At 63.3% G+C, this 113382-nt stretch carries 104 protein-coding genes and 2 tRNA genes; 44 read left to right on the top strand and 62 right to left on the bottom strand.

Annotation, left to right across the window (positions count from 1 at the left end; all coding sequences use genetic code 11):
- Window positions 1-143: 143 nt before the first annotated feature.
- The 7 genes from D3227_RS14525 to D3227_RS14550 form a co-directional block, all read right to left on the bottom strand.
- The gene (locus D3227_RS14525) at window positions 144-386 is read right to left on the bottom strand and encodes a DUF680 domain-containing protein (protein ID WP_120014803.1); all 243 of its coding nucleotides are present in this window, start codon (window positions 384-386) and stop codon (window positions 144-146) included.
- Window positions 387-458: 72 nt separating this feature from the next.
- Window positions 459-638 (bottom strand): hypothetical protein, encoded by a 180-nt coding sequence (locus tag D3227_RS41100; protein ID WP_147377602.1) that lies wholly within the window; start codon window positions 636-638, stop codon window positions 459-461.
- A 45-nt stretch (window positions 639-683) separates the two neighbouring features.
- On the bottom strand, window positions 684-1328 hold the full coding sequence (locus D3227_RS14530) for a TetR/AcrR family transcriptional regulator (RefSeq protein WP_120014804.1): 645 nt from the start codon (window positions 1326-1328) through the stop codon (window positions 684-686).
- A 91-nt stretch (window positions 1329-1419) separates the two neighbouring features.
- Window positions 1420-2196 carry an SDR family NAD(P)-dependent oxidoreductase gene (locus tag D3227_RS14535; RefSeq protein WP_120014805.1) on the bottom strand — a complete coding sequence of 259 codons (777 nt, stop codon included), beginning with the start codon at window positions 2194-2196 and terminating at the stop codon, window positions 1420-1422.
- Between the two features lie 19 nt (window positions 2197-2215).
- Window positions 2216-3256 carry a phosphotransferase family protein gene (locus D3227_RS14540; protein ID WP_120014806.1) on the bottom strand — a complete coding sequence of 347 codons (1041 nt, stop codon included), beginning with the start codon at window positions 3254-3256 and terminating at the stop codon, window positions 2216-2218.
- Entirely contained in the window at window positions 3253-3780 is a 528-nt protein-coding gene (locus D3227_RS14545; protein WP_281034908.1) for a MaoC family dehydratase, read from the bottom strand. Before D3227_RS14545 ends, D3227_RS14540 begins: the two co-directional genes overlap by 4 nt.
- Entirely contained in the window at window positions 3777-4592 is an 816-nt protein-coding gene (locus D3227_RS14550; protein WP_120014807.1) for an SDR family oxidoreductase, read from the bottom strand. The genes D3227_RS14545 and D3227_RS14550 overlap by 4 nt, the downstream gene beginning before the upstream one ends.
- A 129-nt stretch (window positions 4593-4721) precedes the next feature.
- Here D3227_RS14550 and D3227_RS14555 point away from each other — a divergent pair, with 129 nt between their 5' ends.
- Together D3227_RS14555 and D3227_RS14560 are read left to right on the top strand one after the other, a co-directional pair.
- The gene (locus D3227_RS14555) at window positions 4722-5963 is read left to right on the top strand and encodes an acyl-CoA dehydrogenase family protein (protein ID WP_120014808.1); all 1242 of its coding nucleotides are present in this window, start codon (window positions 4722-4724) and stop codon (window positions 5961-5963) included.
- Window positions 5964-6011: 48 nt separating this feature from the next.
- Window positions 6012-7049, top strand: coding sequence for a zinc-binding dehydrogenase (locus D3227_RS14560; RefSeq protein WP_120014809.1), 1038 nt, complete (start codon window positions 6012-6014; stop codon window positions 7047-7049).
- Window positions 7050-7181: 132 nt separating this feature from the next.
- On the opposite strand, the gene D3227_RS14565 is transcribed toward D3227_RS14560, so the two are convergent.
- The 3 genes from D3227_RS14565 to D3227_RS14575 form a co-directional block, all read right to left on the bottom strand.
- A complete protein-coding gene (locus tag D3227_RS14565; RefSeq protein WP_120014810.1) occupies window positions 7182-10313 on the bottom strand; it encodes an efflux RND transporter permease subunit in 3132 nt (1043 codons plus the stop codon).
- Window positions 10310-11473, bottom strand: coding sequence for an efflux RND transporter periplasmic adaptor subunit (locus D3227_RS14570; RefSeq protein ID WP_120014811.1), 1164 nt, complete (start codon window positions 11471-11473; stop codon window positions 10310-10312). The genes D3227_RS14565 and D3227_RS14570 overlap by 4 nt, the downstream gene beginning before the upstream one ends.
- Before the next feature lie 170 nt (window positions 11474-11643).
- Complete coding sequence (locus tag D3227_RS14575) at window positions 11644-12471, bottom strand: MurR/RpiR family transcriptional regulator (protein ID WP_120014961.1); 828 nt, start codon at window positions 12469-12471, stop codon at window positions 11644-11646.
- Between the two features lie 147 nt (window positions 12472-12618).
- On the opposite strand from D3227_RS14575, the gene D3227_RS14580 reads away from it, so the two are divergent.
- The 9 genes from D3227_RS14580 (at window position 12619) to D3227_RS14620 (ending at window position 23424) form a co-directional block, all read left to right on the top strand.
- Window positions 12619-13437 (top strand): N-formylglutamate amidohydrolase, encoded by an 819-nt coding sequence (locus D3227_RS14580; RefSeq protein WP_120014812.1) that lies wholly within the window; start codon window positions 12619-12621, stop codon window positions 13435-13437.
- A gap of 22 nt (window positions 13438-13459) precedes the next feature.
- Complete coding sequence (locus tag D3227_RS14585) at window positions 13460-15016, top strand: amino acid permease (protein WP_120014813.1); 1557 nt, start codon at window positions 13460-13462, stop codon at window positions 15014-15016.
- Window positions 15017-15103: 87 nt separating this feature from the next.
- Window positions 15104-16474, top strand: coding sequence for a glutamine synthetase family protein (locus D3227_RS14590; protein WP_120014814.1), 1371 nt, complete (start codon window positions 15104-15106; stop codon window positions 16472-16474).
- Between the two features lie 180 nt (window positions 16475-16654).
- Window positions 16655-18043: an aldehyde dehydrogenase family protein gene (locus D3227_RS14595; RefSeq protein WP_120014815.1), complete on the top strand. Its 1389-nt coding sequence runs from the start codon at window positions 16655-16657 to the stop codon at window positions 18041-18043.
- 16 nt (window positions 18044-18059) lie between these two features.
- A complete protein-coding gene (locus D3227_RS14600) occupies window positions 18060-19232 on the top strand; it encodes an iron-containing alcohol dehydrogenase (protein ID WP_120014816.1) in 1173 nt (390 codons plus the stop codon).
- A gap of 242 nt (window positions 19233-19474) precedes the next feature.
- On the top strand, window positions 19475-20581 hold the full coding sequence (locus D3227_RS14605; RefSeq protein WP_120014817.1) for an ABC transporter substrate-binding protein: 1107 nt from the start codon (window positions 19475-19477) through the stop codon (window positions 20579-20581).
- A 64-nt stretch (window positions 20582-20645) separates the two neighbouring features.
- A complete protein-coding gene (locus D3227_RS14610) occupies window positions 20646-21560 on the top strand; it encodes an ABC transporter permease (protein ID WP_120014818.1) in 915 nt (304 codons plus the stop codon).
- Window positions 21557-22348, top strand: coding sequence for an ABC transporter permease (locus D3227_RS14615; RefSeq protein WP_120014819.1), 792 nt, complete (start codon window positions 21557-21559; stop codon window positions 22346-22348). The genes D3227_RS14610 and D3227_RS14615 overlap by 4 nt, the downstream gene beginning before the upstream one ends.
- 11 nt (window positions 22349-22359) lie before the next feature.
- Window positions 22360-23424, top strand: coding sequence for an ABC transporter ATP-binding protein (locus tag D3227_RS14620; protein ID WP_120014820.1), 1065 nt, complete (start codon window positions 22360-22362; stop codon window positions 23422-23424).
- A 12-nt stretch (window positions 23425-23436) separates the two neighbouring features.
- Here the strand turns inward: D3227_RS14620 and D3227_RS14625 are convergent, their stop codons facing one another.
- Window positions 23437-24063, bottom strand: coding sequence for a glutathione S-transferase family protein (locus D3227_RS14625; RefSeq protein ID WP_120014962.1), 627 nt, complete (start codon window positions 24061-24063; stop codon window positions 23437-23439).
- 125 nt (window positions 24064-24188) lie between these two features.
- Between D3227_RS14625 and D3227_RS14630 the strand changes: the two genes are divergently transcribed.
- The 3 genes from D3227_RS14630 to D3227_RS14640 all read left to right on the top strand — a co-directional run bounded on the left by D3227_RS14630 (window position 24189) and on the right by D3227_RS14640 (window position 27620).
- Complete coding sequence (locus D3227_RS14630) at window positions 24189-25739, top strand: cation:proton antiporter (RefSeq protein WP_120014821.1); 1551 nt, start codon at window positions 24189-24191, stop codon at window positions 25737-25739.
- Window positions 25740-25849: 110 nt separating this feature from the next.
- On the top strand, window positions 25850-26767 hold the full coding sequence (locus D3227_RS14635; RefSeq protein WP_120014822.1) for an endonuclease/exonuclease/phosphatase family protein: 918 nt from the start codon (window positions 25850-25852) through the stop codon (window positions 26765-26767).
- 7 nt (window positions 26768-26774) lie between these two features.
- On the top strand, window positions 26775-27620 hold the full coding sequence (locus D3227_RS14640; protein WP_120014823.1) for an EamA family transporter: 846 nt from the start codon (window positions 26775-26777) through the stop codon (window positions 27618-27620).
- Here the strand turns inward: D3227_RS14640 and D3227_RS14645 are convergent.
- The 14 genes from D3227_RS14645 to D3227_RS14710 all read right to left on the bottom strand — a co-directional run bounded on the left by D3227_RS14645 (window position 27617) and on the right by D3227_RS14710 (window position 43829).
- A complete protein-coding gene (locus D3227_RS14645; protein ID WP_167480695.1) occupies window positions 27617-28834 on the bottom strand; it encodes an MFS transporter in 1218 nt (405 codons plus the stop codon). The two genes, D3227_RS14640 and D3227_RS14645, sit on opposite strands and share 4 nt — an antisense overlap.
- 188 nt (window positions 28835-29022) lie before the next feature.
- The gene (locus D3227_RS14650) at window positions 29023-29331 is read right to left on the bottom strand and encodes a Dabb family protein (protein WP_120014825.1); all 309 of its coding nucleotides are present in this window, start codon (window positions 29329-29331) and stop codon (window positions 29023-29025) included.
- Between the two features lie 8 nt (window positions 29332-29339).
- Window positions 29340-30968 carry a GMC family oxidoreductase gene (locus D3227_RS14655; RefSeq protein WP_120014826.1) on the bottom strand — a complete coding sequence of 543 codons (1629 nt, stop codon included), beginning with the start codon at window positions 30966-30968 and terminating at the stop codon, window positions 29340-29342.
- Window positions 30969-30980: 12 nt separating this feature from the next.
- Entirely contained in the window at window positions 30981-31742 is a 762-nt protein-coding gene (locus tag D3227_RS14660) for a 3-ketoacyl-ACP reductase (protein WP_120014827.1), read from the bottom strand.
- Between the two features lie 157 nt (window positions 31743-31899).
- On the bottom strand, window positions 31900-33408 hold the full coding sequence (locus tag D3227_RS14665) for a GMC oxidoreductase (protein WP_120014828.1): 1509 nt from the start codon (window positions 33406-33408) through the stop codon (window positions 31900-31902).
- A gap of 5 nt (window positions 33409-33413) precedes the next feature.
- Window positions 33414-34529 carry an ABC transporter ATP-binding protein gene (locus D3227_RS14670; protein ID WP_120014829.1) on the bottom strand — a complete coding sequence of 372 codons (1116 nt, stop codon included), beginning with the start codon at window positions 34527-34529 and terminating at the stop codon, window positions 33414-33416.
- 4 nt (window positions 34530-34533) lie between these two features.
- Window positions 34534-35478: a carbohydrate ABC transporter permease gene (locus D3227_RS14675; protein WP_120014830.1), complete on the bottom strand. Its 945-nt coding sequence runs from the start codon at window positions 35476-35478 to the stop codon at window positions 34534-34536.
- Window positions 35475-36434, bottom strand: a complete 960-nt coding sequence (locus D3227_RS14680; RefSeq protein ID WP_120014963.1) for a carbohydrate ABC transporter permease — start codon at window positions 36432-36434, stop codon at window positions 35475-35477. Before D3227_RS14680 ends, D3227_RS14675 begins: the two co-directional genes overlap by 4 nt.
- Before the next feature lie 130 nt (window positions 36435-36564).
- Complete coding sequence (locus D3227_RS14685) at window positions 36565-37818, bottom strand: ABC transporter substrate-binding protein (protein WP_120014831.1); 1254 nt, start codon at window positions 37816-37818, stop codon at window positions 36565-36567.
- Between the two features lie 58 nt (window positions 37819-37876).
- A complete protein-coding gene (locus D3227_RS14690; protein ID WP_120014832.1) occupies window positions 37877-39388 on the bottom strand; it encodes an aldehyde dehydrogenase family protein in 1512 nt (503 codons plus the stop codon).
- 17 nt (window positions 39389-39405) lie between these two features.
- On the bottom strand, window positions 39406-40182 hold the full coding sequence (locus D3227_RS14695; RefSeq protein ID WP_120014964.1) for an enoyl-CoA hydratase/isomerase family protein: 777 nt from the start codon (window positions 40180-40182) through the stop codon (window positions 39406-39408).
- Window positions 40175-41776, bottom strand: coding sequence for an acyl CoA:acetate/3-ketoacid CoA transferase (locus D3227_RS14700; RefSeq protein WP_120014833.1), 1602 nt, complete (start codon window positions 41774-41776; stop codon window positions 40175-40177). The genes D3227_RS14695 and D3227_RS14700 overlap by 8 nt, the downstream gene beginning before the upstream one ends.
- Window positions 41773-42789 (bottom strand): Gfo/Idh/MocA family protein, encoded by a 1017-nt coding sequence (locus D3227_RS14705; RefSeq protein WP_120014834.1) that lies wholly within the window; start codon window positions 42787-42789, stop codon window positions 41773-41775. Before D3227_RS14705 ends, D3227_RS14700 begins: the two co-directional genes overlap by 4 nt.
- The gene (locus tag D3227_RS14710; RefSeq protein WP_120014835.1) at window positions 42786-43829 is read right to left on the bottom strand and encodes a LacI family DNA-binding transcriptional regulator; all 1044 of its coding nucleotides are present in this window, start codon (window positions 43827-43829) and stop codon (window positions 42786-42788) included. The genes D3227_RS14705 and D3227_RS14710 overlap by 4 nt, the downstream gene beginning before the upstream one ends.
- 240 nt (window positions 43830-44069) lie before the next feature.
- Here D3227_RS14710 and D3227_RS14715 point away from each other — a divergent pair, with 240 nt between their 5' ends.
- The 4 genes from D3227_RS14715 (at window position 44070) to D3227_RS14730 (ending at window position 47657) form a co-directional block, all read left to right on the top strand.
- Window positions 44070-45224, top strand: a complete 1155-nt coding sequence (locus D3227_RS14715; protein ID WP_120014836.1) for a dihydrodipicolinate synthase family protein — start codon at window positions 44070-44072, stop codon at window positions 45222-45224.
- An 89-nt stretch (window positions 45225-45313) separates the two neighbouring features.
- Window positions 45314-46384, top strand: a complete 1071-nt coding sequence (gene gmd / locus D3227_RS14720) for a GDP-mannose 4,6-dehydratase (RefSeq protein ID WP_120014837.1) — start codon at window positions 45314-45316, stop codon at window positions 46382-46384.
- Between the two features lie 9 nt (window positions 46385-46393).
- Complete coding sequence (gene fcl, locus D3227_RS14725; protein ID WP_120014838.1) at window positions 46394-47356, top strand: GDP-L-fucose synthase; 963 nt, start codon at window positions 46394-46396, stop codon at window positions 47354-47356.
- A gap of 40 nt (window positions 47357-47396) precedes the next feature.
- Entirely contained in the window at window positions 47397-47657 is a 261-nt protein-coding gene (locus tag D3227_RS14730) for a hypothetical protein (RefSeq protein WP_120014839.1), read from the top strand.
- On the opposite strand, the gene D3227_RS41570 is transcribed toward D3227_RS14730, so the two are convergent.
- A complete protein-coding gene (locus D3227_RS41570) occupies window positions 47654-48358 on the bottom strand; it encodes an alginate lyase family protein (protein WP_245451758.1) in 705 nt (234 codons plus the stop codon). The two genes, D3227_RS14730 and D3227_RS41570, sit on opposite strands and share 4 nt — an antisense overlap.
- Window positions 48267-49682, bottom strand: coding sequence for an alginate lyase family protein (locus D3227_RS41575; protein WP_167480697.1), 1416 nt, complete (start codon window positions 49680-49682; stop codon window positions 48267-48269). The genes D3227_RS41570 and D3227_RS41575 overlap by 92 nt, the downstream gene beginning before the upstream one ends.
- A gap of 514 nt (window positions 49683-50196) precedes the next feature.
- Between D3227_RS41575 and D3227_RS14740 the strand changes: the two genes are divergently transcribed.
- Window positions 50197-50400: a hypothetical protein gene (locus D3227_RS14740; protein WP_120014840.1), complete on the top strand. Its 204-nt coding sequence runs from the start codon at window positions 50197-50199 to the stop codon at window positions 50398-50400.
- Window positions 50401-50512: 112 nt separating this feature from the next.
- On the opposite strand, the gene D3227_RS14745 is transcribed toward D3227_RS14740, so the two are convergent.
- Together D3227_RS14745 and cpdR are read right to left on the bottom strand one after the other, a co-directional pair.
- A tRNA-Val gene (locus tag D3227_RS14745) sits at window positions 50513-50587 on the bottom strand.
- A gap of 115 nt (window positions 50588-50702) precedes the next feature.
- On the bottom strand, window positions 50703-51065 hold the full coding sequence (cpdR, locus tag D3227_RS14750; protein WP_006199474.1) for a cell cycle two-component system response regulator CpdR: 363 nt from the start codon (window positions 51063-51065) through the stop codon (window positions 50703-50705).
- Window positions 51066-51229: 164 nt separating this feature from the next.
- On the opposite strand from cpdR, the gene D3227_RS14755 reads away from it, so the two are divergent.
- The 3 genes from D3227_RS14755 (at window position 51230) to D3227_RS14765 (ending at window position 54016) form a co-directional block, all read left to right on the top strand.
- Window positions 51230-52171 (top strand): N-formylglutamate amidohydrolase, encoded by a 942-nt coding sequence (locus D3227_RS14755; protein ID WP_120014841.1) that lies wholly within the window; start codon window positions 51230-51232, stop codon window positions 52169-52171.
- Between the two features lie 330 nt (window positions 52172-52501).
- Window positions 52502-53275, top strand: a complete 774-nt coding sequence (gene hisN, locus D3227_RS14760; RefSeq protein ID WP_120014842.1) for a histidinol-phosphatase — start codon at window positions 52502-52504, stop codon at window positions 53273-53275.
- Between the two features lie 228 nt (window positions 53276-53503).
- Window positions 53504-54016 (top strand): DUF1579 family protein, encoded by a 513-nt coding sequence (locus D3227_RS14765; RefSeq protein WP_120014843.1) that lies wholly within the window; start codon window positions 53504-53506, stop codon window positions 54014-54016.
- Between the two features lie 34 nt (window positions 54017-54050).
- Here D3227_RS14765 and D3227_RS14770 read toward each other — a convergent pair whose 3' ends face one another.
- On the bottom strand, window positions 54051-55007 hold the full coding sequence (locus D3227_RS14770; RefSeq protein ID WP_120014844.1) for an alpha/beta fold hydrolase: 957 nt from the start codon (window positions 55005-55007) through the stop codon (window positions 54051-54053).
- Window positions 55008-55478: 471 nt separating this feature from the next.
- On the opposite strand from D3227_RS14770, the gene D3227_RS14775 reads away from it, so the two are divergent.
- Window positions 55479-55946, top strand: a complete 468-nt coding sequence (locus D3227_RS14775; RefSeq protein ID WP_120014965.1) for an Hsp20 family protein — start codon at window positions 55479-55481, stop codon at window positions 55944-55946.
- Between the two features lie 163 nt (window positions 55947-56109).
- Entirely contained in the window at window positions 56110-56862 is a 753-nt protein-coding gene (locus D3227_RS14780) for a sulfite exporter TauE/SafE family protein (RefSeq protein WP_120014845.1), read from the top strand.
- An 8-nt stretch (window positions 56863-56870) separates the two neighbouring features.
- On the opposite strand, the gene D3227_RS14785 is transcribed toward D3227_RS14780, so the two are convergent.
- The gene (locus D3227_RS14785; protein ID WP_120014846.1) at window positions 56871-57923 is read right to left on the bottom strand and encodes a threonine aldolase family protein; all 1053 of its coding nucleotides are present in this window, start codon (window positions 57921-57923) and stop codon (window positions 56871-56873) included.
- 481 nt (window positions 57924-58404) lie between these two features.
- On the opposite strand from D3227_RS14785, the gene gltB reads away from it, so the two are divergent.
- Together gltB and D3227_RS14795 are read left to right on the top strand one after the other, a co-directional pair.
- A complete protein-coding gene (gene gltB / locus D3227_RS14790; RefSeq protein WP_120014966.1) occupies window positions 58405-63141 on the top strand; it encodes a glutamate synthase large subunit in 4737 nt (1578 codons plus the stop codon).
- A gap of 141 nt (window positions 63142-63282) precedes the next feature.
- Entirely contained in the window at window positions 63283-64737 is a 1455-nt protein-coding gene (locus D3227_RS14795; protein WP_120014847.1) for a glutamate synthase subunit beta, read from the top strand.
- 28 nt (window positions 64738-64765) lie between these two features.
- On the opposite strand, the gene D3227_RS14800 is transcribed toward D3227_RS14795, so the two are convergent.
- Together D3227_RS14800 and D3227_RS14805 are read right to left on the bottom strand one after the other, a co-directional pair.
- Entirely contained in the window at window positions 64766-65992 is a 1227-nt protein-coding gene (locus D3227_RS14800; RefSeq protein ID WP_120014848.1) for an SGNH/GDSL hydrolase family protein, read from the bottom strand.
- A gap of 26 nt (window positions 65993-66018) precedes the next feature.
- Window positions 66019-67242: a lytic murein transglycosylase gene (locus D3227_RS14805; protein WP_120014967.1), complete on the bottom strand. Its 1224-nt coding sequence runs from the start codon at window positions 67240-67242 to the stop codon at window positions 66019-66021.
- A 209-nt stretch (window positions 67243-67451) separates the two neighbouring features.
- Between D3227_RS14805 and galU the strand changes: the two genes are divergently transcribed.
- Complete coding sequence (gene galU, locus D3227_RS14810; RefSeq protein ID WP_120014849.1) at window positions 67452-68357, top strand: UTP--glucose-1-phosphate uridylyltransferase GalU; 906 nt, start codon at window positions 67452-67454, stop codon at window positions 68355-68357.
- Between the two features lie 164 nt (window positions 68358-68521).
- Here the strand turns inward: galU and D3227_RS14815 are convergent, their stop codons facing one another.
- Entirely contained in the window at window positions 68522-70303 is a 1782-nt protein-coding gene (locus tag D3227_RS14815; RefSeq protein WP_167480698.1) for an outer membrane beta-barrel protein, read from the bottom strand.
- Between the two features lie 195 nt (window positions 70304-70498).
- Here D3227_RS14815 and D3227_RS14820 point away from each other — a divergent pair, with 195 nt between their 5' ends.
- Window positions 70499-71500, top strand: a complete 1002-nt coding sequence (locus D3227_RS14820) for a KpsF/GutQ family sugar-phosphate isomerase (RefSeq protein WP_120014850.1) — start codon at window positions 70499-70501, stop codon at window positions 71498-71500.
- A gap of 66 nt (window positions 71501-71566) precedes the next feature.
- Here D3227_RS14820 and D3227_RS14825 read toward each other — a convergent pair whose 3' ends face one another.
- From D3227_RS14825 to D3227_RS14880, 12 genes are all read right to left on the bottom strand, one after another.
- A complete protein-coding gene (locus D3227_RS14825; RefSeq protein WP_120014851.1) occupies window positions 71567-72031 on the bottom strand; it encodes an NfeD family protein in 465 nt (154 codons plus the stop codon).
- 20 nt (window positions 72032-72051) lie between these two features.
- Window positions 72052-73002 (bottom strand): SPFH domain-containing protein, encoded by a 951-nt coding sequence (locus D3227_RS14830; protein ID WP_120014852.1) that lies wholly within the window; start codon window positions 73000-73002, stop codon window positions 72052-72054.
- 131 nt (window positions 73003-73133) lie between these two features.
- Window positions 73134-74192, bottom strand: a complete 1059-nt coding sequence (hemH, locus tag D3227_RS14835; protein ID WP_120014853.1) for a ferrochelatase — start codon at window positions 74190-74192, stop codon at window positions 73134-73136.
- A 157-nt stretch (window positions 74193-74349) separates the two neighbouring features.
- Window positions 74350-76413 carry a bifunctional metallophosphatase/5'-nucleotidase gene (locus D3227_RS14840; protein ID WP_120014969.1) on the bottom strand — a complete coding sequence of 688 codons (2064 nt, stop codon included), beginning with the start codon at window positions 76411-76413 and terminating at the stop codon, window positions 74350-74352.
- Window positions 76414-76658: 245 nt separating this feature from the next.
- Window positions 76659-77036 carry an outer membrane lipoprotein Omp10 gene (gene omp10, locus D3227_RS14845; RefSeq protein ID WP_120014854.1) on the bottom strand — a complete coding sequence of 126 codons (378 nt, stop codon included), beginning with the start codon at window positions 77034-77036 and terminating at the stop codon, window positions 76659-76661.
- 186 nt (window positions 77037-77222) lie between these two features.
- Window positions 77223-78668 (bottom strand): homospermidine synthase, encoded by a 1446-nt coding sequence (locus tag D3227_RS14850; RefSeq protein ID WP_120014855.1) that lies wholly within the window; start codon window positions 78666-78668, stop codon window positions 77223-77225.
- A gap of 155 nt (window positions 78669-78823) precedes the next feature.
- Window positions 78824-79759 carry a heme-dependent oxidative N-demethylase family protein gene (locus D3227_RS14855; RefSeq protein WP_120014856.1) on the bottom strand — a complete coding sequence of 312 codons (936 nt, stop codon included), beginning with the start codon at window positions 79757-79759 and terminating at the stop codon, window positions 78824-78826.
- Window positions 79756-80043, bottom strand: a complete 288-nt coding sequence (locus D3227_RS14860) for a YciI family protein (RefSeq protein WP_120014857.1) — start codon at window positions 80041-80043, stop codon at window positions 79756-79758. Before D3227_RS14860 ends, D3227_RS14855 begins: the two co-directional genes overlap by 4 nt.
- 18 nt (window positions 80044-80061) lie before the next feature.
- Window positions 80062-80724 (bottom strand): aminotransferase class IV family protein, encoded by a 663-nt coding sequence (locus tag D3227_RS14865; protein WP_120014858.1) that lies wholly within the window; start codon window positions 80722-80724, stop codon window positions 80062-80064.
- Complete coding sequence (locus D3227_RS14870) at window positions 80673-81818, bottom strand: aminodeoxychorismate synthase component I (protein WP_120014859.1); 1146 nt, start codon at window positions 81816-81818, stop codon at window positions 80673-80675. Before D3227_RS14870 ends, D3227_RS14865 begins: the two co-directional genes overlap by 52 nt.
- Before the next feature lie 168 nt (window positions 81819-81986).
- Complete coding sequence (locus tag D3227_RS14875; protein ID WP_120014860.1) at window positions 81987-82703, bottom strand: proton-conducting membrane transporter; 717 nt, start codon at window positions 82701-82703, stop codon at window positions 81987-81989.
- Window positions 82704-83071: 368 nt separating this feature from the next.
- The gene (locus tag D3227_RS14880) at window positions 83072-84910 is read right to left on the bottom strand and encodes a M3 family oligoendopeptidase (RefSeq protein ID WP_167480699.1); all 1839 of its coding nucleotides are present in this window, start codon (window positions 84908-84910) and stop codon (window positions 83072-83074) included.
- Between the two features lie 144 nt (window positions 84911-85054).
- Here D3227_RS14880 and D3227_RS14885 point away from each other — a divergent pair, with 144 nt between their 5' ends.
- The 4 genes from D3227_RS14885 to D3227_RS41580 all read left to right on the top strand — a co-directional run bounded on the left by D3227_RS14885 (window position 85055) and on the right by D3227_RS41580 (window position 89480).
- Complete coding sequence (locus D3227_RS14885; RefSeq protein WP_120014861.1) at window positions 85055-86599, top strand: sigma-54-dependent transcriptional regulator; 1545 nt, start codon at window positions 85055-85057, stop codon at window positions 86597-86599.
- A gap of 392 nt (window positions 86600-86991) precedes the next feature.
- Complete coding sequence (gene mepK / locus D3227_RS14890; protein ID WP_120014971.1) at window positions 86992-88857, top strand: peptidoglycan L,D-endopeptidase MepK; 1866 nt, start codon at window positions 86992-86994, stop codon at window positions 88855-88857.
- Window positions 88858-89000: 143 nt separating this feature from the next.
- A tRNA-Gln gene (locus D3227_RS14895) sits at window positions 89001-89074 on the top strand.
- 229 nt (window positions 89075-89303) lie between these two features.
- Window positions 89304-89480 carry a hypothetical protein gene (locus D3227_RS41580; RefSeq protein WP_167480700.1) on the top strand — a complete coding sequence of 59 codons (177 nt, stop codon included), beginning with the start codon at window positions 89304-89306 and terminating at the stop codon, window positions 89478-89480.
- A 75-nt stretch (window positions 89481-89555) separates the two neighbouring features.
- Here D3227_RS41580 and D3227_RS14900 read toward each other — a convergent pair whose 3' ends face one another.
- Entirely contained in the window at window positions 89556-90194 is a 639-nt protein-coding gene (locus tag D3227_RS14900) for a 2-dehydro-3-deoxy-phosphogluconate aldolase (protein WP_120014862.1), read from the bottom strand.
- Window positions 90195-90364: 170 nt separating this feature from the next.
- On the opposite strand from D3227_RS14900, the gene trhO reads away from it, so the two are divergent.
- The gene (gene trhO / locus D3227_RS14905) at window positions 90365-91294 is read left to right on the top strand and encodes an oxygen-dependent tRNA uridine(34) hydroxylase TrhO (protein ID WP_120014863.1); all 930 of its coding nucleotides are present in this window, start codon (window positions 90365-90367) and stop codon (window positions 91292-91294) included.
- A gap of 35 nt (window positions 91295-91329) precedes the next feature.
- Here trhO and D3227_RS14910 read toward each other — a convergent pair whose 3' ends face one another.
- Window positions 91330-91692, bottom strand: a complete 363-nt coding sequence (locus tag D3227_RS14910) for a YybH family protein (protein WP_120014864.1) — start codon at window positions 91690-91692, stop codon at window positions 91330-91332.
- A 194-nt stretch (window positions 91693-91886) separates the two neighbouring features.
- Here D3227_RS14910 and D3227_RS14915 point away from each other — a divergent pair, with 194 nt between their 5' ends.
- Both D3227_RS14915 and D3227_RS14920 read left to right on the top strand, forming a co-directional pair.
- Complete coding sequence (locus tag D3227_RS14915) at window positions 91887-92627, top strand: tellurite resistance TerB family protein (RefSeq protein WP_120014865.1); 741 nt, start codon at window positions 91887-91889, stop codon at window positions 92625-92627.
- Window positions 92628-92859: 232 nt separating this feature from the next.
- Window positions 92860-93621, top strand: a complete 762-nt coding sequence (locus D3227_RS14920; RefSeq protein WP_167480701.1) for an SDR family oxidoreductase — start codon at window positions 92860-92862, stop codon at window positions 93619-93621.
- 104 nt (window positions 93622-93725) lie between these two features.
- Here the strand turns inward: D3227_RS14920 and D3227_RS14925 are convergent, their stop codons facing one another.
- Window positions 93726-94910 carry a pyridoxal phosphate-dependent aminotransferase gene (locus tag D3227_RS14925; RefSeq protein WP_120014866.1) on the bottom strand — a complete coding sequence of 395 codons (1185 nt, stop codon included), beginning with the start codon at window positions 94908-94910 and terminating at the stop codon, window positions 93726-93728.
- An 83-nt stretch (window positions 94911-94993) separates the two neighbouring features.
- Between D3227_RS14925 and D3227_RS14930 the strand changes: the two genes are divergently transcribed.
- Genes D3227_RS14930 through denD form a run of 4 tightly spaced genes read left to right on the top strand, consistent with a single transcriptional unit; the run spans window position 94994 to window position 97930 of the window.
- Window positions 94994-95680 carry a GNAT family N-acetyltransferase gene (locus D3227_RS14930; protein WP_120014867.1) on the top strand — a complete coding sequence of 229 codons (687 nt, stop codon included), beginning with the start codon at window positions 94994-94996 and terminating at the stop codon, window positions 95678-95680.
- Between the two features lie 13 nt (window positions 95681-95693).
- The gene (locus D3227_RS14935) at window positions 95694-96689 is read left to right on the top strand and encodes a cation diffusion facilitator family transporter (protein ID WP_120014868.1); all 996 of its coding nucleotides are present in this window, start codon (window positions 95694-95696) and stop codon (window positions 96687-96689) included.
- Between the two features lie 54 nt (window positions 96690-96743).
- Window positions 96744-96950, top strand: coding sequence for a hypothetical protein (locus tag D3227_RS14940; RefSeq protein ID WP_120014869.1), 207 nt, complete (start codon window positions 96744-96746; stop codon window positions 96948-96950).
- 2 nt (window positions 96951-96952) lie between these two features.
- Entirely contained in the window at window positions 96953-97930 is a 978-nt protein-coding gene (gene denD / locus D3227_RS14945; RefSeq protein WP_120014870.1) for a D-erythronate dehydrogenase, read from the top strand.
- 14 nt (window positions 97931-97944) lie between these two features.
- Here denD and D3227_RS14950 read toward each other — a convergent pair whose 3' ends face one another.
- The 4 genes from D3227_RS14950 to D3227_RS14965 all read right to left on the bottom strand — a co-directional run bounded on the left by D3227_RS14950 (window position 97945) and on the right by D3227_RS14965 (window position 102085).
- Entirely contained in the window at window positions 97945-99138 is a 1194-nt protein-coding gene (locus D3227_RS14950) for a nickel/cobalt transporter (RefSeq protein WP_425374506.1), read from the bottom strand.
- An 8-nt stretch (window positions 99139-99146) separates the two neighbouring features.
- Window positions 99147-99815, bottom strand: coding sequence for a DUF1007 family protein (locus D3227_RS14955; RefSeq protein WP_120014872.1), 669 nt, complete (start codon window positions 99813-99815; stop codon window positions 99147-99149).
- A gap of 167 nt (window positions 99816-99982) precedes the next feature.
- A complete protein-coding gene (locus tag D3227_RS14960) occupies window positions 99983-100882 on the bottom strand; it encodes a LysR family transcriptional regulator (protein ID WP_120014873.1) in 900 nt (299 codons plus the stop codon).
- Between the two features lie 3 nt (window positions 100883-100885).
- Complete coding sequence (locus D3227_RS14965) at window positions 100886-102085, bottom strand: amidase (RefSeq protein ID WP_120014874.1); 1200 nt, start codon at window positions 102083-102085, stop codon at window positions 100886-100888.
- Window positions 102086-102626: 541 nt separating this feature from the next.
- On the opposite strand from D3227_RS14965, the gene odc2 reads away from it, so the two are divergent.
- From odc2 to D3227_RS14980, 3 genes are all read left to right on the top strand, one after another.
- Complete coding sequence (odc2, locus tag D3227_RS14970; RefSeq protein ID WP_120014875.1) at window positions 102627-103760, top strand: ornithine/lysine decarboxylase; 1134 nt, start codon at window positions 102627-102629, stop codon at window positions 103758-103760.
- 97 nt (window positions 103761-103857) lie between these two features.
- Window positions 103858-104427, top strand: a complete 570-nt coding sequence (locus D3227_RS14975) for a GNAT family N-acetyltransferase (RefSeq protein ID WP_120014876.1) — start codon at window positions 103858-103860, stop codon at window positions 104425-104427.
- A gap of 92 nt (window positions 104428-104519) precedes the next feature.
- Window positions 104520-104843, top strand: coding sequence for a nucleoside hydrolase (locus D3227_RS14980; RefSeq protein WP_281034909.1), 324 nt, complete (start codon window positions 104520-104522; stop codon window positions 104841-104843).
- A 58-nt stretch (window positions 104844-104901) separates the two neighbouring features.
- Here the strand turns inward: D3227_RS14980 and D3227_RS14985 are convergent, their stop codons facing one another.
- On the bottom strand, window positions 104902-105126 hold the full coding sequence (locus D3227_RS14985) for a class I SAM-dependent methyltransferase (RefSeq protein WP_245451760.1): 225 nt from the start codon (window positions 105124-105126) through the stop codon (window positions 104902-104904).
- Window positions 105127-105410: 284 nt separating this feature from the next.
- On the opposite strand from D3227_RS14985, the gene D3227_RS14990 reads away from it, so the two are divergent.
- Both D3227_RS14990 and D3227_RS15005 read left to right on the top strand, forming a co-directional pair.
- Complete coding sequence (locus D3227_RS14990) at window positions 105411-106298, top strand: coiled-coil domain-containing protein (RefSeq protein WP_147377603.1); 888 nt, start codon at window positions 105411-105413, stop codon at window positions 106296-106298.
- Window positions 106299-107833: 1535 nt separating this feature from the next.
- Complete coding sequence (locus tag D3227_RS15005) at window positions 107834-108124, top strand: hypothetical protein (protein ID WP_120014879.1); 291 nt, start codon at window positions 107834-107836, stop codon at window positions 108122-108124.
- A 409-nt stretch (window positions 108125-108533) separates the two neighbouring features.
- On the opposite strand, the gene D3227_RS41585 is transcribed toward D3227_RS15005, so the two are convergent.
- The 8 genes from D3227_RS41585 to D3227_RS15050 form a co-directional block, all read right to left on the bottom strand.
- Window positions 108534-108698 carry a hypothetical protein gene (locus D3227_RS41585; RefSeq protein WP_167480702.1) on the bottom strand — a complete coding sequence of 55 codons (165 nt, stop codon included), beginning with the start codon at window positions 108696-108698 and terminating at the stop codon, window positions 108534-108536.
- Between the two features lie 676 nt (window positions 108699-109374).
- Window positions 109375-109659: an SCP2 sterol-binding domain-containing protein gene (locus D3227_RS15020; RefSeq protein ID WP_120014974.1), complete on the bottom strand. Its 285-nt coding sequence runs from the start codon at window positions 109657-109659 to the stop codon at window positions 109375-109377.
- 167 nt (window positions 109660-109826) lie between these two features.
- A complete protein-coding gene (locus D3227_RS15025) occupies window positions 109827-110348 on the bottom strand; it encodes a hypothetical protein (protein WP_120014882.1) in 522 nt (173 codons plus the stop codon).
- A gap of 34 nt (window positions 110349-110382) precedes the next feature.
- Window positions 110383-110805 carry a hypothetical protein gene (locus tag D3227_RS15030; protein ID WP_120014883.1) on the bottom strand — a complete coding sequence of 141 codons (423 nt, stop codon included), beginning with the start codon at window positions 110803-110805 and terminating at the stop codon, window positions 110383-110385.
- A gap of 8 nt (window positions 110806-110813) precedes the next feature.
- Window positions 110814-111383, bottom strand: a complete 570-nt coding sequence (locus D3227_RS15035) for a rod-binding protein (protein ID WP_208646373.1) — start codon at window positions 111381-111383, stop codon at window positions 110814-110816.
- 85 nt (window positions 111384-111468) lie between these two features.
- A complete protein-coding gene (locus D3227_RS15040) occupies window positions 111469-112059 on the bottom strand; it encodes a DUF924 family protein (protein ID WP_245451765.1) in 591 nt (196 codons plus the stop codon).
- A 2-nt stretch (window positions 112060-112061) separates the two neighbouring features.
- The gene (locus D3227_RS15045) at window positions 112062-112973 is read right to left on the bottom strand and encodes an SDR family oxidoreductase (protein WP_120014885.1); all 912 of its coding nucleotides are present in this window, start codon (window positions 112971-112973) and stop codon (window positions 112062-112064) included.
- Window positions 112974-113065: 92 nt separating this feature from the next.
- The gene (locus D3227_RS15050; protein ID WP_120014886.1) at window positions 113066-113335 is read right to left on the bottom strand and encodes a DUF680 domain-containing protein; all 270 of its coding nucleotides are present in this window, start codon (window positions 113333-113335) and stop codon (window positions 113066-113068) included.
- Between the last annotated feature and the right edge of the window lie 47 nt (window positions 113336-113382).

Consider the following 113382-nt stretch of genomic DNA (forward strand, 5'->3'; position numbering starts at 1 on the left):
GGCTCAACTCGGCCATCTCATTGCTCCTGTTCTCAAGATTGCGCTTCAACAGCCGCAATCCTTCAAAACAGAAGCCTCACACGCAAACCGACCCACAAAATGCCGCGTCAGCGGCTTCGTTCAATCCTGAATCTCAACAAGCCTTAGAACGTGCTGGGCACGATCCAGGGGTTGATCTCGATGCCGAGACGCGGGCCCTTGGCGGCGTCGGTCTTGGTCGCGCCGGTCTTGTCGACCGAGCCGGTCGTGCTGCAATCGAGCTTCACATTGGCGCTGGTATGGACGCAGGCCGTAGCCGGCGCTTGCTTGGTCGGCTGGGTGGAGCCGGCGAAGGCCGCACCTGAAAACGCCAGCACCGCTGCGAGGGTGAGGATTGTCTTTTTCATGGTTTGTCTCCGGTTCAATTTTCTTCGTACATGTACGATACGACGTACATATACGTGTCGGAGATCGGGACTTCAAGTCAGAAATCGTACACGTACGAACAAATTTTCTTCAAATGCCAAAATGCCGCAAGGCATGGCAAGAACCTGCTCCATCCCGATGAAATCGCGATGGGCTCTATCTCTTTGTTTGAGCGGGATGTTTTCCAAACCGAAGGTCGGCGCAGCAAAAGCCGGATCCCGGTTCGGGATCATGTTCCAGACGCCGGCTGGATCAAACGATGTGGGACTGCAGGCCTATCAGCAGTTGACCGGCGTATCGGTCAGCGGCGGCACGTCCTGCGTCGAGAGCGTGGCAAGCGTGAAATCGCACATCCGCTTCACGAAGGCCTGCGGGTCACCGAAGGGGTAGAACGGAAAGGTGATCAGCAGCGAGATTGTGCCGTGGCCCACTGCCCACAGCATGGTGGCGATGGCGCGCGGATCGCCCTTGAGCTTGCCGGCGGCAACGCAGGCCTCGACTCTGCTAATCAGCGCTTTCATCGCCGGGTTGCTCTCTTCCATCTCCGCGTAGGTCCTGCCTTCCGGCGGCTTGGTCTTTTCGGTCATGAAGACGGTGCGATATTCATTGGGATTGCCGAGGCCGAAGGCGGCGTATTCGGTCATGACCGCCTGCAATGCCTCGATCGGATCGTCGGACGGATGCTCCTCGATGCGGCGGGCAAGTGTCTCGAACGCATCCTCGGCCAATGCGAAGAGGATGTCCTGCTTGTCGGCGAAATAGGAATAGACTGACATCGGTGCATAGCCGACGCGCTTGGCCAGCTTGCGGATGGTCAGGCCTTCATAGCCTTCTTCCTGCACAAGCTTGTGCGCCGCCTCGACCAATTCGGAGCGCAGTTCGGCCTTCTGTCTTTCGCGGCGGTTCTGGACGCTAAGCGGCAATTCCTGCCTGCCTTTGTTGTTGGTTGCCTCACTAAATTATATACGCTGTACGAAAACGGACAAGGGTGGGGTAAGTTCCCCCGGCGTCACATCAGATCGCGCCAATGCCGCCATCGACGGCGAGCGTATGGCCGGTCATGAAGGAATTGGTCGGATCGGCAGCGAACAGGATGGCGGTGATGACCTCGTCCACTTCGGCGACCCGTTTCATAGGCACGCCCCGCGTCAGCTCGGCCAGCGCCTCGGCCTCCGGTGCGCCGCTGCCGCGAACAAAACCGTCGACCATCGCCGTGCGTGTATGCGCCGGGCAGACGGCGTTTATACGTATCCCCTTGGTGGCGTATTCGGCGGCCGCCGATTTCGTCAGCCCGACGACGCCATGCTTGGCGGCGGCATAGACCGACAGTTTCGGTGCGCCGCCAAGTCCGGCGACCGAGGCGATGTTGACGATCGTGCCGCCCTTGCCGGTCTCCTTGAATTGCCGCTCCATCAGCGGGATCTGGTGCTTCATCGCAAAGAAGACGCCCAGAAGGTCGACCTCGAGCACCCGGCGCGCTTCGTCGGATGCCACCTGCGGCAGGCGGACGAAGGCGTGGACGATGCCGGCATTGTTGACAGCGACGTCGAGCCGGCCGAACCGTTCCGTCGCCAGTGTGACCAGGTCTTCCGACAGTTTCTCGTCGGCGATGTTGCCGGCAAGGATCGCCGTCTCGGCTTCCAGCGTTTCGGCAAAGGCGGCCAATGCTTTTCCGTCCAGATCCGAAAGAACCAGCCGCGCACCCTCGGCGGCAAAGCCCTTGGCCGCGCCGCGGCCGAGGCCGCCGGCAGCGCCCGTTATCAGCACCGTCGCTCCGTCGAAACGATCCATCGCCCAGCTCTCCCAATTTTCAAGTCTTCTTGTCGACCAGTTTCACCGCCAGGCCGGCCAGCAGCCTGACCGCTTCGCCATAGGTTTTCGCCTTTTCCGGATTGGAGGCGTTGCCGTCCAGCGCGCGCCGGTAGACTCCCTGGCAGATCGCCGCCAGCCGGAAGAAGGAGAAAGCGAGGAAGAAGGTCCAGTTGCCGATGCCGGCAAGCCCGCGCCGGCTGCAATAGGCGTCGACATAGGCTTCTTCCGAGGGCAAGCCGAGCGTCGCGCGGTCGATGCCGCCGAGGCCACGAAAGCCCGACGCATGCGGCAGGCGCCATTGCATGCACTGATAGGCGATGTCGGCGAAGGGGTGGCCGAGCGTCGACAATTCCCAGTCAAGCACCGCCAGCACCCTGGGTTCGCCGGTTGCGAAGATCATGTTGTCCAGACGGTAGTCGCCATGCACCAGCGAGACACGGCCGTCATCGGCCGGCATATGTGTCTCCAGCCAGGTAATCAGCCGGTCCATGTCGGCCACCTCGCCGGTTTCGGAAGCGCGGTACTGGCTGGTCCAGCGCGCGAACTGGCGCTCGAAATAGCTGCCGGGCTTGCCGAAGTCGCCGAGACCCACGGCCTCCACGTCGACGTCATGCAGGGCGGCGAGTGTTGCATTCATGGCGTCGTAGATCGCAGTGCGTTCGTCGTTGCCCGATGCTTCCGGCAAGGACGGATCCCAGAAGATGCGACCGTCGAGGAAGTCCATGACATAGAACATGCGGCCGATAGGCGAGTCCTCACCGGACAAATGCAGCATGGCGGGCACCGGCACAGCTGTTCCGGCAAGCGCCTGCATCACCCTGAATTCGCGGTCGACCTGATGCGCGGATTTCAGCAACTGTCCCGGTGGCTTGGCGCGCAATACATAGCGGCCGCTTGCCGCCGTCAAAAGATAGGTCGGGTTCGATTGCCCGGATTTGAATTTTTCGATCGCGCTAAGTCCGGCAAAACCCGGAATATGCGCTTCGAGATAGGGCGCAAGCGCTTTCTGATCGAGCGTGTTCGGATCGTTATCGCTCATGCCGTCTCTGGCTGGCGTTCGATCAGCGTCAGGGTCAGCCAGCGGGCGGTCAGCGCCGGCTTCTTCGAGCCCTCGATCTCGATGGCCACATCATGCGCCGTCTGCACCCAGCCCGAGGGCCGGACCTTGACGTCGGCCAGCACGAAACGGGTTCGGATGCGCGCGCCGGTCTTCACCGGCGCCAGGAAGCGTAGAGAATCGAAGCCGTGGTTGACGCCCATCTTGCTGTTTTCGAGCGGCGGCATGGTCTCGAAGGTCATCGCCGAAAGCAGCGACAGCGACAGGAAGCCATGTGCGATGGTGCCGCCAAAAGGCGTCTCCAGCCTGGCGCGTTCGGGATCGCAATGGATGAACTGGTGGTCGTCGGTGGCGTCGGCGAATTGGTCGATCATGCGCTGAGTGACGACGCGCCATGGCGATACGCCGACTTCCTTGCCGACGCTGGCCAGAAGCACATCGAGACTGATCGGTTCCACGCTGATGTCCTCCACTTCGCCCGCCGGCTTCTCCGGCCGACATGTCATTCCTTGAACAATTTCAGCCCGTGCTGCACCGACTGCCCGCCGTCGATCGGCAGGATGGCGCCGGTAACATAGCTGCCGGCACGGCTGCACAAATAAAGTGTTGCGCCGGCAATGTCATCTGGGGTGCCGATGCGGCCGATCGGAACATGGTTGCCGACATGTTTCGCCTGTTCCTCGGTTCCGGTGGCGAAAGCGGTCATGCGGCTCTGGAACGGGCCGGGGGCAAAAGCATTGACGGTGATGCGGCGGCCGGCGAACTCGATCGACAGCGTGCGCGTCAGATGGTGAACCGCGGCTTTGGAAGCGGTGTAGGAATAGGCGTCGTCGGCCAGTGGCTGGGTGCCCATGACCGAGCCCAGATTGATCACCCGGGCCGGATCCTCGTCGCTGGCGGCGGCATCGAGCAGCGGCAAGAGCTCGCGCGTCAGGTGGAAGACGGCGGTGACGTTGACGCCGAACACCTTGGCCCAGGCCGAATAAGGAAAGCTCTCCAGCGGCGCGCCCCAGGAAACGCCGGCATTGTTGACCAGTATGTGCAGTTTTTCGGTGCGCGTCTTCACTTCGGCGACTAAAGCCGCAATGCCAGCCTCGCTGGAGACATCGCCGGCAAAGCCCTCCGCGCGGCCGGAGGCGCCGAGACCGTTCAGTTCAGCGGCGACCTTGACGCAGTCCTCGCCCTTGCGCGAGGCGATCATGACGCTGGTGCCGGCCCTGACCAGGGCTGTCGCCGCCATACGGCCGATGCCGGTCGCGGCCCCGGTGACCAGCGCGGTCTTGCCGGCGACCGAAAACAGCTCGTCCAGGTAACTCATCGCATTTCCTCCGCCTTGCCCTTTGTCTCGCGGTCGGGCGAAAGGGCTCGCGTTGACAAGGCTACCCGAAGTACGGTCATCCTTGCCACGGGTAAAGGGCCTGGATGCGCGTTGGAGGGCCGGAGATCGATGTCGGACATGAATCTGGGCATGACCGAGCGGCTTAAGCCGATCCACGCGCGCGTCGCGGCGATGGTGCGCGACGAGATCATGCCGCTCGGCGAGGAATTTTTGGCCGAGATCGGCAAGGGCGGCGACCGCTGGGTCTACACCGACCGCCAGACGGAAATCCTCGAAGGGCCGAAGAAAACGGCAAAAGAGCGCGGCCTGTGGAATTTCTGGCTGACCGGTTCGGAACGCGGCTACGGGCTTTCCACCGTCGAATATGCCTATCTCGCCGAAGAGATGGGCAAGACGCATCTGGGCGCCGAGACCTTCAACTGCTCGGCGCCCGACACCGGCAACATGGAGGTGCTGGAGCGCTACGGTTCGGCCGAACACAAGCAGCAATGGCTGGAACCGCTGCTCGACGGCAAGATCCGCTCGGCCTATCTGATGACCGAGCCCGATGTGGCGTCCTCCGACGCCACCAATATTTCGATGCGCTGCGAGCGGCACGGCGCCGACTATGTGCTGAACGGCGAGAAATGGTGGGCATCGGGTGCCGGCGATCCGCGCTGCGCCATCTATATCGTCATGGTCAGGACCGGCGGCGAGGATGAGCCGCAGCACCGCCGGCATTCGATGATTCTGGTGCCGTCGGACACGAAAGGCGTGACCAAGGTGCGGGCCATGCAGGTCTATGGTGACGATGATGCGCCGCATGGCCACATGCATCTCAGGTTCGATAATGTGCGGGTACCGGCGTCAAACCTCATCCTCGGCGAGGGCAGGGGGTTCGAGATCGCGCAGGGGCGGCTCGGGCCGGGCCGCATCCATCACTGCATGCGCGCCATCGGTCAGGCCGAGATGGCGCTGGAGATGCTGTGCCAGCGCTCGGTGCGGCGCGAGGCCTTCGGCCAGACCCTGGCCAAGCTCGGCGCCAATTTCGATATCATCGCCGAATGCCGCATGGAGATCGAGATGGCCAGGCTGCTTTGCCTCAAGGCGGCGTGGATGATCGACCAGGGCGATGCGCGTGCGGCCGCGCCCTGGATCAGCCAGATCAAGGTCATCGCGCCGCGGGTTGCGCTCAAGGTCACCGACGAGGCGGTGCAGATGTTCGGCGCGCAAGGCATCAGCCAGGATACGCCGCTGGCGCGCTCATGGACGCATCTCAGGACGCTGCGGCTGGCCGATGGGCCGGACGCCGTGCATCGCCGGCAGGTGGCGCGTACGGAATTGAAGAAGTACACGCAGGAAAAGGTCTGAGCAGCGGCTTGGCCAACCACCACTGCGCGACAAGCAAGGAGTTCCCCGATGGCCATCCCGTCCGAGATGAAGGCGCTGCTGCTCGTTGGCGACGGCTATACGAGAACGCCGTCTGCTAGCGCGCTGGAGGCGATGGAGCCGTATCTAGAGCAGGGCACAATCGCCGTGCCGACGCCTGGACCGACGCAGGTGCTGATCAAGGTCAGCCTCGCCTCGATCAATCCATCGGATGTTGCCTTCATCAAGGGCCAGTACGGCCAGCCGCGTGCCAAGGGCCAGCCTGCCGGCTTCGAGGGAGTGGGCACGGTCGTAGCCAGCGGTGACGAGCCTTACCCAAAAAACCTGGTCGGCAAGCGCGTCGCCTTCGCCACCGGCGTCACCAATTGGGGCTCCTGGGCGGAATATGCCGTCGCCGAGGCCGTCGTCTGCATCCCGCTGCTCGACACGGTGCGCGACGAGGACGGTGCGGCGATGATCGTCAACCCGCTCACCGCGCTCGCCATGTTCGACATCGTCAAGCAGGAAGGCGAAAAAGCCTTCATCATGACCGCCGGCGCCAGCCAGCTCTGCAAGCTGATTTCTGGGCTTGCCAAGGAGGAAGGCTACAGGCCGATCGTCACCGTGCGCCGCGACGAGCAGGTAGCGTTGCTGAAGGAGATCGGCGCGGTCCATGTGCTCAACGAGAAGGCGGCGGATTTCAAGACTGCCTTGCGCGACGTGATCAAGGCCGAGCAACCGCGCATCTTCCTCGACGCGGTGACCGGGCCGCTGGCCTCGACCATCTTCGACGCCATGCCGAAGCGCTCGCGCTGGATCATCTACGGACGGCTCGATGGCGAGACGACGGTGATCCGCGAGCCCGGCCAACTGATCTTCCAGCACAAGCACATCGAGGGTTTTTGGCTGAGCGAATGGATGCGCCAGTTCCGCGACAAGCGCGGCCCGGCGATCATGGAGGCACAGAAGCGCTTTTCAGATGGGCGCTGGTCGACAGATGTGACGGCGGTGGTGCCGCTGGCGCAGGCGATGGCGAAGGTTCCGGCGGAACTCGCCAAGCCGAATGGGAAGGTATTCATCAAGCCGTAGGCGCAGCCTTCCCTTCGCCCCGTTTACGGTGAGAAGGTGGCCCGAAGGGCAGCGCCCACCTTGGTGAAGTTTGCACCTGCCCCTCACCTACCTGCCGGTCTCCTCTCCCCGTAAACGGGCGAGGAACGCTAATCATTCCGCCGGCTCGACATTTGTGTAGGCGGCTTCCTCGAGCTCGCGCTTCAGCCGTGCTTCCTCGTGCGTCTTGGGCGTCACGAAGCGGCCGAGCAGGAGATAGGCGACCGGGGTCAGGAACAGGGTGGAGACGGTGGCGAGGCCGAGTCCGCCGACGATCACCCAGCCGAGCGCGATGCGCGCCTCGGCACCCGCGCCGGCGGCCAGCACCAGGGGCACGCCGCCGAGCACGGTGCAGATCATCGTCATCATCACCGGGCGCAGGCGGATGATCGAGGCCTGCTCGATCGCCTCGCGCACGCCGAAACCACGGTCGCGCAGCTGGTTGGCGAACTCGACGATCAGGATGCCGTTCTTGGCCATGACACCGACCAGAAGCACCAGCCCGATCTGGCTGTAGGCGTTGAGGCTGGTGCCTGAGAGCAGAAGCGCGAAGATCGCGCAGGCAAGGCCGAGCGGCACCGTCGCCATGATGATGATGGCGCTGACGAAGCTTTCGAACTGGGCGGCCAGCACCAAAAGGATGATGACCAGCGCGAAGCCGAAGATGGTGATCATGGCGCTGTTGGTCTCGCCCAGGGTTGCTGCTTCGGCGAGCGGCAGGATGCGGCTGCCGGGCGGCAGCAGCGGCGTGGCGATCGCCTCGGCGCGGCTGAGCGCGTCGCCGAGCGCGAAATTGCCTGACAGGTTCGAGGTGATAGCCACCGACGGCTGCTGCTGTTCGCGCGTCAGCGATGGTGGCACGGCACGTTCGGTCAGCGTTGCGATGGTCGACATCGGCACGAAGCGACCGTCGGCCGTCTTGAGGAAGATGTTTTCCAGATCGGTCGGGTCGTTGATCGGATTGGTCGTCGAGACCAGCTTCACGCCGTAGCTGCGGTCGGCGATGTAGACGTCGACGACGTCATTGCCGTCGAGCATCGCCTGCAAGGTGTTGGCCAGCCCGGTGATGTCGATGCCGAGGTCAGAGGCGCGCGCGCGGTCGATGGCGACTGCAAGCTGCGGTTGCGTCGGGTCGACGGAGAGCCGCGGCGACTGGAAGCCCGGATCCTTGCGCATTTCGTCAACGACCTTGACCGCCGCTTCGCCCAGCGCCTTGCGGTCATTGCCGACCAGCGCGAATTGCAGACCGTTGCCGGCGCCACGGATGCCCAGGCTGTTGGGCTGCACCGGGAAGACGCGCACGCTCGGCACCTGCCGGGTCAGCTGGCTGATCTCGGTCATGATCTCGCGCTGGCTGCGCGTGCGCTCGTTCCACGGCGCCAGCGTCATCACCATGAAGCCGTTGTTGTAGGCGCCGTTCTGGCCGGCATTCTCGAAGGTGGCGCGGATCTCGCCGGAATCGCGCAGCGGCTGGATCAGTTTCTCGATCTTCTGCATCTGCTGCGTCGTATAATCGAGGCTGACGCCTTGCGGCGCGCTGATGCGCAACAGCACGACGGCGCGATCCTCACTCGGCGTCAGCTCCTGGCGGATGGTGCCGAACAGGCTGAAGGCAGTGGCGGCGAACAGCAACGCCACCAGGACAACGATCCACGGCGCGCCGAGGCAGGCATGCAGGCAGCGCCGGTAAGCCGCGTTCAGCGCGCCGCCGATGCGGGCGCCGATGCCGTTGCTGCCTTCATGGTGGAGCGATGCGCTGGACAGCATGCGCGAAGCGAGCATCGGGCAAAGCGTCAGCGCCACCACGCAGGACAAAAGCACCGACATTGCAAGCACGAAGCCGAATTCGCGAAACAGGCCGCCGGTCTGGCCGGGCAGGAATGAGATCGGAACGAAGACGGCAACCAGCGTCAGCGTGGTGGCGATGACGGCGAAGAAAACTTCCTGCGCGCCGAGCACGGCGGCGGCGCGCGGGCCCATGCCTTCGTTGCGCCGGCGCACGATGTTTTCGAGCACGACGATGGCGTCGTCGACGACAAGGCCGGTGGCCAGCACCAGGGCGAGCAAGGTCAGGATGTTGACCGAGAAGCCGGCGAGATAGATCGCGGCGATGGTGCCGATCATGGCGACCGGCATCGACAGGCCCGGAATGAGCGTCGCGCGCCAGTCGAGCAGGAAGGCATAGATGACGATCAGCACGATCGAGACCGACAGGGCAAGCGCGATCTCGACTTCATGCACGGCGCCGTTGACGAAGACGGCGTCGTCGCTGGTGACCTTGATCGCCATGCCCTGAGGCAGGTTTTCCTGCAGCTTGGCGACGGCGGCCCTGACGCCGGTCGAGATGTCCAGCGTGTTCGATTCCGCCTGGCGGATGATGCCGAGGCCGATGCCGGTCTTGCCGTCCGAACGCAATGTGGTCTGGCCGATGTCGGGGCCTAGCGTGACAGTGGCGACGTCGCGAATGCGCGTCTTGCCGCCGATGATGATGCTTTCGAACTCGTCGGGCGTGGTCACGTCCGCTGTCGTGCGCACGATCAGGTCCTGGTTGGTGGTGGTAATCGAGCCGGCCGGCGAATCGAAGGCGACCGAGGCCAAAGCCGCCCTGAGGTCGGCGACGGTGAAGCCGTGACTGGCCAGCTTGTTCTGGTCGACGTCGATGCGGAAGATCTTGTCGCGATCACCGGAGACCTGGACATCGGCGACGCCGGGCACCGCGGCAAGCTCATCCTCGATCTGGTCCTGGACAATCACCGTCATGTCCTGCACCGACATGGTGTCGGAGGTGACCGCCAGCCGCATCACCGGTTCGGAATTGGCGTCGGCCTTGACGATGCGCGGCGGGTCCGCGGTTTCCGGCATCTGGTTGGCGACACGGCCGACGGCATCGCGCACATCGGAGGCGGCGACATTGAGGTCGACGCCGTCGTTGAATTCGATGGTGACGCGGCTCGAGCCGAAGGACGAGGTCGACGAGATCGACTTGACGCCGGAGACGCGGGCGACCGCGCCTTCGATCGTATCGGTCAGCTCGCGGTCGACGGTTTCGGCGGCCGCACCCTCGAAGACCGTGCTGACGGTGATGACAGGGCGGTCGACATCCGGCAATTCGCGGATCTCGACGCCGTAGAAGGCGGCAAGGCCGGCGACCGCGATCAGCGTGTTCAGCACCAGGGCCATGACAGGCCGGCGGATGAACAGCGCGGTGAAGCCTGTCTCGCTGGCGGTGTTGGCGGCGCCGGTCATGAGCCGTCAGCGTCGGCGGCGCGCTGTTCCTCGCCGGCGATGCGGACCTCGCCGCCTTCGCTGACGCTCTGGGTGCCCTCGGTCACCACCATGTCGCCGCTGACGATCGGCGCGTCGATCAGCACGGTCTCGGTGTTGCGCTGGATGATGCGCACGGCGACGCGTTTCGCCTTGCCGTCCTGTACCGCCCAGACATAGGCTCCATCGGAGCCCCACTGGATGGCTAAAGGGCTGACGGCCGGGTAGGAATCGCCGGGGAACTTCATGCTGATCTGGAAGGACATGCCGGCGCGCAGCGAGTCGGCCGGATTGGCGATCGTTGCCTTGACCAGCAGCGTGCGGCTGTTCTCGTCGATGTGGTTGTCGATGGCGGATACCGTTCCGGTATAGGCCTGGGCCGGGTTGGCGATCGGTGTTGCCGACAATTGCGTGCCGACCTTGACGGCGGCAGCGAAGCGCTCCGGCACAAGGAAGTCGACCAGAATGCTGGAGCGATCGTCAAGGGTGGCGATGGCCGACTGGTTGGTCACATAGTTGCCGGCTGATATCGGCAGGATGCCGACGGTGCCGGCGATCGGCGCGACGATCGAGCGGCGCTGCAGGGCAAGTTCGGCATCGCGAAGTACCAGTTTGGCGACCGCCAGCACCACTTCGGCATCGGCGACGGCGACCGGTGTCGCGGCGTTGGAAGCGCGCAGCGATATCACCCTGTCGAGTTTGTTCTGCGAGTCCTGTAAAACGAGCTTGGCGCGGTCCTGCGCGATCACCTCGGTGTCGGAATCGAGCGTGGCGATGACCTGGCCCTTGTCGACGTGGGTTCCCGAGGCGACCAGAAATTCGGCGAGACGCCCGGAACTGTAGGGATTGACCGTCACCGAGGCGTTGGCGCGGCCGGTGCCGATCGCCTGCAGACGGTCGTTGATGGTGGCTGTGCCCGCCGGCAAGGCGACGACGGTGGCGCGCTGGCCGGCGCCGTTGCTACCGGTTGCCTGCCTTGTCGTGTCGACCGCACCTGTCGTCACATTGGGCGCCGCGGCATAGGCCCAGTCGATGCCCCAACGCGCCAGCACCTCCGGCGCTCCCGGAAAGAACCGAACCCAGGCGGCAGCCGCGGCGACCAGGACCACAAGCGCAAAAACGATCTGTTTCCAGGCGGCCATCGGCACTCCGGTTGGCAAACGTCTACCGGTTTCCCCAAGCATAAAACGCAGCAACGCACCCGGTTTGTGCGAAGCCACGAAAATATCATGGCTTTATGGCAATTCTGCCGCTGCCATGCACATTAAATCTGCATAACGTTGGCGGGCTCACCGCCAGGAAAGCCGTGGGGTCAGCGCAGGCTTTCCAACTCGCGGATGCGCTTGGCGCCATCGGTCTCGAGTTGCCTCGTGACGGCGCCGATCAGCGTTTCGGCGACGACGAAAAGTGCTGCCGAGGAATCCCAGGCCGAGGGCACGGCGGTGCGGCCGGCAATCACATGGCGGGCAAAGCGGGCGATCGGCGACAGCCACTGGTCGGTGAACAGCACGATGTGCACGCCGCGCTGATGCGCGGTTTCGGCGAAACGCACCAGGCTGTCCTGGTAGCGCCGGATGTCGAAGATCACCAGCACGTCACGCTTGCCCATGTCGATCAGCCGGTCGCGCCAGATGCCTTCCTGGCCGGCGAGGTGGTAGACGTCGGGCTGGACGATGGCGAGGTGGGCGGCCATGTAGCGCGCCAGCGGATCGGTGAAGCGGCCGCCGATCAGGAAAGTCTTGCCGCGGCGATGGGCAAGTGTCGCGGCAATGTCGGCAAGCTGCCTGTCGGACAGGTGCCTGAAGGTCTCGCGCATGTTGTCGAGCGTCGCCTCCAGCATCGGCGACACCGCGCCGCCGCCCGATGAGGCCGGGTTGAGCGTCCTCGTAGCCGGCGACTGCAATTGTGCCGCCAGTTCGTCCTGCAGTGCCGACTGGAATTCGGGATAGTTCTGGAAGCCCAGCCGGGCGACGAAACGCAGGATCGTCGGCGAGGACACACCTGCTGCGGCAGAGAATTCGGCCACCGTCTTCAGGCCGATCAGCGGATAGTTTGCGATCAGCGTCTGTGCGGCGCGACGCTCGCTGGCCGGCATCGTGCCAATGCGGTCCGAAATCAGTTCGGCAATGCTGGAAATCATGTTTTCCCCCACTCTTTGTCCGCACCTAGCTCCGCCGTCGAAATCGCGTTTGACAAAGCCGGACAAACTGTATGAAATCATCCACAGGGACGCAATGAGACAAAATACGTAACATACGATACAGCGCTCCCCTGGGGACGGCAGACTATGGAGACAGCACGGCCCGCCAGCCTTGCATCGCCTGAAACCGTAAGGGTAACCAACCCCGGCGGATCGAGCCCGTTCGTATTCACCTGCGACCACGCCTCCAATTTCCTGCCGGCCGAATTCGGCACGCTCGGCCTGCCGGCCGAGGAGCTTTCGCGCCACATCGCCTGGGATCCCGGCGCGCTGCCGGTCGCCCGGCGCATGGCCGAGGCGCTCGACGCGACACTGGTCGAAACCGGCATCTCGCGCCTCGTCATCGACTGCAACCGCCCACTCGACGCACCCGACCTGGTGCCGCCGGTCAGCGAGACAACGCTCATTCCCGGCAATGCCGGCCTGTCGGACAAACAGCGCGCGGAGCGTGTCGCTTTGTCGTGGCGGCCCTTCCATGACGCGATCGCAGAGATTGTCGACAAAAGGCTGGCGCGGGGACAGGAGACGCGACTGGTCTCGGTGCATTCCTTCACGCCCGTCTACAAGGGCAAGAATCGACCTTGGCATATCGGCATCATCCATGACGAGGATCGCCGGCTGGCGGCCCCGCTGATCGCTGCATTGCAGCGGCTTTCCGGCGTCACCGTCGGTGTTAACGAACCCTATTCGCCGGCCGACCGCGTCTATTTCACGTTGGAACGCCACGCGCGCTCGCGCGGCCTTGCCTGCGCGATGATCGAAATCCGCAATGACGAGATTTCCGGCGAGGCCGGGCAGCGTAAATGGGCGGATATGCTCACCGGGATTTTTCTGGATCTGGAGCCCGAGGAGGCCAAGGGCTCCCGACAGCGTGCAGTGGGAAAGTCAGTTCAATCGGCCAGCTAAGAACTTAAAAAGGGGACTTCAAATGGCAGCACCGGGTTATACCGAAGTTGATAAGGCGGAGGACGTAAAACACCTCCACAGCATGGGCTATGCCCAGGAACTGGAGCGGCGGCTCAGCCGCTTTTCGAACTTCGCGGTTTCCTTCTCGATCATCTGCATCCTGTCGGGCGGCATCAATTCGCTGGCGCAGGCAACCTCCGGCGCCGGCGGCATCGGCATCGGCATCGGCTGGCTGGTCGGCTGCTTCGTCTCGCTGACCTTCGCGGTCGCCATGTCGCAGATCAGTTCGGCCTATCCGACGGCCGGCGGCCTCTATCACTGGGGTTCGATCCTCGGCAATCGCGGCACCGGCTGGGTGACGGCCTGGCTCAACCTGCTTGGCCTGATCACTGTGCTCGGCGCCATCAATGTCGGCACCTGGACGTTCTTCCTCGGCGCCTTCGGTCCGACGCTCGGCATCGAGGGCACGCTGACCAACCAGATGATCTTCCTGATCATCATCACCGGCGCCCAGGCGCTGATCAACCATCTCGGCATCAAGCTGACGGCGAAGCTGACCGACTTTTCGGGCTACCTGATCTTCTTCGGCTCGATCCTGATCGCTATCGTCTGCCTCGCTGCGGCCGAGACCTGGGATTTCAGCCGCCTGTTCACCTTCCACAACTACTCGGGCGATGCCGGCGCCGGCGTCTGGCCGTCCGTGTCCAACGCCTGGGTGTTCGCGCTCGGGCTGTTGCTGCCGATCTATACCATCACCGGCTACGACGCCTCGGCGCACACCTCCGAAGAGACCATCAAGGCAGCCTCCTCGGTGCCGCGCGCGATGGTCATGTCGGTGATCTGGTCGGCGGTCTTCGGCTACCTGTTCCTGGCAGCCTTCATCCTGATGATCCCGAACATGGACGACGCCGCCAAGCAGGGCTGGAACGTGTTCTTCTGGGCCTTCGACCAGCGCGTCAGCCCCGGCCTCAAGGAGTTCGTCTACCTCGTCGTGTTCATCGCGCAGCTGCTGTGCGGCCTGGCAACCGTCACCTCGGCTTCGCGCATGATCTTCGCCTTCTCGCGTGACGGCGGCCTGCCGGGCTCGTCGGCACTGGCCAAGGTCAGCCCGACCTACCGCACGCCGGTGGCGGCGATCTGGACGGCCTCGATCCTTTCGGTGCTGTTCGTCTGGGGTTCGTCGGTGGTTTCGGTCGCCGGCACCTCGGCCTACACCATCGTCGTGTCGTGCACCGTCATCTTCCTGTTCCTGTCCTTCACCGTGCCGATCGTGCTCGGCATGATGGCCTGGGGCACGCCGAAGTGGGACAAGATGGGACCGTGGAATATGGGACGCGGCATCTTCATGTTGTTTGCCGTGCTCTCGATCCTGTCGATGATCCTGATCTTCGTCATCGGCATCCAGCCGCCGAACGACTGGGCGCTCTACATCACCGTCGGCTTCTTCATCCTGACGGCGATCGTGTGGTTCGCCTTCGAGCGCAACCGCTTCCAGGGGCCGCCGCTCGGCGACATCATTGCGGCGCGCCAGGCCGCGATCAAGGCAGCGGAACAGGCGGTCGGCGAGACCGGCCACTAACGTCGTCATCTCAACCATGGCCGGCATCGGTGCCGGCCATGGCTTCGTTTATCCGTTTTAATCGACAAGCGCTGGAGTGCCACAAGAATGCCCGGAAATTTCTCGTTCGATCAGTTGAAGAAGGCGGTCTCCAGCGGCGAGATCGATACGGTGCTGGCCTGCATCGTCGATCTGCAGGGCCGGCTCGCGGGCAAACGTTTCCTGGCGCAGTATTTCGTCGATTCCGCCCATGACGAGACGCATGGCTGCAACTATCTGCTGGCCGCCGACATCGATATGGAGCCGGTGCCCGGCTACAAGGCGGCAAGCTGGTCGAAGGGCTATGGCGACTTCGTCATGAAGCCGGACCTGGCGACGCTGCGGCGCATTCCCTGGCTGGAGAAGACGGCGCTGGTGATCTGCGACGTGCTCGACCACCACACGCATGACGACCTGCCGCATTCGCCGCGCGCCATCCTGAGAAAGCAGGTCAAGCGGCTGAAGGAGCGCGGCTATATCGGCTATTTCGCTTCCGAGCTCGAATTCTACCTGTTCAACGAGACCTACGATTCCGCCCGCAAGAAGCACTGGCAGGGCCTCGACACCGCATCGCCCTATATCGGCGACTACCAGATCGGCATCACCACCAAGGAAGAAGGCGTCATGCGCCGGCTTCGCAACGAGATGGATGCGGCCGGCATCCCGATCGAGAACTCCAAGGGCGAGTGGGGGCCGGGCCAGGAAGAGATCAATGTGCGCTATGCCGAGGCGCTTGAGATGGCCGACCGCCACGTCATCCTGAAGAACGGCGCCAAGGAGATCGCCGAGTCGGAAGGCAAGGCAATCTCGTTCATGTCCAAGTACAATTACGGGCTGGCCGGCAATTCCAGCCACATCCACAATTCGCTGTGGAGCGCCGACGGCAAGACGCCGCTGTTCTTCGACAAGAAGGCCGACTGGACGCTGTCGACGCTCGGCCAGCAATGGGCGGCGGGCCAGCTTAAATACGCCAAGGAGTTCACCTGGTTCCTGGCGCCCTACATCAATTCCTACAAGCGCTTCCAGGCCGGCACCTTCGCGCCGACCAAGATCATGTGGAGCGAGGACAACCGCACCGCGGGCTTCCGTCTGTGCGGCGAGGGCACCAAGGGCATTCGCATGGAATGCCGCATCGGCGGCGCCGACCTCAACCCCTATCTCGCCTTTGCGGCGCTCATCGCCGCCGGCCTTGCCGGCATCGACGAAAAGCTGGAGCTGCAGAAGCCGTTCGTCGGCGACGCCTATCAGGCCTCGCGCCTGCCGGAGATCCCGAAGACGCTGCGCGATGCAACCGAGACGCTGGCCAAGTCGAAGATGCTGAAGCAGGCGCTCGGCGACGACGTGCTCGAACACTATGTCCACACCGCGAAGTGGGAGCAGTTCGAATACGACCGCCGGATCACGGATTGGGAACTGCACAGAGGGTTCGAGCGGTACTAAGGTAGTCGGGAACGCCGGCGCCGCTCCCCACCCTTATCCCGTGAACAACGGGCGGACGGCGTCTGCGCCGGAGCTTCTTCCTTCTCCCGTCACTATACGGGGAGAAGGTGCCGGCAGGCGGATGAGGGGCACACCAAGCCATAAGATTTTCGATTGTTAGAACGTGCGAGGACTTAGAAAATGACCGAAACGGTCAAACTCAAATCACCCGTCGATGGTTCGATCTATGCCGAGCGTCCAATCGCCACGGACCAGGCCATCAACGCTGCGGTCGGACGCGCCAGGGCAGCGCAGGAAAAATGGGCGGAGACGCCGATCGTCGAGCGCGGCAAGTACATGCTTGCCATGCTGGAAGCGCTGGTCGCAATGAGCGACGAGATCGTGCCGGAGATCGCCTGGCAGATGGGGCGTCCGGTTCGCTATGGCGGCGAGTTCGGCGGTGTCAAGGATCGCACCAATTACATGGTCGAGATTGCCGAAGCGGCGCTGAAGCCGGTCATGGCCTCCAACCCGAAAGACGGCTTCCGCCGCTATGTGAAGAAGGTGCCGCTCGGCGTCGTCATGGTGATCGCGCCGTGGAACTATCCCTATCTCACTGCCGTCAACACCATCGTGCCGGCACTGATGGCCGGAAGTGCGGTCATCCTCAAGCACGCGGCGCAGACGCTGCTGGTCGGCGAACGCTTCCAGCAGGCCTTCGACAAGGCCGGCCTGCCCAAGGGTCTGTTCCAGAACCTCGTTCTGAACCATGCCCAGACCGAGAAGCTGCTCGGCTCCGGCAAGATCGACCATGTCAACTTCACCGGCTCGGTCGGTGGCGGCCGCGCCATCGAGAAGGCGGCGGCCGGCACCTTCATGAGCCTCGGCCTCGAGCTAGGCGGCAAGGACCCGGCCTATGTGCTGCCGGATGCCAGGATGGAGCATGCGGTGGCCAACCTGGTCGACGGCGCCTTCTACAATTCCGGCCAGTGCTGCTGCGGCATCGAGCGCGTCTATGTGCATGAAAAGGTCTATGACGAATTCGTCGAAGGCTTCATCGCAGAGACAAGGAACTATGTCGTCGGCAATCCGCTGGAACAGGCGACGACGATGGGACCGATGGCGCAGGCGCGCTTCGCCGACCTGATCCGCGAGCAGAAGGCCGAAGCGCTGCGCAAGGGCGCCACCGCGCACATCAACATGAAGGTGGCCAACGACAAGGCAGGCTCGCCCTATCTGGCGCCGGAAGTGCTGACCGGGGTCGACCACCAGATGAGCGTCATGCGCGAGGAAAGTTTTGGTCCGATCGTCGGCATCATGAAGGTGCGCAACGACGAGGAGGCGATCGCGCTCATGAACGACAGCCCTTATGGGCTGACCGCCTCGATCTGGACCGGCGACATCGAGCACGCGGTAGCGATTGGCGACCGCGTCGAGACCGGCACCGTGTTCATGAACCGCTGCGACTATCTCGATCCGGCGCTGGTGTGGACCGGCGTCAAGGACACCGGCAAGGGCGCCGCACTCTCGGCCATCGGCTACGACAATCTGACCCGGCCGAAATCATATCATCTGCGTGAAGCCATCTGATTTTCGAGAGACAAAAATGTCCAAGCTCATCTCCAAATGGAACTACCCCACCACCGTCCGCTTCGGCGCCGGCCGCATCAAGGAATTGCCAGATGTGCTCGCCGCCACCGGGATCAAGCGGCCGCTTTTCGTCACCGACCCGGGGCTGGCCAAGCTGCCGGTCGTCGCCTCGACGCTGAAGATCCTCGACGACGCCAAGGTGCCCTATGGCGTATTTTCCGAGGTCAAGCCGAACCCGGTGGATTCGAACCTGACCGCCGGCATTGCCGTGTTCAAGAAGGGCAAGCATGATGGCGTCATCGCCTTCGGCGGTGGCTCGGCGCTCGACCTCGGCAAGCTGATCGCCTTCCAGGCCGGCCAGACGCGTCCGGTCTGGGATTTCGAGGATGTCGGCGACTGGTGGACCAGAGCCAATTCGGATGCGATCGCGCCGATCATCGCCGTGCCGACCACTGCCGGCACGGGTTCCGAAGTCGGCCGCGCCGGGGTCATTACCAACGAGGCGACGCACACCAAGAAGGTCATCTTCCATCCGAAACTTTTGCCGGCCATCGTCATTGCCGATCCGGAACTGTCGGTCGGCATGCCGGGCTTCATCACCGCCGGCACCGGCATGGATGCGCTGGCCCACTGCCTCGAGGCCTATTGCGCGCCAGGTTATCACCCGATGGCCGACGGCATCGCGGTGGAAGGCATTCGGCTGGTCTTCGAGAACCTGCCGAAGGCCTATGCCAACGGTAAGGATCTTGTCGCCCGCGCCCATATGATGAGCGCGGCGGCCATGGGCGCCGCCGCCTTCCAGAAGGGGCTGGGGGCCATCCACTCGCTGTCGCATCCGATCGGCGCGCTCTACGACACTCATCACGGCATGACCAACGCCGTGTTCATGCCCTATGTGCTGGCCTTCAACCGTGATGCCATCGATGAGCGCATCGGCCGGCTCGCGGCCTATTGCGGCATCAAGGGCGGCTTCGATGGCTTCGCCAAGGCGATCATCAAGCTGCGCAAGGAGCTCAAGGTGCCGCATGCGCTGCCGGGCCTGATCAAGGGGCTCGACATGGACAAGAAGCGCAAGGGGCTGATCGCCGACATGGCGGTGGTAGATCCGACCGCCGGCGGCAACCCGGTAAAGCTGACCAAGAAGGCGGCGCTGACGCTGCTCGAAAACGCCATCGCCGGCACGGTATGACGCGGATTTTCGTGCCGGAAGTGAACTGGAAACGAGGGGAAAGGAAAGGGGAAAGGGCTACAGGCAGGGCAAAAACTAGTTAGCCGGAAAAATAATCGCGAAGCGATTGCTACAGCCGGTTAAAAAGAGTTTACTTTTTCGCACTGCGGGGTGCCGGTTTCACAAAGCTTTCATCTGGCTGTCACACGAAAACGATACCGCATCGCAGGCGTCCAACGGCGTCAGTTCAACGGAGAGAACACATGTTCAAATTCACGGGGAAAGTGCTTTCCCTTTCGGCCGCGGCGCTTTTCGCGTCGACGGTGATTTCGTCCGCGGATGCGATGGACGATCTCGTCAAGGCCGCCAAGGCCGAGGGCCAGCTCACGACCATCGCGCTGCCGCATGACTGGTGCGGCTATGGCGCCGTCATCGACGGCTTCAAGGCGAAATATCCCGAAATCAAGATCAACGAACTCAATCCCGATGCCGGTTCCGGCGACGAGATCGAGGCGATCAAGGCGAACAAGGACAACAAGGGCCCGCAGGCGCCCGACGTGATCGACGTCGGCCTGTCCTTCGGCCCTTCGGCCAAGGCCGATGGCCTGATCCAGCCTTACAAGGTGTCGACCTGGGACTCGATCCCGGACAGCGCCAAGGATGCCGAAGGCTATTGGACCGGCGACTATTACGGCGTGCTCGCTTTCGAAGTGAACAAGGATTTGGTCAAGGAAGCTCCGACCGACTGGGCCGATCTGCTGAAGCCGGAATTTGCCAACTCGGTGGCCCTCGCCGGTGATCCGCGCGCTTCGAACCAGGCCATCCAGGGCGTTTATGCTGCCGGCCTGTCGACGGGCGCCGCCGCTGGCGAAGCCGCCGGCACCGCTGGTCTCGACTTCTTCAAGAAGCTCAATGCCGCCGGCAATTTCGTACCGGTCATCGGCAAGGCCGCGACGCTTGCACAGGGCCAGACGCCGATCCTGGTCACCTGGGACTACAACGCGCTTTCCGGCCGTGACACGCTGAAGGGCAACCCGCCGGTCGACGTCGTCGTGCCGAAGACCGGCGTCGTCGCCGGTGTCTACGTGCAGGCGATCAGCGCCTACGCGCCGCATCCGAATGCAGCCAAGCTCTGGATGGAATATCTCTATTCCGACGAAGGCCAGATCGGCTGGCTGAAGGGCTATTGCCACCCGATCCGCTTCAATGACCTTGCCAAGAACGGCAAGCTCCCGGCGGACGTGATGGCGAAGATGCCGCCGGCCGAGTCCTATGCGGCCGCGGTGTTCCCGACGCTCGACGAGCAGGGTAAGGCCAAGGAAGCCATCACCAAGAACTGGGACGCCGTCGTCGGCGCCAACGTCAAGTAAGACTTGAAATCCACCGGGCGGTCGCGAGGCCGCCCGGCTTTTCCTCGAAGACGGTAGCCGGCGCATGACCGATCTCTCGCTTTCCAATCAGACTATGGCGGGGAAGGCCGCGCCTCCCGCCGAAGCGCGCAGCCTCAGGCTGCCGACGCAATGGCTCGGCGTGGCGCCGTTCTTCATCTTCGCCATCATGTTCCTGATCCTGCCCACGCTCTATCTGATGCTGGGCGCATTCCAGAACGATGCCGGCGAATTCACGCTCGAGAACATCGTCGCATTGGCGCAACCGTCTATCGTTGCCGCCTACTGGATCTCGATCAAGGTCAGCCTTGCCTCGGCGCTGATCGGCGCCTTTGCAGGTCTGGCGATCGCCATTGCCATCGTGCGCGGCGGCCTGCCGAACTGGATACGTTCGGCGACACTGACCTTTTCGGGCGTTGCCTCCAATTTCGCCGGCGTGCCGCTGGCCTTCGCCTTCCTCGCCACGCTCGGCCGGCTCGGCCTTGCGACAGTAATCCTGAATACTGTGTTCGGTCTCAACATCTACGCGCACGGCTTCAACATCCTTTCGTTCTGGGGCCTGACGCTGACCTATGTCTATTTCCAGATCCCGCTGATGGTGGTTATCATCACGCCGGCGATCGATGGGTTGAAGAAGGAATGGGGCGAGGCCGCCGCGACGCTCGGCGCGACCACCGCGCAATACTGGCGCATGGTGGTCATACCGGTGATCTGGCCGAGTTTTCTCGGCACCGTCATCCTGCTGTTCGCCAACGCCTTCGGCGCTATCGCCACCGCCTATGCACTGACCGGCTCGTCGCTCAACATCGTGCCGATACTGCTCTATGCGCAGATCCGCGGCGACGTGCTGCACAACGCCCATCTCGGTTATGCGATCGCCTTCGGCATGATCGTCATCACCGGCCTCGCCAACGTCTTCTACATCTGGTTCCGGACCCGTTCCGAGAGGTGGCTCAAATGAAGGGTGGCAGATTCTGGGCCTGGGTCGTCTTCATCCTCGGCGCGGCCTATTTCTTCATTCCGCTGATCGCGACCGTGGAATTCTCCATGCGCATGCGGCGCGGCGTCTATTCCTTCGACGCCTACCAGATCGTGCTGGGCGACGAGCGCTTCCAGGCGACCTTCATGTATTCGGTGATCGCAGCCATCTTCACCATCGTTCTCGGCGTGCTGATCGTGGTGCCCGCTGCCTACTGGATCCGGCTGCGCCTGCCGCAGCTGAGGCCAGTCGTCGAGTTCATCACGCTGTTGCCGCTGGTCATCCCGGCCATCGTCATCGTCTTCGGCTACATCAGAATGTACGGTTCGAATTCGCCGCTGCCGTTCCTGGCCAGCGATGTGGGCACCAATGCCTTGCTGGTCATCGGCTATGCGACGCTGGCGCTGCCCTACATGTACCGTGCCGTCGACACCGGCCTTCGCACCATCGATGTGCGCACGCTGACCGAAGCGGCGCAGATCCTGGGCGCCGGCTGGGGGACGATCATCACCCGCGTCATCCTGCCCAATGTGCTGATCGCGGTGCTGTCCGGCGCCTTCCTGACCTTCGCCATCGTCATCGGCGAATTCACCATGGCCAGCCTGCTCAACCGTCCGGCCTTTGGCCCTTATCTGCAGAACATCGGCGCCAACCGTGCCTATGAGCCGGCGGCGCTCGCCATCATCGCTTTCGTCATCACCTGGGGCTGCATGTCCCTGATCCAGATCCTGTCGCGCTTTGCGCCGCGATCGGCGAACCGCCCGAACTGAAAGTCAAAGCCATGGCCGAGCCGTTCCTCTCCATTCAGCATGTACGAAAATCCTTCGGCGCCACCACCGTGGTGCAGGATTTCAATCTCGACGTGGAGCCCGGCGAGTTCGTCTCTTTCCTCGGCCCGTCTGGCTGCGGCAAGACGACAGTGCTGCGTATGGTCGCCGGTTTCGAGGAACCGAGCGCGGGCAAGATCGTGGTGGCCGGCAAGGACATCACAAGGCTGAAGCCGAACCAGCGCAATGTCGGCATGGTGTTCCAGGCCTACGCGCTGTTCCCCAACCTGACGGTGGCGCAGAACATCGCCTTCGGGCTGAAGGTGGCGGGCATGCCCAAGGCCGATGCCGACAGGCGCGTCGCCGAGATGCTCGACATCATTAAGCTGCCGCAGATGGGAGACCGCTATCCCTACCAGCTCTCCGGCGGCCAGCAACAGCGCATCGCGCTGGCGCGCGCGATCGCGCCGAAGCCGAAGCTCTTGCTGCTCGACGAGCCGCTGTCGGCGCTCGACGCCAAGGTGCGCGTGTCGCTGCGCGAGGAAATCCGCTCGATCCAGAAAAAGCTAGGCATCACCACCATCTTCGTCACCCACGACCAGGAAGAGGCGCTGTCGATCTCCGACCGCATCGCCGTCATGTATGGTGGCAAGGCCGAGCAGGTCGGCACGCCGTTCGAGATCTACAACCGGCCGGCAACCAAATTCGTCGCCAATTTCGTCGGCACGCTGAATGTGCTCGAAGGCACGGTGACAGACGCCGCTTCAGGCACAGTGCGCGTCAATTCTCAGGAGGTTGCGCTCAAGGGCAAGCTGAACGGTTCCAAATCCGGCGACACGCTCTCTCTGGCGCTGCGGCCCGAGGCGATTTCGCTCGGCCGCCAGCCCGGTCGCGATTCCAGCCTTTCGGGCGAAATCGCCGAGGTGCATTTCCTCGGCTCGGTCATCCGGGTACGCGTCGGCATCGGCGGCAGCACGGTCTCGCTCGACACGTTCAACAGCCCGGCAACGCCGCCGCCCGCTGTCGGCGAGAAGGCCGAGATCTCATTCTCGTCGGGCGATATGCTGGTGCTGCACTAAGGGCAGCGCCCCTCAAGCAGGCGGAATGAACGGCTGCGAAATCGTCTGAAAGACGGGCAACGCTTCCATCCGCGCTGCGTGAGCTTCGAGCGCCGGGAAGTCGGCCAGCGGAACCAGGCCGGGATGGGCTTCGCCGAGGAAACGCAACACGGCGGCAACCGCGACATCGGCATGGCCGATACGGTCACCGAACCAGTAGGCACCGGACCTCGCGGCGCGGTCCGTTTCCAACGCGGCAAGGACGCTCCCAATCTGCGCCCGGCAGCGGCCGACCCAGAGGTCGGAGACCCTATCGTGCAAGCGCATTTCGTAAAACAGGCTGACGCTCTTGTCGCCGAGCCCGGTGGCCAGGGCCGCTATCCTGAGCGCCTGATGGCGGGCGGGCTCGCCTATCGGAAACATCCTTCGATCGGCCGCAACAAGGCTGTCCAGGTAATCAAGCATCAGATGGCTTTCCGTCAGCACTTCGCCATCGTCCAGCACTAGCGTCGGGACGCGCGTCAGCGGGTTATAGGGACGGATCTTGTCGGCATCGCCGAAGGCCGACCATGGCCGATGCTCGAAGGGCAGGCCGTAGAGTGTCAGCGCGATGCCGACGCGGCGAACGAAGGGCGAGTCATACTGGCCGATGAGGATCATGGCCGTATCCATACCCCGGCGATCCGTCCGGCGTATACGGCAAGCAAGCCGGGCCGACTGGACAATCAACAGCATCTGGTCATCTTGTCAGTGCCGACAACTCTGGTTCGTGGCTACGGTAGGATATGGCGCTTTTCGAACTGACCCTCGTCCTGCTCCTGATCGCTGTTGCGCTGACGGCACTGTCGCGGCGTCTGGAGGTTCCCTATCCCTCGCTTCTGGCGCTGGCAGGCGCTGGGATTGCCTTCGTGCCCGGCGCGCCGACCATCGAGATCGACCCGGAACTGGCGCTCGCCCTGTTCATCGCACCGGTGCTGCTCGACGCCGCCTATGACACATCGCTGCGCGATCTCAACCGCTACCGGCTGCCGCTCGTGGCGCTGGCGCTCGGCGCCGTCATCTTCACAACCGCAGCCGTCGCTTTCGTCGGTTGGAAATTGGCCGGGCTGCCGATAGCCGCGGCGATAGCGCTTGGCGCCATCGTCGCACCGCCGGACGCGGTGGCAGCGAGTGCCGTGCTCGGGCAATTCAAGGTGCCGCATCGGATCACGGCCATCCTGCAGGGAGAGAGCCTGCTCAACGATGCCACCGCACTCCTGATCTACCGGCTGGCGGTATCGGCAACGCTCGGCTCGATCATGCTGAGCAACGCCATTCCGACGATCCTGCTGTCGACGATCGGCAGCCTTGTCGCGGGTTATCTGCTTGGCCGCTTCTCGCTGCTGACGCTCACCCGCATCGAGGATGCGGCAAGCAGCACCGTAGTGCAGTTCGCCGGCACGTTCGGGGTCTGGATCCTGGCCGACAGGCTGGGGCTTTCCGCCATCATCACCATCGTCGTCTATGCCATGACCATCGCGCGCACCGCGCCGCGCCTGATGTCGGCCAGGAGGCGCGTCAGCACCTATTCAGTCTGGGAGTCGGCGGTTTTCGTGCTCAACGTGCTGGCCTTCGTGCTGATGGGCCTGCAGGCACGGTCGATCGTCGGCAGGTTGGCCGGGGAAGGGCAGGCCGAAGCATTCGTCTTCGCCGCAACGGTGCTGGCCGTCGTCATCGTATCGCGTCTCGTCTGGGTTATGAGCTACGGTGTGATCATCAGATGGCTTGCCCGCTTCGGCAGTGAGGGCCAAGGGCGAGACGCGCCGACATTGCGCGGCGGCGTGCTGGTCGGCTGGTGCGGCATGCGTGGGCTGGTGACATTGGTGGCGGCGTTCGCCTTGCCGGCCGATTTTCCCGGCCGCGATCCGATCGTGCTCGCCGCTTTCGCGGTCGTTCTCGGCACGCTGGTGTTGCAAGGCATGACCCTGAAACCGCTGCTGCGCCTGCTCAACCTCGACCCCGACACGACAGTCGATCGCGAGGTGGCTCAGGCACGTGTCGCCATCATGCAGGCCGCATTGGACATACTGAGCGGCAAGACGTCGAATGCGGCGGCCGCGGTGCGCGAGCAGTATACCGCCCAGCGCACGATCGCCGAAAATCCAGAGGATGCGCAGGCGGCGACGGAGTATGACCGTCTGCGCCTCTATGCCATCAAGCGCCAGCGCGACGCGCTGGAGGAATTGCGCCGTGACGGGACGATTGGCGACGAGGCCTATCACCGGCTGGAGGAGGAGATCGACTGGTCGGAACTGGCGGCGTCTCCGGCTGGGCGGTTCCAGCCGCTGACAACCTAGATCGGGAAAGAGAAGCGGAACACTGGTCACCCCTGGCCTAGCCCCGGCGTCGGTATTGCAAGGCTTTCGCCGAACCGCTACTGCCATCACGAAAGTGAGCCGGATAAGCAATGAAGCTCGTCAGCTACAACATCCAGTACGGCTTCGGCAGCGATGGCCGCTATGACCTCGCGCGCTGTGCCAAGGTCGTTGCCGGCGCCGACATCATCGCGTTGCAGGAGGTGGAGCGGCACTGGCAGCGCACAAACGAGGACGATCAGCCGGAACTTCTTTCCCGGTTGCTGCCCGGCTATCACTGGGTCTATGGCCCGGCCTTCGACATGGATGCCAGCCAGGAGCGCGACGGCCGCATCGTCAACCGTCGCCGGCAGTTCGGCACCATGCTGCTGTCGAAGCTGCCAATCGTCTGGTCGCGCCTGCATACGCTGCCGCTGCGCCGCACGCTGCGGCCTCTCAACACCCGCAATGCGGCGCTCGAATGCATGATCCGCACCCCCGCAGGCCCGGTGCGGGTACTGTCGCTGCACCTTGCCCATATCGCTGCCGAGGAGCGGCTGGAGCAGATCGACTATCTGCTCAACGAACATCGCCGGGCGCCGTCCAATGGCGGGCCATGGAGCGGCGCCGACGACGAGCCCGATCGCAACTGGAGCAATGGCGAGCCGGAGCCTGAGAGCCCACTGGCGGCGATCTGGCTGGGCGACTTCAACATGGAGCCGGGGAGCGCCGAATACCGGCGCATCGCCGGCAACACGCCGTACCATCGTCGGGCGGCCTATCTCGATGGCTTTGTCGATGCCGCCGCCGTCGCCGCCGAGCCAGTGGCGGATTTCCACACCCACATAAAGACCATCGACGGCAGGTTGACAAAACGCCGGCTCGACCATTGTTTCGTCGGCGGAATGTTTGCCGGGCGCGTGCGTTCTGTCAGCGCTGACATCGATGAGATCGCCTCCGACCATTTTCCGCTCCGGGTCGACATCGACCTCGAGACGCCGCTCGCCACTGCTGTGGCCGGAGGCGGATGAGGCAGCGATGACCTTGTTCGTCTTCTGCGCGGTGCTTGCCGCGGCCGCCATGCATGCGATCTGGAACGCGCTGGTCAAGGTGCATCTCGACCGCTTCCTGTCTATCACGCTGATGACGCTCGGCATGGGCGCGGCAGGACTGGTGGTGCTGCCTTTCGTCGAGGTGCCCAAGGCCGAAGTGTGGCCCTACATCATCGCCTCGGTGATCTTCCACATGGGCTACCGAACCTTCCTCATCGGCGCCTACAGGGCCGGCGATTTCGCCCAGACCTATCCGCTGGCGCGCGGCACCGCGCCGCTGCTCGCCGCACTCGGCGGCATGGTGGTGGTCAAGGAGGTGCCGGCACCACTCGCCATCCTCGGCATCCTGCTGTTGTCGGCCGGCACGCTGGTGATGTCGTTTCGCGGCGGCGCGCATCTGGAGCGGTTCAATCTGCGCGCGGTGGGCTTTGCGCTCGGTACGTCGATCTTCATCGCCAGCTATACGCTGTCCGACGGCAGCGGCGCACGGCTCGCCGCCACCGCACAGAGCTATGCCGCCTGGCTGTTCATCTGCGATGCCATCGGAGCGCTGGTGCTGTGCCTCATCTTCCGTGGACGCCAGGCGCTGCCGGTGCTGGCGCGCGACTGGAAGGCGGGTCTGTTCACCGGCGTGCTCAGCGGTGCCGCCTACTGGATCGTCATGTGGGCGATGACCAAGGCGCCGATCGCCTCGGTCGCATCGCTGCGCGAGACCTCGATCCTGTTTGCGATGTTGATCTCGGTCTTCGCGCTGGGCGAAAAGATGACGGGCTGGCGGGGTGCCGCCGCGCTCAGCATCGTCGCCGGCGTCGTGGCGCTCAGGCTGGGTTAGCCAAGCACGGTCATCACCTGGCCGCGCCGTTCCGGACTGAAGCGGATGACGACGATGATGCAGACCGCGACCACGCCCGCGAAAAGCGCCAGCGCGTAGCCGTAGCTGCCGCCCGGAGCCTCCGCGATGCCGGCCTGATAGGGACCGCCATAGGACGCCGCGAGATTGCCGGCCTGGTAGATGAAGCCGGGCAAGGTCGCGCGCACGGCGCCGGGCGAAAGCTCGTTGAGGTGCACCGGGATGACGCCCCATGCACCCTGGACCGCAACCTGCATGATGAAGGCGCCGATGGCCAGCATGAAGGGCGTGGTCGAGTAGGCCCACAGTGGGATCGACGGCAAGGCGATCAAACAGGCGATGGTGATTGCATTGACGCGGCCGATCTTCTCGGAAAGCGCGCCGAACGCCAGGCCGCCAACGATGGCGCCGATATTGGCGACGATGGTGATCCAGCTCACCGTATGCGGGTCAAAACCATGCTGCTTCTTCAGGAAGGTCGGGTAGAGATCCTGCGTGCCATGGCTGAAGAAATTGAAGAACATCATCAGCACGACGGCATAGAGAGCAACGCCCCAGTGCCTTTGCAGCGTTTCCAGGAGCCCCGGCCTTGCCGTCTTCTGCGCATCGACGAAGGCAGGTGATTCCGGCACGTGGGAGCGGATGAACAGGACGATCAGCGCCGGCAGGAAGCTGAGCAGGAACATGGCCCGCCAGCCGATCGTATAACCACCGATCGTATGCTGATAGAGCAAGCCGTAAACCACCGCCGCCAGCAGGTAGCCGGCCGGATATCCACATTGCAGGATGCCCGAAACCATGCCGCGTGCGCTGGGCGGGATGGATTCCATGGCCAGCGAACTGCCCAGCCCCCATTCGCCACCCATGGCGATGCCGAACAAAGCGCGCAACGCCAGGAAGGTGCCGAGATTGGGCGAGAAGGCAGCCAGTGCGCCGATCACCGAATAGCTGACGATGTTGAGCATGAGGATGGGCTTGCGGCCGTATCTGTCGGCAAGCATGCCGAAGAAGAATGCGCCGATGAAGCGCGTCGCCAGTGTCAGGAACAGCGCCTTGGAGACTGCCGGGACGTCAGCGTGGAATTCAGTTGCAATATCCGTGAGCAGGAATGTCAGAAGGAAGAAATCAAAGGCGTCGAGAGTCCAGCCCAGAAATGACGCCAGTACGGTTTTCTTCTGCTGCGAATTGAGGGGCAAATTGTTCCTCCTTCCATCTTCACGGATGCGAGGAACTATCGGCCAGTTTCCGGAAGACCGGTGGTCACTTTTTCGCGCGGCTGATGTGATCGAACACCGCCTGGAATGAAAGCAAAGCGCGACGAGAGCCGCAGTGGTGACTGTTTGTCGACGGTCGACCGGTTCGGGATGCGGCTTGAGGATTGGGTCTAGATTTCCAGATCGAAGACCATCAGGCCATCCGTGCCGCCTTCGAGCGCGGCGACCAGGCGAGCGCCAGCGCGCTGATGCGCCTCATGCACCAGATAGGCGTCGCGGCAGGCGGCGTCGCGAAAGTCGATGGTGAAGCCGTGCGTGAAGCCGCGTGCGAACGGTTCGGGGCTGACATTGATGCTGAACCCGACCTTGTCCATGCCGTCGATCGCCCAGCGCAGCGCCTCAAGATCGGCGTGGACGGCCGCGCGCTCGGCGTCGGCGACATCGCTGCGGAATTTGACGAAGACGCAGTGCCTGATCATTCTTTGTCCTACGCCGCGCGGTTTCCGGAAAAGACGGCCGGTGCCAGCGGCTCGCGGCCAAGGATCAGGTCGGCGCCTTTTTCGCCGACCATGATCGTCGGCGCGTTGGTGTTGGAGGAGGGCACGCGTGGCATTACCGACGCATCGCAGACGCGCAAGCCGTCGATGCCGCGCAGCCTGAGGTCGGGTGTCACCACGGCCATTTCGTCATGGCCCATGCGGCAGGTGCCGACCGGATGATGATCCGTCTTGGAGCTGCGGCAAGCATAGTCGAACAGCTCGTCGTCGCTTTGCAGAGTGGGGCCGGGCAGCACCTCGCGCAGCACATAGGGCTGCAGCGCCTTCTGGCGCATGATCTCGCGCGCCAGCCTCAGGCCCTTGATCGACATGTCGCGATCGTAGGGATCGGACCAGTAGTTCGGGTTGATCAGCGGATGGTCGGCCGGATAGGCACTCTTCAGCCGCACCGTGCCGCGCGAGCGTGGGCGCAGGAAGGCCGAGTTCAGCGTCACGCCAGGATTCCTGAGCTTCTCGACACCGGCCTCGATGCCGGAGCCGAGGCCGAGATGGAACTGGATGTCGGGAGAAGCTGCGGTCGGGTCGGCGTACCAGAAGCCGCCGGTCTCGAACAGGCTGGAGGCAACCGGCCCTTTCTTCAGCAGCAGATATTGCAGGCCGGCCCACATGGTCCGGTGCAGCTTGGCGTAGTTGTCATAGGTGTGGTCGCCGGTGCATTCGGCGATGACGAACAGGTCGAGATGGTCCTGCATGTTGGAGCCGACGCCGGGCAGATCGTGGATCGGTGTGACGCCGACCGACTTCAGGTGATCGGCCGGGCCGATGCCCGACTGCATGAGAAGCTTGGGCGAGCCGATGGCGCCGGAGGAGACGATCACCTCGCGCTCGGCGCGCAGGATATTCGTTTCGCCGCCGGGCTTGTCGACGATCTCGACGCCGATGGCGCGGCCCTTCTCGACGACGATGCGGGTAACCAGCACGTTCGTCCTGACGGTCAGGTTCTTGCGAGTGCGGATTGGCTTCAGATAGGCGACGGAGGCGGAGGAGCGCCGCGCATCCTTCTGGGTCAGTTGGTAGTAGCCGACGCCTTCCTGGCTGGCGCCGTTGAAATCCGGGTTGAAGGGAATGCCCATCTCCTGTCCGGCACGGAAATAGGCCTCGCAGATCGGCAGCGGCGCAATCGGGTTCGACACACCGAGCGGTCCCTGGTCGCCGTGGAAATCGTTGGCATAGCGCTGGTTGTTCTCGGCCCGCTTGAAATAGGGCAGCACGTCGCGATAGCCCCAGCCGGTGAGCCCTTCTTCCTTTTCCCAGGCGTCGTAGTCGCGGGCATTGCCGCGTGTGTAGATCTGGGCGTTGATGGAGGAGCCGCCGCCCACCACCTTGGCCTGCGTGTACCAGAAGACGCGGTCCTGCATGTGCTTCTGTGGCACAGTCGACCAGCCCCAGGAGGCGATGCCCTTGGTCATCTTGGCGAAGCCGGCCGGCATATGGATCAGCGGATGCCAGTCCTTGCCGCCGGCTTCCAAGAGCAGAACCGAATTCGACAGATCCTCGCTCAGCCGGTTGGCCAGAACACAGCCTGCAGGGCCGGCGCCAACGATGATGTAGTCGGTCATGGTCTCATCCGTTCAGAGCTTCGGCACGGACAGCGCGCCGTCGACATTGATGATCGAGCCGGTCGAAAAGCCGAGCTTGCCACCGGCAAGGGCGGCCACCACTGCGCCGATGTCCCCCGCCTCGCCCCAGCGCTTTGCCGGCACCAGCCCGCCATCGATCAGCGCGTCGTATTTGGCGGCGGCGCCTGCTGTCATGTCGGTACGGATGATGCCGGGTCGCAGCTCGAACACGCCGATGTTCTCGCCAGCGAGCCGCAGCGCCAGATTCTTTACCCACATGGAAAGCCCGGCCTTGGAGATGCAGTAGTCGGCGCGTTCCGGCGAGGCCATCTCGGCGCTGACCGAGGTGATGGTGATGATCGATTTCGGATGGCCGCCGGGTGCCGCCAGCATGGCCTTGGCGACGGCCTGGCTGAGGAACACGGTGCCGCGCAGATTGACGCCGAGCGCGCCGTCGAAATTCTCCGGTTTCAGCTCCAGCAAGTCGCCACGCACGATGGCGCCGATACCAGCATTGTTGACCAGGCAGTCGATGCGGCCGAACGCGTTCGTTGCGGCCTCGACCAATGCGGCGTGGCCGTCGAGATCGGCGATGTCGCAGCGATGATAGGCGAATGCTGCGCCGCGCGCGGTGATGTTGGCGGCAAGGTCGTCGTCGGCTTTCTCGGCAAGGTCAGCAACTAGAATGTCGAAGCCGGCATCGGCCAGCGCTTCGGCGCAGGCAAGGCCGATGCCGCGCGCTCCGCCGGTGACGATCGCAGCCGGGCGGGTCATATGAATATGTCCCTACGAATGTCGGTGCTGCCCCTCATCCGCCTGCCGGCACCTTCTCCCCGTATAGTGATGGGGAGAAGGTGGATGGCCACAGCGCTGGTGACCTCTCCCCGTTCTTTTCGGGGAGAGGGTAAGGGTGAGGGGCGGCGCAGACCGATCATGCTGCAAGCTCCGTCTTGCTGATATGGTCGGCGACGCGCAGTGCCTGGGCGGCGATCGACAGTGCTGGGTTGACTGCGGCCGAGTTGGGCAGGAAGCCGCCGTCGACGACGAACAGGTTCCGGTGGTCGAAGGCACGGCAGAATGGGTCGAGCGGCGAAGTCGCCGGATCATCGCCCATCTTCACGGTGCCGCATTGATGCGACGGCGTGCGCTTGTCGAAGGGACGAGACAGCACGATCGGATAGCCGCAGGCGCGGAAGTTTTCGCGCATCACCTTGGTCAGGCCGTCGAGCGATTGCATGTTGGAGCGCCGCCACTGCATGACGATGTCCTTGCCGTCGACCATGATGCGGCTTTCCGGATCGGGCAGGTCCTCGCACATCAGGTACCAGTCGATGGCGTGGCCGGCCATGAGGTCGAGCGCGAATTTCGGCGCCAGTTTCACGTTCGCGCTGAGCATGTTGCCATCGATCTTGCCAAGCAGTTGGACGTTGCCGAGCGGCTTGCCGCCTTTGCCATCGGACAGATAGTAGTCGTTCAACATCAGCGTCTTCTGGTAGACGGATGTATTCCTGCGGCGCGGATCGATCGCCAGCATGGCGCTCGAATTGTGGTTCATGAAGTTGCGGCCGACCTGGTCGGAACAGTTCGCGAGACCCTTGCCGTCTCCCTTGCCATTGGGCGAGCGCAGCAGGATGACGGCGGAGTTGACCGCGCCGGCCGAGAGGATGACCAGCTTCGGCGAGACTTTCTTCTGCGAACCGTTCTGGCGGTAGTGGACGGCAGCGATGGTTTTGCCGTCGGCAGAGGCTTCCAGATATTCGACGTAAGCGCTGGTTTCGAGCCGGATGTTGGTGTCCGTCAGCGCCGCCGTCAGCGGGCCGGACTGCGCATCGATCTTGCCCTGGCCGGTGTTGGGGAACGCATCCCAGCCCGTCTTGCCGTCCTTCAGCCAGGCGTCGATATCGACGCCGAGCGGCAGTGATGCCGGATGCAGGCCGAGGCCCTTGAGTTCGGCACGCGCACGCGCGATCGGGGCTTCGTCGGGCACCGGCTCGAAGGCGTAGGGGATCGAATGGAACGGTTCGGTCGGGTCTTCGCCGAGCGTGCCACGCACGCGAAACAGCTGCTCGGCTTTCGAATACCAGGGCTCGAACTCGTAATAGGAAAACGGCCAGGCCGGCGAGACACCGCCGAAATGCTCCATGGCCGAAAAATCTTCCTTGCGGTAGCGGATCAGCACCGCGCCATAGAATTTCGAATTGCCGCCGACATAATAGTAGTTGCCCGGATTGAAGGCAGCACCGCCGGCTTCGCGCCACATCTCCTTCGGCCGGTAGTGGCCGTCGACGAAGATGGCGCGGGTGTCGCGGGTCTCGGGCGTCGCCGGCAGCTTCTCGCCGCGCTCCAGCATCAGGATCGAAGCGCCGCTGCCGGCAAGGCCGGAGGCGATCGTGGCGCCGCCGATGCCGGAGCCGATGATGACGATATCGGGGTTTGTCATGGCCGTCAGAGAATGCGCTTCTCGGTCGCCGGATCGAAGAACACTGCCTTGGTCAGGTTGAAGGCGAGCGGCGTGACCGTGCCCGGTTGGATCTTGGCATCGGCGCGCAGCCGCGCCACCACGGCCTTGCCGCCGAGATTGGTGACCGCAAACGTGTCGGAGCCGGCCGGCTCGATCACCTCGATATGGCAATCGGCGGTGGCGATGTTCGACGCGTTGCGCTCGGCCCCTTCCGGATCGGTCAGCGCTTCCGGGCGCACGCCGAAGATGATTGGCTTGTCCTTGAATGCCGACAAGCCTGCTGGCGCACCGGCCATCGGCAGCGAGATCGGCTCACGCCCGTCGCGCTGCAGCACCACCGACAGTGCATTGCCATTGCCGCCGATCGTCGCCGGGACCAGGTTCATCGCCGGCGAGCCCATGAAGTCGGCGACGAAGATGTTGGTCGGGTTGTTGTAGATCTCGGCCGGCGTGCCGAACTGCTGTACCTCACCGTCGCGCATCACCGCGATCTTGGTCGCCAGCGTCATCGCCTCGATCTGGTCGTGGGTGACGTAGACGATCGTCGTGCCGGTGGTGGCGTGCAGGCGCTTGATCTCGATGCGCATGTCGACGCGCAGCTTGGCGTCGAGGTTGGAGAGCGGCTCGTCGAACAGGAACAGTTTCGGGTCGCGTACCAGCGCCCGGCCCATGGCGACGCGCTGGCGCTGTCCGCCGGAAAGCTGGCTCGGCTTGCGCTGCAACAGGTGGCCGATCTGCAGCACCTTGGCCACCTTGTCGATCGCCTTCTGGCGCTCGTCGGCCGGCACGCCGCGCATCTCCATGCCGAAGGAGATGTTCCCTGCCACCGTCATGTTCGGGTAGAGCGCATAGCTCTGGAACACCATGGCGATGTCGCGCTTGGACGGGTGAAGATCGTTGATCGCCCGGCCGTCGACGCGGATCTCGCCAGAGGTAATGGTCTCCAGCCCGGCGATGGTGTTGAGCAGCGTGGACTTGCCGCAGCCCGACGGGCCGACCAGCACGAGGAAGCCGCCCTTTTCGAGCTCGACATTGATGCCCTTCAGGATCTCAACCGTCCCGAAACGCTTCCTCAGCCCATCAATTTCCAGAAAAGCCATCAGATTATCCTTTGACCGCGCCGGCCATCAGCCCGCGCACGAAGTAGCGGCCGGCGACCACGTAGACGAGGAGGGTGGGAAGGGCGGCGATCATCGCCGCCGCCATGTTGACGTTGTATTCGACGACGCCGGTCGAGGTGTTGACGACGTTGTTCAGCGCCACCGTCATCGGCATCGCGTCACCGGTGCCGGCGTAAGCCGAGGCGAACAGGAAGTCGTTCCAGATGTTGGTGAACTGGTAGATGACGGTCACGACGAAGATCGGCATCGAGTTCGGCAGCATGATGCGTCGGAAGATCTGGAAGAAGGAGGCGCCGTCGACCTGCGCCGCCTTGATCAGTTCGGTCGGGAAGGCTTCGTAGTAGTTGCGGAAGAACAGTGTTGTGAAACCGAGGCCGTAGACGACGTGGACGAAGACGAGGTTTACCGTCGGATTGCCGAGCCCGAAGGAGAAGCCGGTCGAATTCTGCAGCGTCACGCCGAAACGGCCGAGGCTGCCCAGGATCGTCGCCATCGGCAACAGCACCGACTGGAACGGGATGAAGCAGGCAAACAGCATCAGCCCGAAGACCAGCGTGTGGCCGCGGAAGCGCCATTTGGTCAGCACGTAACCGTTGAGCGCGCCGAGCAGGGTCGAGATCAGCACCGCCGGGACCACCATCTTGATGGAATTCCAGAAGTAACCTTTGATGCCGGCGCAGGTCAGGCCGACGCAGGTCTCGCCCCAGGCCTTGAACCACGGCTCGAGGGTCGGCGACTGCGGCAGCGCCAGCATGTTGCCGTTCTGGATCTCGTCCATGGTCTTGAACGAGGTGACCAGCATGACGAAGAGCGGCATCAGGTAGAACAGCGCGAACAGCGCCAGCAGCCCGTAGATGACGATGCGGTTGACGGTCCTGGCCCTGATGCCGGTGCTGACCTCCCGGGCAGGTGAGGTGACGGCGCTCATCGCGGTCTCTCCCTGAGCTCGGAATAGAGATAGGGCACGATGATCGCGGTGATGGTCATCAGCATGATCACGGCGCTGGCCGAACCGACCGCCATCTCGTTGCGCTTGAAGGTGAACTCATACATGAAGTTCGACGGCAGCCAGGCCGAACCACCAGGTCCGCCGCTGGTCAGCGCGACGACCAAATCGTAGGACTTGATGGCGAGGTGCGCGAGCACGATGAAGGCCGAGAGGAACACCGGCCTCAGCAGTGGGATGACGATGCGGCGGTAGAGCTGGAAGGTGGTGGCGCCATCGATCTGCGCCGCCTTCATGATCTCGCCGTCGATGCCGCGCAGGCCGGCCAGGAACATCGCCATGATGAAGCCGGACGCCTGCCAGACGCCGGCGATGACCACCGTGTAGATGACGAAATCCTTGTTCTTGATCCAGTCGAAATGGAAGCTCGTCCAGCCCCATTGATGCAGCGTCTGCTCGAGGCCGAGGCCCGGGTCGAGGAACCATTTCCAGGCGACGCCGGTGACGATGAAGGACAGCGCCATTGGGTAAAGATAGATCGGCCTCAAAACACCTTCGCCGCGGATCTTCTGGTCGAGCAGGATGGCCAGGAACAGGCCGAGCGCCAGGCAGATGAAGATGTAGAGGAAGCCGAAAATGCCCATATTGGTGATCGAGGTGTACCAGCTCGATGGCGGGTCGCTCTCGAAGGTCCAGCGCCACAGCCGCTGATAGGCGCGCGGGCCGGTGATGGCGTAGGACGGGAAGGTCTTGGAATTGGTGAAGGACAGATAGATGGTCCACAGGATGAAGCCGTAGACGAAGATGACGGTGGCGGCGAAGCTCGGCGCCAGCACGATCTTCGGCAGCGCGTCCTGCAGCCGCGAGCGGACGGAGGCGCCTGGGCGCGCATTGTGCTCCGGCGTCAGTTTGATCTTGGTTTCGGCAACCGTGCTCATTGGCTCATCCAGTACCGGTTCGTGCGGAGGCTCGCCGGCGCGCAAATGCGCCGATCAAAGCGGCCTCAACCCTGCATCAGAGGCCTTCCCCGCACTTGTGCGGGGAAGGTTCTTTCAGGTGGCGAAAGCCTTACTTGGCGTCGTCGATCGCCTTGACCAGTTCGGTCACGGCTTCGTCCGAGGTCTTGATCTGACCGTGGACGAACTTCGACACGACGTCCTTGTAGGCATTGGCGACAGCCGGCGGTGCGCCATAGCCCTGGGCCAGCGAGCCGAACAGCGTGCCGCCGTCATTGGCAGCCTTCAGGTCGGCCATGCCCTTCTTGCCGCAAGCGTCGAAGTCGGTATCTGGCACGTCGGTACGGGCCGGAACCGACCCCTTGACGACGTTGAAGGCCGACTGGAAGCTCTTCGACAGCGTGGCGGTGGCAAGTGCTACCTGGGCGGCCTTGCGGTCGTCCGGAACGTTGAACATGCCGAACATGTCGGAGTTGTAGATCACGCTGCCGTCGGTGCCCGGGAAGCGATAGCACAGGAAGTCTGTGCCCGGCGTTTTCTTGGCGGCGTTGAACTCGCCCTTGGCCCAGTCGCCCATGACCTGAACCAGTGCATCGCCCTTGATGACCATGGCGGTGGCGAGGTTCCAGTCACGGCCCGAGAAGTTCGGGTCGACAAAGGTGACCAGCTTGGCGAGGTTGTCGAACGACTTCTTCATCGTGTCGGACTTCAGCGATTCTTCGTCGAGATCGTTGAAGGCCTTCTTGTAGAACTCAGGTCCGCCGGTCGACAGCACGACCGAGTCGAACATGGTGGCTTCCTGCCAGTTCTGGCCGCCGAGCGCGAGCGGGATGACGCCCGCCGCCTTGGCTTTGTCGAGCAATGCCACGAAGTCGTCGAAGGTCTTCGGCTCAGTGCCGCCGATCTTGTCCATCACCGCCTTGTTGATCCACAACCAGTTGACCGAATGGACGTTGACCGGAGCCGCGACCCACTTGCCGTCATAGACCGAGAATTTCTGCAGGGCCGCCGGAACCGACTTGTCCCAGCCTTCCTTCTTCGCGGTCTCGGTCAGGTCGCCCATGACGCCGGCGGCGGCATAGTCGAGCACGGTGTAGCCGAGCATCTGCGAGGCGGTCGGATAATTGCCGGCCGCGACCATCGCCTTCAGCGCGGTCATGGCAGCGTCGCCGCCACCACCGGCCACCGGCACGTCCTTCCAGGCAAAGCCTTCCTTGGACAGATCCTCCTTGAGGACGTTCAGAGCAGCCGCTTCGCCGCCCGACGTCCACCAATGCAGCATCTGCACTTCCTTGACGTCCTCGGCATGGGCCGCGAAAGCAAAGCCCGATGCGAGAGCCGTTCCGATAAGAAGTTTGCGCAACATGTACTTCCTCCCTTGTTGCATGCACATAACCGGCGGATGTCCGCCGGGGTCTCCCAACTCAGCCGACCCACCATCCGGTGCGCTGGCCGCGATGAAACTGGATTGTCTTTTCCTCGGTATAGTCCTCGACGGCGCGCTTGCCGAGTTCGCGTCCCAGACCGGACTGTTTGTAGCCGCCGAAAGGCAGTTCAGGATAACCTTCCATGAACGTGTTCACCCAAACGGTCCCCGAACGCACATTCCGCGCCACCGACATGCAGGTGTCGATGCTGGCACTCCACACGCCTGCCGACAAACCATAGGGCGTGTTGTTGGCGATGTGCAACGCCTTTTCAATCGATTCAAAAGTCAGCACGGAAAGCACCGGGCCGAACACTTCCTCGCGCGCGATTGCCATGTCCTCGGTCACGCCGCGAATGATGGTAGGGTCAAGGTATTGGCCGGCATTGGACGCCAGTTGCTTGCCGCCGCTGTAGACGCTGCTGCCGTCGCTTGCCGCCGCCGTTACATAGCCGGCTACCTTGGCAAGATGGTCGGACGAGATCATCGCGCCGACCTTGGTACGGTCGTCAAGCGGATCGCCGACCGTCACCTTGGCGGTAAGCGCCTGGACCGCGCTGAGGAAGTCGTCGGCGATCGCCTCATGCACGATCAGCCGGCTGCCGGCGTTGCAGCATTCGCCGGCATTGAAGAAGCCGCCGAAGACAGCTGCATCGGCGGCCGCTTCGAGGTCGGCATCCGGGAAGACGATCTGGCCGTTCTTGCCGCCGAGCTCCATCGAGACCTTCTTCAGCGAGCTGGCGGCCGAGGCCATGGTCATCTTGCCGACGCGGGTCGAGCCGGTGAAGGACACCATCTCGACCAGCGGATGGCTGACCATTGGCGCACCGACATCGGCGCCGAGGCCTGCGAGGATGTTGACGACGCCGGCGGGCAGGCCGGCCTGCATAAGGATGTCGCCGAGAACGAAGGTCGAGGCCGAGGTCATCTCGCTCGGCTTGACCACCGCCGTGCAGCCGGCAGCGAGCGCGAAGGGCAGTTTCTGGCTGACGATGAGGAACGGGAAATTCCACGGCGTGATGATCGAGACGACGCCGATCGGCTCGCGCAGCACCACGCCCAGCATGGCATCGCCGAGATTGGCGTAGCTCTCGCCATGCAGTGTGCGGGCAAGCGAAGCGGCATAGCGCCAGATGTCGACGGCGCCGCCGATCTCGCCGCGCGCCTGGGCGATCGGCTTGCCGGATTCCAGCGCATCGAGCCGGGCGATGTCTTCGAGCTGTGCCTCGATCAGGTCGGCCGCCTTGTGCAGGATCACGGCGCGCTCGGATGCCTTCACGCGCGGCCATGGCCCGGTCTCGAATGCCTTATGGGCAGCGATTACCGCTGCTTCAACCTCCGCCTCGCCGGCCTGCGCATAGCGCGAAACGGTGAAGCCGTGGCCGGGGCTGTTGCGCTCCAGCGTGCGGCCGTCGCGGGCGTCGACATGCTTGCCGTCGATCAGCAGCCGGTAGCTCTTCGGCGCTGTGGAAGCCTCGGTGGGCATGGCGATGTTGAGGGGCGCGTTCATAGGATTTCCACTCTTGTCTAGGCTCGCGAAAAGGCTGGCTTCTGCTTGGCCTTGAAGGCGCCGACGCCGGCCTTGAGGTCACCGGTCAGGGCGATGAAGCCGCTGGCCAGCGCTTCCGTTGCGGCAGCGCTTTCCTCGCCTTCGGCAACCGCGATCATCAGCTTGGCGGCTTCAGTCGCCAGCGGCCCGCGCTCGGCGATTTTTTCCGCCCAGGCCTTGGCTTCGTCGAACGCTTTGCCGGTCTCGACCACCCGGTCAACGACACCCAGGGCAAGCGCATCTGCAGCCACAAGAACCTCGCCGCCGAGCGCCATGCGCCGCACCGTTTGCGCGCCGAAGCGGCGCACGGCGCGCTGCGTGCCGGACCAGCCGGGAACAACGCCGATCGCGGTTTCCGGAAAGCCGAGCTTGACCTGCGTTTCGGCGACGCGGAAATCGCAGGCAGCGGCCAGCTCCAGTCCACCGCCCAGCGCGTGGCCGGAGAGCACGGCGATGGTCGGCTGACGCAGCCTGGCCAGTCGGTCGAAGACGCGGTGGCCATAGCGTACCCATTGCACCTGGAAATCGGCGGCGCTCATCTGCGCCCATGCCTCGACGTCCCCACCGGCGCAGAAGCCCTTGCCTTCACCACGCAACAGTACGACGCGGACGCCGTCGGCCATCTCCGCCTCGTCGAGCGATGTTTCCAGAGCCCGCAGCATCGGGATATCGAGCGCGTTGAACTTTTCCGGCCGGCGCAAGGTGATGATGCCGATGGCGCCATCGGTTTCCAATGTAACGAGACGCTCAGCCATGCGCGCCTCCGAGCGAGGCGCCGCCATTGAGCGACAGGCCGATCGGCCGATCCTGATAGAGTGCGGACGGTGTCACCTTGAGGTCGTTGGCGACGCCGAGCGGGATCTCGGCCTGCGCCAGGACATCGCGTTCGAGGTCGATGCCTGGTGCAAGTTCCGTCACCTGCAACCCATCCGGTGTCAGCTTCATCACGCAGCGCTCGGTGACATAAGTGATGTCCTGTCCCTGCGCGACAGCGCGTTTTCCCGAGAACGAGATGTGCTCGACCTCGTCGACCACCTTCTTCACTTTGCCCTCCTGGTCGATGCGGATGCCGCCATCGGCCAGCGACAGTTTTGCGCCAGCATTGAAGAAGCCCGAGAAGACGATTTTTTTCGCGCGCGCGGTGATGTCCACAAAACCGCCCGCGCCGGCGGTGACATGCGGCCTTGCCGAAAGTCTTGAAACGTTGACCGAGCCGTGGCGGTCGATCTGCAGGAAGGACAGCAGCGAAGCATCGAAGCCGCCGGCCTGGAAATAGATGAACTGGTGCGGCGAGGGCATGATCGCCTCGGCGTTCGAGGCGCAGCCGAACTTGAAGTCGAGCAGCGGCACGCCGCCGACCGCGCCCTGTTCGATCACCCAGGTGACCTTGCCGTGCTGGCCTTCCTCGAGAAGAATGCGCGGCACGTTGGCCGAAATGCCGAAGCCGATGTTGACGGCCATCCCGTCGCGCAATTCCATGGCGACGCGGCGGGCGATCACCTTCTGGACGTTCATCTCGGCGTTGCGGAAGGTCGACAGCGGCCGGAAGATCTCGCCGGAGATCGCCGGGTCGTAAGGTGTCAGCGTCGTCTGCAACTGGTCGGGTGCGATCACGATGTGGTCGACCAGCACGCCGGGCACGCGCACGTCATGCGGCTTCAGCGTGCCGTTCTCGACGACGCGCTTGACCTGCGCGATGACGATGCCGCCATTGTTGCGGGCGGCCAGCGCCTGCTCCAGCCCGCCGAGATAGGCGCCTTCATGTTCATAGGTGAGGTTACCGCGTTCATCGGCCGTCGTGGCGCGGATGATCGAGACCTGCGGAACGATCGAGCGGAAATAGAGCCATTCCTCGCCGTCGAACTGCTGCACCGACACGATCGGCTCGCTGGCGGCCGCGTTCATGGCGCAGCCCTGGTGGCGCGGGTCGGCGAAAGTGTCGAGCCCGACCTTGGTCAGCACGCCGGGCCGCTTGGCAGCGGCCTCGCGATGCATGTCGAACAATATGCCTGAGGGCACGTTGTAGGCGGCGACCGAATTGTCGCCGATCATCTTCCAGATCTGCGGCGGCTCAGAGGACGACGGGCCTGACGGATAGGAGCCGCACAGCGTGCGCTTCAGCAGGCCGGGCTTGGCGAGATGGTCGATGCCCTTGATGCCGTACATGTCGCCGGCGGCGATGGGGTGCAGCGTGGTGATGTTTTTCGGATGGCCCTCTGCGTCGAAACGCTCGCCGATCGCGGCAAGCACCGCATCCGGGCAACCGAGGCCGCTCGACGACGACACGGAAACGACCATGCCGTCCTTGATCAGGCTGGCGGCTTGCGCGGCGGAAACGACCTTGCTCACGCGGCGCTCCCAAGTTTCGGGTCGATTGCGACCGCCTTGCCTAATTTCGCGGACTGAAGTGCTGCCTCGGCCGACGTCAGCGACCAGACGCCGTCTTCACCCGTCGCGGATGGCTGGCCCTCGCCACGGATCGCGGCATGGAACTGGCGCAGCGACCTCGTGTAGAGATCCTCGCGATCGAAGCTCAATTCTTGCTCGCCTTGTGCGGTGCGCAGCAGCACCGAGCCGACCGGTTTCTGGGTCATGACGTTGCTGGCGAAGAGCGAGCCTTCCGAGCCATGCACCTCGAAGCCGGTGCCGGCGAATTTGGTCGTGAAGCCTTCATGCGACTGGGCAATGACGCCCGACTTGAAGCGCCAGATGCACATGGCGCCGTCCTCCAGCCCGCTATTGGCCATGCCGGCGCTTTGGGTGAAGGCCGAAATCTCAACCGGATCGTCGCCCAGCACGAAGCGCAGCGTGTCGGCGTCGTGTACGGTGATGTCGAGCACCACGCCGCCGCCCGCTTCTGGCTTGCTGATGCGCCAGCCCTGCAAACTCTCAGGCAGATAGACCGAGTGAAAAACGCGCGCGGCGACCGGCTTGCCGATGCGGCCGGCGGCGATCGCTTCATGCATGGCCCGGTGCGCGCCGGCGTTGCGCAGATGGTGGTTGGTGCCAAGCACGACGCCGGCAGCCTTGGCGGCGGCGACCATCTTGCGCGCATCGGCGCTGGTCAGCGCCAGCGGTTTTTCGCACAGAACATGCTTGCCCGCCTTGATCGCGGCCAGTGCCTGTTCGAGGTGCAATTCGTTGGTGGTCGAGATGTAGACGGCGTCGATATCCGCGCCGAGCAAGGCATCGAGCGTCGAGACGGCGAGCGGGATGTTGTTTTCCTGGGCGTAGGAAGCGGCGCGCTCCTGGCTGGAGCTCATTACGGCAGTGATCTCGCCATCGGCCTGCGCGCGGATGGCGTTGATCATGAATTGCCTGGCGATCGTGCTGGCGCCGATCAGACCCCATCTGACGCTCATGCCGCGTCTCCCATTCCTGTGCGGAGATCGGGACCGCAGCTGTCCCTGACCACGAGGTTGACCGCGCCGATATGATCCTCGGCGCGCGTGGTGCGCGACTGGATCATCTTCAGCATGACATGGGCAGCGCGCTCGCCTAGGCCTGCCGAGTCGACCGCGACGCTGGTCAGCGCCGGCATGTAGTGCTCGGCCTCGGCCACGTCGTCGAAGCCAACGACGGCAAAATCCGCGCCCGGTTCAAGCCCACGCTTGCGTAGCGCCAGCATGGCGCCGAAGGCGACTGCATCGTTGAAACAGAGTGCCGCCGTTGGCGGCGCGGCCATCGCAAGGGCTGTTTCCATGCAGGCGATGCCGCCCTTGCGGCTGGTCTCGCCTTCGAAGATCAGCCTGTCACCAGCGGCGATGCCGAGCGTTTCACAGGCCTCGCGGAAACCGCCCAATCGTTCGTGATAGACCACCAGATCGGATGAGCCGCCGAAGAAGGCCAACCGACGATGGCCCTTGCCGATCAGATGCTGCGTGGCCAGAAACGCTCCGCGATGATTGTCGGGCGCGATCACCGGGATGCGGCTTTCAGGCAAGCGGCGCATGGCGAAGACGACAGGAAGGCCAGCCATCTCCAGGCGACGGAAAGCGCCCGGCGTCGTGCCGCGCGCCGGCGACACGATCAGCCCGGCGACGCCCTGTTCCATCAGCGACTTCAGCACTTCCTCCTGGCGCACCGGGTTCTCTGCCGTGTTGGCGATGAAGGGCACGATGCCGGCCGACTGGAAGACGCGCTCCATGCCGACCGCCAGTTCGGCGAAGAAGGGGTTGGTGAGATCGTTGATGACCATGCCGATGACATTGGAGTGGGCCTTGCGCAGATTGGCGGCGCCGCGGTTGTAGACATAGCCGACGTCCTCGATCGCCTTGCGCACCTTGACCGCGGTTTCAGGCCGGATCAGCCCGCTGCCCTGGAGCACGAGCGACACCGTCGATTTGGACACGCCCGCCTCGCGAGCAATGTCGAGTATCGTCGCCTTGGGCCGGCTGGCCATCCAGATACGTCCTTCCGGCTTTTTTGGTCTAATTTATTGGAACGTTCTAATCACTGTCGGGAATGGGAGTCAATCCGGATCTTTCGCGCTTGAGAAAAATTGATCAGATCCGCTAAAAAATCTTTCCTGACAAGGGTTCCTGTGTTGCGACGCAGCATCCGATCGCGCTGGGTATGGGATCATAAAGGTTCTTGATTTATTGGAACGTTCCATTTATAGGCGCGACAAAGGGAGAGTTTCATGGACATCACCTTGCCCGAAGAGGACGGTTGCAGCTCTATCTACCGGCTGGTCGGCCAGCCGGTGCAACCGGTGGCCGGCGCACGGTTTTCGCGCATCGCCTATGCCGCCGCCCATGTCGTCGCCGATCCCATGGCGATGACCGATCCGTGGTCGCAACCGGTCGTCGACTGGGACAGGACAATGGCGTTTCGCCATCATCTGTGGGCGCTTGGCTTCCGCATCGCCGAGGCGATGGACACCTCGCAGCGCGGCATGGGATTCGACTGGGCAAGCGCGAAGGAATTGATCCGCCGTTCGATCGCCGAGGCGCGCACCGTCGAAGGCGCCGATCTCGCCTCCGGCGCCGGCACCGATCATCTGGCGCCGGCCGCCGCCAGAAGCCTCGATGACGTGATAGGCGCCTACGAAGAGCAGTTCGCCTTCGTCGAAGGCGAGGGCGGCAGGGCGATCATGATGGCAAGCCGGGCGCTGGCGGCGGTGGCCAAGGCACCCGACGACTATGCCCGGGTCTACGACCGCATCCTGGCCCAGGCCTCCGGCAAGGTCATCCTGCACTGGCTGGGCGACATGTTCGACCCGGCGCTGAAGGGGTATTGGGGCAGCAATGATTTCGAGGCTGCGCTCGACACGGTCGTCGCCATCATCGAGCGCCATGCAAGCAAGGTCGAAGGGATAAAGATCTCGCTGCTCGACGCCGGCAGGGAGGTGGCGCTCAGGGATCGCCTGCCCGAGGGCATCGTCATGTTCACCGGCGACGATTTCAACTATCCCGATTTGATTGCCGGCGACGGGCAAAGACATTCGCACGCGCTCCTCGGTATTTTCGATGCCATCGCGCCGGTCGCCAATGCTGCGCTGGCGAAACTGGCCGATGGCGATCATGCCGGCTACGACGCGCTGATGGCGCCGACCGTGCCGCTGTCGCGAAAAATCTTCGAGGCGCCGACCGAATATTACAAGGCCGGCATCGTCTTCATGGCCTGGCTCAACGGCCACCAGGACCATTTCGCGATGGTCGGCGGCATGCAGTCGGCGCGCGGCATCCGCCACTATGCCGAAGTCTTCCGGCTCGCCGATCAGGCCGGATTGCTGGCCAACCCGGAACTCGCCGTTGTCAGGATGAGGCACCTCTGCGCCGTCGCCGGCGTCTGAGCACGCCCTCCCTCGGGCCGATGTTCGGATTTGCCTTGTTGGGGCAAATCTGTATTCGCTATGGCCCATTGGGAGGGGACGAATAGGGCATGACGGACAAAGTAGCTTTGATCACCGGCGTGACCGGCCAGGACGGCGCCTATCTGGCACAGTTGCTGCTGCAGAAAGGCTATGTCGTGCATGGCGTCAAACGCCGCTCTTCTTCCTTCAATACCGAGCGCGTCGACGACATCTACGTCGATCCGCATGAGCACGGCACCCGTTTCTTCCTGCACTATGGCGATCTGACCGACTCGACCAATTTGATCCGCCTGGTGCAGGAGACAAAGCCGAGCGAAATCTACAATCTCGGCGCCCAGAGCCATGTCCAGGTGAGCTTCGAGACACCGGAATATACCGGCAATGCCGATGCGCTCGGCACGCTCAGGCTGCTGGAGGCCATCCGCATCCTTGGCCTCGAAAAGTCGGTGCGTTTCTACCAGGCGTCGACATCGGAGCTTTACGGCAAGGTTGCCGAAACCCCGCAAAGCGAGACCGCGCCCTTCTATCCACGCTCGCCCTATGCGGCGGCCAAGCTCTACGCCTACTGGATCACGGTCAACTACCGCGAGGCCTATGGCATGTTTGCCGCCAACGGCATCCTGTTCAACCATGAGAGCCCGACGCGCGGCGAAACCTTCGTCACCCGCAAGATCACGCGCGCCGTCGCCGCGATCCATCGCGGACTGCAGGACACGCTCTATCTCGGCAATATCAACGCCAAGCGCGACTGGGGCCATGCGCGCGACTATGTCGAAGGCATGTGGCGGATCCTGCAGCACAGCGAGGCCGATGACTTCGTGCTGGCGACGGGCGAGATGCACTCCGTGCGCGAATTCGTCGAACTGGCCTTTGCGGAGACCGGGCGGACCATTCGCTGGCAGGGCCAAGGTGTCGACGAGGTCGGTGTGGATGCCGGCTCGGGCGCCGTGCTGGTGCGCATCGACCCGCGCTATTTCAGGCCGACAGAGGTCGAGATCCTTGTCGGCGACGCATCCAAGGCGAGGGCCAGACTTGGCTGGTCGCACACGATTGGCTTCAAGGAACTGGTTGTGGAAATGGTGCAGGCCGACTTGGTGCGCTCAGTCGACGACATCCGGCGCAACGGCCACCAGTCATAGGATGCGGCGATGACTTTCGAGCTGCGGGGCAAGCGGGTTTTTGTCGCCGGGCATCGCGGCATGGTCGGCTCGGCAATCGTGCGCCGGCTGGCGGCCGAGGATTGCGAGATCCTGACCGTGCTGCGTGAGCAGCTCGACCTGCTCGACCAGGCCGGCGTGCGGCGCTGGATGGCCGATCACAGGCCGGACGCGGTGGTGATGGCCGCGGCCAAGGTCGGCGGCATCCTGGCCAATGACAGGTTCCCGGTCGATTTCCTGCATGAAAATCTCGTCGTGCAGACCAATGTCATCGAGGCTGCCTTTCGCAATGGAGTGGAGAAGCTTCTGTTTCTTGGCTCGTCCTGCATCTATCCGAAGCTAGCGCCGCAGCCGATCCCCGAAGACGCACTGCTGACCGGCCCGCTCGAGCCGACCAATGAATGGTATGCAGTCGCCAAGATCGCCGGGCTGAAACTTGCCCAGGCCTACCGGCGCCAATATGGCGTCGACTACATTTCGGCGATGCCGGCCAATCTTTACGGCCCGGGCGACAATTTCGACCTTTCCACCAGCCATGTCGTGCCGGCATTGATGCGCAAGGCGCATGAGGCCAAGCGCACCGGCGGCAAGACCCTGGAGGTCTGGGGATCGGGTACGCCGATGCGCGAGTTCCTGCATGTCGACGACGCCGCCGACGCCCTGGTCTGGCTGCTGAAGAATTATGCCGGAGACAGCCATGTCAATGTCGGTTCGGGAGAGGACATCAGCATTGCGGATCTGGCCCGCACCATCGTATCCGTCGTCGGCGCGGAGGCCGCGATCGCATTCGATCCGACGAAGCCGGACGGCACGCCGCGCAAGCTAATGGATGTGTCGCGCCTGTTTGCCGGGGGCTGGCGCCCGGGCTATTCGCTTCGCAGTGGCTTGGAACAGACCTATGCGTGGTTTCTCCAGCATGTTGAGAAAGGTGATGTCCGCCTCGGTGCGGTCTGAACCTCGATCGAGGCTGATTGCCGCGACGAGAGGCCATGTCATGTCCAAGGATTTCGACCGTTTCTTCGCGGCCGCGAACGCGGGTTATTCTCATGCCGCTGCGTGCTCGGCGCACATCTTCCAGAGCGCATTGAAGGACACGGAATCCGCATCGAAAATGGCCGCCCTAGCGCTTGCAGCCGAACCGGAAAATGAGATCTTCAAGAAAATCGGACGGCAAATAGGGCCGATCACGACTGGGAAATCCGGCACACTGTCGAAGCTGCGGTCGCAGCTCTGGAAAGCCGGTCTGAGAATTTAGGGCCTTCTCCACATCCAGAACGGAGCGATGCCTTCGTCCGGGTGGAAGACGGGCGTGGCGGTCTGCGCCTCGGCGTTGGGGATCATTGCTTCGGGATCGTGCCGCGCAAGATCGAGCAACAGCGGCCAAAGCCGGTGCGGGTCGATCATGTCCATCGACGTGGCGCCATGGCTGTCGATATTCGCCGCCAGCCAGTGCAGGGCACGGACCAGTCGCTGTCCTTCTCCTGCCCGATGCTGCCAAAGATCGTCGCCGACCGAGGACAGGATGCGCGCCAGCGTCGTCCAACCCTGCAGGGTAGACAGGGTGTAGTGTCTGGGGCGGGTGCGCGACAATTCCCTCGGCAGCGAGCCATCAGGCGCGATCTGGTCCGTCAGTCTCTCCCTGGCGCGACGGCCGATCCCGGCCAGCATCGCGCTGTCTGCCAGGAATGCGGCGATCGACGCTCGCTGCAGATCAAAGAACACACCGTGGTTGTTGAGGCGCTTGGACGCGGCCACCGCAGCCGGCGCCGTGTCCAGCCATTCGCGGTACCAACCAAGCCAGGCCCTGAATGCTTCGCGCTCTCCTGCGTTCAATTCCCCCGTCCGCTCAACCAGACGAACCGCATCAAGGAAGAAATAGAGATCCTTGAGCTCGATAATACCTTGCCCGCTCCCTTCGTTGTCGTCGTGACCGAACCGCACCTGCGCGTCGCGCATATGCGGGTTCATTCTTGTCGCCGGATCGATGAACCATGTTTCGGATGAGCTTGGCGGCGTGGCCGGCATAGTGCTGTTCGTCAAGCACCGTCGCCGCCAGTGCAAGCACGGTGGTATCGTCCAGCAATCGCTGCAGGCGCGTACGATCGTAGGCTTCGCTGCCTGCTTCATACATTGTGGTGCCGGGTGCGCGTTGGCCGTCATGCCCGACAAAGGGAAGTCCGTCAGGCTTGCCGGGATCGGGCCACCAATAGGGCGCCGGCTGGAAATAGTCGTGCGCGTCGCAGCTTGGCGCTACGCCTGTCTTGTCCGTCACGCTGAACGGACCGCGGGTCAGCGCCTGGTCGGCGCAGATCCGCAAATGCCGCTGAAGATCGGCGCCCTTGTTCCCGGACGCGGCGGTGAGCGCTTCCTCGTCGTAGAAGGCCAGGCGCGACGGATCGAGCCTGGCAGAGACCGCACTGGCGTCGCAGCGGTCGAGCATGTCGACGATCGCCTCGTCGCGGCTGGTCCAGCGGGCGATGAAGCCCGCCTTGCCAATTTCAAGGTGCGAGCGCCCTGAATCCAGGCGCGCGACCCAGCCGGCATTCTGGAAAAGCCCGGCATCGGGCGAGAGGGGCGGACGCGGGAAATCCCACTGGTCGTCGCAGAACCGGTCCCACTGCCCGGGAACGCCAAGCCGCCACAGCATTTCGACCTTTGGCCGGCGTCCATAGGGATAGTTTTCGTCGAACAGTTCCGTCGTATCGGTTCGAAATAGGATTTGCGGCTCTTCGTTTGCCCGCGGGTTGAAGGCCGCGTCGAGCAGAAGTGCGTTGACGATGCGCGCCATCGGCACCACGACATAGCGGAAATGCGGGTTTTCTCCAGTGGCTGCCCGGATCTGTTGATAGGCCGACAGCGTCAGGTAGCAGTTGCCGTCCCACGGCATCAGCCACTTCGCCCGCCCGCGGGCGATCTCAAGCGCCGTGTTGCGCGCTCCGTTGTTGTTCATCGCATAGAGGTTCTTGCCGCGCCGGATGTGCGTTTCATAGCGCGCGGCATTCGGCTCGGCCGATCGGATGCTGCTTTCCGAAGACCGGAACTCGCCCGTGGACAGTTCGTCCATGTTCCAGGGGATTTGCCGATAGGCATCAAGGTCGAATGGGATCCTGTGGAAATTCTGGCTCCGGCTTTCCAGCAGGCCGATGATGCGGGCCTCTTCCCCGGCGTCCGTTATCCGGTTGACGATCCAGAATTTCTCGTAATCCGGGAAGGCGGGTTCGTTGTCCAGGATGAACAGGGCGTTGTCGTATGACTGGCCCTTGCGGTGTCGCGGCTCCATTGCCGATGATCCGGACAAGCATGAAGCTGTCCTTCACACGCGAAATCGGCGAGGCCGCGTAGCCGTCATTATGCGCAGCTTCACGACATGGCGGTGTTCGAGCTTGCGTTTTGCCGAAACCAGCGCATTGCCAAGACTCGAGAGCGGCGACTTGAGATGCTTTTTCGACCGCTTGAGCTCGAGGAGCATTCGTTGCCAGGTGGACCGTCGCTCGGCTGGAACTGGGGTCATGGCTGCCCGCCCGGGGGGCAGGCGGAGACGATCGGGATCACATGTCATCATGGACCGTCCGATTGCCGCCATCTCCTGCTTCTCTCCTGCGAACCTTCAGTCGTCTCCTTGCCTTTTACACGCAGCACGTCACCGCTCAATTCGGCCTCGGGCGCTATCGGCGCACTTGCCTGTTCAGGCATCGAGAAAAATTTCTCAGACTATTTTTCGGTTCCTTTGAACCAATCGTCGCGGCGCGCGACCAAGCGCTGCGTAACAACGTGGTTCATCAAGGAGACCGTCCATGTTTATTCGATCAAGAAACGTCTTGCTTGCCGCCATTGCCGTCTCGGTGCTGGCGGGCTGTCAGACGACGGCGCCAAGAGATTGCGACAAGACAAAGCCTGGTGTCACCCACAACGCCAAATGCTGCGGCATCGGCGACGCGCCGTGCAAGGAAGGCAGGAACGGCGACAAGTCGCCTTCGCCCGATCCGGAGCCTCAATGAGCTGACCTAAGCCTTACCTGTCCCGGCCCAAGCCGGGATGGGTTTTGCGGAGTGTCCATGAAGACCTTTGCCGGGGTCGCCGAGCATACGATACAGTCCGGATTTGTCTGGATGGTGGGCGTGACAGGGATTGAACCTGTGACCCCTGCAATGTCAATGCAGTGCTCTCCCGCTGAGCTACACGCCCATCCGAAGCCGCGCATACACCATTTTTGATCCAGCGCGTCAATAGGTCGAAGAGGGAAAGAAAGGCTCGTCTTGTCGCGCCGCCGAGGACGCGCCGGGATCGAGCCGGAAGTGCTTCAGGCGGCCTGCAGCATCTTTTCGACCTCGTTGACGAGATCGCGCAGATGGAACGGCTTCGACAGGACCTTGGCGTCCTTCGGAGCCTTGGAATCCGGATTGAGCGCAACGGCGGCGAAACCGGTGATGAACATGACCTTGAGGTCGGGATCGATCTCGGTGGCGCGGCGGGCGAGCTCGATGCCGTCCATCTCGGGCATGACGATGTCGGTCAGGAGCAGCGAGAAAGGCTCCTCGCGCAGCCGCTCATAGGCGCTGGCGCCATTGTCGAAATCGCTCACCTGATAGCCGGCTCGCTCCAGCGCCTTGACGAGGAACCGGCGCATATCGTCATCGTCTTCCGCCAGCAGAATGCGTGCCATCATATCCCGTCCGAATCACCCGCCCCGACATTGGCGCCGGGCAAGCCCGTTAACCATCCTGTATATGAGGAGGTGACGGTAAACATCAAGTGAACGATGGCGGCATTATCCTGACTTTGGCTGAGCTGTGAGGGTGCTGAAATGCTGGACATGCGGCCGGCGAGATGGCACTTTCAAATCATGATGCAGTGCTGTTTCCGGGTTCGCTCAAATTGAAGACGGCAGCCGAGGATTTTTCGGTCGTTCCACCCTTCGAAATCCGATCGGGCGCCGAGCAGCGCGTTCCCTTCCTCTTCAACTCGCCGCACAGCGGCCGCTACTATCCCGACCGCTTCCTGGCCATGGCGCGGCTCGACCGCAACGCCATCCGCCGGTCCGAGGATTGCTATGTCGAGGAACTGTTCGGCGGCGCCGTAGCCCTTGGCGCGCCGATGCTGGCGGCGAATTTCCCGCGCGCCTATCTCGACGTCAATCGCGAGCCCTGGGAACTCGACCCGCGCATGTTCGCCGAACCGGTGCCGTCCTTCTGCAACATCCGCTCGGCGCGGGTGGCGGGCGGACTTGGCACCGTGCCGAAGCTGGTGGGGGAGGGGCTCGACATCTATTCCGGTCGCCTGCCGCTGGCCGAGGCCGTGGCGCGCATCGAGACCGTCTACAAGCCCTATCACGAGACGCTGAAGCGGCTTTTGACCAGGACCCACGCGCGGTTCGGCTATGCCGTGCTTATCGACTGTCATTCGATGCCCGCCAGCATCAGAGTTGGCGACAATGGGGTGCGGCCGGACTTCATCGTCGGCGACCGGTTCGGCATCTCCGCCACGACGGCCTTGACCGAGACGGCGATCGGCCTGCTCACCGGCATGGGCTATACGGTCGCCCACAACAAGCCCTATGCCGGCGGCTTCATCACCGAGCATTACGGCCGGCCGGCGCGCCATCTCCATGCGCTGCAGATCGAGGTCAATCGCGGGCTTTACATGAATGAGCGGACGTTCCAGAAATCCGCCGGCTTCGACGCGCTCGCCGACGATCTGGCGCGCTTCTCGGCCGAGCTGATGGCGATGCCCGATCACCATTTCATCGACCTGCCGCTCGCCGCCGAATAGGTTTGGCGCCAAGCCGCATAGGTCAGCGCCCGCACCGGCTTCGCGATGAAAAAAAGACCGCATCGTTTTCACGACACGGTCGAAGTCTAGGGAGGAAACGCCCAAGGAGGGCATGGACAGGAAGACCTGTCCGAGAACAAATCTATTGTGCGCTGCACAAATGTCAACCGACTTCGGGCTTTTTTAATTCACTATGAAGTGGAAATTGCGTTTCGATGACGCTTGCGTGACATTCGGGCAACAGTGGTCATGGCGCCGGAGGGCTCCCAAGCCCTTGCTCCGGCGCGAAATCACCGGCAATGACGACGTGCTGCAACGCGGGAGAATCAGTTGGATATCAGCATCGACTTCATGCGGCGCATCGCACATGCCGCCGCCGCCGAGACCTTGCCGCGCTTCCGCAACCAGGGCGCCATCGCCAACAAGGAGGTGAGCGGCTTCGATCCGGTCACCGAGGCCGATCGCGAGGCCGAGCGGGTCATCCGGGCCCTGATATCGGCGGAATATCCCGATCATGGCATTTTGGGCGAGGAGCATGGCAGCGAGAACATATCCAGCAGGCATGTCTGGGTGATCGATCCGATCGACGGGACGCGTGCCTTCATTTCCGGCCTGCCGGTCTGGGGGACGCTGGTCGGGCTGACCGTCGACGGCGATGCCGTCGCCGGCCTGATGTCGCAACCCTTCACCGGCGAGCTGTATTACGCTAACGCCTCCGGAGCCCATTATGAGGGGCCGGGCGGGCCGCGCAAGCTTGCGACGCGCAAGACGACGGACCTCAGCAAAGCGACGCTGTTCACTACCACGCCGGCGCTGTTCAAGGGCGAGGCGCGCACGCGCTACGACCAGTTCGAAAAGCAGGTTCAGCTCGCCCGCTATGGCACCGATTGCTACGCCTTCGCCATGGTCGCGGCAGGAAACGTCGACGTCGTCGCCGATCCCGGGCTGAAGCCCTACGACATCGTGGCGCTGATCCCGATCATCGAAAAGGCTGGCGGCGTCGTCACCACGTTCGACGGTGGGCCGGCGGAAAAGGGCGGCGACATTTTGGCGGCGGCAACGCCAGAATTGCATGCGGCCGCGATGGCGGCATTGCGCGGCTAGGGTCCGCCGATATTCAGGTGATGCCGGCCTGCGAATGGCGGTCTCCTGCGCTTCGGGTGCTCACGTACTTTAAGTACGCTCCGCTCCGGTTCTCGGAAACCATCATTCTCGGCTCGGCCCGACCTCAATCTCGACGAACCCTTGGCGCGGCGACAGGCCAATCCTCCTGACAGGCAGGTGTCAGGATCCTTCCGCTATAGAAGGATTTCACCCGAGGGAGGATCAGAGATGCCAACGCAGCCAACAGCCAGCCGTCCAGACAAAGATCCGGCGGACGGCCGCAGCGATTTCGATTTCTTCCATGGACGCTGGACGGTCAGCCATCGACGGTTGCGCACGCGGCTGGCTGGCGACACCAACTGGGACATGTTTGCCGGAACGTGCGATGTGCGCGCGATCCTCGGCGGCCTCGGCAATGTCGACGACAATGTGATCGCATTGCCCGGCGGCACCTATCGCGCTGCCACGGTGCGGACCTTCGATCCGGCGACGAAGCAGTGGTCGATCTGGTGGATCGACGGCCGCGATCCGCTAACCATCGACGTGCCGATGCGCGGGTCGTTCGAGGACGGCGTCGGCACATTTTTATGCGACGACATCTTCGAAGGCCGCCCGATTCGGGTACGGTTCCTCTGGTCGGGGATCACCGAAGAATCGGCGCGCTGGGAGCAGGCCTTTTCGCCGGATGGCGGCAAGACCTGGGAAACCAACTGGATCATGGAATTCGCCCGGCAGGCCTGATCTCCGAGGGGCAGCGCCTGCGGATTGCTATCGCTCAGGCGTCGTCGCCGGTGCCCGGGATGAAGGCATCGAAAGCGGCGAGGAACTGCTCGCGGTACATGTCGGCCTCCTGCAGGATTTCATGGTGCGCGCCGTCGATCATCAGCAGCGAGCCGAGGCGCAGACGCCTTGCATAGGCCTCCACCGCCTTGGTCGACACCACCTGGTCGGCCCCGGCGGCGATCACCAGCATGGGGACCTGGATCGCTGCGACAAAGTCCGGATCGCTTACGGCTTCGGACGCTTCGGCGGCGGCTTTCAGCCAGCGGATCGTCGGGCCGCCAAGCGCCAGTTGCGGATGGGCTTCGTAGATCCCCGTGTTGCGCCGGTAGCGTTCCGGATCGGATGTCACCTTATTGACGGCAAAGGGGGTGGTCTGCTTGGGCCGCGGTCCCCAGGCGGCATAAAGCCGGCCGAGGCCCAGAAGGCAAAACAGCGAGCAGACGCGGCGAACGGTTGTTATCGAGACCGGAAGGTCGGGCAGGGTCAGGAAAGGGGCGACCAGCACCATGCGCCGCACCCGATTGACCATTGAAGGTGCGGCAAGCAGGGCAACCACCGCTCCGGCTGAATGGGCCAGGATGTAATAAGGCCCGCGGCAATCGGGCAGCACGATCTCTTCGAAGAACTGTTCCAGGTCGCTGGCGTAGTCGCGAAAACTGCGGACAAAGCCGCGCTGCCGGTCGCGGATCAGCCGGTCGGAGCCACCCTGGCCGCGCCAGTCGAGCGTGGCAACGCCAAAGCCTCTGTCGGTAAGATTGCGGATGGTCTCGAAATATTTCTCGGTGCATTCGTTGCGACCGGTCAGCACCACCACCGTGCCCTTGATCGGGCGGGTGACGGCGCCAAAAAGGCCATAGCGGATCCGCTTGCCGTCGCGGGTGGTGAAGTAACCGCCTGCCGCGTTTACCGGTGACGGATTGCCAGGAAATTCGTGGAAGAGGTCCGTCATTCGGCGTTTCGTTTTTCGTGTCGCGCCCTAGCCCTGCGAGGCGCAGGCCCGGTGATAGACGCCAACGCGGCAAAAGCAAAGGGCTTCCGGTTGGAAGGGGAAGGCAGGAACTTCCGGCAACGAATGAGGCCGGAAGCAGCCCTGCGGCGTGCTTCCGGCCTCTGTCGATCCGGGAGGAAGGGACGTTACACCCGGTTCGGCCTCGTCGCGGCATCTCATCCGGTGCCGCTTGTTCTTGATCCTGGCTGCACTCTAGCGCCGCCTGGCTGAACGGGCGCCGAAGCGGCGGTTCATCTGCCGTTCATCGAAGCGCGAATTCGCCGTCCGGCAAAAATCTTGAAATGCGCTTTTGCGCTCCCCAAATGTCTGATGCGGCCGCCAATGTCGGGGCCGCTGGCCTATCCCGGAACGCCGCTCAAGGGTTTCGCACCGGCCAAACGCAAACCATGTTGCTCAACAGGAGAACACCTCATGCGTCACGTTGATTTTTCCCCGCTTTATCGCTCGACCGTCGGCTTCGACCGCCTCTTCACAATGCTGGATTCGCTTGCCCAGCCTGAGAGCGCGCAGACCTACCCGCCCTACAACATCGAACGCACCGGCGAGGACGCCTATCGCATCTCGATGGCGGTTGCCGGTTTCTCGGAAGACGAGATCTCGATCGAGGCCCACCGCAATGTGCTGACCGTGAAGGGTGAGCGCAAGGACGAGGGCAATGGCGAAGGTTCCGAACTGCTCTATCGCGGCATTGCCTCGAGGGCCTTCGAGCGCCGCTTCCAGCTTGCAGATCACGTCGAAGTCGTCGGCGCCACGCTGAAGAACGGCCTGCTCTTCGTAGACCTGAAGCGCAACATCCCCGAGGAGTTGAAGCCGCGCAAGATCGCGATCTCCGCGTCCTCGGCCAAGGCCAAGCAGATCGAGGCCAAGACCGCTGCGTAATGCAGCCTGAGCACAAAACCGTCTCCTCCCGAGACGAGAGCGGCGCCGAAAGGCGCCGCTTTTTGTTTGCCTCGATGTCTGTGCCATCCCCAACCAAGGATACTGGCCCTTTCGCGGCAAGCCTCGCTGAACGAGGTTTTCGTCCTGCGAATGGATCGAGGGCATGTCTGATTTTTCCCTGGCGCTGACGGGCACAATCGCCATCACCTTCCTGCTGGCCGGCATCGTCAAGGGTGTCACCGGCATGGGCTTGCCGACCCTGGCGATGGGGCTGCTCGGCACCGTCATGCCACCGATCACGGCCGCGTCGCTGCTGATCGTGCCGTCCTTCGTCACCAATGTCTGGCAGCTGTTCGCGGGCCCGAGTTTTGCATCGATCCTGCGCCGGCTGTGGCTGATGATAGCCGGCATTCTCATCGGCACAGTCGCCGGGGCAAGGCTGCTGGCCAGCGACAACGTCAAATGGACGACCGCGGGCCTGGGTGCCGCGCTGGTGCTCTACGCCGCCTACACGCTGCTGGCACGACAGCTCAGCATTCCCGCCAAGGCGGAGCGCTGGTCGTCGCCGGCTATCGGCTTCTTCACCGGCCTTGTCACCGGCGGCACCGGCGTGTTCGTCGTGCCGGCGGTGCCCTACATCCAGGCGCTGGGGCTGAGCCGGGACGACCTGATCCAGGCGCTTGGTCTTTCCTTCACCGTGTCGACCATTGCGCTGGCAGTCGGCCTCGCCGCGCATGGCGCATTCGAGATCGAGCATCTCGCGATGTCGACGCTGGCCGTTGCGCCGGCCTTGCTCGGCATGTGGCTCGGCCAGCTGCTCAGGCAGAGGATCAGCCCGGCGACCTTCCGCCGCTGGTTTCTGATCTTCCTGATCCTGCTTGGACTGGAGCTGCTGGCGCGGCCCTTTCTGGCCTAACCGTTTCCTTACCCGATGAGCAAATGACCGATGTGATCAACCTCTTCCGTTGTCGTCGCGAAGCTGGCGACGAAACGGTAGATCGCTTCATTGTCGCCGAGATGGCCGTCGAAGCCTTGGGGTACGCCCCATTCGTAGAATTTGGCGCCGGCCGCTTGCAGCTTTTCTGCGTTGGCGCGGTCGAGGATGGCGAAAACCTCATTGGCCTGCGGCAGCCAGGCCAGTCGGCCGGCCGGCGCGTCTTCGATCGTCTCGGCCAGCCGCGCGGCCATTGCGTTGGCGTGCCGCGCCATCCTCAGCCAGAGATCGTCTGTGAAATAGGCTTCGAACTGGGCCGAGATGAAGCGCGCCTTGGAAAAGGTCTGTCCGGCGCGCTGGCGCAGCAGGCGCAGATCATGCCCCAGGTCGGGGTTCAGGACCACGACCGCATCGGCCATCCAGCAGCCGTTCTTGGTGCCGCCAAAGGAGATGATGTCGACGCCGCTCTTCCAGGTCATTTCGGCAGGGCTGATGTCCGTCGCGGCAACCGCGTTGGCGAAGCGCGCGCCATCCATGTGCAGAGGCAGTTTGTGACGGCGTGCCACCTCGGAGACGGCTTTGACATCGTCGACGGTATAGACCGTGCCGACCTCGGTCGCCTGGGTGATCGTCACCGCCATTGGCTGGCCGGCGGGGGCGAGGTCTTGCGAGTAGCGCGCGATGGCCCGGTCGAGAGCTTGCGGATTGATGCGTCCCAAAGGCCCCGGAACGGACGACATGCGCGCTCCGCCGGTATAGAAGCTCGCGGCGCCGAATTCATCGACATTCATATGCGCTTCGGAATGGCAGAAGGCGACGCCGCCGATACGATTGCATGCCGCCATGGAGAGCGCGTTGGCCGCCGTGCCGGTCGCGACGAAGAACACTGCGACATCCCCTTCGAAGATCTCGCTGAAGCGCCGGTAGACGGCGCGGTCGAGTTCGCCGTCGCCATAGGCGGTCGCGATGCCCGCGGCGTGCCGGGACAGATTGGCCGAGATGTCGGGATGGACCCCCGCCCAGTTGTCGGATGCAAAGAACATTGAGATGTCCGTATCTGGTTTGAAAAACGGGCGGGACCATGGCTGCTTTGGGGTTTGACGCGCAAGGGCCAAGCCCTGGAAAAGCAGTAAAGCCAGCTAAGCCAGGGCGACACGGGTGGCGACTGAAGGTTACGTTTCTACCCTCCCACGCGTAATTTTCTGTCGTGAAGGGCTCGAGATTTTTGTGAATCGGTCTTGTGCACGCCTGCGATTTCTGTCATAAAAATTTAGGACAGTAGTGCTGTCTTATTTTGTCGCACAAATCAGGCTGGAATGGCGTATCATTTGGGCCACTCCGGCCGTTGCCGCGAGCGACGGGTAGACGGATCGGCTCTGGCCTGTACGATACCGGATACGAACCGGGCGGTAAGCCGCATGGTTCGGCAAGGATTTCGCAAGACGTGCCGCAAGGATGAAGGGGAAGCAATGCGCTTCCCGAGGCAAACCAGCGCCCGAAGGACTGGGAACGGAGGACAGGACGATGACGGAATTGACGCCATCTGCGATCAACGGCCAGGCCGCGCAGACAAAAGCGGCTACCGTCAAAAATACGTCCCTGACCAACATTGGGCGCACCGCCAACGGTTTCGCCGCGCAAGGCCTTTACGATCCGCGCAACGAGCACGATGCCTGCGGCGTCGGCTTCATCGTCAACATGAAGGGTGTGAAGTCGCACGAGATCGTCAAGGACGGCCTTGCCGTGCTCGAAAACCTGACGCATCGCGGCGCCGTCGGCGCCGATCCACTGGCGGGCGACGGCGCCGGTGTTCTGGTGCAGATTCCAGATCGTTTCTTCCGCGAGGAGATGGCCGCCCTGGGCATCGACCTGCCGCCGGCGGGTCAGTACGGCGTCGGACACTGGTTCATGCCGCAGGACGCAGCACTTCGTGCCCATATCGAGGACGTCATCGCCGAATCGGCGCAATCCGAAGGGCTTCCGCTGCTCGGATTCCGTGACGTGCCCGTCGACAATTCGTCCCTGTCGAAGGCTCCGGGCATCGTGGCATCCGAGCCGTTCCACCGGCAGGTCTTTATCGGCCGCACGGCCGACATTACCGACGACGAGGAATACGAGGCCAGGCTCTATCTGCTGCGCAAGGTCATATCGGGCCGCATCTACGCCGAGAACGACAACAAGGACATCGGTTCCTACTGCGTGTCGCTGTCGGCGCGCACCATCGTCTACAAGGGCATGTTCCTGGCCTATCAGGTCGGAGCCTACTACAAGGACCTCACCGATCCGCGTTTTGAGACCGCGCTTATCCTCGTTCACCAGCGCTTCTCGACCAACACCTTCCCATCGTGGAAGCTGGCGCACCCCTACCGCATGGTCGCGCACAATGGCGAGATCAACACCGTGCGCGGCAACAACAACTGGATGGCGGCGCGGCAGGCGTCCGTCGATTCCGAGCTGTTCGGCAACAACATCTCGAAGCTTTGGCCGATCTCCTACGAAGGCCAGTCCGACACCGCATGCTTCGACAATGCGCTCGAATTCCTGTTCCAGGGCGGCTACACGCTCAGCCACGCCATGATGATGCTGATCCCGGAAGCCTGGGCCGGCAATAAGCTCATGGATCAAGACCGCAAGGCCTTCTACGAATACCACGCCGCGCTGATGGAGCCGTGGGACGGGCCGGCGGCGGTCGTGTTCACCGATGGCCGCCAGATCGGCGCCACGCTCGACCGCAATGGCTTGCGCCCGGCGCGCTACATCGTCACCGATGACGACCGCGTCATCATGGCTTCGGAGGCCGGCGTGCTGCCGGTGCCGGAGGAACGGATCGTCAAGAAGTGGCGGCTGCAGCCCGGCCGCATGCTTCTGATCGACCTGGAAAAGGGCCGCATCATCTCCGACGAGGAGATCAAGTCGGAGATCGCGACCAAGCACCCCTACAAGACCTGGCTCGCCAACACGCAGCTCATCCTGGAAGATTTGAAGCCGGTCGAGCCGCGTGCGTTGCGCAAGGATGTCAGCCTGCTCGATCGCCAGCAGGCCTTCGGCTACAGCCAGGAAGACACCAAGCTGTTGATGTCGCCGATGGCCACCACCGGCCAGGAGGCGGTCGGCTCGATGGGCACCGACACACCGATCTCGGCGATGTCGGACAAGTCGAAGCTGCTCTACACCTATTTCAAGCAGAACTTCGCCCAGGTCACCAACCCGCCGATCGATCCGATCCGCGAGGAGCTGGTGATGAGCCTGGTGTCCTTCATCGGACCGCGGCCGAACATCTTCGACCTTGTCGGCAATTCGCGCCGCAAGCGGCTCGAAGTGCGCCAGCCGATCCTGACCAATGGCGATCTCGAAAAGATCCGCTCCATCGGCCACACCGAGGACCGTTTCGACACCAAGACGATCGACATCACCTACGCCTCGAACGAGAATGCTGCCGGCATGCAGGGCGCCATCGACCGGCTCTGTGAGCGCTCGGAGGCGGCGGTGGCCGGCGGCTACAACATCATCATCCTGTCCGATCGCCAGGTCGGACCGGACCGCATCGCTATTCCCGCGCTGCTGGCCACGGCCGCGGTGCATCATCACCTGATCCGCAAGGGATTGCGCACTTCAGTCGGTCTCGTTGTGGAATCCGGCGAGCCGCGCGAGGTGCATCATTTCTGCTGCCTTGCCGGTTACGGCGCCGAAGCGATCAATCCCTATCTCGCCTTCGACACGCTGCTCGACATGCATAAGCGCGGCGAACTGCCGGCCGAGGTCGATGCCTATGAAGTCGTCTCCCGCTACATCAAGTCGATCGGCAAGGGCATCCTCAAGGTGATGTCCAAGATGGGCATCTCGACCTACCAGTCCTATTGCGGCGCGCAGATATTCGATGCCATCGGGCTGAAGACCGACTTCGTGCAGAAGTACTTCACCGGCACCGCGACGCTGATCGAAGGCGTCGGGCTGGACGAGATCGCGGCCGAGACGCTCAGCCGCCACAGCGACGGTTTCGGCAACGACCCGGTGCTGCGCAACAGCCTCGAGGTCGGCGGCGAATACATGTTCCGCATGCGCGGCGAGGCGCATATGTGGTCGCCCGATGCGGTCGCCACCTTGCAGCACGCCGTGCGCCAGGGTTCGTGGGATACGTTCAAGGACTATTCCGCGCAGATCGACAGCGAGACGGCGCGCGCGCAGACCATTCGCGGCCTGTTCAAGATCAAGCTCGCCGACGAGACCGGCCGCAAGAAGGTCGCGCTCGATGAGGTCATGCCGGCGGCCGACATCGTCAAGCGGTTTTCGACCGGCGCGATGTCCTTCGGCTCGATCTCTCGCGAGGCGCACACCACGCTGGCGCGCGCCATGAACGCCATCGGCGGCAAGTCCAACACCGGCGAGGGCGGCGAAGAGTCCGACCGCTATCTGCCGCTGCCCGGCGGCGGCAAGAACCCCGAGCGCTCGGCGATCAAGCAGGTCGCTTCCGGGCGGTTCGGCGTTACGGCGGAGTACCTTGTCAACTCCGACGTGATGCAGATCAAGGTCGCGCAGGGCGCCAAGCCCGGCGAGGGCGGCCAGCTGCCCGGCCACAAGGTCGACGCTACCATCGCCAAGGTCCGGCACTCGACGCCAGGCGTCGGTCTGATCTCGCCGCCGCCGCATCACGACATCTATTCGATCGAGGATCTGGCGCAGCTGATCTACGATTTGAAGAACGTCAATCCGGCGGCCGACGTCTCGGTCAAGCTGGTGTCCGAGGTCGGTGTCGGCACGGTCGCGGCCGGCGTTGCCAAGGCGCGTGCCGACCACATCACCATCTCTGGCTACGACGGCGGCACCGGTGCCTCGCCGCTGACCTCGCTCAAGCATGCCGGCAGCCCGTGGGAAATGGGCCTTGCCGAGACGCACCAGACCTTGGTGCTGAACGGCTTGCGCTCGCGCGTCGCGCTGCAGGTCGACGGCGGGTTGCGCACCGGCCGCGACGTCATAATCGGTGCGCTGCTCGGCGCCGACGAGTTCGGCTTCTCGACCGCGCCGCTGATCGCGGCCGGCTGTATCATGATGCGCAAGTGCCACCTCAACACCTGTCCGGTCGGCGTGGCAACGCAGGACCCGGTGCTGCGCAAGCGCTTCAAGGGCACGCCCGAACACGTCATCAACTTCTTCTTCTATGTTGCGGAAGAAGTCCGCGGGCTGCTCGCCGAAATGGGCTTCACTCATCTCGACCAGATCATCGGCGATGCCGATCTGCTGGAGAAGCGAGACGTGATCCAGCACTGGAAGGCGCGCGGGCTCGATTTCAGCAAGATGTTCTTCAAGCCGGACGCGCCGCATGAGGCCGTGCACTGGACCGAGCGGCAGAAGCATCCGATCGACGACGTGCTCGACCGCAAGCTGATCGAGCTGGCGAAGCCGGCGCTGGAAGCCAAGCAGCCGGTGACCATCGAGCTGCCGATCCGCAATGTCGATCGTTCGGCAGGCGCGATGCTGTCGGGCGAAGTGGCCAAGCGCTTCAAGCACAAGGGCCTGCGCGAAGACACGATCTCGGTCAAGCTCACCGGCACCGCTGGCCAGTCCTTCGGCGCCTTCCTGGCGCGCGGCATCTCGTTCGAGCTGGTCGGCGCCGCCAACGACTATGTCGGCAAGGGCTTGTCGGGCGGCCGCATCGTCATTCGTCCGCCGGAAGAGGCCAAGATCGTCGCAGCCGAGTCCATCATCGTCGGCAACACCGTGCTCTACGGCGCGACCGAGGGCGAGGCCTATTTCGCCGGCGTCGCCGGCGAGCGGTTTGCCGTGCGCAATTCGGGCGTCGCAGCCGTTGTCGAAGGCGTCGGCGACCATGGCTGCGAATACATGACCGGCGGCATCGTCGTCGTCATCGGCAAGACCGGCCGCAACTTCGCTGCCGGCATGTCGGGTGGTGTTGCCTATGTGCTGGACGAGGTAGGCGACTTCGCCGAACGCTGCAACATGGCGATGGTCGAACTGGAGCCGGTCCCGGAGGAAGACGATCTGATGGAGAAGCTGCTCCATCATGGCGGCGACCTCGACCACAAGGGCCGCGTCGATGTCTCGGGCGACATGACCAGCCACGACGAGGAGCGGCTCTACCAGCTGATCTCGAACCACGTCCACTTCACGGGTTCGGTGCGCGGCCGCGAAATCCTCGACAACTGGACGGCTTTCCGGCCGAAATTCCGGAAAATCATGCCAGTCGAGTATCGCCGCGCGCTGATCGAGATGGAGCGCATGCGCATGAGCGTGGCGGCGGAATAGGCTTTGGGCGTTGCCGGGGAGCGAGGCTTCCCGGCCGACACCTCATCAACAATCCTGACCTCGGACTGAAGGTTGCCATGGCTGCCTTATGAGGTTAACGGGTGCGCCGACGAGCGTGCCTTCGGACAGCAGGGACTGACTATGGGCAAGGTAACAGGCTTTCTCGAGATCGACCGGCAGGTGCACAAGTACCAGCCGGCCTCCGACCGCATCCGGCATTTTCGCGAATTCACGCTGCCGATGTCGGATAAGGAGGTCGAGAAACAGGCCGCGCGCTGCATGGATTGCGGTATTCCGTTCTGCCACGGGCCGACCGGCTGCCCGATCCACAACCAGATCCCGGACTGGAACGACCTCGTCTACAATGGCGACTGGGACAATGCGATCCGCAACCTGCATTCGACCAACAATTTCCCGGAATTCACCGGCCGTATCTGTCCGGCGCCTTGCGAGGAAGCCTGTACGCTGAACCTCGAGGACATTCCGGTCGCCATCAAGACCGTCGAGCAGGCGATCGCCGACAAGGCCTACGAGACCGGTCATATCCGGCCCTATCCGCCGGAGAAGAAGACCGGCAAGCACGTCGCCGTCATCGGCTCCGGCCCGGCCGGCATGGCGGCCGCGCAGCAGCTCGGCCGCGCCGGTCACGACGTTCATGTCTATGAGCGCGAGAGCCGTCCGGGCGGGCTGATGCGCTACGGCATTCCCGACTTCAAGATCGAGAAGCACTATATCGACCGCCGCATCGAGCAGATGCAGGGCGAGGGCGTGACCTTCTATTGCGGCGTCAATGTCGGCGTCGACAAGCCCGTGGCCGAACTGCTCGCCGAGTACGACGCAGTGCTCTATTGCGGCGGCTCGGAAACGCCACGCGCCGCCAGCATCCCCGGTGACGATCTCGGCGGCGTCTACGATGCGATGCCCTATCTGGTGCAGCAGAACAAGCGCGTCGGCGGCGAGCCGATCCAATCGGTGGCCTGGCCTTCGCATCCGATCATCGCCAGCGGCCAACATGTCGTGGTCGTCGGCGGCGGCGATACCGCTTCCGACTGCGTCGGCACCGCTTTCCGGCAGGGCGCCGTGCGCGTCACCCAGCTCGACATCCGGCCGCAGCCGCCGGAGAAGGAAGACAAGCTCGCGGTCTGGCCCTATTGGGCGACCAAGATGCGTACCTCGTCGTCGCAGGCCGAGGGTGCGGAGCGCGAATTCCAGGTGGCGACGCTCGAATTCATCGGCGAAGAGGGCCAGCTGACCGGAGTCAGATGCTGCGAGGTCGACGACAAGCGCAAGCCGATCGCCGGCACCGAATTCGTCATCCGCGCCGATCTTGCCTTCATCGCCATCGGCTTTGCCGGGCCGGCGGCAGCCGGCGTGGCGGCGGAACTGGACGGGCAGATGAAGATTGTCACCGACGTCCGCCGTTCGAAGAATGTCGAGGCCAATGACCTCGACTACAGGACCAGCGTCGACAAGCTCTATGCGGCAGGCGATGTGCGCCGCGGCCAGTCACTGGTGGTCTGGGCGATCCGCGAAGGCCGCCAGGCGGCGCGTTCGATCGACGAGTCGCTAATGGGATCGAGCGTTCTACCTCGCTGAAGAACGGTCTCCGAGCAGCCTTGCCGTATTAAGGATTGATTGCCGTCGTCTTGTCGGTCACGGCGCTAGCCGTGGCGGGCTGGGTTCTCGGCGGCGAGGAAAAATCGTCGGCGCGGCCGGGCGAGGCATTGGGCGCCTTGCCCTCGATGACAAGTTTTTCGCCGGGCAAGTTCGGGTCGCCCTTTGCCGGCGGCGCGGCGCCGAGAAGTTCGGAGCCGCCATCGAGCGCCGGATCGCCAAGCAGCATCGGCGGGGTGCGGTCGACCACGATCGGAGCGGCGGCTGGTGCCGGCGCTTCCACCGGAGCGCCAGCGGGGGCGGAGGCCGTCACCGCGCTTCCCGGCGCGGTGATGCCAAGGATCTTCATCAGCGGCTTTTCGGTGTAGAAGGCGAGCTTGCGCTTGCCGGCCTTCGACACGTTGATGCCGTCGTTGGAGCGCAGGCGCACCGGCTGGCCGTTGATGTCGGGGCCACTGGTGACGAAGGCGCCGTTCTCGTCGACGAAACCGTCCCAGACATCGACGAATTCACCACCATGCTTTTGCGCCACCGAGTGGTAGATGTCGTTGAAGGCCAGCATGTCGGAGGTCATTTTCGAGACCCGGAACGCGGGCATGCCGACCCACAGGAACGGTACCTTGGCGGCGGCGATGGCGCTGCCGAGCGCATCGGTCCGGCGTTCATATTCCTTGGTCCAGTTCTCCGATCGCGGCTGCTCGCGCACGTCGGCGACCTTCATCTGCTGGCGGTCGTTGGAGCCGAGCATGACGATCACGGCCGCGGGTTTTTCGGTGTCGATCAGCGATTTGATCTCTTCCGGCCAGTTGTAGAAGTCGTCGCGCACGAAACCGGATGAGCCGTTGCTGCGCGCGACGATCCTGACGCCGGGGGTCTCGGCAAAGGCGGTGTCCAGGCCTTCGGCGAGACCCGCCGCCATGAAATCGCCGACCACCAGGACGACGCGGGCATCCGGCGTCTTTTCCACGATCGGCGTGGCCGGTTCGGCCGGCAGGCGGGGCCGGGATTTTTTAGCCTTGGGCTTCGGCCTTGCCTTCTGGATGTCGAGCGGTGGTTCGACCCGCTCGCTGCGGCGCGGAAACAAGAGGTCGCGCAATGACCAGCCGCGATTTAGCTGTTCCTGCGCCAGGGCCGGCGTGTGGAAGGAACTGGCCACAGCGACAGCCAGGACGGCGATCGCCAGAACCAGGATCGGCATGCGGCGAAGGATCACCCGGATACGCGCAACCGAAACCAAGTATTCCCCCCGTTTCTAAGTCAGCACTACTTTTGCCGGAGCCATTTGAGCACTTCCATGCTTGGATAGCCGTCCTGGGTCAAGCCGGTCTTTGCCTGGAAGGCCAGGATGGCGGCTTTCGATCCGTCACCGATCTTGCCGTCGAACTTACCGTCATAGTAGCCATGCTCGGAAAGCCGTTGCTGAAGCTCCTGCCTTTCCTCGAAGGTGAGCTTGGTGAAAGGCCGTTTCCAATCCTGCACCAGACCGCCATAGCCGGCGATTTCGTCGGCAAGAAGGCCGACGGCGAGCGCGTATTTGTCGGCGTTGTTGTAGGCTTTGATGACCGAGAAGTTCTTGATCATCAGGAAGGCTGGCCCACCGCGGCCATCCGGCACCTTCAATGTCGCCTTGTCGGAGCCGTTCTTGAAAGGCTTGCCGCTGGCCCTGACAACGCCGAGCGCCTGCCATTGCGCCAGTGTCTTGGAGCCGCCGGGAAGTTTGCCGGCCGGCAAGGTGACCTCATAGCCCCAGGTCTTGCCGGCCTGCCAGCCATTCTTCCTGAGCAGGTTGGCGGCTGTCGCCAGTGCGTCGGGAATCGAATTCCAGATGTCGCGCTTGCCGTTGCCGTCCATGTCGACCGCATAGGCCTGATAGCTGGTCGGGATGAACTGGGTGTGGCCCATCGCGCCGGCCCAGGAGCCGCTCAGATGGCTTTCGTCGATATCGCCCCTCTGCAGGATCTTCAGTGCCGCGATCAGCTGGGTGCGGGCGAACTTCGATCGCCTCGGGTCGGCATAGCCGAGCGTCGCCAGCGAGCGGATGACATTGCGCATGATGTCGTCGCGCTTGAGGATCTCGCCATAATTCGATTCCATCGACCAGATGGCGAGCAATATGCTGCGGTCGACGCCGAATCTGGCCTCGATCCTGTCCAGCCACGGCTTCCATTTCCTGGCCATCTGCTGGCCGACGGCGACCGACTGGTCATGGACGCGGTTGTCGAAATAGTCCCAGGCGGGAGCGGTGAATTCGGGTTGGGTACGGGCCTTCTCCAGCACCACGGGGTCGATATCGGTGATGTTCTTGAAGGCCTGGTCGTAGAGAGCGCCGGAAACGCCGCTCTGCACCGCTGTGGCGCGGAAGCTGGCAACCCATTGCCGGAACCCGGCATCGGCGAAAGCAGGGCCGGGGGGCATCAGCAGGGCGAGCGAGAGGCTGGCCGCCGTCACGGCGCTCGCCAGGCGCTTTGCGGTGTTGCGAACGGACATCTTTTCCTCCTTCGTCATATCAGGAAGATCATTCATCGCCGAACCCGGTTAGCATTTAGTTTACCATAGGTGGGGTCGGGAACGAAAAGACGCCTCGATGCTTTACGCACTGCAATGTTAAGCCCTGCTCTTGTCCAAGTCTCGATTCCGACGCGAAAATGTCTCAGAACGGGATTGCGGAGCAGGCCCTCAAACGGATAATTGACAGCATGAAGAGAGTTCGCAAGGCAGTCTTCCCGGTCGCCGGTCTCGGCACGCGGTTCCTCCCGGCCACCAAGGCCATTCCAAAGGAAATGCTGACCGTCGTCGACCGGCCGGTCATCCAGTATGTGGTCGATGAGGCGCGCGAGGCCGGCATCGAGCATTTCATCTTCGTCACCGGCCGCAACAAGGCGGTCATCGAAGACCATTTCGACGTCCAGTTCGAGCTCTACGACACGCTGGCGCAGCGCGGCAAAGACGACCAGCTTGCCCGCCTGCAGCGGCTGCAGCCGGGGCCGGGCCAGACCAGTTTCACCCGCCAGCAGGTGCCGATGGGGCTCGGCCATGCCGTCTGGTGCGCGCGCGAGCTTGTCGGCGACGAGCCTTTCGCGCTGCTTTTGCCCGACATGATCATGCAGTCGGAAAAGAGCTGCATGAAGGACATGGTCGAGCTCTATGCCGAGACCGGCAACAACATCATCGCGGTCCAGGAATGCGATCCGGCCGAGGCGCATAAATACGGCATCGTCGGCCGCGGCGAGGATACCCATCACGGCTTCCGCATTACTGGCATGGTCGAGAAGCCGAAGACTGGCACCGCGCCGTCCAACCTGTTCATCAACGGCCGCTACATCCTGCAGCCGGAGATCTTCGGCATCCTCGAGAGCCAGGAGCGCGGCGCCGGCAACGAGATCCAGCTCACCGACGGGATGTTGAAGCTGGAAAAGCAGCAGCCCTTCTACGGCTACCACTATCAGGGCCGCACCTTCGATTGCGGTTCGCCGGAAGGCTTCGTCGAGGCCAATGTCGCCTTCGCCCTGTGGCGCAACGACATGAACGAGAACATGCGCGGTGTCATCCGCACGTTGCTCGATGAGATGAAGCCCTCCGAGCGCCGCGGCGCCGCCCTCTAGAGCGGTTCATCGTTTCATCGAAACGCCGAACCGCTCTATCTGTTTGTTTTGACGCAATTCCGGGCGGAAAACCGTTTCACACTTTTCCTGGAATTGCTCCAGGGCATGCCGATATACAGGTGATGCCGGCCTGCGAATGGCCGGCTTCCTAGCCATTTCTGGCGCTACCGCTGCACCTTCACGCCAAGGAAGATGCTGTTGGCGGTGTAGTCGCGGCCGGGCAGGTTGCTGGTCAGTTTCTCGGTCCTGACACGGGTGGTGAGGCCGGCGTAGCGGTTCAGCCACCATGTCAGACTGCTCTCGGCGCTCAGCACCTGATCATGACCATCGATGCCGACATAGTCGCGCCAGTCAACGCCGAGCGCGGCGTTCGCCGTCAGATTGGCGCGGATCTGCCGCTCGCCGGTGAGCCGGCCGGAATAGAGGATGTCGCCGCTTTGGGCGGCGTTCGTGGTGTCCTCGATGGTGGTCTGGCCCGTCAGTCCGATCGAGGTGCCGCGCTCTGGCGACCATTTGAGGTCGGCATTCACCGTCGGTCCCGAAATCGCTTCCAGGTTATTGTCGTCGATGGCCTCCCGCAGCCAGCCGGCGGAGAATTCGCCGGAGAGCTTGTCGCCCATATCGAGCTCAAGGCCGGCGCGCGCGCCAAATCGCGTCGAGGAGCGTTCGAACCCATTGCTGTCGAAACGCAGATCATAGTCCCTGCGCCCGACCTCGACCTCGGTGAACGGGATGAGGGCCGGAGAAATTTCGTAACCGGCGCGCAAGGTCGCGGTGTAGAGGGTGGAGTCGCGGTCCTTCTGCGACATCGAGGTGCCGTCTGAAAGCTTGGCGTCGCCATAGAAATCGTGCGTCACCGCGCCGGTCAGCGCATAGCGCATCTTGCCGACATCCTTCTCGATGCCGAGGCTGCCGTTGACGGTCTGCCGCAGCGGCTGCGAAGAGACCCCAGCAATGGCGTCCGGTGAGGAGGCCGATTCCGGCACGGCTTCGTAACCGAGCTTGGCGATGGCGCGCAGCTCGTCGTCGAGATCGACGTTGAGCGTTCCCTCGATCCGCCCTTGCGCGTCGGAGACCTCGTCGCCCGATATGGTCTTGCGGAAGATGCCGTAGCCATTGATGAGCGCCGAATTCTCACGCCAGTCGGAGGCGGCGGAAAAACGCAGCGCCGTTTCCGAAAGCAGCGCCGGTGTGCCGCCGCTGCTGGAATCGGCGTTGGACGATGACGTCAGGCCCTGCTCCAGCGTTGGCCGGATGAGGAAGGAGCCGACCTTGATGCCGGTCGCGGCGAAGGGGTCGTCCTCGGGTTTCTTGTCCTGCCCTTCGATGGACCCGGTGCGTTCGGCGCCAGGATCAAGTTTTTGCGTGTCGGCGCTGTCGACAGTGACGGCGCGGCGGTTGGCCGTGCCCTGATCGGCGTCAGTGGTCGCGTTGTCATCCGTGGCGGCTGCGTCTGCGGTCGCGTCAGTGGTCTTCTTCGCCTTCTTCTTGTCCGCGGCCTTGGTCTTGGCGTCCTTGGTCTTGTCCTGGTCGGCGGCACGCTGTCGAGCGGCCGAGAGCCGACGGGGCTTAACCGGAGCCGCGTCGTCGGCCGATGTGTCGTCGGTGGCAGCCGGCTGATCGAAAATGCTGGTTGCGCCCGTTGCGTTGGTGTCGTCAGGCACTGCGCCGGGGCTGGCCGGCTGATAGGTGTCCGCCGGCGCATCGTCCTGGGGCGTTGCGTTCGCTTGTGCCTGCTGGTCCTGGGAACTGGCCATGCCCAGTTGTCTGGCCTTGCGCTGCTGATCGGCCAGGATCGCCGATTCCGAAACCTCGCCGCGCAGCTCGGTTTCCTGGGCGTGGAGCGGAATCGGTCGCAGCAAAGCCAGGACGCTGGCCGCCAGCAGCAGGGTGCTGACGGATGTGTCCCTTAGACCTCTTCTCGTTCCAGGCTGGGCCCGCGACATCGTCACCACTGCTTGCGCTGCGCATGCGCGCCATACTTACCGAACCGTAAATGGGGATGGTTAACGGAGGGTTGAGGCGGCGGCGTCCAGCACGGCCCGGTGGCATGATTTCCTAGGTCCGCGCGATTTCGAGTTGGGACGCCGGCAGGCATTTCTGTTGGACAGGCGTGCGGCAAAGCGCTAATCGCATCAACCATGCATGCGGGGTCCCCAGAAAAGAAGCAGCCGGACAGGCAGGCTGCGATCGATTCGGCGCTGAGAACGGTGGCGACCGAGCAGGCGGGTGTCGAAGCACTTGCCGCGGCGCTCGAAGACGGACTGGCCGAGCCGTTCGCGCGGGCCGTCGCTATCGTCTCGCAGATCGACGGCCGCGTCATCGTCACCGGCGTCGGCAAGAGCGGACATATCGGCTCTAAGATCGCCGCGACGCTTGCCTCGACCGGCACGCCCGCCTTCTTCGTCCATCCGGCCGAGGCCAACCATGGCGATCTCGGCATGATTGCCAAGGACGATGCCATCATCGCCATGTCATGGTCCGGCGAGAGCAAGGAACTGATGGGGATCGTCGCCTATTCCAGGCGCTTTTCCATCCCGCTGATCGCCATCACCTCCGGCGCGACATCGGCGCTGGCGCGGGCGGCCGACGTGGTGCTGCTTTTGCCGCCGGCGCCGGAAGCCTGTCCGCACGGGCTTGCGCCGACGACGTCGACGCTGCTTCAGCTGATCATGGGCGATGCGCTGGCCATAGCCCTGCTCGAGGCGCGGGGCTTCACGCCGGACCATTTCCGTACCTTCCATCCCGGTGGCCAACTCGGTGCCAACCTGACGCAGATCCGCGAGATCATGCATGTCGGCGACAGATTACCGCAGGTGCCGACGGGCACCGGAATGCAGGACGCGATCCACGAATTGTCGCGCAAGGGCTTTGGCTGCGTGGCGATAACGGCCAGCGACGGCGCGCTGATCGGCATCATCACCGATGGCGACATCCGCCGCCATATCGCCAATGATCTGTTGTCGATGAGCGTCGATCAGGTGATGACCAGGAAGCCGAAAACGGCGAGCCCGGACACGCTGGTGGCGACGGCGCTGCAGACCATCAACACTTCGGCCATCACCAGCCTGATGGTGGTCGAGGGCGGACGCCCGGTCGGCCTCGTCCACCTGCATGACCTGCTGCGCATCGGCGCAGCTTAGGGTGTGTCGATCTTCAGGTGATGCCGGCCTGACCTGAATCTCGAAACACCCTAACCTGTCTTTGGCTCAGACAGCTTCGACGGTCAGCTCCAGATCCGTATCGGCGGCAGCTGTCACGCGCACCTGCGTGCCGGCCGGCAGGTCCGGACCGGAAACGCGCCAGAGCGTGTCACCGAGCTTGATGCGGCCGCGGCCGTCCTTGATCGGCTCGGCAAGTGTCGCCATCTTGCCGACCATCTGAGCGCCTCGACGGTTGAGCAGTGGCTGGTCGGTTGGATCATCGCGACCGCCCACCAGCTTCTTGCCGACATAGGCGGAGACCAGCGACAAAGCGAGGAAGGCGAGAACCTGGATTTGCCAGGTCCAAAAGCTTGCATCCCAGATCAGCAGCGAGACCACGCCGATGATGAGCGCGGCGATGCCGATCCACAGCATGAAAATGCCGGGCGCGATGACTTCCATCACCAGCAGGACGAAGCCGAGAACCATCCAGTTCCACGGCCCGAGTTCCGAAATGATGCGGTCGAGCATGGGAGTGTGCTCCTGTGATCTCAGTTCTCGCCGGGACGAACGACCGGCGGACGTGCCGCCTGCCTTTGCGCACCGGTCGTGCCTTCGCTGCGGAAGACTTCCTTGGCGATCTCGCCAATGCCGCCGAGCGTGCCGATCAGCGACGAGGCCTCCATCGGCATCAGCACGACCTTGCTGTTGGTGGCCGAACCGATCTTGGTCAGTGCCTCGGTGTATTTCAGCGCGACGAAGTAGTTGAGCGCCTGCACATCGCCCTGGGAGATGGCGTCGGAGACGACCTGGGTGGCACGGGCTTCGGCTTCGGCCGAGCGTTCGCGTGCCTCGGCGTCGCGGAAGGCGGCTTCCTTGCGGCCCTCGGCCTCGAGGATCTGCGACTGCTTGAGACCTTCGGCGGCGAGGATTTGCGCGCGCTTGTTGCGCTCTGCCGTCATCTGCCGACCCATCGATTCGATCAGATTGGCCGGCGGGTTGATATCCTTGATCTCGACGCGGGTGATCTTAATGCCCCACGGGTGCGCGGCTTCGTCGACGACGCGCAGCAGGCGCTCGTTGATGGCGTCGCGGTTCGACAGCAATTCGTCGAGGTCCATCGAACCCATGACGGTACGGATGTTGGTCATCGTCAGGTTGAGGATGGCGTTCTGCAGGCCGGAGACCTGGTAGGCCGCCTGCGCCGCATTGAGGATCTGGAAGAAGGCGATGCCGTCGACGCCGACGATGGCGTTGTCGCGAGTGATGATCTCCTGGCTCGGTACGTCGAGCACCTGTTCCATCATATTCATCTTGGCGCCGACACGGTCGACGAACGGCACGATGAGGTTGAGCCCGGGGCTCAATGTCTTGGTATAGCGGCCGAAACGCTCAACCGTATAATTGTAGCCTTGCGGGATTGTCCGGATACCCTTGAAAAGCACCAGTACGACAAGTGCAACAAGAACCATAATCGCGATATCGAAACCGCTGAAGCCCATTTCGTTTCTCCCTCAATAGGCGCCGACTTCACGGAATGACTTAAGTGTGTTTCCGCAACGTTACAATCAGGTGATCACGAATATTGGTTAGCGAAGGCTTTTGCGCACCGGTTTCGTGCCGCCGCAGCCCGTCAGACCCAGCCTGACAGCTCGCGCCGCACCATCGCCTCGATCACGGCCATGCCCTCAGCGCTGTCGTTGAGGCAAGGGATGTGGGCGAATTTCTCGCCGCCGGCGTGATGGAAGGTTTCGGCGGCCTCGCGGCCGATCTCGTCCAGCGTTTCGATGCAATCGACGGAAAAGCCAGGATTGACGATGGCTATCGATTTCACGCCATCATGCCCGAGTTTCTCGACCGTCTTGTCGGTGTAGGGCTGCAGCCATTCCTGCGCGCCGAAGCGCGACTGGAAGGTGGTGATCAACTTTTCGTCGCTCCAGCCCAGCTTTTCGCGCAGCAGCCGCGTCGTCTCCAGGCAATGGGCCTGATAGGGATCGCCTTTGTCGGAATAGGGTTTTGGGATACCGTGATAGGAGGTAATGACCACCTCCGGCTCGAAGTCGAGGCTCGCCAGGTGCCGTTCGATCGAACGGGCGAGCGCGTCGATGTAGACAGGCTCGGCATAGTAGGGCGGCACGCTGCGGATCGCAGGTGCCGCCCGCATCTTCATCAGCGCGCGAAACAACTGGTCGTTGGCGGTCGCCGTCGTCGTTGCCGAGTATTGCGGATAGAGCGGGAAGGACAGGATGCGGTCGCAGCCTTGCTCGACCAGTCTTTGGGCGACGCTCGCCGTGGAGGGGTTGCCGTAGCGCATCGCCCAATCGACGACGATTTCGGGCAGGCCGCCGAGCGCCTGGCCGAGCTTCTCGCTTTGGGCGCGGGTATAGGTGCGCAGCGGCGACTCGTCGCGTTCCCGGTTCCAGATCCTGGCGTAATTGGCGCCCGATTTCTTCGGCCGGGTGGTTAGAACCAGACCGTAGAGGATCGGATACCAGATCGCCTTGTTGAGCTCGATCACCCGCGGATCTGAGAGGAATTCCCTCAAATAGCGCCACATCGGCTTGAAGTCGGTGCCGTCGGGCGTGCCGAGATTGATCAGCATGACGCCGATCTTGCCGGCCGGCACATGACCCGTTGGCAGCGGGCCGGCGGCCTTCGCGGCTTTGGGATCGGCAGGGCTGGAAAGCGTCATAAAGGTCTCCGGACACTGCGCCAGACCGGCGGCGTCGCGGCGAAACTAACGATGCCGCGCCGGTTTTCAATGCTGCGTCTGGCCGCACCTTACCTGGAAAGCAAAAAACCCGCCCGGTTTCCCGGACGGGTGATCTGATCGTAGACACGAAGCGAGGTTACTTCGGTGGAATGGTCAAGGTAGCGCCGAGCGGCAGACGGCGTGGCTCGTAGCCCTTGTTGGCTTCGGAAATCGCCTTCCACTTGGTGCCGTCGCCATAAGCTTTCTTGGCAAGATCCCAGAAGGTGTCGCCGGCGACGATGACATGGCTGGCTTCAGCTGGCGCGGCCGGGGTCGCCTCTGCCGGCTTGGCGGGTTCCGCGGCCGGGGCCGGCGTCGCAGGTGCGGCTTCGGCGGGTTTGGCAGGCTCCGCCGGTGCGGGCGCCGCAGGAGCGGTTTCGGCCGGGACGGTCGGCGGGGTCGTGGCGATGTCGCCAGAGTTGTCTGGCAAGGCGGGCATCGCCGGCTCGGCGGGAGCTGCTTCCGCGGGCTTCGTCGGTTCCGCTGCCGGAGGCTGTGCTGCCGGCTCGGCTGGCTTGGCCGGTTCGGCCGCAGGAGAGGCCGCGACGGTCGCGGCGATCTCGGTGATGCGGCCGTCGAGCTTGGGCGTATAGGGCCGGTGCGCGCCAAGATAGTCGGCGACCACCTGCTCCAGGCCCGGACCGTAGTCATAGGCATTCTGGGCCTTTTCGGCGAACACCTTGTAGCCGTCACCGCCCTGGCGGACATAGTTGTTGGTGGCGACCAGATAGTCCTTGTCGGGATTGAGCGGGGTCCAAGTGCCGCCTTCCATCACTTCGACCGACTTGACGCGTCCGGCATTGGGCGCGACCGACTTGTCGAAGGAATATTTCAGGCCGGCGACCTGCGGGAAGCGCCCGGCGCCGTCCTCGATCTGGCTGAGGCCGCTTTCCAGCCCGGCCACCAGATCCTTGCCCGAGATCTTGAATGTCGCCAGCGTGTTCTGGAACGGCAGCACGGTCAGCACTTCGCCCATGGTGACGGTGCCCTGGTCGATCGAGGCGCGCAGGCCGCCGCCATTCGAGATGACGATCTCGACGCCTTGGCCCTTGACGCGGTCGAGGATGGCATCGGAGACGAGATTGCCCATCTCGCATTCGCGGGTGCGGCAATTCTCGCGGCTGCCGTCGATGGGCTTGGTGGTCTCGGCCACCTCCTTGTTCTTCAGTTCCTCGATCGGCGCGCCAAGTTCCTTGATGCGGGCAAGCACGGCGGGATCGGGCGTGATCGACTTGTCGAGATAGATCGGATCGCCGCTGGCTTCCTTGACGACGCCATTGTCGTCGAACACGACCTTGAACTCACCGAGATATTTCGAATAGGACGCCGCCTGCACCACCGGCACCTTATAGCCGTCGGGGTTGTCGACCATCGTCGGATAGGGGCCTGCCGCCTTCGGATCGGTGTTCGACAAAAGCGTATGGCTGTGGCCACCGACCACCACATCGATACCTGGGATTTTTGCAATGACATCGCGCTCTCTGTTGTAGCCGATGTGGGTCACCGCGATGATCTTGTTGACGCCTACGCCCTTCAGCTTCTCGACCTCGGCCGTGATTGACTTGACGTCGTCCTCGATGGTGATGTTGGGGCCAGGCGTAGCCAGTTCCGGCGTGTCGTTGGTGACGGCGCCGATGATGCCGATCTTCTGGCCGCCGACTTCGACCACGATCGACGGCTTGACGCGGTCGCCGAGCTTGGATTGCGCGTTGGCCTTCACATTGGCGCCCAGCACGGGGAACTTGATCATGTCGAGAAACGGCGCAAGTGCGGTCTCGCCATCGTCGAATTCGTGATTGCCGAGCGCCATGGCGTCGAATTTCATTTCGTTGAGGAACTCGCCTTCGACCTTGCCCTTGTAGGTGGTGTAGAACAGCGAGCCCTGGAAATTGTCGCCGGCGCTGAGCAGCAGCACATTCTGGCCTTCCAGCTTCTTGCGCTCCTGCGCGATCGCGGTGATCAAGCGGCCGGCGCCGCCGATGCATTCGCCCTTGGTCTCCTCTTCGGCCGAACAGGTCGACTCGTATTTGTTGTTGCTCTCGATGCGGCTGTGCCAGTCGTTGATATGCAGGATGTTCAGTGTGTAGTCGGCAAAGGATACGCCGGCCGACAGGCCAAGCGTGGATGCCGAAAGGGCGGCAATGGCGGCGATCTTCTTCATATTTGTCTCCCGGATGAGCTGACCTGAAGCGCTTAACGCCTTCGCTTGACGGGACGATAACAGCCAGCTTTGCGGCATGTTCACATCGCGTTTCGGCCGATGCAAGCGGAAATCAGGACGAGGTTTGCCGGCACAAAAAAAGGACGGCGGATTCGCGCCGCCGTCCTTGGATGGATCGATGTCGTGCCGGGCTTTTTCAGCCGCCTTGTACGACGCCAAGTGATTTCACCTGGCTGCAAAATGCTTTAGGCCCGGCGCGTCAGCACGAAATTCTGCCCGGCCGCGCTGGTGCAGTTGAGCTGGCTGGTGGAGACCATCAGGCAGTTGAAGCTGACCGGCGTCTGGCGGATCAGCGAGGTGCCGTGGATCTCGACCGATGTGGCGCCGGTCATGGTGTAGCTGCCCTCGGCGAGCTTCTGGCCGGTATCGGTCGCGACGGTGGTGAACGTGCCGGTGGCGAAGGTCGACAGGCCGGTGCCCTTGGCATCGATCCAGGAGCCTTCGACGCCTTTCGGTCCAGACGCAATCGACGGCCCATCAGGGCCGCTGGTGGCGCAGGCGGCAAGCATCGTCGCAAGGACGCCAGCCATGCCCATAGAAAGAACTTTGCGCGCAATCGTCATTTCTAAAACCCTCTCCTCACGCATCGGCCCGAAAATCGGTTCGATTTTCGGAAAGGCACGATGCGAACACCAAAGTGCTAGAGCGTACTTTGTGCGTCCAAGTGGACGCACGCCGCTCTAGGCCGCTTCCTTCAATCGGCCGATTTCCGGGCGATTGCAAGGCAGTCGGACATGCTGGTGGAACCGCTATCGCACAAGGATGTTGCGGAATTGCCACGGATCGTTGTGGTCGAGATCCTCGGGGAAAAGTCCCGGACGGTTATCGAGCGGGGTCCAGTCTGTATAGTGGCCCTTGACCGGCCCGAGATAGGGCGACTGCACTTCCAGGCAGCGCTTGTAGTCCATCTCATCGGCCTCGACGATGCCGGCCTCGGGGTGCTCCAGCGCCCAGACCATGCCGGCGAGCACTGCCGAGGTGACCTGCATGCCGGTGGCGTTCTGATAGGGCGCCAGCTTGCGGGCCTCGGCCAGGGACAACTGAGAGCCATACCAGTAGGCGTTCTTGTCGTGGCCGTAGAGCAACACGCCGAGCTCGTCGACGCCGTCGACAAGCTCGTTCTCGTCAAGCACGTGATGCACGGGTTGCGACTTGCCGGTGGCGCCGAACATCTCGTGCAGCGACAGCACTGCGTCATTACAGGGATGGTAGGCATAGTGGCAGGTCGGGCGGTACTGGACCTTGCCCTTCTTGCCGCGCACGGTAAAGAAATCGGCGATCGATATCGCCTCGTTATGCGTCACCAGGAAACCATATTGCGGGCCGGGCGTCGGGCACCATGAGCGCACGCGCGTGTTGGCGCCGGGCTGCTCCAGATAGATCGCGGCCTTGGAACCGTGCTTGTGCTTCATGCCGTTCTTCGGCATCCATTTCTCATGCGTGCCCCAGCCAAGCTCGGCGGGCTGCAAGCCTTCCGAGATGAAGCCCTCGACCGACCAGGTGTTCCAGAACACGTTCATCGGCTTCGGCTTCTTGGTGCGCTGGGTGTCGCGCTCGGCGACGTGGATGCCCTTGACGCCGGCCTTCTTCATCAGCCTGGCCCAGCCCTCACGGTCGTCTTGCGCCGGCTCGGAAAATTCGAGGCCGAGATCGGTGGCGAGGTTCAGCAGCGCCTGCTTGACGAACCAGGAGACCATGCCGGGATTGGCACCGCAGGTCGAAATCGCCGTCGCGCCGCCGGGCTTCTCGTGCTTTTCCTTGATCATCGCTTCGCGCAGCGCATAGTTGGTGCGGCTGGCATTGTCGGCCTTGGCATCGAAATAGAAACCGAGCCACGGTTCCACGACTGTGTCGATGTAGAGCACGCCGAGCTTGCGGCAGAGCCGCATGAGATCCACCGAACCGGTGTCGACCGACAGGTTGACACAAAAACCCTGGCCACCGCCATTGGTCAGAAGCGGCGTCAAGAGCTTCTTGTAATTCTTTTCGGTCACCGCCTCCTGGACAAAAGCGATGCCGCGCTCGTCGAGCAGCTTGCGGTCGGTGTCGCGCGGGTCGATGACCGTCATGCGCGACTTGTCGAACTTGAAATGGCGTTCGATCAGCGGCAGCGTTCCCCGTCCGATCGAGCCGAAGCCGACCATCACCACCGGGCCGGTGATCTCACCGTAAACGGGCCAGTTTTCATTCGCCATCTTATCGAACACTCCTTCAAAACATAGACAAAGCCGGGCAATACATGGGGGCAAAGCAGGGCATTTGCGCCGGACGGCCAAGCGCTACACCACAGATCATTGTCATAAACCAGTGAAAAGCGCCAACCGCCGGCCAGGCCGGCTTGGCAGCGTGGTTAAGCCGCCTTTGCCATGTCGTCGAGGAAGGCGACCAGCCGGTCGCGGTCGGCGGTCAGCCCCTTGTAGTCGAGCTGGGCCTGGTCAAGCTCCTGAAGCTGTGCGGCAAAAGACACGGCCAGCGCCTGCCTGTCGGGGTGGCTGGCCAGCACCTTGAGCGGATCGAGATGGATGCGGATGGTGAACAGCACATCGCGCGAGACTGGCAGCTTCCTGAGTGTCTGCCGCTCGACGCGGATGAAGGCGTGGGCGTCGACGTCGCCGTCGGGGAAGCGCGTCGGGCGGTTGCTGGCGCGGTCGATGCGCTGGAGATTGGAGAGCGGATGGTAGAGCGCGTCGCCTGCCTGGATCGACCAGTTGTAGCGTTCGACTGCCTGGCCCTGCAGTCCGTCGAACATGCGGTTGATGAGATCGGCCGGTCGCGTGCCCGGTCCGAAGCCCGGCACCGGCGCGTGGATCTGCTGCAGCGGCTTGCCAAATTTTTCAAGCAGTGACCATGACGAGGGAAAGCAGAGCGAGCCGGCGACGAGCCGCCAGCCACGTTCGTCCCGCCGCATCAGGATCAGGTCCTCCTGGACGAGCAGGGAGGCCGCGAGAAGCGGGGCGTCGAGGGCATCGCCAACCGGTCGGGTATGCCTGCCTTCGGCGTCGACCAGCTCGATATCGGCGCCAGAGCGCCGGTACAGGTCCGGATGCTTCGCCAGAAGATGCTCGCCGAGCAGGTCGAGCACTTCGCGCTGCGCGTCGCGTGTGCCGTCTTCCTCGACAAAAACCTTCTCGGGGATTTCCGCATCGAGCCGACGCTTCTCGGCTAGATGCGACTGCAGTTGCTCGTCAACCTCTATCCACCGGTCAAGGTCGAGCGGCTTCAGCCCGATGGTGAAGAGCTTTGATGAGCCGTCATAGGGCGTGTGGGTGGGCTGGCGAGAAGTCATGCTTCGTTGAAGGCGTCCAATCCGGCGGCGGTCATTCTCGCGGTGAATTCGGTGATGTTGTAGTCGGCGGCGCCCGCCTTGGCGAACGGGTCGGCCGCCAGCCTGGCATCCAGCACATCCCGCGGACCGCGTGCGATGATGATGCCGCCAGTCCTTGGTTTCTTCGGTCCGGACGCGACAAAAATACCTTCCGCGTAGCAGGCTTTCAGCCATTCGACATGAGCTGGCGCCAGCCGGTCGATCTCGGCGAGCGGCACCTTGTAGTTCAGCGAAACGACGAACATCGTTATCTCCCGCCTGTGTCAGGCCAACCTGGCTGGGATCAACCCGCGCAGCGAATTGCCGACGAAGATCGCCTTGGCCGATTTCAGATCGTCAAAGCTGTAGATCGCTTCGCCGGCGCGGCCTTCGTCCAGCAGCTGGCCGCGCAATACGCCAGGCAGCAGGCCGCAATCGAGGCGGGGCGTCACCAAGATACCGTCGCCGAAGTCGGCGAAGAGATTGGTGATTGTGCCCTCGCACAGTTCGCCGCGCTCATTGGCCAAAAGCACCTCGTCGGCCTGGGTGATGAGATGTTCGGCACGGGCATGCGTGTAGGTCTGTCGCCTGGTGGTCTTGTGGCGCAGCAGAGAATCGCCGGAATCGAGCCGCACCCGCGCCAATTGCAGCCTCCAGACCTTGTCGGCCGCCAGCGGTTCATAGGGTTGCGCCGAGGCAGCCACATTGCCATCGCGCGACAGGACGAGGCGGGTGCGGAGTGCGGTCACCTGCCGGCCGACCGTATTCATTAGCATCTCGCCCACCCGTTGTGGATCGCAAGCGAAGCCCAGCTCCGCAGCCGAGCCATAGAGCCGCGCGAGATGGCGATCGAAGCGCAGGAAGCCTGAGCCGGGTTCCCATCGCATCGTTTCGATCAGCTCGAAATCGGCAGCGTTCCCGTCGCGAAGCGTGCTTTCAAGAGACACTCCCGATACTCCTCTTCGGTCGTGGAATCGAAGACGACGCCACCGCCGACATTGTAGACGGCCTCGCCGCTGGAAAAGAGCGAGATGGTGCGGATCGCCACGGAAAAGCGCATCGTGCCGCCGGGCGCGATCCAACCGATGGCGCCGCAATAGACGTCGCGCGGCACGCCTTCCAATTCGTGCAGTATCTCCATGGCGCGTATTTTCGGCGCTCCGGTGATCGAGCCGCAGGGAAACAGCGCCGCCAGGATCTGGCGAATGCCGACATCCGGCAGGAGCTTCGCCCGCACGCGGCTCACCATCTGGTGCACGGTCGGATAGGTCTCGATGCGGAACAGTTCGGGCACCTCCAGCGTGCCGACCTCGCTGATTAGCGAAATGTCGTTGCGCAGGAGATCGACGATCATCCGGTTCTCGGCCTGGTTCTTTTCGTCGTTGCGCAGGAACGCCTTCAGCCGCGCGTCATCCGCCTTGGTTGCGCCACGCGGCGCCGTGCCTTTCATCGGATGCGTCTCGATCATGCCGTCGGCGTCGATCTCGAAGAACAGCTCAGGCGAACGCGACAGCACGATCGGATCGCCGAGCGCAACCAGCGCGCCATACTTCACCGGCTGGCGCTCGGTCAGCGCATTGAAGGCCGCGAGCGGGTCGCCGGACCATTGCGCGTGGACCGGAAAGGTCAGGTTGCCCTGATAGCAGTCGCCCTTGCGGATGTGATCGTGCAGCCGCGCAAAACGTCTTGCGTAATCTTCGGCGGACCAGGCGGCCCTGGCGTCGAAGATCGGACCGTTGGTGGCCGGCGCACTGTTTTGCGGCAAGGGCTGCTCAAGCGGGGCATCGAAGACCCCGAGGCAGACCAGCGGCGCGCGCCGGCCCTCGGGGAGCAGCGGCACCAGTTTCGGCTCGAGCAAGTAACCCGCCTCGTAGGAGAAATAGCCGGCCAGCCATTTGCCTGCGTCGCTTGCCGCCTGCGCGGCTTCCAGCGCCGGCAGGAAATCGCGCGCTTCATGCGCCGTGATGATTTCGGCCGGATGGTCGAAGACGAGCTGACGCGCGCTCTCATCATTGCGGAAGATGGCGGAGGGCAGGGACATTGGGACTCGGATGCTGCGGTCTGTGACGCCAGCGATCGCTCTATATGGGGGTTCGGCCGCGTGCAATCGAGGGAGCGGCGTCCAAGGACGCAAAGGTTGCACGGCTACAAGAACAATGGCGGCACCGGGGCGCCGCCATTGTGTCCACGGCCCGCAGGCTGAATACGCTCAGGTGTTGTTGGCGGTTCCCGCGGTCGGGAAGCGGAGGGCGAATTCCTTTTCGTCGCCGGCGGCCAAAAGTTTCGCCTGGTCGATCCACTGCTCTCGCGCGATACGCCCGTCGAAATTCAGCACGTCTTCGATCCGCTTGACGTCAGCAGCCGTCCAGGCGGCGATCTGGGCGTAGGAGGTGACCCCCAGGCCCTTGAGCAGCTTTTCGTTGACCGGGCCGATGCCGATCAAGCGCCGCAGATTGTCGGCCTTGCCGGCTGCCGCCTTGGCCGACGCAGGTGCTTTCTTCGCCGCGGCTGGCTTGGACGCAGCAGCCTTGGGGGCGGCGGCTTTCGCCGCCGGCTTTGGCGCGGCTGCCGACTTGGCAGCGGCTGGCTTGACAGCGGGCTTGGCGGCGGCGGGTTTGGCCGGAGCAGACTTTGCCGTCGGGGGTGTCGAAATCAGTGCGGCTGGTGCCTGGCCGGAGGCCTTTGCCGTGCCGGATGCGGCTGGCGCTTCGCCCAGCCGGCGTTCGAGATCGGCGCGGGCGCGTCCACATGCATCCAGTTCGCCGGTCAGCCGGTCGGCATCGGCGCGGAGCTTGACACGTTCGCTGCGGCTCCGGTCCAGATCACCGCGCAAGCTGTCGAGTTCGCCACGCAGGCGACCCCAGAGGAACCAGCCAACCAACACACCTACAACGAACGCCAGGAGCATGTAGAAAAAAGTGCCCATTGTCTCTCTCCACTCCGATCCCGTCTGCCGTGGCCGGAGTGATGACCTTGGCGCAAGGACCATTCAAAGGTGGTTCCGCGGTTGACGGAACTGCCGGCTTCAATCGAGCTGTCGGCGATCGGCTTAGCGCCCATGGCCAACGGTCGATCGCATTCGCCAAGGCGCCACGACCGGCCGAGAGTGTCCCTGGCCTGAGCAGTGCGTCCGGCTGAGCTTGAGGCGGGACGCTATCATACGGCCTGCGGAAAGCTAACGGAAAAATCCCACGGAGAGTTATTCAAGAACTGATATTTAGGACAAGAATAGAACGGTCCCAACATGCGCTTGGGCTAATCTATTTTGATTAAGCCGAGCGTCGAGACAGTGTGTCATTTGTCCAGCGCTTCCAGCTCGTCGATAAGGCCGCCGATCACGCTGAGCCCGATCTGCCAGAAGGCGGGATCGGTGGCGTCGAGGCCGAACGGCGCCAGAAGCTCGGAATGATGCTTGGTGCCGCCGGCGCGCAGCATCTCGAAATACTTCTCCTGAAAGCCGCGCTCGGCATTCTGGTAGACCGCATAGAGCGAGTTCACCAGGCAATCGCCGAAGGCATAGGCATAGACGTAGAAGGGCGAATGGATGAAGTGCGGGATATAGGTCCAGAACACTTCATAGCCATCGCGCAGCTTGATCGCCGGCCCGAGGCTTTCAGCCTGCACCTCCAGCCAGAACTGGCCGAGCCGGTCGGAGGTCAGTTCGCCGTTCTTGCGCTCGGCATGCACCTTGCGCTCGAATTCGTAGAAGGCGATTTGGCGCACGACCGTGTTGATCATGTCCTCGACCTTCTGGGCCAGCATGGCCTTGCGCTCGCGCTTGTCGGTGGTCTGGTCGAGCAGCGAGCGGAAGGTCAGCATCTCGCCGAACACGGATGCGGTCTCGGCCAGCGTCAGCGGCGTCGAGGCCATCAATGCGCCCTGGCCGCCGGCCAGCACCTGGTGAACACCGTGGCCAAGTTCGTGCGCCAGCGTCATGACATCGCGCGGCTTGCCCATGTAGTTGAGCAGCACGTAAGGGTGTGCCGACGGCACGGTCGGATGGGCGAAGGCGCCGGGCGATTTGCCCGGCCTGACCGGCGCGTCGATCCAGTTGCGGTCGAAGAAGGTCCGGGCGATTTCCGCCATGTCGGGCGAAAAGCGCTGATAGGCCGACAGCACCGTGTCCCTGGCGTCGTCCCAGCGGATGACCGCCTGGGGGGTCTCGGGCAAGGGCGCGTTGCGGTCCCAGTGGTTCATCACTTCCATTCCCAGCCAGCGCGCTTTCATCGCGTAGTAGCGGTGCGACAGGCGCGGATAGGCTTCGCGTACGGCCAGGGCCAGCGCGTCGACGACGCTGCGCTCGACGCGGTTGGCGAGATGGCGTGAATCGGCGATGTCCTCGAAGCCACGCCAGCGGTCGGAAATTTCCTTGTCCTTGGCTAGCGTGTTGGTGATCAGGGTGAAGGTACGCAAATTCTTGCGGAAGGTGGCGGCCAGCGCTTCGGAAGCCTGGCGCCGCACCTCGCCGTCGGCGTCCTGCAGGCGGTTCAGCGCCGGCTCTAGCGCCAACTCCTCACCGTCGACGTCGAAGCGTAGATCCGTCATCGTCTCGTCGAACAGCCGGTTCCAGGCGCCGCGCCCGGTGATCGACTTTTCGTGGAAGAGCTGCTCGACCCGGTCCTCGAGCTGGAAAGGTTTGTCCTTGCGCAGGTCGAGCACCCAGGGCCGGTAATGGGCGAAGCCCGCATCGGCGGCGAGCGCGCTCTCGATCACGGCATCATCGATCAGGTTTAGTTCGAGCACGAAGAACAAAAGATGCGCGCTGGCGTCGGTCATCTTCTCCTGGATGTCGCCATAGAGCTTTGCACGCTGCGGATCGGCCGTGTTGCCGGCATAGACCAGCCCGGCATAGGAGACGATGCGGCCGATCAGTTCCTCCAGTGCCTCATAGGCGCGCAATGCCTCGCCCAGCCTGCCGGCGCTGCCGCGTTCGGCCTCGGCGGCCAGCGTGCCCTTCCAGCGGCTCTCGAAGGCGGTGGCATCGCTTGCCGCCCTGGCGATATCGCGCTTCAGCTCGGGAGCCTCCATGCCGGAGTAGAGATCGGCGAGGTTCCATTCCGGCAGATCGCCCAACTCGGACGCGCCGTGACCGATTGCTGGCGCCGCAAGCCGCCGATCGAACATCATGCGCATCAACAATACCTTCCGGGAATCAAGGGGAAAGGAGAAGCCGGTCAAATCCTAAGGAATTCGTTCACCGGGTTTTTTGAAACCTTATTTAGAACCCTGTGCCAAGATGATCCATGGGGAATTCTCAGGCGGGCATAAAACACAGTCATGACAGGTTCCATTCTCATAGTCGATGACGATCCCGTGCAGCGCAGGCTGCTCGAGGCGGCGGTGACGAAATTCGGCCACAGCGCGATCATCGCCGATGGCGGCGAAGCAGGTCTCGGGGTTCTCGACGGGCCCAATGCGCGCGAGGTCTCGGTGGTCATCCTCGACCTGGTCATGCCGGGCATCGACGGAATCGGCGTGCTCAAGGCGATGCGCGAGCGCGGCATCCATGTGCCGGTGATCGTGCAGACCGCGCAGGGCGGCATCGAGACCGTCGTTTCGGCGATGCGCCACGGTGCGTTCGATTTCGTCGTCAAGCCGGCCTCTCCCGACAGGCTGCAGACAGCGATCGGCAACGCGCTCAAGGTCGAGGCGGTCGAGGACGAGATGAAGCGCACGTCGCGGCGGCGCGGCGGCCATCTCACCTTCAAGGACATGATCACCCACAGCCCGGCGATGGACCGGGTGATCCGCCTCGGCCAGAAGGCGGCGGCGTCCAACATCCCGATCCTGATCGAAGGCGAATCGGGCGTCGGCAAGGAACTGGTGGCGCGCGCCATCCAGGGCAGCGGCGACCGCCGCTCGAAGCCTTTCGTCACCGTCAATTGCGGTGCCATCCCCGAAAATCTGGTCGAATCGATCCTGTTCGGCCACGAGAAGGGCTCGTTCACCGGCGCCACCGAAAAACACACCGGCAAGTTCGTCGAGGCGCATTCGGGCACGCTGTTCCTCGACGAGATCGGCGACCTGCCGCTCGACGTGCAGGTCAAGCTGCTGCGCGCCGTCCAGGATGGCGAGGTCGATCCGGTCGGCGGCCGCTCGACCGTCAGGGTCGACATCAGGCTGATCTCGGCGACGCACCGCAACCTCTTGCAGCAGGTCAAGGACGGCAAATTCCGCGAGGATCTGTTCTACCGGCTGAACGTCTATCCGATCTTCGTGCCGCCGCTGCGCGACCGACGCGACGACATTCCCTATCTGGTCAGGCATTTCATGGAGAAGGTGGCGCCGGCCGATCCGCGCCGTCGCCTGCAGGGCATTTCGGCCAAGGCGCTTGACATGCTGCAGGCCTATGACTGGCCGGGCAATATCAGGCAACTGGAAAACGCCGTCTTCAGGGCCTCGGTGCTGGCCGAGGGCGATGTGCTGACGGAAGAGGAATTTCCGCAGATCCGCGCACAGCTGGTAGGCACGGTCAATCTCGATGCCGAGGCCGTGATGCCCGGTCCCGACCCTGCTTCCGACGATTCGCCACGCGCCAACGGTGTTGCGGCCGCCGATGAAGGATTTGCCGCCGGTGAAGCTGATCCGCCGACCAGGCTGCAGCCGCGTTTCGGTACGCTCAAGGCGCTGGACGAGCGCGGCAATGTGCGCGCGCTGGCCGATGTCGAACTTGAAATGATCAAGCTGGCGATCGATCACTATAACGGCCAGATGAGCGAGGTCGCGCGCCGTCTCGGTATCGGCCGCTCGACGCTCTACAGGAAGCTCAAGGAATACGGCATCGACCCGGAAAGCGGCCGCATCGACCGGCTCGCTTCCTGACGGGCAAGGCCTTGTCCCGCAAGGTCCGAACCAGCTTGCACCCCTAACTGTCGTGACGAGATCGACGGTTTCGACCGGGCATGGCGCGTGCCGGACGCGGGGCGGCTCCGTTCACACATTAAGGCTGGCGGTAACAGATCGTGTTTCGATCGGAGGCGGAATCATGATCTAAACCAGCAGTTTACCAAGAAACCCCGTGCAATATTTTTGACGGGATATCGCCACGGTGTTACCGCATTTCGGCTTCAATAAGCGATGATTAACCATTAGGATCGATATTCGGATGTGATCAACCACGCATCCGTTTGGGCAAATCCGGGGACAAACGGCAGCCTACAAGGCCTTTTGATTTGAACAAAGTCGAACGACACAAAGACGGGCGGCACTATCACATGAGCGTCTGGCCGAGATGGCTGGCAGCGGTGATCCTTGCTGTTTCGTTCCTGTCCGTAGCCGCGACCGGCGCAAGCGCCGATACACGTTCGCTGAAGCTTTATCACCTCCACACGCACGAAAAAGCCGAGATCGTCTACAAGCGAAATGGCCGCTACGTTCCGGAGGGTTTGAGAAAGATCAACATCATCCTGCGCGACTGGCGCCGCAACGAGCCGACCAAGATGGACCCGCGCCTGCTCGATCTGGTGTGGGAAGCCTATCGGCAGAGTGGTGCCACCGACTATATCCAGGTGGTCTGCGGCTATCGCTCGCCGTCGACGAACTCGATGCTGCGCAGCCGCAGCCGGGGCGTCGCCGAGAAAAGCCAGCACATGCTCGGCAAGGCCATGGACTTCTACATTCCAGGCGTGCCGCTGAAGAAGCTGCGCGACATCGGCTTGAGGATGCAAGGCGGCGGCGTCGGCTATTATCCGTCGTCCGGCTCGCCCTTCGTGCATATGGATATCGGCAATGTGCGTCATTGGCCGGGCATCAGCCGCCAGGAACTCGTCAGGGTATTCCCCAACGGCAAGACGCTGCATGTGCCGAGCGATGGCAAGCCGCTACCCGGCTATGAACAGGCTATGGCTTCCTACAAGGCGCGCAAGGGCTCCGGCTCTCCCGCCATCGAACTGGCCAGCGCTGGCGGCGGTTACAAGAAATCCGGTGGCTTCCTTTCTGCTTTCTTTGGCGGCGGCGACGACGAGGCCGACGACAGTGCCGATGTGGCAAGCGCGGCGCCCGCGCCCAAGCCGAAGACCGCAAAGCCGGCGGCGAGCGCCAAGCCGAGCAATTTGCCCGGCATAGCCATCGTGTCGCCGAAGGATGCGCAGCGCGCCAACCTCCCGCAGCTTGCCGACGACAACGCAGCCGAACCGGAGCAGCAGGATACGCCGGAGACGATCATCGCGGCGCTGCCGGCGCGCGAGATCCCGCTGCCTGACTTCGCGCCGCGTCCGAAGACCGATGTCGGCCAGCAGACGGCAGAGAACGTTCCGTTCGGCATGGCTGACGCCACCGCCACCACCGAGCAGACGGTGGCGACCGCGCATGCGCCGGTCAATGTTCCGTTCGGCATGACCGAGCCGACCAATGCAGCCGATGCCAATACGGCTGCCGCCGACCCGGCGCAGGTTGCGGTCAACAACATTCCGCTGCCGACCTGGCGGCCGGAGCGTACGCTGCCTGCCGATCTTGCACAGCAGGACAAGAATGTGCTGCTGGCGCTGGCCGATACGGCCCAGCACAACACAACCGCGACCGACGCGTTCTCGGTCTTGCCGTCCGCGCGTCCGGATGAGGTCAAGCCGGATCAGGTCGGGCAGGATGAGGTCAAGGCGGTTCTCGAACGGGTCAGCGCGACGAGCGATGCAGGTGCTGCGGCGGGCGCCGACTATCAGGTCGCCTCGATCTCCCAGCCGCGTTCGGCGTTCAACGACCCGGCCGGCGTCGATGCGGCGTCACCGCGCGATGCCATTGTTGCCCGTCCCGCCGGTACCGATCCTGCGCTGGCGATCGGCGCTGGGGTCAAGACGACGCGCAAGGAAGCCAGAGCCACGGCCCGCGATCTGAAGCCAGGCCCGAAGTCGGTGGTGGTTGCCGCCGCGCCGCAGGCCGCGCGCTGGGCACTGAACAGCAGCGAATACGTTGCCACCGTGTCCAGCCCGACGACGGCGCCGCGCTTTGCCTACAACATCGTGCACACGCCGCCGAGCGAGGTCTATACGGCCGGTTTCCAGCCGGACAGCGAGACGGTGGATCCCAACCGCTTCACCGGCAACGCGGTCAAGTTCCTTTCGGTCGCCCGCTTCCAGACCAAGTAGCGGATCGGTCAAATCAAACCAAAGCCGCGCTGGGCAACCCGCGCGGCTTTTGCTTTTTCAGGACGTGGTTTGTTGTTGCAAATAGGACCGTCAAGCCTCGCGCTGGCTTTCGTAGCATCGGGATGCTAACCAAGCTCGACTTCTCCCGCTTCGTCTAATGGTAGGACAGCGCCCTTTGAAGGCGTGAATCGTGGTTCGAGCCCATGAGCGGGAACCAGCCGGCAACAGCAATCATCCAGGGCTGACTGAGGTCCGAACCGGCTAGAGCGGTTCGTCGTTTCACGGAAGCGCAGAACCGCTCTTTCTCACTGTTATGACGCAATTCCGGACGGAAAACCGTTTCACACTCTTCCTGGAATTGCCACGGCGGACAAAACTTCCCGTGATGGCGGAACGGCACACTCTTCTCCGGGTTAGAATGTGTGCGTTCCAACCTGGGGATATTCATGAAGAACATTCTATTCGCATCAGTCCTGGCTCTGGCTGCTGTTTCCGCGGCTGTCGCTCCCACGCAGGCCGAAACGGTGATCATCAAGACCGGCAAGCATCACTGCAAGACCAAACTGGTCACGCACTGGGTGCATCACCACAAGGTCGTTGAAAAAGTCAAAGTCTGCCACTGATCCTGTTCACGGCAGAAATCCTGACCCGGTCGGCGAAAGCCGGCCGGGTTTTTCCATTCTTTCGGGAGAAGAGCGCTATCGGCCGAGCTGGCTCGCCGCACGCGCCAGGGCTTCGATCTCGTCCCACTTGCCGGCCTTGACCAATTCGTCCGGCGCCACCCAGGAGCCGCCGACGCAGGTGACATTGGGCAGGCTAAGATACTCGGCGGCGTTCTTGCCGGTGATCCCGCCGGTCGGGCAGAATTTCACGTCGGCGAGCGGCGAGGCGAAGGCTTTCAATGAGGCGATGCCGCCGGACTGTTCGGCCGGGAAGAATTTCAGGAAGCGCAAGCCGGCTTCGCGCGCGGCCATGATCTCGCCGGGTGTGATGGCGCCGGGCAGCAGCGGCACGGGGCTGTCTTTCGCCGCGTCCAGAAGCTGGTTGGTGATGCCGGGGCTGACGATGAACTTCGAGCCGGCGGCCGCCGCCTCGTCGAATTGTTTTGCATCCAGGATGGTGCCGGCGCCGACGACGGCGCCCTCGACCTCGCCGGCCACGCGGCGGATCGCTTCCAGTGCGTCGGCGGTCCTGAGCGTGATCTCGATCGCCGGCAACCCGCCGGCGGCCAATGCCCGGGCCAGCGGCACGGCATCCTTGACGTCGGCGATCTTCAGCACCGGGATGACCGGCTGGCCATTGAGGAGCGACAGGAGCTTTTCGGTCTTGCTGGGCATTCGCTTGTCTCTCCGTATCGATGATTTCAACCGATTAGCAGAAGGCAGATTCTGAGTCCACGAAACGAGGCGTGTCGCGATGTCACGCGCACCGGGCCGCTTGCAACGCCCAAGGCTGTCCTGTTCGCTCCGCCTTGAATTGGCTTTCAGCAGAGTTTAGTGGCTTGGCGATGACAAGGTCCACCCACGATCAACCTGTTCGCGTCGCCGCGCTCTACAAATTTGCCCGGCTCGATGGCTTCGAGGCGCTGCGCGCGCCGCTCGCCGCCTTCTGCTGCGGGCGCGGCATCAAGGGCACGCTGCTGCTGGCGCATGAGGGCATCAACGGCACGGTCGCCGGCAGCGAGGCTGATATCGCCGCGCTGATCGATCATCTCCAGTCGATCGAAGGGCTTGCCGGCCTCGAGGTCAAATACAGCAGCGCCGCCGAGATGCCCTTCCATCGCATGAAGGTGCGGCTGAAGCGTGAGATCGTCACCATGGGTGTTGAGGATATTGACCCCTCGGCGAGTGCCGGCACCTATGTCGCGCCAGCCGACTGGAACGCGCTGATCTCGGACGCCGACACCGTCGTCATCGACACGCGCAACGCCTATGAAGTGTCGATCGGCAGCTTCAAGGGCGCGGTCGATCCGGCGACATCGAGTTTTCGCGAGTTCCCGGCCTGGGTGGAAAAACATCGGGAAGAGTTGGAAGGCCGCAAGGTCGCCATGTTCTGCACCGGCGGCATACGCTGCGAGAAGGCGACGGCCTATGTGAAGTCGCTCGGCTTCGAGGACGTGTTCCACCTCAAGGGCGGCATCCTCAAATATCTCGAAGAGGTGCCGGCCGAGGAGAGCCTGTGGCAAGGCGAATGCTTCGTCTTCGACGAGCGCGTTTCGGTATCGCATGGCCTCACCGAGGGCGAGGCCGAGCTCTGCCGCGCCTGCCGGCATCCGCTGATCGCGGAGGACCTGCTGTCGCCGCGCTATACCGCGGGCATCTCATGCCCGCATTGCTTCGACGCGCGCTCGGATGAGGATCGCGCCCGCTATGCCGAGCGCCAGCGCCAGGTCGAACTTGCGCAAGCGCGTGGTGACGGTCCGCATATCGGCGGATAGCGCTGCGGTAACAACTGTTGCCGGCTTCGGCTGCATCACCACGCGACGGAGTAGCGGTCGATCACCCAAAGCCATGTGCCGTCGTCCTGCCGGCGGGCGACCTCGGTGGTTATGCTCCCGTCAGGCAGCCTGGTTGAGGTGAGCGCTAGATCGCCATTGATCAGGGCAGGGCGCTGCTCTCCGGAGGCAAATTTCCGGCCCGTCGCGTTGATCTCCGCGAAGAGCGCTCGGATTGCCTCGCGGCCTCGCGTCAGCTGGCCCTCGCCATTGTCGACCATGGCGTTTGGCTCGAACAGCGCTACCATTCCGTCGATGTCACTTGCCCATTGGCGGGCAATCAAAAGGCACTCCAGATCCTGCGGATCCAGCGCCGGCGCGCGGTCTGGTTCAACGGTCACGGCGAACTCCTCCCTCGTCGAGGGTTGCGACACTAGCCGAAGCCGGGGCCGGTTTCGACACACCGGTTTCAACTTGAGCTGTCACCGGCATTTCCGACAAAGCACCCGCCCGTCATTGTAATGTCAATGTACGGGCCCTACCTCTTCGACGTTCGAAACATGCCCGTTCGGCCGGGCAAATTCTGGAGGCACTGATGTTCGATCCCAAGAAGCTCCTCGACGATCTGCTCGGCTCGCAAATCCCCGGCACAAGCGGCACCGTCCGCGACAAGGCAGGCCAGGCCGTGCAGATGGCCAAGGACAATCCGCTTGCTGCCGGTGCGCTGGCCGCGGTGCTGCTTGGAACCGGCGCCGGCCGGCAGGTCACCGGTACGGCTGTGAAGCTCGGCGGACTGGCCGCCATTGGCGGCCTCGCCTACAAGGCTTACCAGAACTACAAGGCCGGCAATGCGCCGGCGCAAACGCCGGCCGCCGGCGAGCCGGAATTGCTGCCGCCGCCCGCCGACACCGCCTTCCATCCGTCACAGGCGCCGCAAGGCGAGGACGAATTCACGCTGACGCTGGTGCGGGCGATGATCTCGGCGGCGAAGGCCGACGGCCATGTCGACGACGAAGAACGCCAGAAGATCGCCGGCAAGCTCAGCCTGTCCGGCATCGGCACGGAAGCGGAGGAATTCCTGATGTCGGAACTGGAAAGTCCGCTCGACCTCGATACGCTGGTCGCCGGCGCCAAGACCGATGCGCAGAAGCTCGAACTCTACACGGCCTCGCGCCTCACCATCGATCCCGACACGCGCGCCGAACGCGGCTATCTCGACCTGCTCGCCGGGCGTCTCGGCCTGCCGGACGCGCTGGTCGATCATGTCGAGGCGACGGTGTCGGCGGCGAAGGTTCCGGTCACGAACGCCGGCACGTCACCCAACCCGCGCTGGTAGGCGAGAGCTTGCAGCAGGGAGGCCGTTCTCGCGTTAGTGCCTCGTTAACCGAGCAAGCGCATCATTCTAAGCAGTCGGACCGGCTTTTCCTCCTCCCAAGCCCGGTTCAGATCAGGGGCGGTCGCCAATGACCGCCCTTTTTGTTGAACTGATCACGAATGGTTCGGCTTGCCATGGGAGCCGTCATTTGCGATGGCACATGTTCTTCCAGCCATGATCAGGGAGGTCGGCGATGACAGCCATCACAGAGAAAACCGCCATCGTCACCGGCGCCGGCACCGGCATCGGCAAGAGTGTCGCCACCGCGCTGCTCAAGGCGGGCTGGAACACGGTGTTCTGCGGCCGCCGCAAGGCGGTGCTGGAGGAGGCGATCGCTGAAGCCGGGAAAACGGATGCCAAGGCGCTGGCGGTTGCCTGCGACATCAGCAAGGCCGACCAGGTCGACGATCTCTTCGAGACGGCGCTGGAGGCATTCGGGCGTGTCGACCTGCTCTTCAACAATGCCGGCATGGGCTACAAGTCGACATTGATCGACGAGATTCCTGTCGAGGTGTGGACCGACATCGTTGGCGTCAATCTCACCGGCTCGTTCCTGTGCGCGCGCGCCGCTTTCGGCGCCATGCGCCGGCAGCAGCCGATGGGTGGCCGCATCATCAACAACGGCTCGGTGTCGGCCTATGCGCCGCGGCCTGGCTCGGTGCCTTACACCGCGACCAAGCACGCCATCACCGGGCTGACCAAGACGTTGGCGCTCGACGGCCGGCCCTATGACATCGCCTGCGGCCAGATCGACATCGGCAACGCACTGACCGACATGGCGCAAGCGATGACGGTCGGCGTGCCGCAGGCCAACGGGTCGATGGCCGCCGAAGCGGTGATGGATGTCGAGCGCGTCGCCGACGCCGTCGTCCACATGGCGAGCCTACCGCTCGATGCCAACGTACTGTTCATGACCGTGATGGCGACCAAGATGCCGTTCGTCGGGCGCGGGTGAGCAGCCGGTTTGCGTAAGCGAATTCATCGTGCCAGTGGCACGATGAAAGGCCGGCGAACGCCGGGACGCTGCGCAGCAGCGGGGACCCGGCCGGGCGACCTTGGTTACTTCTTCAAAAACGCCTCGATCCGCTCCAGCGCGCGCAGGATGTTCTCCTCGGAATTGGCGTAGGAGAGCCTGATATAGCCTTCGCCGAGAATACCGAAGTCGGGGCCGCCGATCAGCGCCACGCCGGCATCCTCAAGCAGCGCCGAGGCGAGTTTTTTTGCTTTCCAGCCGGTCTTGGAGACATTCGGGAAGGCGTAGAATGCACCCTTCGGCGTGATGCAGGAAACGCCGGGCAGAGCATTCAGCCCCTCGACCACGACCTTCCGGCGGCGATCGAAGGCACGCATCATCTTGTCGACATCGTCCTGCGGACCGTCGATGGCGGCGATGCCGGCGAACTGGCTCGGCGCGTTGACGCAGGACCAGCAATTCACCGCCAGCTTGCGCACCTTGTCGTAGAGATGGGCACCTTTGTCGCCGTTCGGCCAGATCGACCAGCCCATGCGCCAGCCGGTCATTGCCCAGGTCTTCGACCAGCCGTTCAGCACGATCAGCCGGTCACGGATTTCGGGGAAGGTGAGCAGCGAGCAATGCTTCTCGCCGTCATAGGTCATCACGTCGTAGATCTCGTCGGAGAGGATGGCGACGTGCGGGTGCGCCTGCAATCCCTTGACCAGCTTTTCGATCTCGGCCCGCGGCGTCACGCCGCCGGTCGGGTTGGCCGGCGAGTTGAGGATCAGGAGCCTCGTCTTCGGCGTGATCAGCGCCAGCGTCTCGTCGGCCGAAAAGGCGAAGCCGTTTTCCTCACGGATCGGCACCGGGATGGGGGCCGCGCCGGTGAATTCGATCATCGAGCGGTAGATCGGAAAGCCGGGGTCGGGATAGAGGATTTCCGTCCCCGGTTCGCCGAACATCAGGATCGCGGCGAACATGGTCGGCTTGCCGCCTGGCAGGATCATCACGCTCTCCGGCGACACCTCGACGCCGGTGGTGGTCAGCGTACGGCGCACCACCGCTTCGCGCGTCGCCAGCAAGCCGTTGGCCGGCGTGTAGCCATGGTGGCCATCGCGCAGCGCCTTGATCGCCGCCTCGACGATGTGCTGCGGCGTCTTGAAGTCGGGCTGGCCGATGCCGAGATTGACGATGTCGCGGCCCTGGTGCGCTAGTGCTGTCGCCCGCGCGAGCACCGCGAAGGCATTTTCCTCGCCGAGACGGTCAAAGGCCGAAATCGTGTGGAGCATTTTTCCCGTCCCTGTGGTTCTTTCTCTCAGCGTGCGTTTTTGTGAGCGTCCGGTCACAAAAGTCAAACGGATTGGAGCCTTGCGTGTCGGAAAATCTCGAGAATTGGCGGCCGCGTCCGCGGCCCGAACGCAAAGTGCTTGAAGGCCGCACTGTCAGGCTTGAACCACTGAGCGCCGCGAAGCATGGCGACGGCCTCTACGAGGCGTCGTCAGTGTCCGACGTCGGCGGCCGCTTCGCCTGGCTGCCCGAGTATCCGCCAGAAACCCGCGCCGCTTTCCAGCCCTGGCTGGACAAGGTCGAAGCCAGCGAGGATCCGCTGTTCTTCACCGTCATCGACAAGGCAAGCGGCAAGGTCGCCGGACGCCAAACGTTGATGCGCATAGATCCGGCCTATGGCGTGATCGAGATCGGCAACATCTATTGGGGGCCAATCATCTCGCGCAAGCCGGCGGCGACCGAAGCGCAGTTCCTGTTCATGAAGTACATATTCGACGAGCTCGGCTATCGCCGTTACGAATGGAAATGCAACAACCGCAACGAGCCGTCGAAGCGCGCGGCCGAGCGTTTCGGCTTCAAGTTCGAGGGCATTTTCCGCCAGCATCTTGTCGTCAAGGGTGAAAACCGCGATACCGCGTGGTACTCGATCATCGACAAGGAATGGCCTGATCTGAGCAGAGCCTATGAGGCATGGCTCGACCCGGCCAATTTCGACGGCAAGGGCCAGCAGAAGCGGCGGCTCGAGGATTTCCGCGCCGAGTTCGGTGCGTAGCAGGAGTTCATGGATGGCGCATAGCCACGATCATGGTTCGCATGGGCACGGTTCGCCGGGACACGCCCACAGCCATGGTGCCGGCCATGTGCACGGCTCGACCGACAAGAAGCGTGTGCTGATCGCCGCCTGCCTGACGGCCGGCTTCATGGTCGCGGAGGCGCTTGGTGGCCTGCTGACGGGGTCGCTGGCGCTGCTGGCGGATGCCGGCCATATGCTCGCCGATTCGATCGCGCTCGGCCTTGCCTGGTATGCCTTCCATCTTGCGGGACGGCCAGCGACGGTCCGGCTCACCTATGGCTTCGGCCGGGTCAAGACATTAGTCGCCTATACCAACGGCATCGCCATCTTCGCCATCGCACTGTGGATCATCTACGAAGCCTGGGGCCGCCTGCTGACGCCGGCGCCGGTGCTCGGCGGACCGATGCTGGTGGTGGCGATCGCCGGCCTGCTGGTGAACATCGGTTCGTTCTTCGTGCTGCATGGCGGCGATCGCGACAACCTCAACATGCGCGGCGCCATCCTGCACGTGCTGGGCGACCTGCTCGGCTCGGCGGCGGCCATCGTTGCGGCCCTGGTCATCCTGGCGACCGGCTGGACGCCCATCGATCCGATCCTGTCGGTGCTGGTCTCGCTGCTCATCCTGTCGACGGCGTGGTCGCTAATGCGTGAAGCCGCCCATGTCCTGCTCGAAGGCGTGCCGGCTAGCCTCGACCGTGATCTCATCGCCAAGGACCTGGAAGGGACGGTGAAGGGCGTACGCGAGGTGCATCACATGCATGTCTGGTCGCTCGATGGCTCAGCCAACATGGCGACGCTGCACGCCTGCCTCAATGACGGGGTCGATGCCCATACCGCGGTCAGCGCCATCAAGAAACGGCTTGCAGCCGAGCACGGCATCAGCCATGCCACTGTCGAACCGGAATTCGGGCACTGCGCCGATGACGAGCATGACCACGACCATGACCATGCACACGGTACGACGCCGCATCACGGTCACTATCACTGACGCAGGGAGTTCTGTGACATTGGCAACGAAGTTTCGCCGCGTCGGGCGCACGTGATGGATCGTGACACGCGCAATGCGCTGATCGCGGCGGCATGGATCATGCTGCTGTTCGGCCTCGCCGCCTATTGGCTGCCAACGGTGATGCTGGCAGTCGGCAGCGTGTCGACCGTTCTTGCAGTCATTGTCGCGGCAATCTTCCTGCTGGCGTTGTTCGTCGTGTTCTGGCTGCGCGGCCGCAGCCAACGCAAAAAGGGTCTTTGACAATGCGCATTCTGATCACCGGCGCGGCAGGCATGGTCGGCCGCAAGCTCATTGCCCGGCTGGCGAAGGACCGGACGCTGCGCGGGCAAAAGATCACCGCGCTCGACCTGCACGACATCGTGCCGCCGCAGGCGCCCGCCATTGAAGGCGTCGATGCCTCCATCCATACGGGCGATCTCGCAGCCCCCGGCGCGACGGCAAGCCTGGTCGCTTTGCGTCCCGACGTGATCTTTCATCTCGCGGGTGTGGTGTCGGGTGAGGCGGAGGCCAATTTCGATCTCGGCTACCGCGTCAATCTCGACGGCACGCGGGCGCTGTTCGACGCCGTCCGGCTGGCGGCGTTCGCACCACGCCTTGTCTTCACCTCGTCGATCGCCGTGTTCGGCGCGCCGTTCCCCGAGATCATCCCGGACGAGTTCCATCCCACGCCGCTGACCTCCTACGGCACGCAGAAGCTGATGGGCGAGGCGCTGCTTGCCGACTATTCCAGGCGCGGCTTCTTCGATGGCATCGGCATCCGGCTGCCGACCATTTGCGTGCGGCCCGGAAAGCCGAACAAGGCCGCCTCCGGGTTCTTCTCCGGCATCATCCGCGAGCCGCTGAGCGGTCAGGAAGCGATCCTGCCGGTGCCGCGCTCGGTCGTGCACACCCATGCCAGCCCGCGCTCGGCGGTGAACTTCCTGATCCATGCGGCCGGGATCGACGGCAGCGCCGTCGGACCGCGCCGCAACCTGACCATGCCCGGCGTCGCCGTCACGGTCGGCGAGCAGATCGAGGCGCTGGAACGCGTCGCCGGCGCCAGCGCGGTGAAGCTGATCCGCGAGCAACCCGACGAAACGGTCTGGGCGATTGTGAAGGGCTGGCCGACGCGGTTCGAGGCGCGGCGTTCGAGGGAGCTTGGCTTCAGCGCCGAAAAGAGTTTCGACGAGATCATCCACGCCCATATCGAGGATGAGCTCGACGGCAAGGTCGCGGGTTAAGCGGCGCCCTGGCGCTATACGCTGCCCGTCAGGCTCGCCGACAGCAGCAGCAATCCGAACAGGAAGACGAACGCCGCGCCGCCGATCTCGACGATCGAGTGGATGCGGTTGCCCATGCGGCCGTCGCCGGCAAAATAGACGGCCCAGTTCTTGGCGGTCACCGCGAGCGTCGCCAGCGCCGAGACCGTGATGGCCGTGCCGAGCGACATCGCAAGGACCGACAGCAAGCCGCCGAGCCAAAGCCCGTTGAGCAGCGCGAAGCTCAGCACGATCAGCGCGCCGGAGCAGGGGCGGATGCCGACGGCGGCCACCGCCGACCATGCAGTGCGCCAATCGAAACGATCGCCCGACAGTAGCGCTGGGTCCGGTGCATGCGAATGGCCGCAGGTCTCGCAGACCTCGCCTGCGGCGTGGTCGTGATGGGCATGCGCGCCATGATCGTGGTGATCGTGCGCGCCATGGCCGTGATGATCGTGGGAATGCGCCGCGTGATCGTGATCATGCGAATGGTCATGGTCCGTATGATTATGGTCGTGACGCGCGTGGGAATGCGCAGAATTCGCATGCGCGGCATGGGAATGGCCACCATGCGAATGTCCGCCATGCGAATGGGCATGGGCAGCCGAGAGGCTGTAGGCCGGGCCAGCACCGAAGAGGCGAAGGACGGTCGGGCCAAGCTTGCGCCACAGCAGCCAGGCGCCGAACAAGGTAACGAAGACGAAGCTCATGATCTCCATGAACCATGCAGCGTCGGTCATCGAGACGGTGGTGCCGCGCAGCACGAAATAGGCGAGCAGCATGACGGCGATAGCGGTCAGCCCCTGCAGCAGGGCCGAGACGAAGGACAGCAGGATGCCGCGCTTCAGCGCCACTTCGTTGGCCACCATGTAGGACGAGATAACCGCCTTGCCGTGACCGGGACCAGCGGCGTGGAAAATGCCATAGGCGAAAGACAAGGCAATCAGCAGCCACATCTTGCTGCCGTCCTGACGCATCGCCTTCATCGTCGTCGCCAGCGCGCGGTAGAATTCCTGCTGTCTGAGATTGATCCACATCAGGATGTGGGCGAGCGGGCCGCTGGCGGTGGGGGCCATGCCATCATTGGTGCCGATGCCGAGCGAGCTCTGGGCATGGGCGGAGCCGAGGAGGTGCGTCATCAGCAGAGCCGCGGCCACAAGGCCGAGCGCCAGGCGCAGGGACGGTTTCATCACCGGATCTATCCTTCTGGCGGGCAGTTCAGTTCAAGCTTGGTAGCGAAGATCTTGCTCATGTCGGTGCCTGTCGGATCGTTGAAGAAAGCTTCCGTCAGGGTCTTCTGGTTCTCGGCGATGGCCTCGTCCGGATCCGGACGGACGACCTTCTTGGTGCATGTCGAGGGCAGGCCTTCGACCGTGATGTTGGAATCCTCGGTGAAGTCGATCGCCGTGTAGAAGGTCGGATCGTAGACGCCGATGTCGATCTTGCCGGACAGCTTGATAGGCTGCTTCGGCTCGGACTCGAACAGGATGATCAGCTGGTCGTTTTCGAAATTGGCCATGAGATGCGGCGGCGGCGTCATCGCCACATCCTTGCCGTCGACGGTGACGAGCTGGAAATAGTTGAACTCGGCCAGCGAAGCATGGACGGTGTCGGCGACATCCTTCAGCTCCTTGTCGTCAAGCTTCAGGTCGGAGTTCTTGTCGAACTCCATCATCACCGTACTAGAAAACAGGTCGTCGAAGCGCCAGAGATGGCGCAGCGCTTTCACACTTTGGTGATCCGGGCTGAGGATGACGTCAAGGCGGGCCTCGGCGAAGACGTGGGGGTGCGCAGCGGCCGACTCGACCGCGGCAAATGTCGCCGCCATGGCCGAAGCCATCACAATTGCCTGCCGTTTCAGCTGCATTCTCGGTCGCGATTCCATCGACTTCGGAGGTGGACCTGACAGTTATCAGAAAGGGGGCGAAATTGGGACCGCTGTCGGGTGTCGCCCAAAAGTGCGCAGCGGTTTTGGGCGACACGCACACAAAAAGCTCAGCGTCGCGGGGCGACGCGCTTCGAGCGCCGAAGGTATTACGACTGTTCGCGCGCCTTGAACCATTGCACCAGGAAATCGACGAAGACGCGGACCTTGGCGGGCAAATAGCGCCGATGCGGGTAGACGGCGAAGATGCCGGCGCCCGACAGGATACGGTCGTCCAGCGCGGTCACCAATTGGCCGCTCTCGAGATCGGGCGCGGCGATGAAATCCGGCAGTATGGTGAACCCTAGCCCCGACACAGCGGCAGCTCTTGCCGCCATCGGGCTGTTGACCTCGACCGGACCGGAGACCGAAACGCTCACCGTGTCGCTGCCGTCGCCCTTGAACTGCCAGTTGTTCAGCCCGCGCCCGTTGGTGTCGACGATGCAGGGAATTCGGGCAAGGTCTTGCGGCCGCGCCGGCATGCCGTGCTTGGCGATGAGTTCCGGAGAGGCGCAGAGCCGCACCGAAAACGGCGCCAGACGCCTGGCGATGAGCGAAGAATTCTCCAGCCGCGAGATGCGCACCGCGAGATCAAAGCCCTCCTCGACCAGGTCGACGAAGCGGTCGTCGAGCTGGATGTCGAGCACGATGTCGGGGTGCTGCTTGGCGAAGTCGATCAGCGACTGGCCGATCGGCGCGTCGGCGAAGGTGCGCGGCGCCGAAAGCTTGATGCGGCCGCGCACATCGCCGGAGGATTCGCGCACCGCATCCGCAAGGCTGTCGACCTCGCGCACGATCTCCGAGGCGCGCCGGTAATAGGTATGGCCGGCCTCGGTCATCGAGAACTGCCGCGTCGTGCGGTTCAAGAGCAATGCGCCGAGCTCGTCCTCCAGCTCGCGCACATATTTCGACAGCAGCGCCTTGGAGCGGCCGATCTTGCGCGCGGCGGCCGAAAAGCCTTCGGCTTCGACCACGTCGATGAAGGCGCGCATGCGGGTCAGCGTGTCCATGGCTCAGGCCTTTCGTGCCGCGTCGAGAAGTTTGCGGCCGAGCCGTATCAGGGCAGTGTCGCTTCCGGAAGGGCCGAGCAGCGAGAGGCCGAAGGGTGCGCCGTCAACCGATCCGAGCGGCAGCGTGATCTGCGGAAAACCGGACAGGCCCGAAAGGCACAACAGATGCAGCGCCCTTTCGCGATAGGCCTGGAGCTGCTCCGCCGTGCCGTTGACCAGCGGTGCCGGGCCTGGAACCGTCGGCAGGACGAGAAAGCCATGGTTGCCAAGCAATTTGGCGAGCTCGGAGCGGAAGGCCAGCCGGCGCGCTGCCTCTGCGTCGGCCGTCCTGGTGTCGACCGCGCGGCCGAAACCGAAGCGCTCGTCGACGCCGGGACCAAGGCGAGGCTCGCCAGCCGAAATCCAGTCGCCATGAACCTGCCAGGCCTCGTAGGCCTGCAGCCGGCGAAAGCACCAGTAGAGTTCGTCGGGTAAAGAGGCGAAGGTATTTTCGACCGGCGCGGGCTCACCCAGAACGGCTGCTGCCCGCGCCTTCATTTCAGCATATTCGGCGGCCTCGGCCGGCCCGGCGACGAAGCCGTCCAGCCAGCCGATCGAAAGCGGGCGGTTGAGCGCGTGCTGATGCGGATCGCGGCCGAGCAGCAGTTTGCCGACTGCCTCGTAGGTCTCGATGTCGTCGGCGAACCAGCCGAACGTGTCGAGGCTTGGCGCCAGCTTCATGGCGCCCTCAAGTGAGATGCGGCCATGCGTGGTACGCAGCCCAATCAGCCCGCAGAAGCTGGCCGGGGCGCGGATCGAGCCGCCGGTGTCCGAGCCGACGGCAATGTCGGCAAGCCCGCCCGCCACCGCGGCGGCCGAGCCGGACGAGGAGCCGCCGGTGACGCGGTCGGGCGCGGCCGGGTTCACCGGAAACGGGAAATGCGCATTCTGGCCCATCAGCGAAAAGGCGAGCTCGTCGGTCTGGGTCTTGCCGACGAAGCGCGCGCCGGCGTCGAGAATCACCTGCACGGCCTCGGCCGTCTGCGAGGCGGCGTGGGCCTCGGCGAATTTGTGCGGGTTGCCGCAGCCGGTGCGGTAGCCGACGACGTCGTAGATGTCCTTGACGGCCAGCCGCAGGCCGGCGAGCGGGCCCAATTGCGCATGCGCCACCGGCATTTGGCGCAGGTCGAGGAAAGCGTTGAGCGGGCCGTGCGTGCCTGTCATCGTTCAATATCCGTATACGGTCATGCGTAGATTGTTCGGTGCCGGAAATTTTACAACCGGGGGATACGATTTTTATTGATTGTGAAATCCTTCGCTCTTATATCGCGCTTGCCCAAAGTCGCACGTGCCTGTGGGTGTCCGCCGATCCTCGAATGGTGAGGGCAATCGGTAAGGTAACTGGAGCTAACCCCTCCAGTCGGTTTAGCGGCCAACCGCCAGACCGAGGACACCTTGAAGCAACGACGGTGCGGGCCTTTCTGGTGTTCTGCCGGTTGTCCAAAGACCGGGGTTACTGAAGAGGCACACCTTCATTGCCGGCAGTGCGGACGGGTCTCCCATCCAAGCCAAGGCAGACAAAGCGAACCGAGGCCGGGCAAGGCCAAGGTTCACCGCCGCGAGACGGCGCTTCATGGTTCCGGGGTCTCCACCGGCTGGTTCCATGGATTTCCGTCCCGCCTTTGTCCACCGCGTGTTCGCGAGGCCGACAGCCCGCGTCCCGCAGCCTTACTGCGCGCCGCAAGGCGCTGATGGAGAGACCCCGATGGCTACCCAGCGCATCCTTGACTTCCTCGCCACTCGACGTCCGAACGGCCCGTGCCTCGTCGTCGACCTCGATGTCGTGCGCGACAATTTCCGCGCCTTCGAGAAGGCGCTGCCCGATTCGAAAATCTACTATGCGGTGAAAGCAAACCCGGCGCCGGAAATCCTGCGCCTCCTTGCTACGATGGGCTCGTCCTTCGACACCGCTTCCGTTGCCGAAGTCGAGATGGCGATGGACGCCGGTGCGCCGGCGGACCGCATCTCCTTCGGCAACACCATTAAGAAGGAGCGTGACATCGCACGCGCCTACCAGCTCGGCATTCGCCTGTTCGCCGTCGACTGCGTCGAGGAAGTCGAGAAGATAGCCCGCGTCGCTCCCGGCTCGCGCGTGTTCTGCCGCGTGCTGACCGACGGCGAGGGCGCCGAATGGCCGCTGTCGCGTAAGTTCGGCTGCGTGCCGGCGATGGCGGTCGACGTGCTGCGCCATGCCAAGGCGCTCGGCCTCGACGCCTATGGCGTGTCGTTCCATGTCGGCTCGCAGCAGACCGACCTGACCGCGTGGGACCGCGCGCTGGGCGACGCCAAAAAGGTGTTCGCGACGCTTGCCGACGAAGGCATCGTCTTGAAGATGGTCAATATGGGCGGTGGCTTCCCGACCCGCTACCTGAAGGACGTGCCGGTGGCGCAGGCTTATGGTCAGGCGATCTTCTCGGCGCTGCGCAAGCATTTCGGCAATGCGCTGCCCGAGACCATCATCGAGCCGGGCCGCGGCATGGTCGGCAATGCCGGCGTCATCAAGTCGGAAGTCGTGCTGATCTCGAAGAAGGCCGACAACGACAATGTGCGCTGGGTGTTCCTCGACATCGGCAAGTTCGGCGGTCTGGCCGAGACGATGGACGAGGCGATCCGCTACCCGATCGTGACCGCGCATGACGGCACCGAGACCGCGCCTTGCGTGCTCGCCGGCCCGACCTGCGATTCGGCCGACGTGATGTACGAGAAGACGCCGTATCCGCTGCCCCTGTCGCTGACAATCGGTGACGAGGTGCTGATCGAAGGCACCGGCGCCTACACGACGACCTATGCCTCGGTCGCCTTCAACGGCTTCGAGCCGCTCCGATCCTACGTGATCTGACGGTTCGAAAGAACCGCTCAGATCATCCCAGGTGGGCGCCTGTCGCCCGCCCGGGCTCGCCTGTGGAACAGATCTCCGCTCGTGAAGGATCGCGGAAATGGAAATGCCAGTTGAAATCGTGAACCACTCGCCGGCCTTTGTGATGGTCGCTGAAACCGCTGCCGATGAGGCGGCGCGCGAGGCTTTGCTTGATCGTGCCATGGGGCCGAAGCGGCGGAAAAAGTCGTCGGAGAAGCTGCGGCGCGGCCGCCGGCCTTCCGAAGGTCTGGCCTTTGTCGTGCGTGACGCCTCGGGTGCTGTCGTCGGCACCGTGCGGCTTTGGGACGTAAGGCTGGGCGAGGGCGGTCCGGCAGCGCTGCTGCTCGGCCCGCTTGCCGTCGACCCCGCGCTCAAGAATGCCGGCATCGGCTCGGCGCTGATGCGGCACGCGGTGGCCGAGGCGGGCCGCCTTGGCCATGGTGCCATCCTGCTGGTCGGCGACGCACCTTACTATGGGCGCTTCGGTTTCTCGGCGGCAAAGACCGGCGCGCTTGCCATGCCTGGCCCCTATGAGCGGCACCGGCTGCTGGCATTGGAACTGACGGACGGCGCGCTTGACGGCGCGCAGGGCACGTTGCGGGCAGCGGGGCGCAAGCTGAAGGCGCTGCCGCTGACTTTCGCGGCGTAGAGCTTCCAGGTGGATATAAAGCAAAAACGCCGCCCGATGGGCGGAAAATTGCCCTTTTGAATCAATGCGAAATCGGCAGTAAGGCCTTGTGATTGCTGCATAGTTTACGCTGTGGCTATTATAGCTATCCATGGTACAAACATCCTGCCGTCCATGACGCATGTTGCGTCGCGGCCATGATCGATCCGACCGTCTTCACCACGGAGAAGGCCGATATCCGCGTCGAGCTTGCCGGCCGGTGGACCAAGGGCATGACGGTCTGCAATTTCGAGAAGATGGGTGGCATGCGCCATTTCGGCGGCACGGCGAGCGAGCAGGTCAACTTCCGCCACATCGTGGCGATGAAGCTCGACCATCCGAAATTCTGCGATTTGATCGTCGACGCGCTGGAGCGGCTGACCAGACTGAAGACATGATCGCCCTACGTCCGAACGACCTGACCGCAGTCGCGGAGGAAACCGGGCTAATGGCTTTTTAAAAAAAGCCGGACAGAATATTCGGACCCGCTTCGCCCGGCCGCAGCCTGATCCCGTCCTCGAAGCCGTTCAGCGTCACGCACTCGAAGCCGTTGTGTGCGAGGAGTGCGACCAGCGAGTCACGGTCGAAGTGGTGCAGGTGCTCGTTGGGCAGACGCATGCGCCACGTCCGGAACCACGCATCGCCATCACGGGCGGCCAGGAGCTCGATATGGGTGACCACCAAAAGGCTTATCGCGTCGCAGGAAAGGGAGGCACATAAGCCTTATTGGGTATTTGGCGCAGACAGCGAACAATCTAAACTGAGCACGTCCGCAATGTGAGCGCTCGAGTCAGTAGCAGTGAGGATCGCGGCGGGTGACGTATAGAAAGAAATCATCTGCACAGTTCCAGGGCAACACGAGTCGGGCCTGGATTAACTTCAGCAGGCGCCACTGGAGGTGGAGCGCCATTCCCTTATGCATATTCCTGCTATGGCTGATAACTCCGGCAGACAATGGCGCCGACATGCAACAGAAGCTCGTGGCGCAACGCGAATTGGCGGCGGCAGAAGCGGAACTGGATTTGATGCAGCGTGCTGCACGCGACGCCAGCGCGCAGGCACGTGCAGCGACCGACACCGCGGCTGAGCAAGGACAGGCCCTGGAAGAGCAACGGCGACGAGCCGAAGCGCTCACGCTCGATCTGGAAGCGGAGCACCACGTTATCGACGACTTCAAAGCCAAAGCCATTCTGGCGGATGAAGCGCGTCACTCAATGGAAGTTTCTCTGGCTGAGGCGAACCGAGCGCTTGATGAAGAGCGGCACAAGGTTGAGCTCTCCGAACACGAACTCACCGCGGTCCGCCAAACTAGCGACGCCAACAAGATGAGCGCGGATCTGGCCGCGGTCGAGCGGGCCAATGCCGTAAGGGACCGACAGGTGGCCGAGGCCGCTTTAAGGCAAGCTGACGATACACTCGAACTTGAACGCGCACGTGGAGATTCAACCGCACGTGATCTCGTCAGTGCTCGCCGTGATCTCGACAGTGCCCGTCGGGAACGCGACGCTGCAACGCAGGTCTCGGTAGAATTGAGTGCGGCGCTGGACCAAGAACGTGAAAGGGCTACCGGTTTAGCCCGCAGCCTCAGTGCCGCGCGGGAGGCGATTGACATTGTCAAAGATGAGCTTCGCACTGCTGCTGTGGTGCGCACGCCGAAAGCACGCACCCCAGCGGGTGGACTGGCAAGTACATCATCGGGCGCGCAACCAGCCCGCAAACCGCGCTTGCCGGAAAAACAGAAAGTGAAGGACCGGAAGTCACCGCAACCTGTTCTGCCGGCAATCATCGCTCTTCCCGCCGCATTGCTGCCTACGCGACCACCGAACAAGCTCGACCTCGCCAGCGAAGACTAGTGAGCGAAATGTGTGTCGCAGGAGGAGAGTATGAAAATGATTAAATACGTCGTAGCCGCGTTGACGATCGTGATTGCAATCGGGCCTGCCTCGGCTCTTGACACAAGTATAGGCGGCAAGGTCGGCGGTCTCGGAGTCGATGCTGGAGTGAGCGCCGGTTCGCAAGGCGCATCTGTGGGAGTGGGTGCGAGCGTCGGCGGTCTCGGAGTCGATGCTGGAGGGAGCGCCGGTTCGCAAGGCGCATCTGTGGGAGTGGGTGCGAGCGTCGGCGGTCTCGGAGTCGATGCTGGAGTGAGCCCCGGTTCGCAAGGCGCATCTAAGGGAGTGGGTGCGAGCGTCGGCGCAGGTGCCGGCGATGATCCGTCCGCCGAGAACCAATCGGCTACCGCTCCCGGTAGTCCGGCCTCAGTCACGACAGCCACTGCCCCTGCCAAGACCGCAAAGCAATCGGTGGTCCTGCCACCCATTCTCAGGCCTTCCAAAGCCGGTCAGGGCCACTCCACCAAGGGGTATCCCTTTGGATCTCTGCGACCACTGAAAGGAAAACCCGGTACGCCAGCTGCGGTCGTGCGAACCTGCCGTGCGGCGATCATATCCGCTGCCGCGCCGCTTGGCGCCGTCCGTGTCCAGGCCGTAAGCGCAGGTGCCTTGCGCCAACGTCGAGGCGCACTGACGGCGCCGATCGAGGTGCGAATAGACTACACAAGAAAAGATGGCATCGAAGTCCGGCGCGCACACGTCGATTGTCGCCTCGATGCGGCGGGCAGGGTCATTGCAATAGTATAGCACCAAGTACACGGCGCCGAAGGGGATGTAGCGGCCGGCGACGCAAATGGGTCAAGCCGGGGCTGATAGGCCGTGTGAAGCACCTACGGGGCGAGGAAGACCTGCGGCACGCGTCGCTGCAGGATTTCCGAGAGGAACCGGATAAAAAGCCCCTGCAACCAAGCTCAACAAACGCTAATCGATCCGCTTGAAGCGGCCCTTCTCGATGCGAAATACTCCGGTGTTTCCGCCTTGCTTCTCAAAGTCGGTTTGTAGCTCATCCCAGGTGCCAAGGTACTCCCCACAATCATCGCAAAAAATCGGCGTGTCTGGACGAGCGTCAGCAGGAATTCTCAGCCTTATGGTGAGGCAGTATGGGCATTCCAGCTTATGATTGAGGAATTTCGGTAGCATTTCGCCTGCAACACTTCACCCTCTGCCTGATTTTGGCAAGATGGGTATTGATGGAGGTTTTGGGGACTCAAACCCACCTGCGGAGGGCAATCAGACTTCAGTCGCATCAAGGCAGGGACCGTGGTCGCAGGGGCGGAACGAACGCATCTAAGCGGCGTTTGGCCAATACCGGCCGCTCCCGCTAACTGAAAGCGGTTGAGCGCAGGGCAGAGGCTCCGGCGCCCCGATGGGAGGTATCGCGCTGGAGCCTTTTGCTGGGGGCCCACCAAAAGGAAGACCGGCCAGGCCCTTGCCAACGCCACCGGTTTCAGGAATATAATCCTTCGTTGCGGCGAACCCCTTCAACGGAGATCGCCATGCCCCAAAAGACCCTCGCCGACACCTTGGCCGCCCACGAAACGGTCTATGTCAATTGCGGTCACCCAAAGTGCTGCAAGTCGACAATGCTCGATATCGCAGCGCTGACCGAAAGGCTCGGGCCCGATCACGGTTCGATGCATCAGGATTTGGTCGGCCTCTTTGGCTGCTCAAAATGCAAGGCCGAGGGACGCGACCGCCGCCCGGTGTTCTTCACCTGCATTCCCGACTACCAAGGCCAGCAACGAGAGCGGAACCGCACCTGGAAGCCTACTTTCGAGAAGCGCTAACGAAAAAGGACGTAGGCGCCCAGGCTGGCCATAAGCAGGCAGGCGGCCATTCCGACCATGTCCCGCTGCCTCTAGCGCCAGACGGCGCAGGCAAGCATCGTGGCGGCGATGGTGGCGACGTAGAGAGCTACTGCCAAAGCCGCGTCACAACGCGCGAGCCTAGCTGTCTGATTATCACCCCAAGAGCGAGTGTGATTGAGCCGAACCCGAACGCACAGACGGAAAGGATCTCGTGAATTACGGTCTTGGCTACACCAAGTGTCACAAAGCCTGCCAGCATCTCCAATAAGCCGAGCAGTATGATTAGAACCCCCATTTTGCCCCTCCCTTTTCCCCGGCGACAAGCATGCGCTTGGGCAAAGCTTTGGTCAAATCAGAGGGAACACGCGCGGGAGGCTACTCACTGGCCTCAACCTGCCAGCGCGCGACCGACTGCTATCCCAATTCCAATCGCCAAGCCGGTAGCGGGTTTTCCGCCCATGTCTATGGCAATGGCGCCGACAGTGATGCGCCAGGCTTTGCCTGGTTGCGCGATGGCCTTTGAGAGTTCATCGAAGATACGATCGTGCTTCATGGTACTTCTTGTATTACTCAGATATGCATGGATTACACAAAATAGCGGTGGAGTCCATATTAGACCTTAAAAGCTTTCCTCGAAGACACAATAGAAAACGACTAGGCGTTTTCACATGTTTTTACTTATCAAACTAGGCGTTTTCGCAATTTATTGAACGTGTCGCGCCCCGTTGCAGTCGCAATCAAAACTCCTTACTGTTGAGTTGGCGCGTCGGATCGGATGCGCTGGTTGTCGGGAGAACCGATTGTCGACGCTTCGGCGATCGTGGCGCGTTCTGGCGTGGTAACTGGAACGCGCCTTCTACCTGCAGATGGTCAAATCGTAAGCCAGATCTTGCTACAATCCCCTATGGCCGTCCGAATAGCGGTTCTCCTGGCGCTTCTGTTCGCCTTCGCCTACGGATTCGCAAAACTCGTGGAACGTGATGGCAGTGTTGGCGATCCGCCCTCTACGTGTGAGGAATGGTCAAACCCTGATTGCCCAGACCCGGACGCGCCGCCGGTAGATCCCCCATCAGAGTGAGTAGGGTGCCCGCCCTACATCTCACTTCCTTTGACGACTCGGCACGTTATGTAGGCCGTTATGTATGATTGTCGTTGGCTCAACAAAAACAATAGCTTAATAACGGAAAACGCCGCCCGATGGGCGGCGTTCTATCTTGATCTGGAGTGGATCAGCCGAGCAGCTGGCTGAGCGCCATGGCGACCGTCATGTCGCCCTCGACCTTGATCTTGCCGGACATGAAAGCCATGGTCGGGTTCAGGTCGCCGGCAATGAGCGAGTCCAGATCGTCGAGTGAGAGCTTCACGGTGCAATCGGTTGGTGCGTCGGTGGTCGAGATGGTCGCGCCGTCGATGACGATGACGCCGTCGCTGCCCGTGTCGAACTTCACCGAGTGCTCGAAACCGGCGCTTGCCACGCGCGACTTGATCCGGTCGGCAATCTCCTGAACGCCCATGGCTGTTCTCCTCGTCTGGTTGCGTTGATGCGCATATAGCTTCGAGTTGACGTTTACGTCAACGCGGTTGGCATGCGTCATCTTGGTTTCGGCCCGGATATGTGAGGCGCCATCTGAGCTTTCGCCCGAAACCAGAAGAGCGCGCGGCCGAGCCGCCTTGCGGCAGGTCAATGTGCCGCGGGAGCCTTGGGCGGTTCTGTCGCTGTCTCACCGTCATTTTTGCGCCGGCGCATGGCGTTGTCGCGGATCTCGTCCTTGGTCAGGAAGTTGACCTGGTCGATCAGCACATCATGCACCAGCTCGACGCCGACGCGCGCATTGACGGTTTCACGGATGGCGTTGCGGAACGCGTCGAGGTCGATCGTTTCCTTCTTGGTGAAGTCGATCTGCGGATTGCCATAGAGGTAGGAATAGACCTGGTCGGTCATCAGCGTGCCGGCCGGGATCGACAGTTTCTTTATCTCGGCGGGTTCGACCGTGTAGACGAGCTTGGTCAGAAAGTAGCCGTCGATCCGGGAATCGCGGATCAGCGGCACCGAGATCATGTCGGTCTTGACGTAGTCGAGACCGCCCAGCATCGGCTTGGGCGTCTCGCCGACGCCTTTTTCGCCGGCCACCTGGAACGAGTAGAACACCGCGCCGAGCGTGGCGGCGCAGATCCAGATCGCGGCGGCGATGAATTTGATCACCTGCTGTTTCCTCGCGCGGTTCTTCCGCCCGCTGTCACGCTCTCGCCCAGCCGAATTCGCCGGCCGAATAGGTGCCGTCGGCTTCGGCGCGCTGGATGGCGTTCTTCAAAAGACTGGCGACCTCGTTGACGGCATTGAGATGAGCGAGGATCGCCGCCTCGTTCCGCGCCAGCTTCTGGCGCAGCCGCGTCAACCCCTCGCGGTGCTGCTCCAGGAATTCGACCTCGTTGCCGCCCTTGATGGCGCGGGTCAGCTCATAGAGGTAGCGGCTCTTGCGGGCGTTCGACGCCTTGAGGTCGAAACCGGTGCCGGTGCGGATGCCCGCCGTCTCTTCGTCGACCGCTTCCTCGATGCGGCCGATGATGGCGGCAAGGTTCCCGGGGCGCGCGAAGGGGATCGGCGCATCAGGCGCGACCGTGCGGGCAGGCAGATTGGAGAAGTCCGATTTGTCGGCCATGTAGGTCCCTAGATTTTGATATCTGTTTTTATGGTTGTCTCGTCGCCGGTCATCGACCGCGCGGCCTGGCGCTGCAATTCCTGGACCATGGAGGTCGACAGCCGGGTCTGCTGGTCGATCTCGGCCTTGTCCGGGCCGCCCGAAACGGGACCGACGGGCACCATGCGCTTGCCGTCCATGTAGTGGTCGGCCAGCAGCGATTTGGCGATGCCGATGCCGCCGCGCGCGGCCATGACATCGGCCATGTGCTCGGCGAGCTGCGATTTCCACATGTCGCCGGCCAGGCCTTTGCCGTAAACGCCCTCGGTGTCCTTGGGCATCATGTTCTGGATGAAGGTCTGTAGCACCATCGCCTCGAAGCGCTGGAATTTTTCCGCCGGGTTGGTCGCCCCGGCTGCGTCAGCCGTGGCGCGCGACAGGATCGAGCCGGCACCAGCCGAAGCGGCAGTATCGACCGAAAAGGTTCCCGAAACGCCGCCGGCCCGCTTCGCCAGCGCCGTGCGGGCGGCTTCGATGTCCGCCGGTTCGACTGCGCGGGCAACATCCAGAACGATGTCGCTGGGTGGAGAAATGGCCAAGAAGGTCCGCCTTTTGCCCGTTTTCGTCTCAGGACAATGCCCCAACAAGCTTGCGGCAGGCTTGCGAAGAGAGCCGATGCCCTTGTCAGCCAGCGAAGCCGCCTTCATCGAGAAAGCATTGCTCCTCCGGCCGCATGGCGCGGCCGAGGATCGGGTTGCGATGGGGGAAGCGTCCAAACCGCCTGATGATGTCGCGGTGGTGTTCGGCGCGCTCCAGGTTTGGTCCGCCGGTCTCGCCGGCCAGCGCCACCGAGCGGTCCTGGTCGGCGAGGCTCTCGGAATGGGCGAAGGGCAGCCTCAAGAACAGCTGCCAGGTCGGGTGCACGTCGTGCTCGAAACCCGCATCGATGGCGTCGGCCGCGATGCGGCGAGCCTTCTCGTCGGTCGCATACATGCGCGGCGTGCCGCGAAAGGCGTTGCGTGGGAACTGGTCGAGCAGCACCAGCAGCGCCAGAGCGCCGTATGGTGTCGTCGCCCAGCCGTCGCAGTCGCCGCGTGCCGCCGCCTCGTGCAACGGCAGGAAGCGGTCGCGAAAGACGCGGTCGAATTCCGCGTCCTTGGCGAACCATGCGGTGGGGCCCACCAGCCACCAGAAGTCGACGACTTCGGCGGCTTCGTGCGGCACATTTTCGAGCCCGGACGAAGCGGCCCGGTCCTGGGTCATGATCGCTGCCATGGTCATGCCGCCCTCACCGCGCCAGCAAGTACCGGCCAGTCCTGGGCCTTTGCCCAGTCAGCGAGCGAGGTCGGCTTGACCGGCAGCATGCCGATTGTGTCGGCGATCTCGACGGCGAACAGCATCGAGCGCTGCCGGTGCACCCAGGCGTAGTTGGCGGCGACCTGATCGGCCGCATCCTTGCCCAGCATTGCCGTGAGGCCCGTGGCAAAGTCCGCCAACGGCACCGGATAATACTGGACGTGGCGGCCGACAATGTCGGACAGAACATCGCCAATCTGCTGTCCGGTGAGCGCCTCGGGGCCGCCAATGTCGAAACTCGCGCCGGCAAGCTCCGGCCGGCGCATTGCCTCGATCACATAGGCCGCCATGTCTTCCCATGAGATCCAGGATGTCCGAAAGTCCGACGGCAGCGGATAGGCGAACACGCCACGGTGGACGATCGCAGGCGCGCTCCAGGGCGCGGCGATGTTGCTCATGTAAAGCGTCGGCTTGAGGACAATCGATGGCAGGCCGGAAGCCTTCAAACGGTCGATGAGTTCGACCTTGGCGTCCATCAGCGCCGTGCCGGAATGCCTGGAAACATGACCGCTGGTGTTGAGCACCATAAGCTTGACGTCTGCCGCCAGCGCCGCATCGATCATGTTGCGGCCGTAGCGGAGAATTTCCTTGGGGCTGGCGTTGAGCGGCAGCGTCAGGGCCACCGCATCGACGCCCAGGCAGGCGAGGCCGACACGGTCGGCATCGGCAAGGTCGCCGCGTACGATGTTGACGCCTTCGCCAAACGGGTCGGGCGAGCCTTTGCGCAAAAGGACGCGCACGGTGGCGCCCGCCGCGCGGCAGGCTTGCACGACGGCTGATCCCTGGGCGCCGCCGGCGCAGGTGACCAGAATTGAACTGGGGAAATCAGACATTGAGTTTGCTCCTCGGTCGCGAGGTGATTCCAAGCGGCGGGCGAGCCCGCCGCTTGGAAGTCGGATGTCGACCGTGCCGGCCGACTTTGTTGTCAGCGACCCCAGATGCCCTGCCCATAACCCGGTGCGGGGATATCGAAGCTCGAATTTCCCTTCTGGGCCACTGCGCTGTCGGCAGTGCCGATGCTCGCCGTGCTGCTCAGGTCGACCGAGTAGGCGCCTTCGGACTTCATCGAATGGTGACCGGCGTTCGGATAGCTGCCGGCGCCAGGGATGTAGTCCGTGCCATAGTTGTCGCTGCCGGCAAAAGCCATGCCGGAGGCAAACAGGAAGGTGGCAGTGGTAAGAACGATCTTCATCATTTCAATTCTCCATCTTCGAGAGTTAAACAACAGACCTCAACGCGCCG

It is taken from the genome of Mesorhizobium waimense, from assembly GCF_003601975.1.
Taxonomy (GTDB): Bacteria; Pseudomonadota; Alphaproteobacteria; order Rhizobiales; family Rhizobiaceae; genus Mesorhizobium; species Mesorhizobium waimense.

Excerpts from the sequence above, each read along its gene's own strand:
- D3227_RS14525 (WP_120014803.1), bottom strand. The coding sequence starts at position 386 with ATGAAAAAGACAATCCTCACCCTCGCAGCGGTGCTGGCGTTTTCAGGT.
- D3227_RS41100 (WP_147377602.1), bottom strand. The coding sequence starts at position 638 with ATGATCCCGAACCGGGATCCGGCTTTTGCTGCGCCGACCTTCGGTTTG.
- D3227_RS14535 (WP_120014805.1), bottom strand. The coding sequence starts at position 2,196 with ATGGATCGTTTCGACGGAGCGACGGTGCTGATAACGGGCGCTGCCGGC.
- D3227_RS14540 (WP_120014806.1), bottom strand. The coding sequence starts at position 3,256 with ATGAGCGATAACGATCCGAACACGCTCGATCAGAAAGCGCTTGCGCCC.
- D3227_RS14545 (WP_281034908.1), bottom strand. The coding sequence starts at position 3,780 with ATGACATGTCGGCCGGAGAAGCCGGCGGGCGAAGTGGAGGACATCAGC.
- D3227_RS14550 (WP_120014807.1), bottom strand. The coding sequence starts at position 4,592 with ATGAGTTACCTGGACGAGCTGTTTTCGGTCGCCGGCAAGACCGCGCTG.
- D3227_RS14555 (WP_120014808.1), top strand. The coding sequence starts at position 4,722 with ATGTCGGACATGAATCTGGGCATGACCGAGCGGCTTAAGCCGATCCAC.
- D3227_RS14560 (WP_120014809.1), top strand. The coding sequence starts at position 6,012 with ATGGCCATCCCGTCCGAGATGAAGGCGCTGCTGCTCGTTGGCGACGGC.
- D3227_RS14565 (WP_120014810.1), bottom strand. The coding sequence starts at position 10,313 with ATGACCGGCGCCGCCAACACCGCCAGCGAGACAGGCTTCACCGCGCTG.
- D3227_RS14570 (WP_120014811.1), bottom strand. The coding sequence starts at position 11,473 with ATGGCCGCCTGGAAACAGATCGTTTTTGCGCTTGTGGTCCTGGTCGCC.
- D3227_RS14575 (WP_120014961.1), bottom strand. The coding sequence starts at position 12,471 with ATGATTTCCAGCATTGCCGAACTGATTTCGGACCGCATTGGCACGATG.
- D3227_RS14580 (WP_120014812.1), top strand. The coding sequence starts at position 12,619 with ATGGAGACAGCACGGCCCGCCAGCCTTGCATCGCCTGAAACCGTAAGG.
- D3227_RS14585 (WP_120014813.1), top strand. The coding sequence starts at position 13,460 with ATGGCAGCACCGGGTTATACCGAAGTTGATAAGGCGGAGGACGTAAAA.
- D3227_RS14590 (WP_120014814.1), top strand. The coding sequence starts at position 15,104 with ATGCCCGGAAATTTCTCGTTCGATCAGTTGAAGAAGGCGGTCTCCAGC.
- D3227_RS14595 (WP_120014815.1), top strand. The coding sequence starts at position 16,655 with ATGACCGAAACGGTCAAACTCAAATCACCCGTCGATGGTTCGATCTAT.
- D3227_RS14600 (WP_120014816.1), top strand. The coding sequence starts at position 18,060 with ATGTCCAAGCTCATCTCCAAATGGAACTACCCCACCACCGTCCGCTTC.
- D3227_RS14605 (WP_120014817.1), top strand. The coding sequence starts at position 19,475 with ATGTTCAAATTCACGGGGAAAGTGCTTTCCCTTTCGGCCGCGGCGCTT.
- D3227_RS14610 (WP_120014818.1), top strand. The coding sequence starts at position 20,646 with ATGACCGATCTCTCGCTTTCCAATCAGACTATGGCGGGGAAGGCCGCG.
- D3227_RS14615 (WP_120014819.1), top strand. The coding sequence starts at position 21,557 with ATGAAGGGTGGCAGATTCTGGGCCTGGGTCGTCTTCATCCTCGGCGCG.
- D3227_RS14620 (WP_120014820.1), top strand. The coding sequence starts at position 22,360 with ATGGCCGAGCCGTTCCTCTCCATTCAGCATGTACGAAAATCCTTCGGC.
- D3227_RS14625 (WP_120014962.1), bottom strand. The coding sequence starts at position 24,063 with ATGATCCTCATCGGCCAGTATGACTCGCCCTTCGTTCGCCGCGTCGGC.
- D3227_RS14630 (WP_120014821.1), top strand. The coding sequence starts at position 24,189 with ATGGCGCTTTTCGAACTGACCCTCGTCCTGCTCCTGATCGCTGTTGCG.
- D3227_RS14635 (WP_120014822.1), top strand. The coding sequence starts at position 25,850 with ATGAAGCTCGTCAGCTACAACATCCAGTACGGCTTCGGCAGCGATGGC.
- D3227_RS14640 (WP_120014823.1), top strand. The coding sequence starts at position 26,775 with ATGACCTTGTTCGTCTTCTGCGCGGTGCTTGCCGCGGCCGCCATGCAT.
- D3227_RS14650 (WP_120014825.1), bottom strand. The coding sequence starts at position 29,331 with ATGATCAGGCACTGCGTCTTCGTCAAATTCCGCAGCGATGTCGCCGAC.
- D3227_RS14655 (WP_120014826.1), bottom strand. The coding sequence starts at position 30,968 with ATGACCGACTACATCATCGTTGGCGCCGGCCCTGCAGGCTGTGTTCTG.
- D3227_RS14660 (WP_120014827.1), bottom strand. The coding sequence starts at position 31,742 with ATGACCCGCCCGGCTGCGATCGTCACCGGCGGAGCGCGCGGCATCGGC.
- D3227_RS14665 (WP_120014828.1), bottom strand. The coding sequence starts at position 33,408 with ATGACAAACCCCGATATCGTCATCATCGGCTCCGGCATCGGCGGCGCC.
- D3227_RS14670 (WP_120014829.1), bottom strand. The coding sequence starts at position 34,529 with ATGGCTTTTCTGGAAATTGATGGGCTGAGGAAGCGTTTCGGGACGGTT.
- D3227_RS14675 (WP_120014830.1), bottom strand. The coding sequence starts at position 35,478 with ATGAGCGCCGTCACCTCACCTGCCCGGGAGGTCAGCACCGGCATCAGG.
- D3227_RS14680 (WP_120014963.1), bottom strand. The coding sequence starts at position 36,434 with ATGAGCACGGTTGCCGAAACCAAGATCAAACTGACGCCGGAGCACAAT.
- D3227_RS14685 (WP_120014831.1), bottom strand. The coding sequence starts at position 37,818 with ATGTTGCGCAAACTTCTTATCGGAACGGCTCTCGCATCGGGCTTTGCT.
- D3227_RS14690 (WP_120014832.1), bottom strand. The coding sequence starts at position 39,388 with ATGAACGCGCCCCTCAACATCGCCATGCCCACCGAGGCTTCCACAGCG.
- D3227_RS14695 (WP_120014964.1), bottom strand. The coding sequence starts at position 40,182 with ATGGCTGAGCGTCTCGTTACATTGGAAACCGATGGCGCCATCGGCATC.
- D3227_RS14705 (WP_120014834.1), bottom strand. The coding sequence starts at position 42,789 with ATGAGCGTCAGATGGGGTCTGATCGGCGCCAGCACGATCGCCAGGCAA.
- D3227_RS14710 (WP_120014835.1), bottom strand. The coding sequence starts at position 43,829 with ATGGCCAGCCGGCCCAAGGCGACGATACTCGACATTGCTCGCGAGGCG.
- D3227_RS14715 (WP_120014836.1), top strand. The coding sequence starts at position 44,070 with ATGGACATCACCTTGCCCGAAGAGGACGGTTGCAGCTCTATCTACCGG.
- gmd (WP_120014837.1), top strand. The coding sequence starts at position 45,314 with ATGACGGACAAAGTAGCTTTGATCACCGGCGTGACCGGCCAGGACGGC.
- fcl (WP_120014838.1), top strand. The coding sequence starts at position 46,394 with ATGACTTTCGAGCTGCGGGGCAAGCGGGTTTTTGTCGCCGGGCATCGC.
- D3227_RS14730 (WP_120014839.1), top strand. The coding sequence starts at position 47,397 with ATGTCCAAGGATTTCGACCGTTTCTTCGCGGCCGCGAACGCGGGTTAT.
- D3227_RS41570 (WP_245451758.1), bottom strand. The coding sequence starts at position 48,358 with ATGCGCGACGCGCAGGTGCGGTTCGGTCACGACGACAACGAAGGGAGC.
- D3227_RS41575 (WP_167480697.1), bottom strand. The coding sequence starts at position 49,682 with ATGGAGCCGCGACACCGCAAGGGCCAGTCATACGACAACGCCCTGTTC.
- D3227_RS14740 (WP_120014840.1), top strand. The coding sequence starts at position 50,197 with ATGTTTATTCGATCAAGAAACGTCTTGCTTGCCGCCATTGCCGTCTCG.
- cpdR (WP_006199474.1), bottom strand. The coding sequence starts at position 51,065 with ATGGCACGCATTCTGCTGGCGGAAGACGATGACGATATGCGCCGGTTC.
- D3227_RS14755 (WP_120014841.1), top strand. The coding sequence starts at position 51,230 with ATGGCACTTTCAAATCATGATGCAGTGCTGTTTCCGGGTTCGCTCAAA.
- D3227_RS14765 (WP_120014843.1), top strand. The coding sequence starts at position 53,504 with ATGCCAACGCAGCCAACAGCCAGCCGTCCAGACAAAGATCCGGCGGAC.
- D3227_RS14770 (WP_120014844.1), bottom strand. The coding sequence starts at position 55,007 with ATGACGGACCTCTTCCACGAATTTCCTGGCAATCCGTCACCGGTAAAC.
- D3227_RS14775 (WP_120014965.1), top strand. The coding sequence starts at position 55,479 with ATGCGTCACGTTGATTTTTCCCCGCTTTATCGCTCGACCGTCGGCTTC.
- D3227_RS14780 (WP_120014845.1), top strand. The coding sequence starts at position 56,110 with ATGTCTGATTTTTCCCTGGCGCTGACGGGCACAATCGCCATCACCTTC.
- D3227_RS14785 (WP_120014846.1), bottom strand. The coding sequence starts at position 57,923 with ATGTTCTTTGCATCCGACAACTGGGCGGGGGTCCATCCCGACATCTCG.
- gltB (WP_120014966.1), top strand. The coding sequence starts at position 58,405 with ATGACGGAATTGACGCCATCTGCGATCAACGGCCAGGCCGCGCAGACA.
- D3227_RS14795 (WP_120014847.1), top strand. The coding sequence starts at position 63,283 with ATGGGCAAGGTAACAGGCTTTCTCGAGATCGACCGGCAGGTGCACAAG.
- D3227_RS14805 (WP_120014967.1), bottom strand. The coding sequence starts at position 67,242 with ATGTCCGTTCGCAACACCGCAAAGCGCCTGGCGAGCGCCGTGACGGCG.
- galU (WP_120014849.1), top strand. The coding sequence starts at position 67,452 with ATGAAGAGAGTTCGCAAGGCAGTCTTCCCGGTCGCCGGTCTCGGCACG.
- D3227_RS14815 (WP_167480698.1), bottom strand. The coding sequence starts at position 70,303 with ATGTCGCGGGCCCAGCCTGGAACGAGAAGAGGTCTAAGGGACACATCC.
- D3227_RS14820 (WP_120014850.1), top strand. The coding sequence starts at position 70,499 with ATGCATGCGGGGTCCCCAGAAAAGAAGCAGCCGGACAGGCAGGCTGCG.
- D3227_RS14825 (WP_120014851.1), bottom strand. The coding sequence starts at position 72,031 with ATGCTCGACCGCATCATTTCGGAACTCGGGCCGTGGAACTGGATGGTT.
- D3227_RS14830 (WP_120014852.1), bottom strand. The coding sequence starts at position 73,002 with ATGGGCTTCAGCGGTTTCGATATCGCGATTATGGTTCTTGTTGCACTT.
- hemH (WP_120014853.1), bottom strand. The coding sequence starts at position 74,192 with ATGACGCTTTCCAGCCCTGCCGATCCCAAAGCCGCGAAGGCCGCCGGC.
- D3227_RS14840 (WP_120014969.1), bottom strand. The coding sequence starts at position 76,413 with ATGAAGAAGATCGCCGCCATTGCCGCCCTTTCGGCATCCACGCTTGGC.
- omp10 (WP_120014854.1), bottom strand. The coding sequence starts at position 77,036 with ATGACGATTGCGCGCAAAGTTCTTTCTATGGGCATGGCTGGCGTCCTT.
- D3227_RS14850 (WP_120014855.1), bottom strand. The coding sequence starts at position 78,668 with ATGGCGAATGAAAACTGGCCCGTTTACGGTGAGATCACCGGCCCGGTG.
- D3227_RS14855 (WP_120014856.1), bottom strand. The coding sequence starts at position 79,759 with ATGACTTCTCGCCAGCCCACCCACACGCCCTATGACGGCTCATCAAAG.
- D3227_RS14860 (WP_120014857.1), bottom strand. The coding sequence starts at position 80,043 with ATGTTCGTCGTTTCGCTGAACTACAAGGTGCCGCTCGCCGAGATCGAC.
- D3227_RS14870 (WP_120014859.1), bottom strand. The coding sequence starts at position 81,818 with ATGTCCCTGCCCTCCGCCATCTTCCGCAATGATGAGAGCGCGCGTCAG.
- D3227_RS14875 (WP_120014860.1), bottom strand. The coding sequence starts at position 82,703 with ATGGGCACTTTTTTCTACATGCTCCTGGCGTTCGTTGTAGGTGTGTTG.
- D3227_RS14880 (WP_167480699.1), bottom strand. The coding sequence starts at position 84,910 with ATGCGCATGATGTTCGATCGGCGGCTTGCGGCGCCAGCAATCGGTCAC.
- D3227_RS14885 (WP_120014861.1), top strand. The coding sequence starts at position 85,055 with ATGACAGGTTCCATTCTCATAGTCGATGACGATCCCGTGCAGCGCAGG.
- mepK (WP_120014971.1), top strand. The coding sequence starts at position 86,992 with ATGAGCGTCTGGCCGAGATGGCTGGCAGCGGTGATCCTTGCTGTTTCG.
- D3227_RS41580 (WP_167480700.1), top strand. The coding sequence starts at position 89,304 with ATGAAGAACATTCTATTCGCATCAGTCCTGGCTCTGGCTGCTGTTTCC.
- D3227_RS14900 (WP_120014862.1), bottom strand. The coding sequence starts at position 90,194 with ATGCCCAGCAAGACCGAAAAGCTCCTGTCGCTCCTCAATGGCCAGCCG.
- trhO (WP_120014863.1), top strand. The coding sequence starts at position 90,365 with ATGACAAGGTCCACCCACGATCAACCTGTTCGCGTCGCCGCGCTCTAC.
- D3227_RS14915 (WP_120014865.1), top strand. The coding sequence starts at position 91,887 with ATGTTCGATCCCAAGAAGCTCCTCGACGATCTGCTCGGCTCGCAAATC.
- D3227_RS14920 (WP_167480701.1), top strand. The coding sequence starts at position 92,860 with ATGACAGCCATCACAGAGAAAACCGCCATCGTCACCGGCGCCGGCACC.
- D3227_RS14925 (WP_120014866.1), bottom strand. The coding sequence starts at position 94,910 with ATGCTCCACACGATTTCGGCCTTTGACCGTCTCGGCGAGGAAAATGCC.
- D3227_RS14935 (WP_120014868.1), top strand. The coding sequence starts at position 95,694 with ATGGCGCATAGCCACGATCATGGTTCGCATGGGCACGGTTCGCCGGGA.
- D3227_RS14940 (WP_120014869.1), top strand. The coding sequence starts at position 96,744 with ATGGATCGTGACACGCGCAATGCGCTGATCGCGGCGGCATGGATCATG.
- denD (WP_120014870.1), top strand. The coding sequence starts at position 96,953 with ATGCGCATTCTGATCACCGGCGCGGCAGGCATGGTCGGCCGCAAGCTC.
- D3227_RS14950 (WP_425374506.1), bottom strand. The coding sequence starts at position 99,138 with ATGAAACCGTCCCTGCGCCTGGCGCTCGGCCTTGTGGCCGCGGCTCTG.
- D3227_RS14955 (WP_120014872.1), bottom strand. The coding sequence starts at position 99,815 with ATGCAGCTGAAACGGCAGGCAATTGTGATGGCTTCGGCCATGGCGGCG.
- D3227_RS14960 (WP_120014873.1), bottom strand. The coding sequence starts at position 100,882 with ATGGACACGCTGACCCGCATGCGCGCCTTCATCGACGTGGTCGAAGCC.
- D3227_RS14965 (WP_120014874.1), bottom strand. The coding sequence starts at position 102,085 with ATGACAGGCACGCACGGCCCGCTCAACGCTTTCCTCGACCTGCGCCAA.
- odc2 (WP_120014875.1), top strand. The coding sequence starts at position 102,627 with ATGGCTACCCAGCGCATCCTTGACTTCCTCGCCACTCGACGTCCGAAC.
- D3227_RS14975 (WP_120014876.1), top strand. The coding sequence starts at position 103,858 with ATGGAAATGCCAGTTGAAATCGTGAACCACTCGCCGGCCTTTGTGATG.
- D3227_RS14990 (WP_147377603.1), top strand. The coding sequence starts at position 105,411 with ATGCAACAGAAGCTCGTGGCGCAACGCGAATTGGCGGCGGCAGAAGCG.
- D3227_RS15005 (WP_120014879.1), top strand. The coding sequence starts at position 107,834 with ATGCCCCAAAAGACCCTCGCCGACACCTTGGCCGCCCACGAAACGGTC.
- D3227_RS41585 (WP_167480702.1), bottom strand. The coding sequence starts at position 108,698 with ATGAAGCACGATCGTATCTTCGATGAACTCTCAAAGGCCATCGCGCAA.
- D3227_RS15020 (WP_120014974.1), bottom strand. The coding sequence starts at position 109,659 with ATGGGCGTTCAGGAGATTGCCGACCGGATCAAGTCGCGCGTGGCAAGC.
- D3227_RS15030 (WP_120014883.1), bottom strand. The coding sequence starts at position 110,805 with ATGGCCGACAAATCGGACTTCTCCAATCTGCCTGCCCGCACGGTCGCG.
- D3227_RS15040 (WP_245451765.1), bottom strand. The coding sequence starts at position 112,059 with ATGGCAGCGATCATGACCCAGGACCGGGCCGCTTCGTCCGGGCTCGAA.
- D3227_RS15045 (WP_120014885.1), bottom strand. The coding sequence starts at position 112,973 with ATGTCTGATTTCCCCAGTTCAATTCTGGTCACCTGCGCCGGCGGCGCC.
- D3227_RS15050 (WP_120014886.1), bottom strand. The coding sequence starts at position 113,335 with ATGATGAAGATCGTTCTTACCACTGCCACCTTCCTGTTTGCCTCCGGC.